Here is a 103,204-nt window from a genome sequence, read left to right as displayed (position 1 = left end):
CGCCGCGGGCTCCTGTGCCGCGGGCTCCTGTGCCGCGGGCTCCTGTGCCGCGGGCTCCTGTGCCGCGGGCTCCTGTGCCGCGGGCTCCTGTGCCGCGGGCTCCTGTGCCGCGTGGCGCTGCGCGGCTGGGCGCCGTGCTGTGGGGACCTGTGCTGCAGGGGCCGGTGCGGCGGCGCTATCGGGGCGGGCCCCTGCGCCACGGGGTCCTGCGCGGCCGGGCACTGTGTCGTGGGGTCCTGTGCCGCGGGGGTTCTGTGCGGCCAGGCGCTGTCGCGCGGGGTGCCGCACCGCGGGGTCCTACGCGACCGGACGCTGTGCCGCGGGGCGCAGCACCGCAGAGTCCTATGAGGCTGGGTCTTCAACGCCACCGCTGGCGCGATGCTCGGCGAGAACTCCTTCGACCTCCTCCCCAAACCTCTGGCGGAGGCGTTCGGCGTACCCCCGCCGATGCTGATCGTCGCCCTAGCGTTCTCACCCATCCCTATCGCCGAACGCTAGATGACCATGCCCGATGCCCACGTCGCCCGCCACCACGTCACCCACCGCGGCGCCCGTCCCCACGCCGATGTCGGCCTCCCCACCGACGCTCCAATCGCCCCCAGCCACCCGGACGGCCCCGCGCCCAGGTGTACACCTCCCCGACGCTGACCGCGGCGACAGGATTAACCGCTCACGACTTCCCGAACGGTCACATTCCTCTACGACACGCCCGCCGCCGCATCCCGACCTTCCTGCTCCTGGACGCGTCGCTCCCCTGACCTCCCTCATCACCATCCCGGACAGCACCCGGAGCGCCTACCCGGGTCTCTTCGCCGGTTTCCTCCCGTATCTGGCCACCTCCGATATCGTCCCAGAGGCCCCCACACCCTGCTCGGCCACTGGTTCGACCCTGACTCCTACCACCTTGGGGGCGCTGTTCATGGTGGGTGTGATCGGCCTGACAGACTGACACGAGGAAAACGTGTGCGTGACATGTCGCCGGATCATGCACAATAAGGCGGGAGCGCCCTTAGCTCAGCTGGATAGAGCACCGGACTTCTAATCCGACGGTCGCAGGTTCGAATCCTGCAGGGCGCGCTTTGATCATGTCCTGACCTGCGGTTTTGCGGGGTCGGATGCGTTCTAGAATTTTCGTCTAGCGGCTGCGTGCTCCGTACGTGCTCGCGCGCACCAACCCCGCACACACCATGATCCATTCACCGTCTCCGGTTGCTGCGGGAAGAGCAGCGGCCCCGCCTCGCCACGAGCAGGCGGCGAATGCGGGGCCGGATGCTTAATCCGACTGTCAACTCCTCAGCGAGATGAGTTTCCCGGGCGTGGCCTGGTCATCCTCGCCGAACAGCAAGGCCGCGGTCTGCTCGGCCGCAGCCGAGGCCACCTGCGGGTAGACAGAAGTGTAGGTGTCGGCGGTGAAGGCGCTGGAGGTGTGGCCCAGCGTTTCCTGTACCACCTTCATCTCCACCCCGGCGGCCAGCATCAGCGAGGCCGCGCCATGGCGCAGGTCGTGCAGTCGGACGGGTGGTAGCCCGGCAAGGTAGGCCAGCCAGAGGAATTGGTCGGAGACGTGCTGGGGATGCAGGCGGCTGCCGTTGGGTTGGGTGAAGACGAACCCGCTGTCGGTCCACGCCTCGCCCATGGCCAGCCGGTCCTGGAGCTGCTGCTGCCGGTGGGCGCGCAGCGCCTGGGCGGTGTCGGTGTCCAGGGCGATGGTCCGCACGGAGGCCTCGGTCTTCGGCGTGCCCTCGTGGACCTGCCAGGCCAGTTGCACGAGTTGCCAGTTCACCGTCAGAGTGCGGCCGTCGAGGTCGACCTCCTTCCAGCGCAGCCCGCACGCCTCGCCCCGGCGTAGCCCGCGCAGAGCGATCAACTGATACAGGGCAAACAGGCGATGCCGTCGTGCCTCTTCGAGGAACAGGCGGGTCTGAGCGGGCGTCCACACCATCACCGACGACGGGCGCGGCACGCTGGTGTAGGCGTCGATCGGATCGACCCGTCTACCGGCGCGGCGCTGCTTCTCCGCCTGACGATAGTCGCGGTAGTCCTGCTGCCAGGCGCGGACCCGGACGTCGGTCCACACCAGCGCTCTGGGCCGGGCCTTGGCCGGCATCTCCAGTACGGCGGCCGGGTTGAAGTCGATCAGCCGATCCTGGCGCATGGCCATGTTCAACGCGTGCCGAAGGGTGGCGCGGATGCTGTGCATGGTGGCGATGCTGATCGGCCGCCGATACTTGACGCTCGCCTGTACCACCGGGTCCGGATCGGTGCGGCGTTCGGTGATGGTGTCGTTGAACTCCTCGATCTGCTCGAACATGAGCGCGATGTCGCTGACCTTGAGCTGATCCAACCGCAACTGTCCCAGATACGGCGTCAGGTAGAGCCGGATATGGCCCTCGTAGGAGCGGCGGGTGGTCTCCTCGATCTTCCGCTTGCGGTTGAGGAACTCCGCCAGCCACTGCTCGACGGTGATCTCCTGGGCCAGATGCTGCCCGGTCTTGATCTTTCGACGGATGGTTTCCGCGTTCGGGAGTGTGTTGGTCTCGGCCAGCGTGCGTTTGATCAGATCGGCGATCTGGGTGCGGGTGGCGGGCTCGCGCGCATCTGCCAGCGTGAGCAGGTCGCGCACGTGGCCGAGTTCGTCCTTGGCCGCCTCCTGGGTGGCAAAGCCGCCGCGGCGCAGTGGCCCGCGCCGCTTGCCGTCGGGGCTGGGCGGGAGTTCGATCTGGTAGTTCCAGATGCCGTGCCGGTAGCTCCATCCGCCGTCGGAGCGGCGCAGCTTGGGGCATTTCTGCCCGAGTTCCTTGCCGTCGCTGTCGCGGCAGGAACAGCGTTTGAACGTGCGTCCCTCGGCCATGGTGTGTCTCGTTCCTCTTCTCTTCGGTGCTGTTGGGTAGGGCTGGTGTGATGGTGAGCAAAGGGGAGCGGGGTGGCGCACGGCACAGGGTTGCTGCGTCCCGTCCTCAAGCGGCTGGTGAAGGAACTGGTCGCCCTGGTCAAAGGGCGCGCCTTTGAAAAATCTGTTCCGAGCACTCATCCCGCGATGTCCCGCTCAGCCACGACCCCGGCAATCGCCGGACACGGGCGCACGGCGATCCAGTTGCCCGTGCCGCCGCCTGTACGGCGTGGAGCGCCGGGGTCGTCGCGTTCCCGGCCGGCGCGACCGATGCGGTGGCGTGATCGGGTGGGCACGCCCGTGGTCGTCACCCGCCGCGTCGATGGCCGTGCCGGACAGGGCGTATCGACGCCCACCTGGATGGGGACGGTCAAGGCCGAATCCGACGGTCAACGCCGGGTCGGGGCACCGGCGGTCTCCACACGGCGCCGCCGCCAGCTCACCGCGCATTGCTTCTCGGAGGCGCCACCGAGTAAGGACGGCACTGGCGTGCAGCTGCGCACAAGCCCGTGCATCCGAGAGGAGACAGCCGTTTCCAGCACGTCGGCCCGGAATGACCGCGCGGTCGCTGCTGATGGGTCTGATCAGTCGGCGGTTGGGCGCTGTCGGTCGTGCTAAACGGTATGGCCCGCGGTCGCGTTGCACGGCGGATGATGTCGTTCGGTGGTGTTGCGTTGTGGTGAAGTGGTGTCATGTTGGTGCGACCCGATCACCTGGGCCACCTGATCCCCGTCACCTTCTTAAATACCTGTGATCGGGCCCGAATTCGGACAGCAGACGAAGCAAAGGTTCGACTATGATCACCGGACAAAGCATGCATTTCTGGTGCACACTCATCGTCCTCGATCGACAGGGGCACCCCCGAAGCGGGGGTAACGGTCATGGTGGCATGCAGGATGCGAGCGACGATGCGCGGGGAGTCGCGCCTGTGGATTAAAATGCAGCGCTCCATCTCGGGCGGTGACGGATAATGTCACGCTCCGGTGGTTATGCAGGTAGATGACCTGCGCATTAGGAGAGAGGCCAGTACTGCTCTCTTGCTAGGAATGACCTGCAAGAACACTCTACTCAGCACTTGCCCCTCACTTGATCATCCCGCGCATGTCCCGTGCTCGCTGGGAGCCTATGCCGTTTAGATACGATCTCTGCTGGTAGTAGTCGCCCGATGATCATGTCGGGTAATGCAGGCGGTTCGGGGCGGTTGACGGATCTGATCGCGGTTGGCGCGCTGACATCGCTCATCCCTCGCGAGGTCCTGGACGCGGCCATCGCCATGCACGGATGCCGGGAGTGCCGCGTCCGCAAGCTCCCCGCGCATGTGGTCGTCTACCTGCTGATCGCGCTGTGCCTCTGTCCAGACGACGACTACGAGGAGCCGAGAAACTGACGGGCATGCTGGCCCTGGTGCCGGAAGCGCGCTGGGGGGCGCCAGCCCGCGGGGCGATCATCCAAGCCCGTCAGCGCCTGGGAACCGAGGCGGTCAAAGAGGTGTTCCAGCAGATCGCCCAGCCCGCGGCAACCGAGTCGACGCCGGGTGCGTGGCTGAACCGCCGGCGAGTGATGGCGATCGACGGGTTCGTCGTGGACCTGCTCGACATCGAGGCCAACATCGCCGAGTTCAGCCGCGACAGCGCGGGCGGGCACGAGACCGCCCTTCCCCAGGCCCGGGTGGTCGCCATCAGCGAGTGCGCCCGCCACGCCATCGTGGCCGCCGACGTGGCGGGCTGCTGGACCGGCGAGCAGACCCTAATTAGCCTTCTCCCTCTATCAGCAGTTGACCGAGGAGATACTCCTCACCGCCGCCCGCGGCTTCTACAGCTTCCCGCCTGGAGCCAGGCCCGTCACAGCGGCGCGCATCTGCTCTGGCGCGTCCAGGCCGGGCTGCGCTCGTATTGGCTGCGTGACCTGGACGACGGATCCTGGCTCGCCGTCATCACCAAACCCACCGGCCTGCGCTGATCGCAGAAGGACCGGCCGTGCGAGGCCGCCCGCCAAGGCCGCGACCTCAACCCCGATCACGCGGTGATCGCCCGGCTGGTCGACTACACGGTGCCCGACCGCAAGGGCGAGCACATCCGACTGATCACCTACATACTCGACCGGGCCGAGGCCACCGCCGAGGACCTGGCCCGCTGCTACCACGACCGCTGGGAAGCCGAACCGGCATCGATCAGCTGAAGACGCACCTGCGCGGGCCAGGCCGCATCCTTCGCTCACGCACTCCCGAGCTGGCTTACCAGGAGATCTGGGCCTATCTGCTGACCCACTGGGCGTTTTGCACCCCTGATCTGCACTGCCGCTACTACGGCCGGGATCGACCTCGACCGGATCAATTTCTGGCACCGTTCGCATCGTGCGCCGCTCAGTCACCGATCGCCCGGTCTTTTCCCCTGAGCCACCCGAGGCCTCCTGGACCCTCCACCAAGTCACGCACCGACAGAACGTCAACCCTCACGCCGCCACCGTTCCTACCCGCGAGCCGTCAAACGCTCACGCAAGAGCAGCCACCGTGAGCGACGCCCCTCCGACAATGGCATCCGATACGCAGGACCTCCGACCATCGCACTCTTGCCCACGCCATCGGTCGCACGAGTGAGATCATGATCGTGTCCTATCTAAACGGCATTGGCTTCCTCGACGCGGGGAGTTGCCGGGTCGACGGCCGTATAGCCGATGCGTTGGACTCTGAATTAAATCGGGAATATCGGTCATTCTTGTCGAAACGCCACATTAGCGGTCTGCTGTAATTCCGACTTTTGGATCGGTTGTAACGATCGTAGTGTCCGCGCGTACATCATTTTGTGAAGGGAACCCGGTTCGGCTCTTCTGTCGCATTAGAAGGTTCGATGAGAGGGGCTACAAGCGAAAAAGATTATGAAAATGACCTTTTGATGCCCGGGCGGGTCGTTCGACTTCGGGAACGCTTGTGGCGGGTCGACTATCGGGACGGGACCGTATTCGGTGCGACCGCGCTCGACGGGAGAGACAACCGGCCCACCCGATTCCACGCCGAACTCGAACACGTCGAGTCCGGAGAGCTGCCCTTCCCAGACCCGAACGCGATCGGCGATGAGCGACAGCAGCGCATTCTGCTCGACGCATACCGTTTCTCCTTACTCCATGGCACCGCCCCAATCCTGGGGCTCCAACGTTCACGGGCCATCCCCACCGACTTCCAGATCGTCCCGCTACTCATGGCGCTCGGGTCGGACCGGGTGCGACTGTTGATCGCGGATGACGTCGGCACGGGCAAGACCGTGGAGGCCGGCTTGATCCTTTCTGAGTTGCTCGCTCGCGGCCGCGCACGACGGGTGCTGATCGTGGTGCCTGCGAACTTGCGTGACCAATGGCGCGACACGTTGGACAGAATGTTCCACATAGACGCCACGATCGTCGCTGGCCACCTGTTGCCCTCGCTGGAGCGGCGTCTGCTGCCAGGCCAGAGCGTGTGGGCCACCCACGATGTGGTCATCGCGAGCATCGACTACCTCAAAACGCGCACCGAAGAAGTCCTGTCCCACGGCTGGGATCTCGTCCTCGTGGACGAGGCGCATCTCGCCGCCCAGCCGCACACCGAACCCGGCCGGGCTACACCCGACATGGAACGGTTCAGCTTCGTACAAGAAGCAGCCGCGCGGAGCAGGCACCTGCTGCTGCTGACCGCCACCCCGCACAACGGGTATACCGACTCGTACGCGTCGCTGTTCCGGATGCTCAATTCGGCTCTGGTCCAGGACGGGGTCCACGGTCCGCGAGTGCAACGTGCTGCCGCTCGCGAACACCATGTGGTTCAGCGTCGTCGTGTCGACATCGAGGAGTGGTATCGCGAGCGCGGTGTCCCCTCTCCGTTCCCAGTTCGCCGTGCCGACGAGCAGATTGTCGATCTTCGGCGTTCTCCTGACATGGTCGCGCTGCTCAATGAGCTCAAGGCGTACGCCGGTGACCTGTACGACGCCGCCACGGGCAGTGTCGACCGCTGGGTCGCAGCGCATCTGCAGAAACGACTACTGTCCAGCCCTGCGGCGCTGCGGTCCAGCATCGATAAGCGACTCTCCGCTCTCACCCGTGGCGCGGCCCTTGATGTTAGAACGACCGCGGAAAAGCTCGCGGAGGAGACGACCAGCGACCTCATCTTCACCGAAGACGATGAAGCCGATGCAGCACACCTGAACGCTTCCGTCGGTCTCCCAGAAGAGATCGAGATAGCAAGGCTGCATGTCATCGCTGACCTCGCAAAGAAGGTTACCCCGGCGAAGGACCCGAAACTGGTTGCGCTCCTGCGGCTTCTTCCAGAGCGCATGGCAGCCCACCCGCGCGCGCAACGCGTGCTCGTGTTCACCAAATACAAGGACACCCTCGACTACCTGGTGACGAACCTGATCCGGGCCGTCGGGAAGGGCAAGAACGGGTTACTAGCAGGGACCCGGGTGTTCGAGATCCACGGCGGACTGAACCTTGCGCAACGCAACGAGGTCTTTGCCGCGTTAGAGCAGGCCGACCGGGCTGTGCTCGTCGCCACGGACTGCATCAGCGAAGGCGTCAACCTGCAACGCGCATGTGCCGAACTCGTCCACTACGAGCTGCCGTGGAACCCCAACAGGCTCGAGCAACGCAACGGCCGCATCGACCGGTTCCAACAGCGCGAACCGTTCGTCGGGATTCGGACTCTCGTCCTCGACGACCCGCTGGACGCGAGCCTGCTGTATCTGATCGTTCGCAAGTCCGAACAGATGCGCGCCGACTACGGGTTCGTTCCCCCGTTCCTGGCGAACACCGACATCCTGCTCCACCTGTCCGCCCCTGACGCCGCATACCGCGGGAGGCTCAGCGCCCGGTCCAGCTCCGAACAGCTCAGCCTCGTGGACTTGTTCACCGACGAAGCGGAAAGCGACCTCAGCGACCTGGACAAGGAGCTCGCCCGCATGGCGGGGACATCCCTGGCAGAGACCGACAAGCTCGATCGGGTGCGGGATGAGTCGTTCTACGGCCAGACCCGGATCTCACTGACTGCTATCGAGGACGCGCTCAACCAGTCCCGAGCGTTGACCGGCACCACCGAGCAGGTGCGCGACTTCACCCTGCGGTGCCTTCGTGACATGCACGCCGACATCACCGAGGAAGGGTCGATGTTCCGGCTCGCCCAACTACCCGCGCCCGTGGCCGATCTCGCTTCGGCGGGGTACCAATTCACGTTCGACCCTTCCATCGGGATCGACCACCCCGAGATCGACGTCGTCGACCTGGCCCACCCGTTGCTACGTCGGCTCATCGACATCACCCTGGATCGAGCACAGCTCCCGGACTGCCATGGCAGAGTCGCGGCCCGAACGACCACAGCACAGGTGGGACACGCCGCTGTCCTGCACGTTCTGTTCCGGTACGTTGCGAAGGCCGAACCGCCTGTGCTGCTCGAAGAGATCGTCCCGATTGGTTACCGCACCAGCGAGAACACCACATTCGACGCTGAGGCCGTGATGGCCGCGCCCGCCGGGTCCGGCACCCGCCACCGTGACGACGTCCTTGATGACGCGACCGACATCCTTCATGCTTCGGACCTTAGGGAGCGGCTCGACCGCGTCGCTGCGCAACGCGCCGACGAACTATCGCGTCGGCACGCCCAACTATCCGCGGCGTGGGCGCATGGCCTGGACCGGGTCGAACCCACCTCGCTGGATCTGGTCGCGGTTACCGTCATCTACCCGGAGGTGACCCGGTGACCGACGTTAGCCTCGTCCACACCAGCGGCGGACTGATTGGCGACGTCATCACCGATAGCCTCCGCCAATCCGACGTCGAGGGGGACGCCAAGTTCCTCGCCGATGTGGCCACGTTCAACGACCGTGCCGGACAGCCGCCGACAAAGGCGCAGTACGCCTCCGATTTAGAGGCGGCGTTCCGGACAGGTGTCGCGATCTGGTCCGCGTACGCCGACGAGCTGCGCGACGGGATGGACGTGTCACGGATCCGTGACCGCCTCGTCCTCAAGCTGCTCGACTTGCTCGATTTCCAACCGGTGTACCAGCGGTCCCGGCTCGTCGCCGGCGGCACTGGTTGGGACATCAGCCATCTCGGGTGGGTGGGAGACGATGCGCCACCAGTCCACACCACTGCCGCCGCTGACCTCGACGCCCGCATTGCGGGCAGGCGCAGTCCCCACGAAGAACTGCAGGGGTATCTGAACGCCGCCTCGGCGCGTTGGGGCATCCTCACCAACGGGCGAATGCTGCGGCTGCTGCGCGACTACCACCACACGCGTAGTCGCGGGTATGTCGAGTTCGACCTTATAGCGATCTTCGAAGCCGCCAGCTATCCAGACTTTCTCGCGCTGTGGCGGCTGTGCCACGCCTCCCGGTTCCAGCGCCTCCAACCAGAAGCCGCAACCACCAATGAGTGTCCGAACAGTGAGGACAGCGACGAGGAGTCCGGTGACACGAGGCCGGTCGCCGACGATACGCCGGACACACTGCTGGAACGGCTCCACGCCAAAGCGCTGTCGGCTGGCGTAGCGGCCGGAAAGCGGGTGCAGCCCCAGGTCCGTGCGGCGATTAGTGTCCTCGCGAACGGGTTCCTTGAAGCCGACCCCGGACTGCGGCACCGGCTGGAAGCCGACCCGGACACCGGCCGCGACCTGTATCGCGAGCTCCTCACGGTGCTGTACCGGGTGCTGTTTCTGCTGTTCGCGGAACAGCGCGGCATGCTGAATAACGCCGACCCACTCTATGACGAGACGTACAGCCTCACCCGGCTGCGTGCGGTCGCCACCGACAGCCACGCTGAACCGCGTCGGATGGACCTGTGGGAAGGGCTGAAGACAACGTTCCGGGCCTTCGGGAACGAGGAAGATGCCGCCAAGCTCGGCGTGTACCCGTACAACGGGTTCCTGTTTGACCAGAGCCAGACACCTCTGACCAGCGACGCCCGACTGCCGAACCTGCACCTCACCCAAGCGATTGAGGCGCTCACCACCGTGCAAACCGGCCGGGTCCGCATGCACGTCGACTACCGCAACCTCGGCGTCGAGGAGCTCGGCGCGGTGTACGAGTCCCTGCTCGACTACACCCTGTCCATCGCATCCACCGCCATCGTGGTCGACGGGCGGACCGTGCGGCGCGGTGAGGCGTACCTGGCGCCGCTGAGCATTGAACGATCCGACCTCGCGTCGTACTACACCCCCACGGATCTGGTCGACCTGCTGCTCTCGCGGTCGCTCGACCCGCTCATCGAGGACACCGTCGCCAAAGCCGGTGACAACCCAAACGACCAGGTACGGGCGCTGCTGGGGCTGCACGTGATCGATCCGGCGTGCGGGTCCGCGGCGATCCTGATCGGTGCGCTGGACCGGATCGCGTATGCCGTCGCCAAGGCGCGCAGCGCCCCTCAGGAGCCGCGTGACACCGACCTAGCCCACGCTCGCCGCGAGGTGCTGCAACGGTGCATCTACGGGGCGGAGAAGGATCCGTTCGCCGCGGAGCTCGCCAAGGTGGCGCTGTGGATCCACTGCGTCGTCCCAGACGAGCCCTTAACGTTCCTCGACCACCACATCGTGTGTGGTGACAGCCTCGTCGGCTGGCCCCTGCTGGGCGTGCCCACCAACATCCCAAACGCCGCGTACGAGGTCCAGAAGGCGAAGGGTCCGGAGCGGGCGACGCTGACGAAGGCGCTGCGCCGCAACGAGCAGTTCATTGCCTCCGGTGCCGACTTGTTCCAGCAGGGCGACATCGCGTTCACCCTGACACTTCCCGACGAACTGCACGCCGACGAGCACACCCCCGCCGACGTACGCCGCAAAGCCGCCGCGTACCGATCATGGCTAGTCAGCGATGAATATGCCCGGTGGAAGAACACCGCGGACCTGTGGACCGCCGCGTTCTTCTGGAACGACACCGACCAGCGGCCACCTACCAGTGTCGAATACTCCGCCGCTCTCGAAGGGAACCCGGACGAGGATTTAGCAAAGGCCGCCGACTATCTTCTCTCTGATATCAACCCACTGCACTGGCCATTGGCGTTCCCGGAGGCATACGCCGCCGGAGGCTTCGACCTCGTCTTGGGCAACCCGCCCTGGGAGCAGTTCAAGGGCGAAGAGCAGCCGTTCTTCAAACAGCACAAGCCTGCGATCGCAGCGATGACAAGCGAGACCCGTAAGATGGCTATCGCCGAACTGGAAAAGTCTGACCCTCCGCTTTTCGCGAGGTGGAAGACATATCAAGCCTTGCAGGGCCGGCTAGCCCACTACGCCAAGACGTGTGGCCGCTATACGCGCACCAACAACGAGGCGAACACATACGTCTTGTTCACCGAGCTCGCCGCCCGGTCCAGCAGCCACGTCGGCCTCATCGTCAAGAGCGGTATCGCGACCGACGCCGCCCAGTCCCCCGTGTGGAAACACTTGCTCGACCAGGGGCGCGTTCGGCAAGTGATCGACATGGTCAACCAGGAACGCAACGGCAAACGCATCTTCCCTGCGGTCGCCGCCGTGGAACGGTTCAGCGTCATCCACTTGGGCCCCGCCTCCACAAACCTGCTCGAAGCTTCGATGCTCAACTTCGGTGTCTCAGAGGCGGCCTCAAAGCCATTATGTTCATGGTCACGTGATGAACTGCGTTCGGTCGCGCCGCGTACGCACACTCTGCTGTCCACCGACAATGCGGCGGAGATCCGGCTTGCGTTGGAGCTGCACGATCGCTTCGGAACCCTAGACTTCGCCGAGACGGACGGAGCCAATCCCTGGGGATTGCGCTACACCACACTGTTCCACTCGTCAGGGGCGAAGGAGAAGGGGCTGCTTCTGCGCGGCCCCGCACTGCAAGCAGACGGGTTCACCTGCGGAAAAGACAAGCGATACCGGCATCCCGACGGACGAGTGGCCGTCCCCGTGTATGAGGGACAGATGGCCAACCGATGGGACCACCGTGCCCGCACTTTCGAAGGGTTTATCGGCAAGGACCGTTACGGTCGCAAGCCCCACATCCCATGGGTGACCGACGCACAGCACGCGGACCCGGACTTTGAGGTTGAACCCCGCTACTGGATGCACGAGAAGGTCGCAGCACAACGACTCGATGAGGTCGTGCCCGTGGACAACGCGATGCTCGCTATGCGCGCAATCGGTGCTGCATCGACCAATAGGCGGGTCCTGCGAGTTGCCTTGATCGAGGCACTGCCCGCAACGCACGGACTACCAATGCTGATCTCACCTGTAGAGCACGTGCTCGAGGCTGCCGGATTACTCAACTCAATGACGCTCGATTTTCTGATGCGCATGCACATGTCGAGCGGGAACATCACTCCATGGGCGTTGTCTCAGTGTGCGGCTCCGTGTCCCGATGAGCTCCCGGCACAGGCATCTCATATTTCTGCAGAACTGAGCCTGACATCGCTGCGTGTCGCGGAAATCGTCGGGGCCGATGTGCATCGGTGGAATAGCGCACGTCGGGAACTTCTTGACGCCACCGCCGACGCTCTTGTGGCTCAGGCGTACTGCCTGAGCACGGCCGACTATGAGACCGTGCTCGACCACTTCGCCCTGTTGGCGAAGATCGAAACCAAACAGTTCGGCGAGTACCGCAGCAAGCGGCTCCGCCTGGAGGCTTTCGAGGAAATCGGAGGAGGGCGCTGATGCACCCGTTGGCGATGCTGGCCGGGCTGCGCGAGGACTACGAGCGGTACGTCGACTCGTTTCAGTTCTACAAGAACCCCGCCATCCGGGACTGGGTGCAGGCCAAACGGCGTGAGGGCCGGCTGCTGTATCGGGAGCCGTTTCTCACATTGGCGAAGCCGTTCGCGGACGGCTGCTCCCTGCAGTCGCTGGTCGATGAGGGCGTCCTGGATCCTGGCGTGCAGACCGTGTTCACCCGTAAACCTGGCGATGTGGCCAGCAGCCCGGTGTCGCCGTTCGTGCACCAGGAGACCGCGATCCGGCAGGTCATGGCCGGGGTCAATACGGCAGTGACCACGGGCACAGGGTCGGGTAAGTCCTTCACGTTCTACATCCCGATCGTCTCGACTGCCCTGATGTTGGCCGCGGGCCGTGATGAGGGGGCGTTCCGGTCCCCGGTCGCGGTGATCATCTACCCGATGAACGCGCTGGCGAACAGTCAGTACGAGGACATCGCGGCGCGGTTGGCCGGGTCGGGGCTGACGGTGTGCAATTACACCGGCACGTTGAAGACCACCCCCGAGGGAGCGATGAAGGACTTCAAACAGCTCACCGGCCGGGACGCGCCCTATGACAGCGAGGTCATCGACCGGGACACCTTGCACGGCGGCGGTTGCGACATCTTGCTGACGAATTTCAAGATGCTTGAGTACGCGCTCGTGCGGCGTGAGGACGCGACCCTGTTCGAAACCCTCAGCCGCGGCGGACGGCTGAGGTTCCTCGTCCTGGATGAGATGCACACCTATTCCGGTCACCAGGGCGCAGACATGGCGCTGTTGGTGCGCCGGTTCAAGGCGCGGACGGGCACAGCGGGATCGCTGCGGTGTATCGGTACGTCAGCTACCGTCGACTCAGGCGACCCGGCGGAAGCCAGCGCGGTCATCGCCGGGTTCGCGGGGAAGCTGTTCGGAGAACCGTTCCTGCCTGAGCACGTCGTGCGGGAGCGCTACGGACAGTACGAGACAGATGACCCTGCGTCTGGCGGGCTCTTCATCGCGGCTTCGCCGATTCCCTCGGAGTTAGTTGCCAAGGCAGCGGCTGCCAGTACCGAGGAGGAGACAACTGGTCTGCTCGGACCGGGCCTGTTGGGTGGCCCGGTGACGGCCGACGCGGTGCGGTCATGTCTGCCGGTTGCATGGCTGGAGCGTGCCCTGTGGGGTGGGGTTCTTTCGGCGAAGATCCTTACGGAGCGGTACGTGGAGCAGGTCCGCCCCGGTGTGTCCCCAGACGTGGCCTGGGCGGAGATCGAGGGGGCCCTGATGCTGGCCTCGGCGGTGAAGACGCCCGGCCCGAAGGGCGACCCGGTGGGCCTGCTCACCCCGAAAGCGCACGCCTTCTTCTCCCAGGGCCTACCGGTCACGCGATGCCTGGTGTCGGAGGACCCGCCGCATCTGTCCGAACAGGGCGAATCGACGTGCGGCGGGTGCGCCGATGATGAGCTCGCTGGGGTGCCGGCGTTCCCAGTCGTGTTCTGTCAGTCCTGCGGCCAGGACTTCTACGTGGCCGAGGACGCCGGACAGCACCTGGTTTCCCGGGATTTCCTCGCCGCGGCGGAGGACGGCGACGCGGTCTATGTGATGACGGACGAGTGGGACCAGGATTCCGCACCGATTGACCCCAAGGACACCTACAAGGACGGGGTGACCCCAAAGAAGGGCCGCGAAGGCGCGGTGCCCCGCCTGTCGCAAGTGTGCGGCAGGTGCGGCGAATGGGACGGAAACTGCGGTCACGCACGGGTCCGGGATGCGGTGACAGTGGCAGCCCCGATGCTGCTGTGCCCCTCTTGTGGTGTCCGGTATGACGCGTCGCACTCGGAGTACAACAAGTTCTTCCAAGTCGGTACGGTCGGTCGAGCCACTGCAACGGACGTGCTTGTCGAGGGCATGCTGAATCGGCAGGACACCGGGCCAGGGCATGCCAAGCCGCAGGTGATGGCGTTCACTGACAATCAGCAGGACTCCTCGTTCCAGGCCGCGCACATGCGGTCGATGTCCCGCCGGTTCCATGTGCGCCGCGCGATCATCTCTGGGCTCGCTGCCAAGGGCGCCCTTACCCGCGAGGCCGCATTGGACACCGGCGAGATGGCGGACGCCGCCTTCGAGCAGATGAAGGCGACCGGCACGGTTCCGAAGTTCTCCCGCAATACCGATGGTGGGGGAGGTTTCGACCCACACGAGGGAGCAGGCAAGTCCAGGGGACGCTACCTGAGGTATCTCAAGACGGGTGTGCTGATGGAAAGTAGCGGTGGACCGCGGAAGACCCAGCCGAACCTGGAGGACACCGGCCTGGTCGTTGTCGACTACGCAGCTTTTACGCCAGGGAAGATCGCCCCCACGGTTGCTGCGGACGAACGGCTAGACCCGTTCCTCCGCGGTTACGCCGACACCCACCCCGACCTAGTGGAGGACCTGCTGCGGGTGATCCTCGACGTGATGCGACGCCAGCGCGCGATCGTGTCAGCGAGTACGGACGGCCCTGCCGCCGCGTTCACCGACCCGGACCGGTTCCGCAGCGACGTCCTCGAACAGCTCAGCGAGGCCGCATTCTTCCATGGCGGGCCAGAGCTGCCGCGCCGCCGCACCCTTTACGACGAGCAGAAGGAGTCCCGAGCGCGGGCGCAGTACCGCCGCATCGCCGGCAAGCAGATGCCCGATGGCAGCGACGCGCCCCAGACTACGGCGCTGACCCGGTGGGTCAAGGTTGAGGCCGGGCTGCCTGTGGACGCGACCGGGAGTGCGGCGGCGAAGCGGCTCATCCGGCAGGCTGCGGAGTGCCTGACTCGGTATGGCTACCTTGTCTCTGACGGTGGCGGGCTGGCCGTCGACGAGGAACGGATCCAATACTGGTTTGCTGAGGAGCCGCAAGGGTTTCGGTGCACCCGCTGCGCTGGCCGGTGGATCCTGTCCCGTGAACGGGCATGCCCCCGTTGTGTGAAGGCTCGCGTCCGACCGGACCGCACCGGTCGAGACGACTTCTTCCGCAGCGCCTACGTCGGCGCACTGGCCGACTCCATCCGAGTCGAGGCGGAGGAACACACCGGCAGCCTCGATGGTGATGCCCGCAAGGTCATTGAGACGCGTTTTCGCGAGCAGACCGACCCGCTGAACGTGCTCGTGTGCACACCCACGATGGAACTCGGTGTCGACATCGGCACTCTGTCCGCGGTGTACATGCGCAATGTCCCTCCGTCTCCAGCGAATTACGCACAACGGCAAGGCCGTGCCGGTCGTGCTGCACAACCCGCCACGGTCGTCACGTTCTGCTCTGCACAGGGCAGGGCTGCATCGCACGACCAGTACTTCTTCAAACGGCCTGAGCAGATCATCGCCGGCAAGATCGCAGCGCCCCGGTTCCTCCTTGATAACGAGGCCCTAATCCGGGCACATATGAACGCGATCATCCTGGGCGCGTGGGCAGGTGAGCACGATGACCTCCCGCGGGAGATAGGCACATGGACGCGCATTGACGAAGGCATTGGCGGGCTGCGGCCGGACATGAGCCACGCACTCGACAGGTTCATCGGGGCCAACAGGGACCCGCTTATCGAGGCAGGGACGGCGGCGTTCGAGGACGTGTTCGACGACGCGACTTCCGTAACCCCTCAACTGGTTGGGAGGGCCGTTGACGGATTCGTGGCTGCGTTGGACGACGCGATGGGATCATTGGTGGATTATGCCGCTGAGCTGAAGGTCGAACTCGACGAGCTCAATGCCCGGGCTGACAAGCAGCCGCTGGACAAGTCGGAGAGACGGCGCCGAGAGGCAGTCGAAGCGATCCGAGGGAAGATCCGCACTGGCGATGGCGACTACCACCCCCTGTCGTGGCTCGCCCAGCGAGGGTTCCTTCCCAGTTACGCGTTCCCGCGCAAGGCGCTCATGCTGAGGTTCAGCGACCGTGAACGCCCACGGGTCAGGTCCAGGTCAATCGCGCTGCGCGAGTTCGCGCCCGGCAACTCCATCTACCACCTGGGCCGCCGCTACCAGGTCACCCGTGCGTCATCCGGCCGGGACGCCGAAGCCATAACCTCGAAGGTGTTCCTGTGCCACTGCGGCTACTACCTCGACCGTGACGCGGTCGACACCACCAGCAAGTGCCCCAACTGCCAGGCGCTCGTCGACCAGCAGCGGATCTACCGCAACGCGATGCCCGTCACCGACCAGTACGCTGTCCAACGCGACAGCGTCGGAGCCGACGCGGAGGAGCGGCTGCGGCAGGGCTACAACGTCATCGCCGCGTACCGGCTGCCCAACACCCGGGTACGGCGAGGCACCATGACAGCCGGAGACGACGTGTCGGCTGAGCTCACCGTGGCCCGTCTCGGGTTCGTACTCCAAACCAACACTGGATTCGTCCGCAGCGGAGAACCCTTCAGCCTGTGCGCGCGTTGCCGGTTGTGGAACCCGGATCCGGCCGAGCACTACAAGACCGGCAGCGATTGCCTGCCCCAAAGCGAGAACCTCATCGAGAACGTCGTGCTGTTCAACGACGACCGGCATGACATGCTGCTGCTGGACGTCGTCGCCCCCGAAGGTACCGATGCGGACACGTATGCGTACAGCCTTATGTACGCCTTGCAGGCGGCGATGGGCACCCAGTTCGGCATCGAGGAGAGCGAGCTCGCAGGACAGGTCTACCCGCAGGCCGGCGCACCGCAGGCACGACGGATCCTGCTGTACGAGGTCGACGAGGGCGGCATCGGGGTCCTCGACCGGATGATCGACCCGGACATGTGGCTCGCCATTGCCGAACGGGCGTTGGACATCTTGCACGTCGACCTGCACTGGCACCCCCAACCCGACGCCTGCCACACGTCGTGCTACGAGTGCCTCCGCAGCTTTTACAATCAGTGGCATCATGACGTATTGGACCGCAACCTAGCAGTCCCATTCTTCCTGTCGATCCTGCAACGGCTCGATCTGACCACTGAGCTGGTCGGAGCCGATTGGTCGGAGGTAGTGACCATGTTTGATTCCAAGACAGAGGAGAAGATGGTCGCGGCGATCAAGGCCGCAGGAGTTCCCGCACCGACTGCCGCACACAAGGCTCTGCCTTCAGAGAACCCCGTCGCGTCCGCTGACCTCTATTACGAAGGGGAAGGTGTGCACCTCGCAGTCTTCCTCGACGGTGGGATCCATGACGCACCCTTGCAATCTCGCCTCGATACCGCCCGGCGCGCCTCGTTGAAGGATGCCGGATATAGCGTATTAGTTATCCGACATAATGATCTATTCGCCGGAATTAACGCCCTGAAATCGCGACTCGATTGCTGATCAATGACCATATGTGCGGGTAGAAGGGGTTGACACATGTGGGCCAGCCGCGTTTGGGTTGGGGCGCAGGCGTGTCGGTGCGCGGGGATGGTGCTTGATGTGAGAGCTGGTCACCTCAACCATGATCATCTGATGGAGACTCCGGCGTAGGAGGGGTCCTCGGCGGCGATCGCGCTAACCCGAACGGCGGGTACCGGAGTGCGCGATCGCCAGGGCCTCGGCAATCTGACGCCCGCCCTTTAGGGGAGCGCTAATTCTTTCGCCCATTTAGATGCTTTGAGCTGGGCAAGCAGCTTATGTGGCGCTTGGGGATTCGGCTTGCCTCGGATGACGTGGTTGCTCTCGCGATCGTGGGTTGGGTATATGAGCAGGATGATCTCGTACGGCGGGGTTAGGGGTGCTGCATATGATTGGGCAGCTCAATGTTGAGTGCTTCTGCCAGCGCCTCCAACTCCGCAAGTGCGCCACGCAGGTCCGCCGACAGGGAGAGGGTGAGTTCCGCGAGCGTCTTGGGCGTCGCTGCATCCTCATCGTCGGGCTCGATCAGACCAATATCAAGGTTGACATCCTTGGTCGCTACGAGCGCGGCTCCATCGAAGACATGGAAATGGCTGGACTCCTTGCGACGGTCCATGGCCTGGTCTGGATCGGGTTCGCCCACCCCAAAAGCGCGCCGCTCAAAGTCTTCCAGGTGTCCAGATAGCAGCGGGTTCTGTTTCAACGTGAAGCGGTTGCCGGTGCGGAGGTCGTACACCCACAGTTGCCGCGTACGTGGTGGCTCATCTTCGCTACGACGAGGCGGCGCGGCGTCGAAGAACAGAACATTGGCCTTAACCCCGCCTGCGTAAAAGATGCCAGTCGGCAGCCGCAGCATGGTGTGGACGTTGTAACGCTTCAGCAGCTCGCGGCGGATGTTTGCGCCCCGGCCGCCTTCGAAAAGGACGTTATCAGGCAGAATCACCGCCGCCCGCCCCGTGTCAGTGAGCAGGTTTGCGATATGCTGGAGAAAGTTGAATTGCTTGTTGGTGGTGGTCTCCCAGAAGTCTCTGCGATGGTAGGAGACGTCCTCACGGCTGACCGAACCGTCTCCATTGGTAATCACGATCGACGACTTCTTGCCGAAGGGCGGATTGGCAAGCACGAGTGAGGCCCGCCGTTCTGGAATCTTGGCGAGAGCATCCTCCACCTCGATGAGAGATTTGCCGTCGGGCAGACCGATGTTGTGGAGTAGCAGGTTCATTGCAGCGAGGCGAGCGGTGGCCGGGACGATCTCGGTACCCCAGATTGCACCTTGGTGGAAGCGGGCTTGATCCTCGGTTCCTAGATCCTCCTTGTACTCGCGCATGATGTAGTCGTGCGCGGCGAGTATGAAGCCGCCAGTGCCGCAGGCCGGATCAGTGATCGTGTCGTCCGGAGTCGGGCGCATGCACCGCACGATGGACTCAATAAGCACACGTGGCGTGAAATATTGCCCCGCTCCTGCCTTGGTGTCCTCAGCGCTGCGGGCTATCAGAGCCTCGTATGCGTCGCCCTTAATGTCCTTACTGGCCCTTAGCCATTTTTCCTTATCGATTAGATCGACGATAAGACGGCGAAGATTGGCCGGATTCTGGATGCGGTTACGGGCGCGTTGGAAGATTAGGCCGAGCATAGTGTGGCCGTCGCTGTTGGACCCCCGGTTGCCGAGGTCGGTTAGCAGGTCGCTGTACGCCTCCTCCAGATCGTCGCCTATGAGGTCGAGCAGTTCGGGCCAGCCGCGACCCTCCCACCCCTCCCCGACAGGTAGCACATGGCGATGCTTCCTCGTGTCAGCGATCTTCTTGTTAGCCTGCTCAATCTCGTCGGCCATCTTAAGGAAGACGAGGAAACTAAGCTGCTCAAGGTACTCCAGGCTGGATACACCGTCGTCGCGCAGGACGTTGCAGTAGCTCCAAAGTCGATCGACGAGACGGCGTGCTTCGAGCTTCACTCGGTGAACTCCAACGGAAGTGCGGTCTGTTCGCCCTCGGGTAGAGGTCCTCTGGAGGAGCGTGCGGGAGGCGGGGAGGGCGAAGCCTTCTTGGATTTGCCGTCCTTGACGGACTTGGCGCTCGTGGCACGGCTGGCGCGCCGTGTTGCCTTCTGCTCCGCCTCGGCGGCTTCCTGCTCCCTGCGAACGCGCTTGAGAAGGTCTTCGGCGGGCTCGTCGTGGGCGTCCTGAGCGACGAGGCGCCCTTCGTAGGCCTCGCTGAGGAGGGCGCGGCGGAGGGCGGTGACATGGGTTTCGGCCTGCTGGAGTTGACGTTCTAGCGCGTCAACTACGGCCAACTGTCGCGTTATCTCAGCAACTATTTGGCGCTGTTCTTCCCACGGGGGTATCGGGAACTCAACGGCCTTGAGCCTCGCAGCACTGAGATGCGCGATGTTGGTCGTAATTCGCACCTCTTGCATGAAACGTCCCGCGTGTAGGTGTCTACGGAAGACAAGCAGCGCCCACCCTGGCAGGACGCCTGCTCCAGCGCGAAATCGCAACAAGCTATTGGTAAATGCGACACCGTCGGGGTTCCCTTTGTACATCGCTGGGCGCCCAACGAGGTGAGGACTCTGTCCCTCGTTAAGCAGTATGTCACCCGGCAGCAGCCGGTATTTGTTAAATCCTTCGGAGAAGTCCATCTCCATGAGACTCGTCGTGACGATCTGGTCCTCGAACACGTTGGCGACGCGTAGATACGGGCGCATCTTCGGACCGGTGTGCCAATCGGGGTGGCGGGCCCGGCCGAGATCGACCGTGCCGGCCTTCCCCGTGGTTGTAGCCTGCCATGTGGAGGGCCATGCTTCCGGCTCTGGGACGACGCCCACGAGTACAGCCTTGCGTAGAGCTTGGACATGTGACCGCGCGGCGTCCAGTCGACGCGATACTGCGGCCAGTCGCACAAGCTGGGAGTCCAGTATATCGGCAATGCGCCGTTGTTCGGCAGCGGGGGGGGAGCGGAATGGGAATGGATCGGATCCCGTTGAGCCCAAGTCGGGCGCGGCCTATACCCTGCAGACTTGCAGCAGCATATCGCTTTGTGGCTGGAGAGATTAGAACCCGGAGCAACCAGTTGACAGCGATCTCTCGATGTGCCCGAAACCGAATGCAGTCTGCTTTGACAATTGCAGGGCCTATTGTGTGCGGAACGACACACGCGCGTGGCAAGTCGTCCCCCAGGGAGGCGATTACTAGATCTCCGGCGATGGCCTCGTGCGCACGGAGCCGCTCGAAGTGCTCTAGCGAGATATACGCTCGCTCATCACGAAACTCGCCGTCCCCGACGTTCTGCAGTCGGAGTACACGCGCTCCGGAGGCTGTGTAATGCCGGGAAGCGAGGTTTGAGCCGAACGGTCCGTCAGTGATAGCGCGCTCCTCAGGAGCGCAGAGATCACCAAGAGTCGTCCATGCCCATCCTGGAGGCAATGGCATCGGAGCCTTCTCAGTCTCGGCCGCATCCTCTGCGCCGTTACCGATCACGAGTCCCTCACGCACCCAGCTCCCTGTCCAGATCCTCAAGCAGCGTGTCCGGGGCCAATGTACTGTCAGCGAACGTCTGTGCGAAACCGGGCCAGCCGCCTGCGTCTCGGCACTCCGCGTCTTGCTCTAGGGAGTCAAGAGACACGGTCGCCGACTTGGCGACGACGTCTGCTACGCGGCGCAGCCATTCTTGCTGCTCATCTGTGAAGGTGACGCCTGCCGACCCCTGGCGTGCGATCCACTCGCGAAAGCGAAGCTCAACGGTTTCTCTGTAGGGCCGGAACTCGCCTCCGTCTATCCCCAGCTCGTACCGAAGGATCGACAGGAACTCTGGCCAGCCTGCTCCTCGGCGCCGCCTGCCGCGTGCAATGCCGAAGTCAACATACGCCTTCCAGATCTGTTCCTTGGTCCACGGGCGCTGTGGGGGCTTGACGAGGCCGAGGACTTCGTCAAGCTTGCTGCGTACTTCGCCTAGTGGTCTGCGCTCTTGGAAGACTATGCGCAGGTCAGCGAATTGATCTCGCTGTTCAGCCATGTACGCACGCCAGTCCCTGATCGTGCGCTCGGCGCGCAATTCGTCTGTCGCGCCTTGAGTAATTACCCCACCGTCCTGGCTCAAGTGATCAATCTTGACCCAGGTTTGCTTGGCAGCTTTGAACAGGGCCTCGCGCAGTGCGGCACGCTCGATGAAGGGACGAACCGCGTCGGCGAGTACAGAATCCGTCGTTGTGCTCGCTCTAACCGAGTCCTCCGGTTCTTCTGCTGCCAGTCGGTCGGGATCTGTGGCTTGTATGAGGTCCGCGACCAGTTCTGTCAGCCTCCGCCCGCCCGCATGCTTCTCAATCTCGGCGAGTTGTTCCACATCAAGCCGGTGACCGAGACGGGTGAGTCGGCCAGCCAGCGTGGCGGCGGCGTCCAAGGTAAGGCGACGGCCTTCCTCACATGCTTTGAGCAGTCGTTCCAAACTAAGCTCGTCGGGTAGACCATCTCGGACGAGAGGTCGCGCGTCGACCATGGGGTGTTTGGTTACTCCCACCGTATCGACGATGACAAAACGGTCCTTACAGACGGCATCCTCGGTCACCTTCCGCAAGTTCTCCTGCGTGATGGATCTCGCGCCGCGTCCCTTCATCTGCTCAAAGTAGGACCAGGTGCGGATGTCTCGCATGAAAACCAGGCATTCAAGCGCTGGAATGTCCGTCCCAGTGGCGATCATGTCGACGGTGACGGCGATTCGAGTCTCGGGAGAGTTGCGAAAGTCTCGGATCGTCTTGTCCGGACGGGAAGCCCTGCTGGTGATCTTCTTGCAGAAATCATCTCCGGCATTCCATACCTGCCGCACTTGCTCGACGATCGCGTCGGCGTGTCGATCGTTGGCGGCGAAGATCAAGGTCTTGGGAACAATGTGACGCTCATGGATGACCTCGGCGGTCTCTGGGCTGCGATGGGGCGGGAAGATCTCCGTAAAGAGTTTGTCCTTGAAGGTCTGTACGACCGTCCGGATCTGGCTTGTGGACTCCACACGTTCGTTGAGTTCGGTGGGCCCGTAAGGATCGTCTTCGTCCTGCTGCTGCCAGTGCTGTTTTCTTGTCATGCGATCGATGTGAGCTAGGACAGTGTTGAGTTGCTCCACGGTGCCGTCAGCGTCGACGGTGGTCGTCGTGGCGGGGATCATGGACCCTTCGCGAGTGATACGGGTCGAAATTTCGTAGACGTCGTAGTCGACGTTGACCTTGTCGGCCACCGCTTCTTCGTACGCGTACTGGCTGACGAGATTGTCGTCGAAGAAGGCAAACGTCGGGCCGATCGGCGTCGCCGTCAGGCCCACGATGCGGGCGTCGAAGTACTCCAATACGGGACGCCAGGTTCCGTAGATTGAGCGGTGGCACTCATCGACCACGATGAAGTCGAAGTAGTCGGGCGGGAGTTCAGGAGAGTAGCGGATCTCCGGAACGGGCGTCGTGAGACCGCCTATGCCGCCTGCCTCGAAGCGCTCGGCCTCGGGATCGTCGTCGGAGTCTGGCAGCGGCTGTCCTGAGAGCTTGCACCACAGCCGCTGAATAGTGCTGATCACGATTTTGTCGGAATCAGCTAGGCCAGCTTGAGATCCCGACAGATGCTTAAGGGGGAAGTCTTGATGTAGCGGGCTGTGAGCTCCTGCCGGGATGAAGCCGTGATACTCGCGAAAAGCTTGAGTTCCTAGGTTGTTGCGATCTACAAGGAACAACACCCGATGGGCGCCCGCATACTTGAGCAGCCGATGGCTTGCCTGCACAACCGTGTAGGTCTTGCCGGCGCCGGTGGCCATCTGGATGAGAGCGCGTTGATCGCCCTGGGCCAGCGATCTCTCCAGGCCCTCGACTGCGCGGCGCTGCGCTTGGCGTAGCTGCCTTTTCGGATCGCTGGGGATCGTGCGTAGCTGTCGAAGCCGAGCTTGCAAAGACGGCGCAGTGGGGCGGCGCAGGGCCTCACGCTTCCAGCGTGCAACGGTGGCTGGCCTGGCGGGAGCGAAAACGATACGGCTTCGCGCTCCACCTACCGGACCATCTGTTGCGGTTGTTCCGTCCAAGTGCTCAGCGTCCAAGACGTTTCTGAAGCGCCATGCGTGACCATTTGTGCCGTAGCGGAAGGGTAAGGGTCGGCCTAGCCAAGCTCGTGAGGATTTGCGATTTGCAAGAGGCGCGGCTAGTTCGTCGGCCTGGGCGAGGAGCATGCTTGGGTCGGAGGACTCCTCTCCCGCTGCGATCAGGCCGACCAGGTCGTGGTCAACGTACAGCAGGTAGACGCGGGATTCGCCCGCAGTAGGGTGTGAGGCGCGGACCGCTACCCCGCCGACCCCTAGATCGAGGTCTTGTAGATCGCACACACGCCAGCCAGCGTCTCGGAGTGCTGCTTCGGTCTTGTCATGCGCCTGTACCTGGCCACCTGCCATGCTCCCCTCCCTGTCCGCGTATCCCTATTACATCAATTTGCGTACGCTAGTACGGCTGATCGAAGAGAAGAAGGGCTTGGATGGCTCAAGTCTGTCCACAGACCGCAGTCACAGCGAGCCGTCGGTGGTGGCTGTCCGTACAGTGGGCGATGAAGGTGGCAGGTGATCAAGCTAGACCGTGGTGGGAGAGATCCTCAAGCGGTACGCGGAAGGGACACTCTGGTGTACGTGAAGAAGCTCAAGGTTGAGGGCGTACGTGGATTCCGCGGTGCCCACGCGTTTGAGCTCGACTTCACGCGCCCGGAGGGTGGCTACGCTGGCTGGACCGTCATCGCAGGGCGCAACGGGTCAGGAAAGACGACTCTGCTGCGCACCATCGCTCTTGCCCTCGCAGGGCCACGGCGTGCCTATCAGTTAGAGGAGAGACTCGACGATCACCTCTCCCATGGCGAGTCCCAGGGTGCTGTCGAAGTCACGCTCATCGCCGATCCAAAAGCCGATCGCGGAGCACCCACCTCATCAAATCCACTCTGGGCTAAGGTCTTGTGGGAGCCAGCCCGAGAATCACTGGGCGAAGGCGATGTACCTCGCCCAGAAGTGCGTTTCCAGGCACCTTCCCAAGTCAATAGCCTGCTGTGGTCATCGTCACCGCCTACTGGATGGTTTCACGTAGGATACGGCCCCTTCCGGCGGCTGGCGGGCACTGGTCTCTATGAGCGCGTGCCGCAGAGCGCCGATCGAGCTGCGGCTCTGCGCACTCTGTTTGAAGAGCAGTCGGCCCTTACAGAGTCGGTTGACTGGCTTATATCTCTGCATTTGCGGCAGCTTGAAGGCGAGGACGCAGCGAATAAGCTGCTCCAATCAGTGCGTGCACTTCTTAATGATGGACTGCTACCTGACGGCTATCAGATCCACACCGTTAACTCGCAGGGCTTGTGGCTTCGACGCGTAGACGACCTTGGTTCAGAAATTGCTCTAAGACGCATGAGCGATGGCCTACGGACAGTCAGCGCGCTGGTGCTTGACATCGTCCGGCATATGCACGCTGCATATGGCACACTTCACCTGCAGCATGACGAGCGCGGCGCGCCGTACCTGCCGCATCCCGGCGTCGCTCTCATCGACGAGGTGGATGTGCATTTGCATGTTTCATGGCAGCAGCGGATTGGAGAATGGTTCAAAAATCACTTTCCCGCCGTGCAGTTTGTCGTTACTACACACAGTCCGTATATCTGCCAGGCAGCTGATCCTGGCGGCCTGATCCTTCTCCCTGGCCCGGATGACCCAGAGCCACCACAAGTAGCCGACGAGAAGTTGTACGGCCGTGTCGTATACGGCACGGGGGACGATGCTGTCCTCTCCGAACTCTTCGGGCTCGACTCCCCCTTCTCCCACAAGGCTGAGGAACTGCGAGAGGAGCTTGCGGACCTGGAGTTCGCTGTGGCGACTGGTCAAGCCGACGAATTTTCCATGCGCCGCTACCGAGAACTGCGCAGACGGCTGGTCACCTCCCAAGCGACACGCGTAGAGGAACTCGGCATACGGGCGGGAAGAGAGGAGGCAAGCGATCCGTGATCAGGATCGTACGACGGCGGCTAACCTCCGAGCTCGAAGCCTCACTCCTGAAACTGACCCAGGAGATTGCGAACACTCCCATCGCCGAACGCATCAAGCACGTGCAGAATATGTGGGATCGGAGAAGTGTACGGCGTGATGTATACAAGCCGGTGTTCGAAGTACTTGAAAGTATGGCACCGGGCTTGGATTGTTGCATGTACTGCGGTGACGATCTAGCCGACACGGTCGATCACTTTGTTCCCAAAGTAAGGTGTCCCATCCGATCCTTCTACTGGCGCAACCTGCTGCTCGCGTGCTCGACCTGCAATAGTCGGTACAAAAAAGAGCGCTACAAAAGCGACGGACTCGTCGGTTCGCTTCTAGTCGATCCAACCTTAGAGGACCCATTCGACCATCTCGACCTGCGCTTGGATAGCGGACTGTACCGTCCGGTGGAGGGTTCCCCTAAAGGGCAATGGACCATTGACGTTTGTGGACTTAATGAGGGCAAGCGTCCGCGGGCCCGCTCCGACGCATGGCTGAGGCTGAACCATGACCTTACCTCGTGGGATAGGGCGCGTAAGGAACAAGACGAGAAACAGAGGCGCTACCTGGAATGGGTCATGCGGGGGCAGCCCTTCGCTGATGTGTACCACGCAGCCTTGCATAAGGCGGTATCCGAACACGCGGAAAGGATCTTCTTTGATGCTTCTCCTGGTGTGCTTGCGCTGCTAAGAGACGAAGATTTGCGCTCGGCGCTTCTTCCTGGTTAAGGACAAGTGAGCCACGCCTCGACCTCGTGGCTGGGTCTGGAAACTACCTGTCGCTCAGGATCGAAGTTAGCGATTCCGCTTGGACCGCAATTTGGTGGAGGAATTGTTCACAGGATCCTGACCGGACGTGCTTTGGTGGTCTAGTCCCAATGCTGCTTATTGACCAGGAGGGTAGCGGCGCTCGTTGCGATGATCTCAGCGTTCACTTCATCCCTTTCTGTTGGTGTACGGAGCTCATTTGATACAGGAGAGCACCGACACTTTGAGGCGGGAGGGCTTCCTATGTGTCTCAGCGGTAAGCAATTTGTATCCCGATGCGTGGACCGGGATCAACTTAGGTTTGCCTTGCTGGGTCTTCGTTGGGGCCACGCATCTCAGTCGCACTGATCCGTGCGCGGAACTGGCTGACGCGGATGGTTGCTCGCCGCCTGCTGTGTGTGGGCGGTGCTGGCCGCGACCGGCCGAAGAGCCGCGCGACCAGCGACCGCCCCGACGCGCGCCGGCTGCCGTAGGCGGACGGCCTTGACGACTGTAGGGAAAGTGCTCACCCGTTCTGCTGTGGACATCGACCGCTTGAACCAGGCCCCGACGGGCATGTCGTCTGGAACCCTGTGCCTGTGCCGGACGGCGAACGTCTCACAGTCCAGGGGAATCCGCGTCCGCGCCAACAAGATCCGAGGGTCCGTACGTAGTTTCCAAGCGCGCATTTCACCTGTTCACACCCCATTGGAACGTACCCATCACTTTCCCCTTTCGCCCCGCCTTTGCCTTACGTGCACGTCATCATCAGGGATCAGAGGATCATCCGGGCTCCGGAGGAGAACGCGTGAAACTGATCCACGCCGCTGACCTTCACATCGACAGCCCACTCCGTGGGCTGTCGGCGTACGAAGGCGCACCGGCCGGCGAACTGCGCACCGCCTCACGGCGGGCGCTGGAGAATCTAGTCCGGCTCGCGATCTTCGAGTCGGTCGATGGTGTCCTCCTCGCCGGGGACGTTTACGACGGTGACTGGCGCGACTTCCAAACGGGGCTGTTCTTCGGCAAACAGATGTCGCTGCTGCGTGCGGAGGGCATCTCTGTCTACCTCGTCTCGGGGAACCATGACGCACAAAACAAGATGACTCGGCGGCTGCCGCTGCCGGACAACGTCCACATGCTTGACGTCGACGAGCCGGAGACCATCCTCGACGAGAGGAGGGGGTTGGCCGTGCATGGGCAGGGTTTCCCCCGATGGAACATCACCGACAATCTCGCGCTTGGTTACCCCCCTCCCCGCCGGGACCTCTTCAACGTCGGCCTGCTGCACACTGCGCTGAACGGCCGTGACGGCCACGACAAATACGCGCCGTGTACGGTGGATCACCTGGTGACGAAGGGGTACGACTACTGGGCGCTCGGCCACGTGCACAATCGCGAGGTCGTCCTGGACGACCCGTGGATCGTCTTCCCAGGGAACATCCAGGGTCGCCATGCCCGGGAGACCGGGCCGAAGGGCTGCACCCTGGTCACGGTCGGTGACGACCTGCGGGTGCGATCCGCTGTGCATCACGACTTGGACGTGGCTCGCTGGGAACATCTCCGCATCGACGTCTCCGGAGCCGACGACCTCGACGTTGTCGCCGATCTGGTACGGGCCCGGCTCAGTGCCTTGCCCGCAGGGAAGCCGCAGGCCGTACGGGTCAGCCTGACTGGCCGCAGCAGCGCTCACCTGCCGCTCTGGAACGGACGGCATCAGTTCGTCAACGAGGTTCGTTCGCTCGCCAACGACCTCGGTGAACTGTGGGTGGAGAAGGTCCGCATCGAGACCCGGCTGCCCGATACGCCCGACGAAGGCACCGTGGGACTGCTCACCGATCTCCGGCGCACGGCCGTGATACTCCGTACGGACGCCGACGCCATGCGCCAGGTGGTCGCCAAGCATCCCTTCTACGCCGAACTACCGGCGGAGGTAAGGGGCCAGGACGGGATCCGCCCCGAGGACCCAGAGTGGCTGCGGCGTCTCGGCGACGAGGCCGTCGATCTGCTGGAATCCATGCTCACGGAGGGATGGAACCGATGAGAGTCGACCGGCTGGACCTGTTCGCGTTCGGTCCTTTCAGTGGGATGACGCTGGACTTGTCGGCGCCCGGGATCCATGTGATCACCGGACCGAACGAGGCGGGCAAGTCGACGGCGCTGCACGCGTTCGACCAGCTCCTTTACGGCATCGACGAGCGATCGCGCTACGACTTCGTCCATGCCAAGGCTGCGTTGCGACTTGGTGCGCTGGTGCGGAGCACGGACGGCAGCACTCTGGAGATCCTCAGGATCAAGGCGCGCAACGCGCCGCTCCGTGGCGCGGATGGAGCGCCGATGGAGCAGGCGGTTCTGAACGCGTTCCTGGGAGGGATCGACAGATCCACCTTCACCTCGGTGTTCGCTCTCACCAGTGCCGAGCTCCGCCAGGGCGGTAGGGCGCTGGCGTGCGGAGGCGGAAACTTCAAGCAGGCACTGGCCGCGACCCGATCGGGGGGCCTCTTGTCCGCGGCGCTGGCCACCATCGACGAGCGTCTGGGCGAGCTATACAAGCGGCGCGGCCAGCTGCCGCGGATCAACGTCCTCCTGGCCGAGCTGAAACAGGCGAAGGAGCGCGTACGTGCGGCGGCTCTGCCCCCGCAGGAGTACCTCGATGGGGAGCAGGAGGTCAAGGACACCGAGGCGACCTTGAACAGGCTCACCGAGGAGCTGGACCAGGCCAGGAGCGAGCGCTCCCGCCTGGAGCGGCTGGTCGGGGCGCTGCCGGCGCTCAGCCGCCGCCGCACTCTGCTGACCGACCTCGAAACGGTGGAGTCCGCGGGGGCCATCGCCCCCGCGGAGGTCGTGGAGCGCCTTCCCCAGGTGCAGCAGGCCCTGCGACTGGCGGAGAACGAGCTGGCCAGGACACGGCGACGCCTCGACGAGATCGTGCGTGAACTGGACAAGCTGACTATCGACGACGATCTGCTATCCGCGGAGGAGGCGATCGACACCCTCTACCAGGAGCGGAAGGCGGCTCTGGAAGCGGCCAAGCAGCTCGCGAGATCCTCCGGTGCCGTCACGGGTCTCCGTGACGAGGCGCTCTCGCTCCTCACCCAGGTCCACGCGGACGCGACGCTCGACGACACCGATCACTACCGAGTCCCCAAGTCGGTGCGGACCCGCGCCCAGGAACTGCACGACCGGCGCACCGCCATCGACGCGGCCCTGGAGCAGGGGCGTAAGGCGCTGGACCTGCGCCGACGCAAACTAGAGGAAGCGGAGAAACGACTCAGCGAGCTGCCTCCGCTCGAAGACACGAAGCCGCTCGACGCCGCCCTCAAAGCCGTCCCCCAGGACCTGCTCACCCGCATGATCGCCGCCGACGAAGAGATCCAGCGAATCGACAACACCATCGAGCGGCTCCTGCTGGAGCTGAGAATCCCGGCGCAGCACGCCGGTTCCATAACCGTGCCCACCAGGGTCCAGATCGAAGAGCACGCGGAAGCCCGCAAGGACCTGAGACGGGACGGACGCGACCTCGCCAAGCAGCGCAAGACGCTGACCGCCACGCTGAAGGGCAAACGCCTCGACCTGACCACCCTGCTAAGCAACGACCCGCCCCCCACCGAAGCGGAACTCGAACAGGCCCGGTCCGTCAGGCAGGAGCTTTGGCGCGCGATCCGCGACGGGCAGCACGACAGAGCCAGGGAGTTCGAGCTGGCCCTCGACCGCGCCGACCAGCTCGCCGACCGGATGAGGCGAGACGCGTCCCGCATCGCCGAACGCTACCGGCTGGAACTCGAAATCAGCCACGACGAGAAGGCACTCGCCGCGCTCGACGAGGAGCAAGCCGCCCTGGACCGCCGGGCCGACCAGTTGGACGCGGAGTGGGACTGCCTGTGGGAAGACTTCCCCGGCCCTATGCCCAAGCCAGGTGCCGCCACGTCCGTTCTGGACGATGTCGAGAAGCTCCGCGAGAGTCTCGGCGAATTCGACCACGTCCGAGCCCGCCTCTCCTCCCTTCGTGAACATGCCGCCTCGCACATCGCGCGGCTCCGCGACGTCCTGCGGTCTCCAGAAGGGGTTCCGTCGCTGGGCGCGGAGAACGCCTTGGCGGAACTTCCCGAACTGCGTGAGACCGCCGAAAGCCGGCTGGCCGTTCAGGACAAACTGACTCGGACGCGAAGTGCGTGCGAAGAGCAGGCCCTCACGGCCCGCGGCGAGCTGACCGACGCCGAAGCAGAAGTCGCCGAGTACGAACGGGACCTGGCGAACTGGGAGACCTCCTGGCACAAGCTGCTCGAACAGGCCAAGCTGCCCATCGACCGGGACACCACCGCCGCACTCGCCGATCTGGAACGGCTCGACCAGGTCGCCGCCCGGGTGACCGAGGCCGCCAAGAACGAGCGTGACTCCGCACAGTCCACCGCCACACTCGACCGGTTCCACTCACTGCTGGCGGCCACCGCCGCCGCCTGCGGTCACGCGATGCCGAGCGACGAGACCGAACGCCACCGGCTCGCAAGCGACCTTTGCAAGCTGGCCAAGGACAGCCGTTCCGCTGCCGACCGGCGCGCCGTGCTCCAAAACGAGCAGGCCAGACTTAGCGCCGAGGCCCGCGACCTCATTCAGACCACCGGAGAGATACAGGCCGAACTCACGGAGCTGTGTGAAAGGTCCGCGGCGGACGGCGTCGACACCCTGAATGAGGCCGTCCGGCGGAGTGAGGCCCACAGGGAACTGAAGGCGACCCTCGCGGAGGTCACCGCGGCGCTTCCGATCGACGCCGAGGCGCTGATGGCAGAGATCCCCGAAACCGACCAGGACCGGCTTCAAGCTCAGCTGCTCGGGCTCACCGACCACGTCACCGATCTCGACACTCAACGGACCCGCCAGTCCGAGCTGTTCGGCGAGAAGAAGACGGAGTTCGCGCGCTTCGACGGGTCTTCCGCGGCCACTCAGGCCGCCTCCCACGTGCAGACCACCGCGGCCGCGCTCTTGGAGGAGAGCGAGGAGTACATACGTCTGCAGTTCGCCCGGCACTTCGTCGTGGCCTGTATGGAGGAGTACCAACAGACACATCAGGACCCGGTACTCACGCGGGCGAGTCTGCTGTTCGAGCAGTTGACGCTCGGTGGCTACGGCGGGCTGGAACTTGACCAGGACGGAGACTCCCCGATCGTGCTGACACGGCGCGGCTCCGATCTGCTGACCGCCGATAAGCTCAGCGAGGGCACCAGTGACCAGCTCTATCTCGCGCTGCGGCTGGCATCCCTGGAACGCTATGCCGAGGAGGACCGTGCACTTCCGTTCATCGTCGACGACATCTTCATGACCTTCGACAACCAGCGCGCTCGTGCCGCGATGGGAGTGCTGAACGAGATGGCTGACCGCTTCCAGACGATCGTCTTCACCCATCACGATCACCTGGCCGAGCTCGCCCAGTCAGAGCTTCCCTCTGACCGCGTGCATGTCCACCGCCTGCCACGATTTGCCCCCGCCATGAAATGACACGCTCCGTCCGTCGCGATGGCGTCGCCTGCAATCGGTCCTTGCCTCGGAGTGGTGGAGAGGCTTGCCCGCCCTAGGCCCGGCCGCCGACAGTGCCCTCGGCCGGAGCCGGGCCGCCCAGGATGAGCGGGCGGGCCTGGGCGAAAGGGCGGGCCGGTCATGACACCGACACGGAGGTCAGAATTTTCCAGAGCCTTCTTTGATGCGCAGGTCGAGAAGGAGCTGGCAGCAACCGGCCGCTGCCCAGTCTCCGGCCATCTTGGCCGCAGGCCAGGGTCTTCCATCGGTGGCCTGGACGGGTGGGTGCCGCTAGTGCCGTCATCGCCGGTCGCCTGCCTCGGCCAGAGCGGTACGAGCCAGCGAGCATTCATTGAGGCGTGGCGACAGGCCCTGGAGTTCGACGATGCGCGGTCCCGCAAGCGGGAGCCGGGTGGCATCTGCCCATTTGTGCGCCATCGGAACGCGCGGCGGGGGTGCGCGTGTACCTGTCGGCCACCATCATCTGCGACGGCCACAACGACCCGACGAGGGGAAGACGGGCTCGTGCACAGTGCCAGCGACGGCTGGTTGCTCGTCGCATTCGAACATCACACGATCGAGAAGAGGACAGCCTCATCGGCGCTGCTGAGGACCGCTGGGGCGTAGGACCATCTCCACACTTCCAGGGGAATTGACAAAGCCCTCCACCGCTGATATGCAAGCGCTGGTCGACGCTGTTCACGTGGGTCATGGCCCACGTCTCTACCAACCACCTTGATTCAACGAACTACCGGTAGTCATCGGGGTCGCCGAATGCCACCCGAATCTTGGCTGCACCGTACTGACCTCGAGGGTTGCAGATTGGGCAGGCGCAGGGCGGCCTTCCATGGGCGTCGGGCATGTAGCGCCAGCCGGTCAGCTGGTTCACTGTGCGGATCCGGTGGATCTCGCCGGCTTTGATGGGCCGCGGGATGAAGAACTCGTACCCGCGTGGGTCCGGCTGGGCAGCGATCAGGGCCGCGGCTTCGGTGCTGCCCAGATGGGTGGGGAAGCGGCTGTAGTGGCCGACCTGCACCGGTTCGTCGTCGGGCACCCTGAAGTACACGGCGACCAACGTTCGCTGGCCGCCTCGCCGCAGCTCGCGGATCCACTGGTGCGTGGTCTGGTAAGAAGGGAGCGCCGGCAGGCAATAGACGCCGACTGCTCCCTCGTGTCCGCCGCTTACCGCGCGGATGCCTCTACGTCGTACTGAGCGGATGTTCTTGGCCGCGGTGATGTGCACCAGCATGGTCATCGCGGGGGCCTTCCGAGGGTTTGGCGGAGATCAGCCAATGTACGGCAGGGCGGTGTCGGCTAGGTAGTGCTTGATGCGCATCCGCATCGAGCGGTCCATCTGCAGTTCGGTGACCTGCTCGCGAGGCACCCAGCGGACCTCGCGAGACTCGTCGCTCGGCGTAGGCTCGCCGCTGATCGGCTGGGCTGTCAGGACGATGGAGAACTCCTGGCGGGCCTCGCCGTTGGAGGTGTAGAGGATCACGTGGCGGGGGTCGCTGTAGGTGCCGACCAGGCCGGTGATCTTGCTAAGCACCCCGGTCTCTTCGAGGGTCTCGCGGATGGCGGCCTGCGGGATGGACTCGCCCAGATCGATGGCTCCGCCAGGGACCGCCCAATTGCCGTTGTCGCTGCGGCGGATCGTCAGGATCTCGTCCGCGGCGTTGGTGACGATGACGTTCACGGACGGGACCCGGCTGTTGGGCGCCGGAGCGTCGGGGTCGTCGTAGTAGTCGATCCGCTTGGCCATGGCTCAGGACCTTACCGAGCGCGCACGATCCTGGGCGGCTTTCCGGCGATAGCTGACCAGCTCACCTTTGCTCTCGATCGAGTTGTTCTGGACTCGTTCTGGCATGGCCAGCGGCAACAATAGAAACATGGAGGATTTATCGACCAGAGCTGTCCTGGGGCGTGCAGCCCTCATCGGGTTGGCGACGGGCATTATCCCCACCACGGCCACCATCTGGGTGGACATGAAGGGGGAAGAGCTTGACGAAACCGTTCTCCCGACGGCCATGTTCCTCCTGGCGATAATCCTGGGCACTGTGGGCGCGCGGCTGGCCGGGCTGCCGCGCTGGGGCATGGTCGGTCTTGTCGGGGGCTGTGCGACCTGGTTGCTCATTGGTGCTCTCGCGGTGCTGGTGCCGGTGCCGGAGTCGGAGCTGCTCGGTCCTCTACCGGTCCTTGTTGCCCCTGTCTACGTGGTCGGTGGTGTGGTCGGTTTCGCCCTGTCGGCGTGGTCGTTCATGTTGCCCCTGCGCTGGTGGGCGGTAGTCCTGGCTGTAGTCGTGCCCTTCGGATTTTGGGGCGCGGCGCAGTACAAGCCGCAGATCCTGGCCTGGTTGGAAGTCCGCAGCTTCGAGAGGTCCGGCGTGCCGCTGATCGCTCCAGCGGTCCAGGGTTACCGGCTGGTCCACGTGGATCTCAATGCCGCCGCGCAGCGGGAGCCGGAACCGTCCACCTGGCTGGAGTATTGGCGAGACGCCACGCCGAATCGGGGGTTCTCCGAGATCCAGGTCACGGTCTGGCCCGCCGCGGCTGGAAACCCGCGGGATTCCTGTCTGGCGGTTACCGAGAACTTTGAAGTTCCGCTGCGATGCAAATCGCTCCCGGGAGACCGATGGGTCCGGACGGGTGCCGGGTCCTCCTGGGTCACTGTCTTCGCCAGGTCGGGCGATGCGCTGGTCATGCTCAACGGTTCGGGTATCGCTGAGGCTGACCTGGTGGCGGCGCTGTCCACTTTTCGTCCCATCTCGGCTTACGAGCTTGCCATGGTCACGTGACCAGCAGGAGTACGGCGGCGCCTGGCCTGGTATTGCGCCTTCACCGCGGCAGCGATGTGCCGGGGCGCGCTAGGCGGAACACGATCAGGCTCATCCTCCCTTGCAGAAGGGTTCGCAGCGGTGCCCATCCGGTCTTACGAGTGGGCACTGTTCTATCTGGAACTTTTAGCCCACATGGAGCGGTTCGGGGCGGTCGGCCGTGGTGGCGATCAAATGGTTGTGGAGGAACGCGCTGATGGCCTCGTACGCGGTCAGTTCGTTGGCGCGGTTGGTGAAGCCGTGTCCTTCGTCGGGGTAGATGTCGTAGCGGACTTCGACGCCGCGTTCGCGCAGCCGGGCGACGATCTGGTCGGATTCGGCTTGGGGGACGCGTGGGTCATGGGCTCCCTGCAGGACGAACAGGGGAGCGTTGATGCCGTCGGCGTGGGTGACGGGACTGCGTGCCAGGAGATGTTCGGCGCGCGTGTCAGGGTCGCCGAGGACTGTGGCGACAAAGGTCTTCCAGGTGGGGGGCGACGCCTTCGCCAAGGTGAGCAGGTTGCTCGGACCGCACATGGAGACGCCCGCGGCCCAGGGGTAGGGGAGACGGGCCAGGCAGGACAGAGCAGCGAAACCACCGTAGGAAGCGCCCATGACGGCGAGGCGGTTCGGGTCGGTCCAGTCGAGGGTGTGGAGGTACTTGACGGCGTGGTCCAGGTCGTCGAGGTCGATGCCGCCCCAGTCGCAGTAGATGAGCTTCTGGTGAGCGGTGCCGTAGCCGGTGGATCCCGCGAAGTTGGGGGCCAGGATGGCGATGCCCTGATGGAGAAGATGCTGGTAGAGACCCGAGCGGGCGTAGAGGGGGCGTTCCTGGGATTCTGGACCGCCGTGGATGGACAGCAGGACTGGGTGAGGGCCGGGGCGGTCCGGCCGGTAGAGCAGAGCGTGGACGTCGCGTCCGTCGCGAGCCGGGTAGGTGATCAGCTCGGGGGCGACGGGGTCGATGACGTGCAGTGCCGGAGGGCGGGTGTCGGTGAGGTAGCGGAACTCGTGGCGGGCCAGGTCCAGGACCGCTATTTCCGCCGGCCTCGCCGCGGAGTTGATCAGGACGACCGCGAAGGAGGCGTCAGGCGCCAGGGACAGCGCGGAGATGACGCCGGGCGGGATGCCGGGCAGCGAGACGGGGTTGCCGTCGCGGTCGGCGTGCAGGCGGGAGCTGCCGCCCTCGTTGACTGACCAGATGCGGACTCCCGCGGCGGCGTCGAGGACCTCGACGTCCCAACTCGGGCGCGCGATCGCCTGCAGGGAGCCGGCTGCGAGGTCGTAGAAGGCGGCGGCGGTGAACTCGCTCCAATGGTCGGTGAGCAGGTGGAAGCCGCTGGAGTTCGCCGCCCAGACTCCGGGCTCGAAGAGACCCTCGCCCAGGGCGGATGTCATGCAGATCGGCGTGGCGTCCGGGTTGCTCAGGTCGGTGAGATAGATGGCTATGTCGGTGTTGGAACGGAACCCGGTTGCCAGCAGCCAGCGGCCGTCGGGGGAGAGGCTGACGGCCTCGAACGCCACCCCTTGCGGGGGCGTGAAGCGGCGGAGCTCGCTGCTCTCTAGATCGTGGACGATGAGGTCCTGAGCGGCGGAGTCGCGGTCATTGGCGGTGTAGGCCAGGAAGCGGCCGGTCGGGTCGAACGGCGACGTGGCCAGGACACGCTGACAGTCCGGACCGGAGCTGATCTCGGTCAGGCCGCTGCCATCCAGAGCGACAAGGTAGATGCGGAACTGCTCGTCCCCGTTCTCGTCGGCGGTGAAGACCAGCCGACCGCCGGAGGGGGTCCAGGCGATCTGGCGGACTGTCCTGTCATCGAAGCCCGCCACGCGGCGCGGCTCGCCACCGGTGACGGGAACGACCCACAGGTCGTAGTGCCCGGAGGCGTGGCTGGAGTAGGCGACCAGTTGGCCGTCCGGGGACAGCGCAAGGGTGGGCTGGAAGCGTTGCTGGGGAACGAAGTCCAGGTATTCGGGCATGTGACAGGGCCTCTCGGGTTCAGTTGATCCAGCCGCGGCGCGCTGCTGCGGCTCCGGCGGCGAAGCGGGTCTCCACGTCCAGCGCATCACGGATGGCGGTCCAGTGTCTGCGCATGGTGTTGACGCTGATGTCCATCCGCCGGGCAATCGCCTCGTCGGATAGTCCTTGATTGAGCAACTGCAGTACCTGCGACTGCGCAGGAGTGAGTGGCCCGACGGCTTCCGTGCTTCCGAACGGGATCGCCTTCTCCCAGAGCAGTTCGAAGTACTCGCGCAGCGCACCGACGATGACGGGCGAGCGTACGAGCAGAGCCCCGCCCATCCCCGTAGGCGTCAACGGAAGGAGCGCGACTGCCTCGTCTGCGAGCTTCATCTTCATCCCGATGCGAGGCAGCAGCCGCGCCTGTTCCCCGGCTTCCACCGCAGCCTCGATCGTCTTCGCACCGATCGGGTGCTCTGCGCAGCGGGTCTCATAGATCGCCCGGCATTGCACCTGGCCCTCGAAGACTGGTAGCGGTACGTACCCGGTGGAGTCCTCGACGGGCGCCTCGAGCACGTAGTTGTCCAACGTGAGCCAGTCGTGCCGCGCGGCGTTGATGAGTGCGTAGGACAGGCGGCTGATCTCGTCCCGATCGGTGACGATCTGCACGAGCCGGTCCATCGCGGAGTTCGAGGACGCCGCGGCCGGCGTCTGGTGGAACTCCCTGAGCCGCTTGTGTCCAGCCAGCAACCGCTCCTGATCGCTGACGAGACGGCGTGAAAGGTCCGTCAAAACGCCCTGCAGTGCGAGTTCCGGGGGAGCGGGCACGAGACGCGGCGGCATCGAGGGGCCGTCCGGCCGGCGATGCGCCATCCCGCGGGCCGTAAGTTCCGCGACCTGCTCACTGCTTCCAAGCAGGGACGCGGCATCGTCCTCAGGGCAGCCGCCCTCCGTGAGCAGCATGGAGTACGACACGAAGATCTCTTCCGGGACGACGCCCTCCAATAGGCGCTGCGCTTTGACCTGATCCTGTCCGTCCACCGTCACCTCCGATCAGAGAGTAGTGGCCCAAACGCGCATTGTGATGGCCCTCCTTGCCGTGTCGGGCGATGAGTGGTTCCGAGCGATGGTGAGTTCTCACCATCGAGCGCTGTGCCGCAGAGGCCCGCTGTCATAGGCGTTCTCGCTGCCCCGGACACCGTCCCCCCGCCAGTAGCTGCCGTGGAGAGTTTCACCACCCCTGTTGCGGTGCCGCGCACGGTCTGATCAGTGCGAAGGCTCAAAAGCGGCAGGGAGGCAGTATGCGGCGGCAACTCGTCGAAGACGTAGCGAGGAAGCTGAGTGCAGCGGTTGCGGCGTCAATTCTGTTTGGCGTCAGTTCGCCAGCCAGCGCGTTGGCTAACGCAGAGCCTTACTGTCCGCAGGTGGGCCGAGCGCCACGTCAGGTGTACGACATCGAGAAGTTCTGTGCGTTGGTGTATGGCGACCTGGTGGAAGGCCGGGCGCTGGATCTCCTGGAGTTGTTGGAACGGTCGCAGCGCAATCCGGTGCATGCCTCGCTCTCTCCAAAGCCGCAGAAGGTGTCGAAGCCGCGCGAGGTGGTTTCTACGGTGAAACAGCATGAAGCTGAGCCAGCTAGATTTCGTAGGAGGGGTGCCGAACCGCGCATGCCGCGTGAAAGCGGCCGGGAAGCTGGCCGGGCTCCGGGTCGAGTTCTGAACCGAGATCGTCAGGCAAGGGCTGACCGTCAGCAGCGCCCACGAAGGAACGGTAGGGGGCCATCGTCCACGATGGTTCTCACATCACCCGCTCCATCGGAAACGCCGTCGGCATCGGCCTCCACGTCTTCCTCTGTGCCTGCGCCGGGCGATGCGGTGAGGTCGAGGCCAGAGTATCTGCCTGAGGCGATGGGTCCGCTGGGCGCTGCGCTGGCGTTCGGGCTCATGCTCATGGTCCTGAGCGCTGCGCTTATCGGTCGTCTACGGTCCTGGCCTGCACAGGCGAGGGCGGGCTCGTCTGCCGTGAGCCTGCCTGGCGGTGCCGCCTGTCCACGCGGTATCGATGGTCGCAACGGTGTGGACGCTGAAGTACCTCCGGCGGTTGTCCTGGCATCCGCTGGGGCGCAGGCGCCTGCGGTCGACTACATGACGACGGAGTCGGTTGCCGTCGTTGAGGGCAGCGAACCTCTGGCGGTGCCTACGTCTCAGCTTGATCAACCCAGCGCCCGCCCGGCGGTTGCAGAGGCGGGTGCGGAGGCGCCCCTCGTGCCAGGCGCTTCAGTCGAGCTGAGGTCGGGATTCGTAGCGGCCGCGGGGAAGGCGAAGGTCGAGGTGCTGGGGGTACCGCGGCTGTCGTATGGCAGGTCGGAGGTCTCCTTCGGCCGTGCCGAGGCGCGGGAGTTGTTCGCGTTGCTTTCGGTGTCGCGGGACGGAGTTTCGGCGGCAGGTATCGCCGAAACACTGTGGCCGGGGGAGGTTGGCGGGCGCCGGTTGGAGTCGGCGGTGCGGGAGATCAACCGGGCGATGCGGCAGGCGACGGGGTGTGCGGCCGGCGTGCGGTTCGTGCTGAAGTCCAGGGAGCGGCGACTGCTGCCCGCGGCAGCGTTCGATGTGGACTTTTGGCGGTTCGAGGACGCGTGCAAGCTGGCCTCGATCGCGGCCGAGGACGCAATGCGGGTCGCAGCGTTGCATGAGGTGCTGGCCTTGTATCGAGGGCCGCTGCTGGCTGGGTGTGATGATCTGTGGGTGCTCCCGTTGCGGCAGGCCGCTCAGCGGCAGGCGGCGGATGCCGCTGAGCGGCTGGCCGAGCTGGTGCGGGCCGAGGATCCAGGCCGGGCGGTGGACGTGCTGCGGTTGGCGGTCGAGCGCATCGATCCATGCAGTGAGACGTTGTGGTGCCTGCTGATGTCGGTTCAAGGCGAACTCGGGCGCCTGCCCGCGGTACGGCGTTCGTTCGAGCTGCTGAGGGAGCGGCTGACGGAGATCGACGCGGTGCCGAGTACGCAGGCGCGGCAGGTATATGAGCGGTTCATTCGTTAACCGGGCCCGTCGAAGAGCGGCGGATAATAGAGACCTGGCGGTGCCCCGGCCGAGGCTCACTCTTCTTCGTGAAGAATGCGCTGGTCGTGTCGTGCGTAGGTCGCCAGCACCTCGGCCGTGAGCAGATGGGCGGGGCGGGTCCCGTAGATGCGGGCCAGCAGGCAGAGCGTGGAGACGGGGGGTCGCCGGTCTGCTTGCGGCCAGTTCTCGTAGTCGTAGAGGCGAGACTCGCGCAGTCCGGCACCGATGGTGCCGGCGAGCTGGTGGAAGACCTCGATCGTCTGCGCCGCGGTGAGTCCGGCGGCATGCCGGTAGAGGCGGAGCGGGGTGGCGGGGTGGTCGAGGCAGAGGATGACGGCGATCTGGTCCACGGTGAAGCCGTGCTGGCGCAGGTATCGGCTGCGGCGGCGGCAGTCGAGAAGCGTCTGGTATCCGGTACCTGACATGCGTTGACCTCCCCTTTCCTGCCCACGCGCGGTGGGCGCGTCGGTGCCCCGCATTCGGGGCTGGGGGACGGTAGGCGGCCTTTGGGGAGGGGCTCCAGTCTCCGCAAGGGGTGATCGCCGGGGTCAGTCTCAGGTGTCGGCGGTAGTGGGAACGGTGTTGCTGCAGGCCGGGGTGGGTGGGCGCGTGGTGGCGGGTTGGGGGTGTGATTCGGGCGGCGAGGTGAGTGATCGTGCAGGCCGCTCCCCGGATGTGCCGGGGGCGTGACCGAAGGGACATCCGCATGGACACACGCACACAGCACGCCAGTTCGGCCGGGCCGAACCCTCTCATCGTTTCGTCGACGTGCCAGCGGCAGTCAGCGGTGGAGGAGTTCCCGGATCTGGCGCCGGGGCTGGTGATGTCGACGCTGCGCGCCTCACAGGTATGGAGCGGGATGGCCTGGCGGCGAGCCTTTCCCGGGCGGGGAGATCAGTCGGCTCCCGCACGCCGCATGGTGGGCCAGCTTCTGGCCGACACCGGCCAGGTGGATGACGCACGGTGGGTGACGGCCGAGCTGGTCAGCAACGCGCTGCGGCACTCGCGTTCGGGCCGGGAGCGTGGGTTCTTTGTGGTCGAGGTGCTACGCGGCATAGACGTGGCCCGGATCGTGGTCTATGACCTGGGCGGCGGCCCATCCCCGGACTTCTCCCGCGCGCCTGGCTCAGTGCCCGAGGCGGCCGAGCACGGGTGGGGCCTGGCCGGGGTGGCTGAGCTGGCGGCCCGGACAGGGATCGCAGGTGATGCGATCACGGGCCACGCGGTCTGGGCTGACCTCGCGCTGGAGCCGGTCCCTGCTGAGCCGAGTGAGCCGGTGAACATCGGCGAGGTCGCCTGCCCCCACCGTGCGTTCGTGGGGCAGCAGGGAGCATCGGGCGATGTACCGGATGGTCGGCTGGGCGCCTTGCGGGATGGCGTGATGATTTCGGCGAGTGGACCGGGGCCGGTCAGCGAGGAAGGAGCTGCTGGCCTGGACCCTTCCGCAGGCTTGTGGGAGGCGAGCTGAGGCCGAACGCGGACCAGGTGTCCGCATTCGGGCAGGAGCAGTGGGCGCGGCAGGCGCTGGCAGGGTTGCGCCGGGATTGGCCCGACTGGGCTTTTCTGGTGGTGCGGTATCGGTGGCTGGCGTTGCGCGGCAAGCAGGCGATGATCAGCGCGACTGGACCGGAGGAGCTGCGTCAGGCCCTGCCGCCGATCCCGCCCAAGCCGGGCCTAATGGAGCCGGCCTCGGCCGGGTCCGGTCCGGTCGAGCATGGCGAGAGGGGGCCCAGCCCGGCTCTACCGGCCTTGGCCGAGTTGCTGGCGACGGAAATGGATGTGAACCAGGCGAGATCGAGAACGTCACCGGCTTCGGCGTTAGCGGCGGGAACTGACGGGGGCACGGGGTCGATGGGCCCGGGACGGGGCTGAGCGGCACTGTTGCGGCTGTTCGGTCAGCGTCTTGGGAACGGTCCGGGACAGGAACGTGGGCGGTTGTCGCCGCTGACCGGGTGCGGGTGGCATGGTGGCCGCACGGGTGGGGATGGTGGCCGTGGCGCAGGCGTCGGTACCGATCGCGGAACAGTTCGCGTGTTGGGAAAGGCGCGCGTCCGTTCGGCCGGGACGGGCCGGTGAGTGGGTCTCGCCATCGACGAGTCCGGTCGAGGTCCACCGTCGTGGCAGCCGCCTGAGTGGTGGAACATCCGGCGCGTGGCGGTCGGGACGCGTGCTTGACACCTGGGGTGCAGGTGGGCGTTGATGCCGCTCCACCCGCCCGGCGCGGAAGGGGCCGGGCGGACGGGCCGGGGTGGGGGCCGCCCATGGAGGGGAGAGGCGAGCCCACCCTTGCCCACGGTTGCGGATCAGGCCTCACATTGGTGTCTGAATGGGGACTGATTTGCGCACTGGAAATAGGGATAGCGTTCGGATTGGCAATTAAGGCCGCTACCCCCATCCGGATTTGTTTTCGCGGGTCTTGCCGGTTCCGGCCGGTGCGTTGGGCGGCCCGACTCGTCTAAAGACGAGTCCCTGAATATGTGCGCGCGTGTGTTGTCATGGTCGGCTGTGCTCTTTGTGTCCCCTCCTTGCTTGCCTTGGGGTCTTGGCCTCCCTCCCCGCTGCTATTTGCCGGCCCTGCGGCCGAGGCCGCAGGGCCGGCCCCTGCGCTGACCTTGGCCCGGATGGCGCTCACGTCTTCGTTCTGAGGGCTGTTTCGGTGTCCGACATGCGTCGGGGCGGTACGGCCGGGGCTGGCGCGGTGTCGGTGCGCGGGGCCGGGAATCGCCTGAAGACTTTACCTTGTAGCGGCGAGAAAAAGTCCCATGGTCTATGTGTGTTGGCGTTGTCGAGATAAAATAAGAATGTCGGCAAGAAAAGCGGAAAGGAAAAGAAGATGGTTTATTCGTCGGGGGACTGGGATGGCGAGTTCATGGCGGTGACGGCTGCGGACGTTCGGCCCACGGATGTGGTGCTGAATCCGGCTCGGTACGTGACGGACACGGCACGCCTACCGGGCGGCATGATCGACATCTTCCGTCCGGCCGACCCGTCACGGGCGTGTGAGGGGTGTGGCGTGGGGCCGGGGGAACCGTGCGAGTCGGACTGTTTGGGATTGGCGGCGTTGGATGACGCGACCGGCTACGGGTTCGCCGACGTCGGCTGATCGGTCGGGGGATGCGTGCGGCCCCGGTACCGCCGTAGGGGCGATGCCGGGGCCGTTCGGTTGTCGGGCAGGGTCAGGTGGTGGCGGGCGCGCTGGTCACGTCAGCCGCGTCTGTGCCGTCCGTGGTGGGGGTGGATGGGTGAATGGCGATGTGGGCGGCGATCAGGGCGGCTACATCGGCGGGCGTGGTGTCGGCGGGGATCTCGGTGGTGGGTGTGGGGGCATCCGGGTCGGCAGGTCTGAGGTAGGACCATGCGATAGTGAGCGGGGTGTTGAGGGCGAGGGGGATCTTCAGCATGACGAGGTGGCCGTCGGGTGAGCGGTAGTGCTGATCAAAGGTGGCGTCGTGGAGGGTGCCCTGGGAGAGCCGGTGGAAGCCGTGTTCGGTGAGGGCACGGGTGTAGGGGATGGTCTCGCACATGTAGTCGGCGATGGCATCCCGGCTGGAGTAGAAGTCGCCAAGGATGCCGGTCATGTCGTCGGCGATGGCGTCGAAGTCGGGATTGTCATCGATGTCGCAGGTAGTGCAATCGTCGCAGTTGTCGTGTTGGCCCCTCAGGTTGAACATGCCTTCGTAGGAGCAGATTTCGAGCAGGGAACCGTCGTCGCCGCGTTCGGTGGGCACGATGACGGGTTGGGCGTGGCGGTCGTTCCACATGATCGACCAGCCGGGGCCGTGGGCGGCTAGGGCGCGGGCGTGCGCCGGTTCGACTTCGAGGTAGTGGGGCTTGTCGGGGAAGCCGGTGTCGTTGGGATGGCGGTAGCCGGTGGCGGTGTGCGGGATGAGTCCGGTGGCGGCGGCGATCAGTGCGGCGACGGCGGCGGGCGGGGTGCGGCGGGGAACAGTCACGATGTACGCGGGGTCTGTGCCAGGGCGGGGGTCGGTGATGGTGATCGTGATGGGTGCGATCGAGTCGGGGAAGTACGGCATGGTGATCGAGGCGGTCGCGCCCATCGGGGTGATCCGGTATGCGGTGGTGATGTAGCCGTCGTGCGTGGCGGGGTGGCTGACCTGGTAGCGGTGGATGCCGTGGGGGCGTAGGGCGGTGGTGTAGGGGGCGGTGACGCGCATCATCTTCTGGGTGTGCCGCCATTGGCTGAGGCGGGTGCGGGCCTGGCCAGTGACGTCGGCGGCGATGGTGGCGGGGTTGGCCGGTTGGCCGCGCCGGGCGGACTGCTCGTGCATGGCGGTGGCGTCCTCGTAGTTGATGATCTCGAGGACGGTCCCGTCGTCGGCTACGTCGGCGGTTGCGGTGAACACGTCGTGTCCATCCCACATCAGTGCCCGCCCGGGGCCGCTGGCGGTCAGGCCGCGTATGTGGGCAGCGTTCACGTTGATGGCGTCGGCGGCGGCGATTGCGGGTGCCATCCGTTTTCCTTTCGTTTCCCTGGCTAGTTATTCGGGTGCGGTTTGTCGGCGGTGTTTTCCGTCTAATTCCATGGACGCTCGATCGCGCATGAATGTCAACCGGGACGCATGTTTATCTGCGAGATTTCGTTAATCGAGAATCGGGCAAAATGGCGTCGTTCGCCGTCGTCTGGTGGAATGCGGGAAGAGCCGGGCCGGCGGCGAATGTCAAGCCGTCGTGGGAGCTTCTCGCGAGATGTTTTCGCAGGTCGCATGTATTGTTAGTTAGGTTAGCCTCTCCAGCCGTTGGGGTGACGAAAAAAGTTTCCGGGTCGGCTTGCTTCCCTGTTGTATGCGAGGGATGGTCGTCGCACAAACAAAACACCGGTCCGGAATCGGGGCCGGTAAATGCGACCGGAAAGGGCGTCACGCAATGGCTATCACCACCCCGGAAAAGACCGCTGACAAAACGATTTCTGCGGCCACCGACGCCGCGCCCCTGATGGCCCCTGACGGCCCCGGAACTGTCCGCCCGGACGCTGACCCCACGGTGGACGTGGACGCGCGGGTGGCGGCGGTGTGGGCGGCGCTGAACGCCCAGCCGGGCGCATCCGCCACGATCATCGGCGCGGCGGCCGATCTGAGCCGGATGGTCGCGGGCAAGATCCTCAACCAGCTCGAAGCCGACGGACAGGCACGCCGTGAGCCGGGCGGGCAGGACGGCCAGACCCGAGGCCGAACCCCTGACCGGTGGTATGCGGTCACCGGCGAAACCCCCGACATCGCCCCGGACGCCGAAGCATCGCTCGCCGACGACGCGGACCTCGCGTCTGCCCCGGACGGAGAAGCGGTCACCGACGCAACGGAGACAGCTGATGCCATCCCGGCAGACGAGGATGAGCCGACCGACGAGGGACCGGCCGAAGAGCCGGATGGTCACCCGGACGAGACGGACGGCGGGACCGCATCAAATGTCCTCGCCGACGCGTCCGAGGACACATTCGAGCCGGTTGCGGTGGAAGATCCGGCGTGGACACAGGCTCGAACCGAACTGATCGAACTGGTCAACCTCCTAGGCCGGGTGGTGACGGAGAAGGACGCCCACGACGACATGGTGGTGGCGTTGGGATGTCTGGAAATGGCGATGGCGAAGGTCGCTTCGGTACACCGCAATGCGCGGGCGGTGCTGACCGGCATCGTCGCCGCCCCGGCCCGCGCCACGTCCGCCCGGCCGAGTGGGGGCGTGGGCGGCGGCGTACGGCCGGGCGCGTTGCGCGACCGGGTACACGCACACCTGATCGAGTTCCCGGGAAAGGATTTCACCCCGTATGAGATCGCGAGGGTGTTGGACGCCTCGTCCGGCGCGGTGGCCAACGCGTTGGACCGGCTCGTCAATCTCGGTCACGCGGTGCTGACCTGTGAGCGGCCCCGCCGGTTCGCCCTCACCCCCACCGCCGAGGCCCCCGCCCCTGCCGAGCCCGGCGACACGGCCACCACGGGCACCGACAGTTACGGCGACTGAGTCCGGGTGTTCGGGCGGGCCACCCCACACCGGCCCGCCCTCCCGGACCCCCAACCCGGTCGAGGTGCCTTACCGACGCCCATAGGCAATCCGACCGCCACGTGCGGCAGCCCCGTCCCCTCGCGCCGAGCGGTAAGCGACCAACCGGCCCGCCGCTTCGCCACATCCGACATCGCGGCTGTTTCGCATGCCCGCAGATCAGAAAGGCACTGTCATGGCTCACGAGATCGAGATCTTCGCCAACGGTTCGGCCGGGTTCGCCGCCGCCGGGAAGCCGGGCTGGCATCGGCTCGGCTACACCGCTCCCGGCCCGATGACCGCCGAGGAACTTCTCACCCGCGCCAACCTCGCCGGATGGAACGTCCGGAAGGTGCCGGTCGGCCAGGTCACCGACCCTGTTACCGGTCAGCCGGTCACCACGGATGAGGACTTCCTCGTGGTGCGCACCAACCCCGTCACCGGTCAGCCCGAACGGCTCGGCCGTGTCGGCAAAGAGTACGAGGTGCTGCAGAACGAAGAGGTCACCGCCTTTCTGCAGACCCTCGTGGATGAATCCGGGGCCGTGTTCGACACGGGCGGGTCTTTGAACAATGGGCGGCGCATCTTCGTCACCATGCGGCTGCCCGAGCCGCTCATGGTCGGCGGGTTCGATCAGCTCGATCTATATCTGGCGGCGTTCTCCCGGCATGACGGGTGGGGGTCGTTCGTCACGGTCGCGACGCCGGTACGGGTGGTGTGTGCCAACACGGAGCGAGCTGCGCTGGCCAACCACGCCTCGAAATTCACGGTCCGTCACACCGGCCGCATGGCCGGGCGCATCGCCGAGGCACGCGATGCGCTGAAGCTGACGTGGCGGCACGGTCAGGCGTTCGCCGCCGAAGCCGAGAAGCTCCTCGCCATGCCGATGGATGTGAAGGAGTTCCGGCAGTTCGCCGCCCGCCTCCACCCCCTGCCCGCCGACTCCAAAGAGCTCGCGAAGCGCAATCACGACCTGACGATGCGGGAGTTGGAGTACCTGTTCACCACTGCGCCCACGCAGGAGCCGATTCGCAACACGCGGTGGGCGGCCTACAACGCGGTGACCGAGCGGCTCGATCACAAGAGCCCGGTGTTCGGCACCCGCGACGTGGCCACCGTGCGCGCTGAGCGGGCCCTGCTCGACGACCACGACAACGCGAAGATCAAGACTCGCGCGTTTCGGCTCCTCGCCACCGGCTGACTACCGAAGAGCGCCCTGTACGGCCCCGGCGCGGGCCGTACAGGACCAACGCCGACCAACCTCGGGCGGTCACACGGGGCCGTCCGCCACACCATCCCCGGGTTGCCCCCGGCGGGCGGTGGATCCGGTCCGAGACGGGCGCTCCGACCGGCTGATTACGCGCCCCACGTACGTCACCAACCGCTACCGAAGGAGATCCTGATGGGACGACTCGAAGACCTGGCCGTCCACTACGCCAACGCCGCCCGCTGGGAACTCAGCGAGGCCCTCAACCGCATCGCCTCCCTCGATGATGAAGGGACGTTGCACGACAAGGACTTGGGCCGCATCGCCTACGCCTACCAACGGATGTCGTGGTGGCAGCAGGTCACCGATCTCACCCACGGCAGCGAAGAGACGGTTGACGGCGGTACCGCGCTGATGACCGTGCGGCAACGGGCACAGGAGTCGCTGATCAACGCCCGCCCGGTGAACAACGGCGGCTTGTTCGCGCAGGCGATGGCCGAGTCCCGGCGGGGCGGCGCGCGTGCCTTCCTGGACGCGACCGAGAAGCTCGCCGAGGCGCTTGCCCTCCCCTCCGATCAGGATGTCCGTTCGGCCGACATCGACATCCCAACGACCGCGACCAGCGAGTCCCGGCCATCCTGACCGCCGCTGACGAGCGCGCTGCATGCGGGGCGGCCAACCGCCTCCCACCGTCCGCCCCACCCGGCCCGTGCCTATTGAGCTCGGGCGGGGTGAACCCCCGAGCCGACCAGACGGGCGGCCCCACGACCCTCACCCTTCACCACCCTGTCACCCGACGAATGGAAGACACATGATGGATGACCTCAGCCAGCCCGGCCCCCTGTCCCCGCCCGGTGAGCCAAGCGGTGCCACCTTCGTCTCGGACGTCATTGCGAACCAGACCGAGAAGGCGGCGTGCTTGTTCGAGCAGCGGACCGACGAAAAGATCAGCGCCGCCCGCCGCGTGTTCTACGCGGCGTCAGCCGAGGCGGTCTTCGCCTTGCAGAACGGGCAGCGACTGTCCGGCGAGCAGTCGTTCGCCGCCGCCCACGCCCAGGCATCACGCGCCTGGTGGGATCTGGTGGACGAGGAGATCGCCGGCAAGAAGCTGGCACCCGATCACGCCGTACGGCGGGTGCGCTCCTGGGCCCGCCACTACCTCACCGGGGAACCACCGGCCGCCCGGCCGGGGACGTTGTTCGATCACGCCCTCGCCCACGCCGCGCGCATAGCCGCCCGAGACTTCCTCAACGACAGCGGCCACCTCCTCACCCAGCACCTCATCGACCAGGCAGGCAACCCGGTCACGGCCGCGCCCGTGGAACACGACCGCCCCCAATTGGCCAGCCCCTGCACGCCCCCCTCGACGGCGGCGGGGCCAGGACCAAGCAGTCGACCCCACTAGCGCATCCCCGAAAGAAAGGAACCCATGTCATGAACAACTCCCAGCAGCATCCCGCCACCGGCGCACCGCCCACAGTGGTTCCGGTTTCACTGGAGGCGGTCATCGACCAGGCCCGAAGCACCCGCCAGCAGCACATCGACGACCTCTTCCGGCGTCTTGGCCGGGGCGAGCGGCTGACCGCCGAGCAGCTCCACAACACCCTGCACGCGCAGACCCTCTCCACGTGGTGGCTGCTGGTGGCCCGGCACATCGAGCACGCCGATGGCGGGGGCTTGCCTCCGGCTCAGGCCATAGCCAGGTTCGTCTCCTGGATCACCCCCTACCTCGAAGACCCCACCTCACCAGACCCCGAGATCGCCGTACAGGCTCTCGGCCTGAGCAGCGAGCACGAACTCGCCCTGGCCCACCTCGACCGCAGCCTGGCACTTATCCGGCAAGGCGCCGCTCGCGCCTTCCTCACACAAGCCGAGATGCTCGTGCCGGCCTGCTCCACAGAGCAGTCTCCGGACGCTTCGACCGGGCAGGAGGCGACAGCATGAGCCACCGCGCCGCTACCGGCGATCACCCTCCCGTCCCGCCGGAGTCTCCACTCGCGAGCAAAACCGCGCAGGGCCGGATGGATAGCTCGCGCGTGGAGTTCTTTCAGATGCTGGCTTGGCGGTGGGACGTTACCGCCGCCAAGAAGCTGACCCAGGGCCGCACGCCGGACGGCCGGATCGAGCCGAACGAATGGGCGGGCATGCTCCGACTGGTCGCCATCAACGCCGAGCACGCGGCTCAGGTGGATCTGTCCGAGCCGCTGATCGTGGCCCCGGTGCCCAACGGCGGCCTGCTGATCATCGACGGCTGGCATCGGCTCCGTAAGGCACTGGACACCGGCGTTCCGGAACTGTTCGCCGTGGTGCTCACTGCTGAGGAGGAACTTACCTGCCGGATGTTCGGTGGGGAGAAAGGAGAGGGCTACATCCGGTAGCGCCTGATCCGGTGGCGTAGGAGGCATGCCCCGGCCAGCACATCCGTATTGTGCTGGCCGGGGCACACCTCCTGCACCACCGGCTCTGTCGGCCTGGGCTCTCCTACCAACCTTCATAGGTGCCGTCATTCAAGCTCTTCAGCTTGGTCTCCAGTTCGGCGAGTATCTGCTCCTTATGTACGTCGGGCCCTTCTGCTGGAGCGGTGCCGATCACTGTGGTGAGGTGCTCCCCAGGCGTGGTGTCGATCATTCTGACCCTTGGCCCACCACCGTCGGGGGCGTCGTCTGGCCTGCGGTCGAGGGTATGGCCGATGAGTCGGAGGACGGCTTCGATGGGCAGGAGATAGTCGATGAGGCTCGTTTGGTCGTCGTCGGAGAGGGTGGGGTCGTGGGGGCGGTTGCGGTTGCGCAGATCGACTTGCCCGGCATTGGCGAGGCGGTCGTAGAGGCGCTCTTCCAGCCATCCAGCCTCACTGCTGTTCAACGTCTCATCGTCGTTGGATTCGTAGCGAATGAGCAGCGCCCGGTACCAGTGGTCGCGGTCTTTGAGCTGCTGCAGGACGCGGTGGCGTAGTCCCGGGGTGGTGGCTTTGCCGACGTAGGCTCCCCAGCGGCCCTCGGCGTTCGGTCGGTCGAGCAGGAGGTATGCGCCGGGGACATTCCAGCCTCGGTCGAGGCGGTTGGCGTAGTCGCGGTCGAGTAGAAGCATGCCGGCGACCTTGTGCTTGGAGCGGATCTTCATCGGGTTGTTGAGGTCATAGGAGAGGCTGACGACCAGCTGTGACGGGGCGAGCCGTATCGCGCACACGCGGCCATCTCCTTCACCTGAGCCGCTGGAGATCTTCCCGGACAGTATCGGCCACCTTCCTCTCCGTGACCACGAGTTTCCGGGAAGAAACCAGCAGCTCACCCACCGGATAGGTGCTGCGAGTGCCACTTCATGGCCGGTCGGGGCTGTACGGCGGCCGGTAGGCCGTTCCATGGGCGTGAGTGGCTGGGGAAGCCGCTACGGTGGTCAGCCGGTGGTGGGGTGAGCGTGGGGCCGGGTGAACCCGATCAGGTCCCCGCGCTGGTAGGTGTCGATTTTGACGACGGTGCGCCGGTTGGGGGCGTGGATCATCCGTCCGTTTCCGATGACAAGGCCGACGTGTCCCGGGCCGTCTGCTTCCATGCGGAAGAAGGCCAGGTCACCGGGCTGTTCCTGACCGCGCGAGATGGGCGGTCCATGCCGCCATTGGTCGGCGGCAACCCTTGGAATCGAGATCCCGGCTGCTTGGTAGGCGCGCATGGTCAGGCCGGAGCAGTCGAAGGCGGCCGGTCCCTCGGCCCCCCAGAGGTACGGTTTGCCGAGTTGGGCGTGGGCGTAGGCGAGGACGGCCATCACGCGCTCGCCGGGGATGACGGTGACGCAGGTTCCGGCGAGGGCGTCGACGGTGTGCTGGGCGAGCGGCTCCCACTGTGCGTAGGAGCTCGGCGAGGCAGAGCGCTGGACGGCTTGGGCTGCTTGGGTGAGTGGCAGCTGTTCCCAGCGGGGCACTTTCACCAGGTGGTCGTAGAAGGTGCCGGTGGCGTAGCGGGGGTCGAGGATCTGCTCGGGTGTTCCCCAGCCTTGCGAGGGACGCTGCTGGAACAGGCCGAGGCTGTCGAGGTGCCCGTGCCGCAGGTTTCGCAGTTTGGATTCCTGGAGGGTGGTGGCGATCGCGATGACGGCCGCTCGCGCGGGCAGACCGCGCTCCATGGCGACTTGGACGATGAGTACGGCGTTTGCCTGCTGCTCGACGTCGAGGTCCTGCATGGGTGCCGTACGAGCAGAGGGTGAGACCGCGACCGGGCCGCCCGTCACGCTGCTTGTCGTGGGTGCGATCGTGCAGGCGATGCCGCCGGGTGTTGGCGAGCTGGTCAGGATGCTGGTGGCAGCTGCGACGAAGGCCAAGACGATGAGCAGCAGGAGCGCGGTGCCGGCCGCGGCAGCCTTCACCTCTTCTCGTCTTCCTTCGGGAACAGGTTGTCGAGGAAGTCGGCGTCGGTGTCGTGGTGGCTGTCGGTGGTGGGCTGGGGTTGGGTGCGGCCGAGGGTGAGGTGGGGCCAGCCGTTGGCGAGATCGGCCAGCCGCATCCTGAGCTGACCCATCTCGGCTGGGGCTGGAAGCCAGATGGGTCCGGCGGGGCCGTCGCCGCAGGTGGTGTGGGTGGCGGTGGCGATCGGGAGGTCACGGTTGTTGAGGAGTTTGCGCAGGTTGGCTTCGCGGGTGGGGTTGGGCAGCCAGAACAGGATGGGAGTGGTGATCTGGGTGGCGTCGGCGAGATCGCGGTAGCTGTGGAGTTTGTCGGCCACGCGCTGGAGGGTTTCGGTTCCGGTGTCGTGTTCGAGGAAGAAGTCAATCTCGTGGCCGTTTTCGCGCCAGTAGCCGTAGGCGTCGGGTCGGGCCAGGTCGCCCCACTGCTTGGCGCACTGCTTCTCCGACCACCACGCTCTCAAGTGGGTTGCCGGGGTGTGGCGGGCGTGATGCTGCAGGCGGGAGAAGAAGTCGTTGACGCCGACTTGGTGAGCCAGACGGGAAGAGACAGCGATGGTGATGTCGGGGTCGTAGCCGAGTTCCTTGAGTGGCATGCCGTGGTGGGCGGCCAGTGCGGCGGCTCCCGCTTTACCGAGGGCCCAGTGGATGGGAGCTGAGCCTGCGCCGTATCCGGCCCAGGGGCGGAAGCGGGTGACGGCGTTGAGGTGGAACAGAGTGGTCATGCGTTTGCGGGTGGCTTGGGGGATGCCGAAGAAGATGCGCTGGAGTTGGTGGGTGGTCAGGACGCGGTGGCGGTGCAGGTAGTCGAGGATCTGGTAATCGCGTTCGGTGAGCCTTGCGGCGAGGGCGGTCAGGGCAGCGCGGTCGAGGCGGGGCTGGGCTGCGGGGATGGGTTGCACGGTCCAGCGAGCCAGCTTGCGAGAGGGCGGGCGGGAGACGGGCTGGTCACTGGACTGGCAGGTGCACGAGCAGGTGCAGGGCGTGTTCGGCATGGTGGTAACTCCGTGAAGTGATGGGGCGTGGGCTGGGTCAGGACCGGTTGGTGGACTGCTGGGCTTGGGAGGCTTCGCTGTCGCGGGGGTCATGGCCGGGTGCGCTATTACCCGCTCGCTGCTTGTGTGAGCGGCTTGCGCGCCCGGTGGTGGCACCGCTGGCGAACCGCTCGCGCGACGCGTGGCGGATGGCTTCTTCCCGGCCTTCGGCTGGGGCAGGGAGGGGGCGGGTGCGCAAGGTGAAGGCGGGTGTCTGCTGGCGGTCGATGATGAGGCGGGCGACGGCTTGGTAGGCGCCGAGGTGGGTGAGATCGTGCGGGCTGATCAGAGGGGCGGTGTGGTGCTTCAACTCGCCTGCGTCTTTAGGCGAGGTGTTGAAGTAGATCTTGTTGCGGGCGTCGGCGGACAGGGCTTCGCGCAGGTCGGCGGGGAGCTGGTCGAGGTGCTGGTGGGCCAGGACAAGGGAGAGACGGTAGCCGCGTGCTTCGGCGAGGACGTCGTTGATGTGGCCCGGCAGGTTGAGGAAGTTGTGGCATTCGTCGATGACGAGCGCGGCGTCGGGCCGGTCTGCTTCGGCGAGGTTGGTGCGGCGGGTGGTGGCTTGCCAGGTGTGGGCGAGCAGGATGGAGCCGAACAGCCGGGCGGCGTCGTCACCGAGGATGCCTTTCGGCAGGCGGGCCAGGATGAGACCGCCCCGGTCAAGGAGTTGGCCGATGGGGACGGTGGTGTCCGGGCTGGCCAGCGCTTGCCGGACGAACGGTCGCAGCAGGACGGCGCGGAGTTTGTTCATCACGGGCCCGATGACGCCTGCTTGGCCGGCCGGGGTAAGGGCTTCGTAGGAGTCCCAGAAGCCGGCCAGTAGCTCATCCTGTAGGCCCAAGGTGATCCGGGTACGGAAGGCGGAGTCGGTGAGCAGCCGTGGAACGTCGGCCAGGGTGGCTTTGCGGCCTAGGACGCTGGTCAGGGTGAGACAGGTGGAGCGCAGCAGGTCATCCACGCGTGGTCCCCAGGCTGTGGAGAAGCAGCGGTGGAAGATGGTGACGACGGAGTCGACGGCGAAGGTGGGGTCGCCTCCGGCGAGGATGTTGATCGAGGGCGGTGGCGCCGGGTCTTGCGGGTCGAACACCACGGTCTTACCGATCGCTCGTTCAGGCAGCCGGTTGAGGATGTCGGTGACCAGGTCCCCCTTCGGATCTATGACGAGGGCACCTCTCCCGGCATGAACGTCGGCCAGGACCATGTTGGCCAACAGGGTGGATTTCCCGACGCCGGTCCCGCCCAGGACGTGAGTGTGATGGCGGCCGTCGGCCACGGGCAACGCCACGGGACGCTGCGGTCCGCTGTCGGCGTCGCCCAGGATGCGGGCCGTACCGCCCGCCGTATGTCGGGGTACGGCCGGGGACGGCGCGACAGGACGAGCCCCGGCACGGGTGATGCCGGGGGCGTCGATGTCCCACGGCAGGTGGGCAAGCGCGGCCAGCTCAGCGACGGACAGCAGGTGGCCACCGTCGAGGCGGCGCGAGCCGATCATCCGGTCAGCGCGCCAGAGACGGGCTCGGCGCAGGTACTGGTGGCCACCGGTGAAGAGGGCGAAGACGGCGGCCAGAGTGTGGGCCTGGCCTCGCAGCCACCCACGAACCAGGTCACGCGAATCCGTATCGCCTGTCGGCGCGTTGGCGAAGGCGGGTTCGCGGTTGGTGGCGACGGCGTAGCGGATGGCGACCGTGTAGCGCGGCTGGCCAGCCTTGGCCAGGATCGCGCGGACCTGCTCGGCGCGTTCGGGGAACTCGCGAGCCAGCTCGCCGCTGTGGTGGCGGTTGCGGCTGGCATCGGGCAGGGGAAGCAGTTCGTCGAAGACGCGGCCGAGGCTGTGACGGCTGCCTCCTCCGCGCAGGTTGGCGGCTGCCCGGTACGCGTGGCGCAGGCGCCTGCCGGTGGTTGGGCGGGCCAGGATTTGGACGACCGCGTGCTCGCCTTCACGTAGCCCGCTCATGGCTTCCAGAAGGGAGCGGACGGGGTCGTGGTCGTGGTCGGTCTTGAGCGGGAAGTGCTCCGGCGCGGCCGGTATGAGCCGTCCACCGGTAACCTCGGCCGCTGCAGGGAGGGGCGAGGTGGCCGGGCTCGTGGTGGTGACGGCGCCCGGCCATGCAGCTTGGATCGCTTTCTCCACGATGCCGGGCGGGATGGCGCCAGGCACCCACACGCGGATGCTGATTCCGGCGTCGCTGCCGTGGTACTCCCACACCAGGTGCGGTTGTCCGCTGAAGGCGCGCTTCCACGCGGGCCGGAGCTGCCCGACGAGCTGCCGCCACAGCACCACGGCGCCTTCGGGGTCGCTGCGCGGCGGGCTGGAGATCTCGATCAAGCGGGCTTCGAATGTCATATCGGCGTGATGTAGCCAGCCGAGCAGGTAGCGCACTGCAGCGGCTACGGCCCACACCACTCCCACGGCCAGAGCGAGACGAGAGCCGTAGGTGACGGCGAGTTCGGGCAGGCGGGCGGGTAGCTCGGCCAGGAAGTCGAGGGCGGTCTGGACGTCATGCTCGTCAATGCCGCACAGCAGGCACGGCCCATCTGGGCCCGGTGACGCGTTGCTGGTCATAGCGGGTCGCCTTCCTCGTCCTGGTGGCCGGTGCTGATCTTGAAGAGGCCGGGCGGGTCGGCCGGTTGCGCAGTTCGCGCCTGGAGCGGGTCGAGTTGGGCGAGGTGGGCAGGGTCGGTGGTGATCAGCTCGACCTCGCGGGGTGAGGCGATGACGTGGAAAGCGGCTCGGCTGGCGGGGCCGGCGACCAGGAGCGCCTCGCCGCGCTCGGCGGTGAGCAGGAACTGGCGTTCGCCGTCGGTCAGGTCGAAGGCATCTCCGATTGCGCCGATGGCTTGTGGTGCTTGCCGGAGGAGAATCTGGTTGGCTGCGTTGGCGACGATCGCCTGCCCCAGTTCGGTGCCGAGCAGGTCGGCGGCGTCCTGGGTGACGACAGCGAGTCCGGCCCAGTGTTTGCGCGCGGCCTTGGCCATCCGGAAGAGGAAGCGGGCGCCTTCCGGTTCCTTCATGAGCAGCCAGGCTTCGTCCACGACGACGAGGCGCTTCTTGCGGTCGCGGGGGTTGGCCACTTTCCGCCAGATCGCATCGAGAGCCAGCAGGGTGCCGACGGCTTTCATCTCTTCGGGCAGATCCCGTAGGGAGAAGACCGTCAGGTGTCCGGCTGGGTGGGTGGTGGTCGGGCCGTCGAACAGCTCGCGGTAAGAGCCGGAGACAAAGGGAGCGAGCTGTGCGGCCAGTTCCGCCTCAGCCTGACCGCCTACCTCTTTGGTAAGCGTGGTTACCAGATCGGCAAGCAGCGGTGCGGGTCGGGTCCAGGTGTCGGGGTCGCGGGTGATTCCTGCGGCCTGGTAGGTCGCGATGATCGCCGAGTCGAGCGCGGCGCGCATCTGCGGCGTGAGCTGCGTGCCGCCGAGCATGGTGGCGATGAGAGTCTGCAGGAACATGGCCCGCCGGGACAGCACGTCATCGCGCGGGCCGTGGCTGGCGGGCAGGTCGAAGGGGTTCCACCGAACTTCGGCCGCGCCGAGGTGCAGGCAGGTGCCGCCAACTGCTTGAGCGAGGCGTGCGTACTCATCTTCAGGGTCGACGACAGCGACCTCCACGCCTTGGTAGAGGAGGCGGAGGGTTTCGAGTTTGGTGAAGAAGCTCTTGCCAGCGCCGGAGCGCGCGAGCACGACGGAGTTGTGGTTGTCCTGGGCGTAGCGGTCCCACAAGACGACGCCAGAACTGGTGGCGCTCAGCCCATACAAGACCCCGGTCTCGCCGATGGCGGTGGTCAGGTCCGGCGAGGTGAACGGGAAGGCCGCCGCCAGAGCGGTGGTGTCGAACGTTCGTGTTGCCTGGATGGAGTCGACGCCCAGGGGCAGCGTCGTGGTCCAGCCTTGCAGGGCGCGGAAGGTGGCGGGTTGTGCGTCGAGCAAGAGGGAGGCGGCGAGGGTCCGGACGCGCTCCACTTCGGTGGCGAGGGCGGGTTCTGTGGGAGCGTGGATGGTGAGGTAGAGGCCGACTTTGAACAGACGGCCGTGGCCACGGGCGAGGCTGTCGGCCAGGTCGGTGGCGTCATCGGCGGCTGCCTCGGCGGCGAAATCCTGGAGCCTGCCGTGTTGTGCGTCGGAGCGGCTGGCCGATTCCAGGCGGGCGAGCTGCCGGCGCAACCGCATAGCGGCCACCTGCTGTGGGATCGGCTCGACATGTAGGGACACGTCGAGGCGGCCAGGGTAGGTGAGCAGGGGTTCGAGCCACCCGGCGCCGACGTCGCGGGGGTAACCAATGACGGCGAACGACGCGGTGACAGCGCTGGGCAGGGTCACGTTCCTGACGCCAATGTGGGCCGATCCCGGGTGGGCGAGGGTGCTGGCCTCGTCGCGGTTGCGTCGGCGTAGCTTCACGGAGTGCTCCTGGTCGAGGTGATCAGTTCGTCGGGGAGGGCCGGGCCGAGCGGGTGCCGGCCGCCGGGGTCGAGGCACTCGGTCAGCGCCTGGTTGGCTGCCTCGGCGTCGAGGATGCGGGTGGTGACGCCGAGCGCTGCGAGGTTGCGTTCTGCTTCGGCGGCCCGCCGTAGGACTACGGCTGCGGCGGTGTCTCGCCGTACCGAGCCGCGGCTCCGACGGGCGGTGGGGTGGTCGCGGAGCACGATGAGAACCTGCCGGGTCAGTAGTTCGCGGGAGGCGTTGAGCTCGGCCAGGTAGTCGGCGTGCTCGCGGGCGGCTGCGGCGAGTGCGGCGTGGGGCAGGCTCGCTGCCTGTTGCTCAACGGTCTCGGCCAGGTCAGTGAGGTCGGCGGGGCGGGCGCGGGCGAGGATCTGCACGGGTGCTTCAAGCGAGTTCAGCCACCGCCCGAACGCCCCGACGAGTGCGGCCTGCTCGCTCGTGGTGCGCAAGTGGAAAGACAGGGTGCTGGTCTCCACCAGCGCCGCGACCCCTCCGTCCGCGAGCTCAAGTGCGCCGTCGGTACGGATTGCCCGGACGGGTAGCTGGAGTGGGGCGGGTAGCTTGCCGCGCAGGCGGCACCACCTCGGCGGTCCGGCGATCTCCTCCGGTGCGGCGACCAGTCTTTTGTTCGTACGACTGTGGAACAGGGCAGCAAGGGCGAAACGGTCCAGGCTCAACCCATCTCGTCGGCCTAGCGCGACCGTGAGACCAAGTGCGAGGAGCGGGAGGAGGATGGCGGCGAGGATGATGACGGGCATGTGCCGGTGGAACAGGTAGAAGATGACAGCGGCGATGCCGCCGGTCAGGATCACGATGAGGATCTGCCGGAAGGTGAGCCCGTAGGCGATCTTGTCGGGCTGGTTGACATCGGCGGGAATGCGGGCCATCAGTGGCGGCGGCTCTGGGCTGTGGTTCACCGGCCCTCATTTCTGGGTTGGCGCTGGGTGAGTGGGATGCGGCGGGGCGGCGGGTCGAGGCGGAGGCGGAGCTGGACAGGGCGCGGCGTGCGAGTGGGCATTCCGGGCAGCCGGTCCTGAACCCAGGGCGGACGCGGCCGGATCCACGGCCCCGCCGAGGTGGAGGGCGTTGCCGTTGACGCGGTGCGGGCTGGGCGTGGAACGCGGGTGACCGGGAACGGCAGCGCGAGCTGGGTGCCCTGCCGGGCACGTTTGGCCGCAGCAGCTGCAGCTTTGGGTGTCGGTGCGCTCGTTGAGCGGGATGGCAGGTTGAGGGGGAGTGGGAGCTGCTGCCAGGCGGGCGTGTGGTTGGGCATTGCGGCTCCCGGTGTTGGGCTGGGCGGAGTGTGAGGGCCAGGGCGATGCGGTCGTGGGCCCCTCGGGCCTTGCGGTCGGGTGGGGCGGCCTTGGGGCGGTGGCCCGCTGTGCCGACGTCTGGCCTGTGCGGTTCCGCGCTTGGCTGTATGTCCGGCTTTACCGAGGGCGCGGGCTGCGCCGAGGGTCTTGTAGACGACCACGGCTTTGAGTAGCCGTTTGAGCATGTGGGGTTGGCCCTGCTGCCAGATGGTGCGGGCGACCCACCCCGGGATCTTGATCAAGACGAAGAGGATGCCGATCACGATGAGCGCGTCCAAGACACGGTTGACCGTGGGCCGCAACGTCGCCTCGGCCGCATCCCCAAGACTGGGGCCGGCTGGCTGGAGCGGATAGGTGCCGGGTGAATCGGTCAGGAACAACTTGAACGCCAGGATCAAGCCGAGGGCTTGCAAGACCTGGATGGCGAGCAGCCCGAAGAAGCACCGCCACCACAGCCGGGCGACGCCTTCGGTTTGCGGGAGGGCGTGAAACAGCAGGGCGAGCGGTGCGGCGACGATGAGGAACAGCAGCAGGGTGACGCGGATGAGGCCGATGAAGGCAAGCAGGAGCCCCATCAGCACCGCCGCGCCGATCAGCAGCACGAGGAACAGTGCGGTGCCCTTCGGGTCCTTGATCAGGGTGTCGACCTTGGCGGCGATGAGGTTCCCGGCCCGATGCCCGTCGACTCCGTCGCCGAGTAGCGCGGCAACCAGAGCGTTGGCCAGCTCGATGGCGTACTGGCAGATGGTGAGCGAGGCGTTCAATGCCACCACCGCGACGACGAGGCGTGGGATGACCTCGGCCGGGGTGGTGGAGCTTTGCGCGCTGCCGTACGCCATCACGATGACGCCCCCGGCGAGCACCATCAGAATGAGCAGCGCGTTGGCGACCAGTCGCACGTGGTCGGACAGCTCCCGGACCCGCTCCAGCATCGTCGGCGGTGGCGCGGAGAGCAGAACGCTGCCGACCAGGACGAACGCCGGATTGATGGCATCGACCACCAGGTGGGTGAACCAGCCGTTCATCGCCTGGTTGATCTTGCAACCGATATCCATCCATCCGCACTCCTGCATGCCTGCAGACGGTGAGGAGGGTGACGGGATAGGTGGAATCCAGGTCACCTGCGGTGACGGGGCAGGGCTGGAAGCGGATGAAGGCGAAGGTGTGGGCGTCGGCTCGGCCTGGGCGGGTGCTGTCTTGGCGAGCCCGGCGAAAAGAATGAGGATGGCGATGATGGTGGCCAGCCGAGGCAGGCCCGGTGGCCGTCTGCGCCGTTGTGACGGATGGGGCATGGTCAGGCTCCGACGATGCCCTTGAGGATGGTGACGAGGAGAGGGGCGAGGACGGCGATGCCATAGCCGAGGGCGGCGTAGCGCAGTGTCTTCTTGGCTGCTTCGACTTCCCCTGGGTCGCCTCCGGCCAGGATGTAGCGGACTCCTCCGACAGTGAGGAAGAGCGTGGCCAGGGCCACCAGTAGGCCGACGATGACGTTGCGAAGGTTGTCGATCACCGCGTTCAGTGATGCCGGCGCAGCTAGAAACCGGCCGGAGGCCAGGACGGCACTGGAAGAGCCGGTTGCTGTGGCGGCGTGGGCGATGGCGTACTCGAGCAGGGTGCCCAGGACGATGCCGCCGAGGATCGTCAAGGCGACGAGCAGGACTTTGAGGCTGAGGGTCTGGGACGAGGAGGTGGTTCGGCGTGGGCGGGACGTCATGTGTTGCCTCCCTGGAGCGGTTAGGTGTCCGTGTGGCCTGGGGCGCTGGATGGTCGCGGCCTGGTTCTCGTCGGGTGAAGGCGGCGCGGAGGCGCTGGGCACGGCGCGGGGCCGGGTGGGCGTCCTCCTTCGAGCGGCGGAAGAGATGGGCTGGGCCGGGTGACAGGGACCGGTGACCAGGTACAGGTCCCGCTGCCGGGCTCGGCGCCCTCCGCGCTGCCTTCTCATCTGGTAAAAGACCTGGGTGAAGAGCCGAGTTAAGGCATCGGGGCCAGCGAATTTTGTGCAGTCTTTGCTGGGTGCTCGCCGCTGGCGCCCGACGTGATCGCTACAGGTCGCGGGATAGTTCGCCGCGCTGGAGTGCCTGGTAGAGGGCGTTTTCGGCGCGCTGGCGTCGCCTGAGCGCAGTGCAGTAGAGCAGGCCGCGGCGACGGCAGTAGGAGCTGAGCGGGATGCCCTCCAGCCGGGTGAAGGCGATGAGCTCAGCCTCCTCATTGGTGAGAATCTGTTGGGCGACGGCCCTGTTGAGGAGCAGGTCAGGGTGGCCGGCAGGGTAGGCGAGCGTCTGCTGACCGCTCTCGGCCCGGTCGGTGAGATCAGGGTCGGCCAGCAGAGTGGGCTGGTCGGTGGCGTGGGCGCGGATGACGGCGATGTGGGTCAGCCGCGACAGTCGCAGCACCGGATGCGACCAGGCCAGGTTCACCCGGCAGATGGCTTCCATGTAGGCCGTCAGGACCTCGGCCTCCAGGTCCTCGCGATCGACCCGTTCGGCCGGGATCTTGCTGGCGAGGGTGCTGATGAGGCGGCGCAGCATCGGGATCGCCAGGGCGACAGCGGCGACCATCCACGCCCCGCGATGGGTGCGGGCCTGGTCGATGAGGTGTCGCCACACATGGTCGCGGGTGGTGCGTGAACAGGACGGATGCAGCAGCATCTCCCGCAGCTCGTTCAGCGGGATCGGCCGGGCCGAAAGCCCGTGCCCGAGCTGCGCGCCGTCGACCGACAGCGGGGCAGGGCCGCGCATGAGGAGGGTGAAGGCGTGTTCGGCCACGTCCAGCGGCAGGGAGCCGTCCTTACGACATGAGCTGCCGCCGAGGCGGTTGGGCGCCTGGCTGGGTTGGGCGTTGTCTGCTTCGAGGGCGACGGTGGACAACGGTTCGGCCGGGTTGGTGATGGTCGTGCTCGTGACGGCCGCATCGGCGGTGTCGGCGGAGAGGCGGATCGAAGGGTGGGACATAGCGACGCTCCCGATAAGGCGTGTTCGTTTCGGACGTCGCTAGGTCGCCATAGCCCCCGAGCAGGAACCGGGCAGGAAATGATCAGACATCGGACACGGCAAAGATCACACCATGCTTAGATCATGCGTCGGAACCGATGATGACCTGCGGAAACGCTGGCCTGCTGGACCAATGTCCGTCGGATGGCAGGGAGACGAGATCCATGACGCTGCGCACGGAAAGCTGCCGTGAGCTGCGGTAACGGGATGAAGCTGAAAATCCCAGGTCAAGCTTCTGTCAACACGGTGGACGAGGCCTGGACCGTTGGATCGCCCGCCGCCGAGATGGGCCTGCGGCGGGTCACTCAGAGGTCCACGCCGGGGCCGGGCGGACGGGTAGGGAGGGGGATGGGAGCGCTGGTGCGGAGCATGCGGGCCTCGGCTTGCGCTCGGGCAAGGACGGCCGAGACAGCATCGGCTGAACGGCGAGCCGCCAGCTCTCGGACCTCTTGGGGCGGGTCGCGGTCATCGATGACGATGACTGTCCCGTCGTCGGCGACATGGGTCCGAACCCGCCAGCCGAACTGACGTGCCGCTGTCCTCGCGGCCCGTCGGACCTCGGCCACATCACCCAACTCGGCCATTACGTCGCGGGCGAAAATGAGCTGACCGTAGAAGCCGCGATACTCCGGCTTGAGGCAGGCAGCCATCATCGCCTTGACCTAGTCGACGAGCTTGGCAAAGCGGCGTTCGGCCAGTTCGTCCTTCCGGTTCGGCATGCAGATCGCCTCCCGGCTGACGCGTCGCGGTGTGCTGTCTTCTCAGGGTAGGTCGCACCGGGCAACGATGCTTGGTGACCGCTCCCAGCGAAGGTTGAGCGTTGTCAGCGAAGTTTGAGTGAGGGGAACACCGTAGGTGAGAGGGCTGCGCAGCGCCTTCGAGACGTGGCGGCACGGCCGCGCATGTGCCTGGGGCCGCAGCGGTTCCCTCGTCCCGACGTTCGACACAGCGCTCTGACCTGCGCGCTTAACCATCGGTGAGAAACCTGGCAGTCATCAGCCTTCGGTGATAATGCTCAAACTTCGCTGCAAAAGATCACTTGGTCACCGTGATGAGCCCGGTGACGGAGGTTGCTCGGAACGTGCACGAAAAGGCTGTGACCTGCGAAAACAAGCTTCGTTGGCGAAGTGTAGGAGGAAGGAGGTGGGGGAGTGTGATCTGGCGAGCGCCTGCCCGGCACGGTCGCCGACAGCCTGCGGACCATCCGCGAGGAGCGCCGGGGGACGGGCCCTGGAGTGGAGCCGACCTTGCCGAACCTTTACATGATGGGTTGTCTCAACTCGGGTCTTGCGGCAGGTATTTGGATCAGTGACAGGGACCGGTGGCCCGGTATTCGGGCCACACCCACATGACCGAACCCACCACATCTTCGACTGCTCCTGCATCTGCCAGTTCCTGCGTCTCTACCAGGTCTGCTACGGCTGACGCCTCGTTCATCGCATCCGGACCGGACGCTCGGCTCCATGGCTCTGGCTTTCGGCTGGTTCGGGGGCATCTGCCGCTGTCGGTGTGGTCTGCGGCAGCCGACACCGAATCGGTAGCGACCTGTCCGGCGGGTTGCTGTCACCCAGTTAGCGGTCCACTGGCCCGTCACCTCGTCGCGGCGTGCACCCGGCTCGGCGAGACGGTGATCCACCTCGGCGCGACGGATCATCAGCTGGTCTCGGCCGCGCTGACGGCGGGTTGCCTGCCGGTGGCCGTCTTCGCCGACGTGGCTCGCGCGGGTGTGACCTGGACCTGCCTCGCGCGTGCACACCCTGACTACGACCTGGAAGTCGCTGAACTGCGTGTCACCGACTCTGGCGATGAATACTCGGTCCTGGCGGATCTCTCGGGCGGTGCGGGGTTGGTCGTGGCCGAGCAGACCTGCCGACGGCCCCTGGGCCGGTTGACCGGGCGGACGGGCTCGGAGTTTGAAGCCGAGGTCTTCGACGTCGTCCGTGCTGCGGGACTGGTGAAACCGGGCGGGCATCTGGTCGTGGTGACCAGTCTGCAGGGCGAAGGCGCGGTAGTAGATCCAGTGCCAGAGATCATCGCACTCGCCCACGACGCAGGGCTGGTGTATCTGCAGCATGTTATTGCTCTGCGACATCCCGTCTGCGGTGAGCGCATCGACCCGCACCTCTCCCGCCGTTCCCTGGCCGGGCTACGAGACCTGCCTGCGTGCTCCGGGTTGCCGGCGAGCGCGCGGGTGCACTCGGACGTGCTGCTGTTCACCAAACTGCGGAGGCCCTCGGGCCCAGAGACATCGAGGCTTCCAGACGCGGAGGGCACCGAGGCTTCGGCTCGGACCGGAGGTGAGCGTTGATGGTTGAGGTGACGACGTCGGTGTGGGCGACCGGGCAACGGCCCTCGCGGGTGCAGCGGCGGGGCCGGTACGTGCCGGAGTCGATGCAGCATCCCGGCAAGATGCTGCCCTCGATCGCCGCCCGGGTGATCGAGACTTATACCGGTCCAGGGGAGCTGGTGGTCGATCCGATGTGCGGGATCGGCACCACCCTCGTCGAAGCTGCCCATCTCGGCAGGCACGCCGCAGGCGTGGAGTACGAGGAGCGGTGGGCGCGGCTGGCGGTCGCCAACCTTGGCCACGCTCGCAAGCAGGGCGCGTCCGGCTTCGGGCGGGTGATGGCCGGGGATTCCCGGCACATCGCCCGGCTGCTCCCCGACCTGGTAGGGAAGGCGGCGCTGGTGCTCACCTCGCCCCCGTACGGAGCGGCCACGCACGGGCACATCCGCTCCACCCGCGATACCGGTGAGCCGGGCGTGCGTAAATGGAACCAGCGCTACTCCCACGACCGCGCCAACCTCGCCCACCAGCAGCTCCCGCAACTCCTCGACGGGTTCGGCCGCATCCTGGCCGGATGCGTGACACTGCTGCGGCCGGGCGGCGTGGTGGCAATCACGGTGCGGCCATACCGGATACGCGGCGAACTGGTCGACCTACCCGGCCACGTACAGTCGCTTGCTCGTGAGAACGGGCTGGCGTTCGTGGATCGGATCGCCTGCCTGCTGTGCGGGCTCGGCGACGGCCAGCTCCTCAACCGGGCGTCATTCTTCCAGCTCCACGAGGCGCGCAAGGGATGGGCGCGCGGCCTGCCGATCCACGCAGTCGCGCATGAGGACCTGCTCGTGTTTCGCAGGTCTCAGATGCCGGCCCAGCTCGATCCTGGCTCTGCACTGGCAACCGTCCACGAGCTGGAGTAGCCCTGGTCCCCGGCCTGGCTTCGGGCCGGGCGCTGGGGCGCGGGCGCAGACCTGCGGATTTCGCTTGACGCGGGCCATGGAGGTGGCGTCGATACCGCCTGCCGCCCACCTATCCGCCCCGGTACCGGACCCCGAACCGGGGCTGTGGCCGCCCGTCGATTAACGGCGGTCACACCCCCGCGCCCTTGGGGGCCCGGGCCGGGTTGGGGGCGTAGCGCCCACCACAGCCCGCCAGGAACGCGCGGTCCACGCGACCCGCATGTCCTGTTCATCAACGCTCATGGAGGTGATGCATGACCAGCACAACCCCAACCGGCCACCCAGCACAGCAGGAGCCGGAGGTGATCAGCCTGCTCACGGCCGGGCGGCTGCTCGGCATGGGCCGCACCAAGGCATACCGCCTCGCGAAGGCAGGTGAGTTTCCGTGCCGGGTGCTGCGTATCGGTGGCCGGTACGCGGTGCCGGTGCGCGGGCTGCGGGCGCTACTCGACTACACGAACGAGGCCAGCAGCGAGAGCTGCCCTGCACGCGAGGATGGATAACCACGATGGCGAAAGACCCCGATAAGGCGGCGAGCAAGGAGCTCAAAGTCGCCAAGGGCAGATTCCCCGTAGCACGACCGCAGTTATGGCCAAGCGCCTGTCCGGAGGTGTGAGAGGAGGGTGAGGTGATCTCGCCCTCCTCCTCGATTGGGCTAGAAGTCGAATTCGCCAGCCTTGGCGCCGGCCACGAAGGCGCGCAAGACACTCCCGCGCACGATCCACGGCTGCACGTCGTCGGGTTGTTCGGTGTCTCGGATGCCGAAGTGGTCGCCGCTCAGCTGGGCCACCTCGATGCAATCGCCACCATTGGCGCCGCTGAAGGAGGACTTACGCCACTGTGCTGTCTCCAGTTCGGCAGCCAACTCGTCAGTCACGTTCATACATCACCATCTTCTCGCGTATCGCGTCTGCGGTCTCATTGACCGGTCGGGCATATGACCGGATGGCGTCGAATCTGACACTAACGGTGCGCACGCGGTCCACGCGATCTGTTACCTCGCCGTCCGCGGCCGAGTCCAAGTACACGGCGTCTGGTCCCTGGAGGAGTTGGGCGATGACGAATCCGCCCAACAGGCCGATCGTGGGTACGGCGGCCATCGGAACAATCTGCAGGGTGATGCAGGGGTGAGCCAGCAGTTTGAGGAGGTGGTCGAGCTGTTGTCGCATCACCTCGGCTCCTCCGATGGGGCGCAGGAGGACTCCTTCGTCGATGACCGCCGCGTACATGGGTGGCTCGGGACGGTCGAACACCACCTGCCTGGCGAGGCGTGCGTCAGCTTCTTCGTCGATGCGTTCGTTGCTGATGCCCGGCTGCCCGCTCAGGATCGCGCGAGCGTAGTTGCGCGTCTGAAGCAGTCCGGGAACCACGAGGGGTTGCCACGTCCGCAGGGTATGAGCATTGGCCTCGATCTTTGGCCACTGGCGGAACCAGGTCGGTCCTGTCTTGATGACGAGGGGCAAGAGGCGGAGTAGGTCTCCCTTGAGGCCGAGAAGCCTCTCTACCTGCTCGGTGAAGTCTCGCTGTGGTGTGCGCTTGGCGTTCTCGATCTGGCTGACCAGGCTCTTGCTGACGTGGGTGTAGTCCGCGATCTCTTCTTGGGTTACGCCTCTTTCGTCCCGCAGCCTCCTCAGTTCGGCCCCGAAGAGAGCGAGAGGACTGGCTCCTGGGTCGAGTTCGCTTGCGGCCATGGACGCATCACCCTCATGTTCACAAGTACACACACATCCGTGAACCCGATGTGTGTAGCAACTGTGTCGCCTGTTGACTACTCAAAGTAACTGGCGGGGGTCAGTCTGGGGAGTGTCTTCAACGAACCAGGCGAACTCGGGTTCACAAGAGGAGTCGATCTTGTGGACCTTGAGGCCAAGCCCTCTAGATGGTCGGTGATATCCATGCCAACGGAAACCGCACCCGTGCCGGTGCAGGAATCTCGCCCGCCGACAGCGATGACCCTGATTTCGCATATCAGCCTGCCTCGTAACGCGAGGGCACCTCGCCAGGGGCGACATGTCCTCACCCAGTGGATTGGCAAGGACGATCTGTTGCTCCCTTCGCTCCTCCAGGTGGCCAGCGAGCTGCTCACCAACGCCGTCATCCACCCGGCACACGGCCTGGGGCGTGAGTCGGTGGTGCTACGCGTAAGCCGCGGCCGCCGCTTGCTCCTGCTGGAGGTCATCGATCCCGGCACCCTGGACATGTCCCCCTTGCCGCAGCCGCATTCGCCTGCCTTCACCTCGGAGACAGGTCGCGGCCTGGGCATCGTGGCGGAGTACGCCACTGCCTGGGGCACCTACACCTGCGATGCCGGACGCCGCAATGTGTGGGCTGTACTGGGGGAAGGTGCGCCTGCGACAGGCGACGCGAGAGTCGACGGTCCCGTTGAGCCTTCCCAGCTCCCAACGGCGGGTATCGCCGTCGGCGGGTGGGGGACTGCAGGTTGCCAGGCCCTTCACGGTCTGGCAGACCAGCCTCACAGGCGTGTCGGCAGGGACATCACTCATGGTCAATGACCACGGCAAGGGGATCAACGGTCCGCACACCTACGGGCTCGGAGGGGCCCCCGTAAGTCGACGGCACCGTCCTGGCGTACGCATCGATCAGCGATGTGGGGGACGCGGCTGCGGTGCGGGACATGAGCAACCTCAACGCGGGCACGCCACCCGTGCCGTGCAATGCGCCGCGCAAGCTGGGCATGGCGATCTAGGGCAGAGCGAACCCTCGGACCGGAGATGTGCCTCCTTCGGCCCCGGACCCGTGGCCGGCGCGGCAGTGATATGGCCCACACGCCCCCAAGTGCCGCCGCCGCACCCCTCCATGATGCGGTCGGATTTTCACCTGTTGGGAGCGCACCCCGCGCACGCTGGTAACGCGACATGAGCGCCCGACGGGCGTGCTGCCGCGAGTGCGGCAGGGACGTGATCAAGGTGTACCTGTTCGATCGCGGTGGTCTCCGCATCGATCTCGATCCCGAGGCGGTCGTTGGCGGCGACTACACGTACTGGAACCCCACCTATGAGCGTGACCCGCAGACCTGGCGTGCCACCTACCGGCCGATCAAAGTGGCGGCCCCTCTCAATATCTCAAATCAGGACCTCAAGGAGTGGGATGGCCGGAAAGCCGCAAACAGCCGCCGGTGGTATGTAGAACACGTGTGCGGGCTGACGGCCGCGCAGGTCGTAGCAGGACGACGCCGAAGAAGGAGCGCATAGACTGCCCGGCCGCTTGCGCAAGATTGCAGGCTGGCCCGGCTTACCCAAGGCCGGATCGTGAGATCCAGGTGGAGGGTCGGCAGGAGCCGTACTTACGACCTTCACAGAGCTTGAAGGCGGTGATGCGGCTGAAGAAGGTGGAGTCGGTTTTGCACCCCCAGCGGGCGCCGTTGGAGTCGACGATGGTCCATGTCTGCAGGTAGGAGGTGACGTATTCGACCCGGACGGCCCGGCCGTCGTCACTTAGGTCGCAGACGGTGATGCGGTGGCGGTCGGCCGAGACGCTGACCGACCCCCAGCCGGCGTCATCATGCCAGCCGTCCGAGGTCTGGGCCTTGGCCGGCGAGGGAGCCAGCAGGAGGGCGAGAGCGGCGGCTGACAGGGCGATGCGACGGATCATGGGCTATCCGTTCCGGGTGAGGAGATCAGAACGGAGCCACTGTGAACCTCCTGCGTGTTTGGGCCCCGCAGCCCAGCATCCCTGGCGACATGGCTTGATCAACATTTGGGCGGTGCTTCACAAGGCCATCGATCCAGCGTCATCGTGAGCCGCTCCGGGCTGGGGAGAGTTGCCGTTGCTAGGGTCAACCGATCCTGGTGGTGGCGTCCATTCACGTTGAGGCGGCGCTCTGCGCATGTGCGCCTGCCGCTTGACGCCGAAGGCGCCCGCGTGGTCGACGACGAACTGGAAGCGCTGACCAGTTGGTCTCGCCGGCGAAATATTTGGCAGCCCGGCGCAGGATGTCGCGTCTCAGTTCCAGTTCCCGGGTCCGGGCTTTGAGCTGTGCAAGGCGTCCACACCTCGAGGCGAGGGCTCATCTGCGCGACCGCACCTACCTAGCTCACCAATGCTGGATGGGTTCGCCCAGATCCGACTGGCTGCACCCAGCTATTGCGGCCGAGTGGCGTGGTCGCGGTGACGGTTCGTCCGTACCGGCACCGGGGAGAGTTAGTTGAGCTGCCCAGCCACGTACAGAAGGTGGCCCAGCGCACCGTGCTGGTGCTCACCGACCGGATCGTGTGCCCGCCGTGCGGGCCGGGCCGCGGCAAGCTGCGGAACCGCGCGTCGTTCTTCCAACTGGTCGAAGCATGTAAGGGCTGGGCGGGTGGACTGCCGGTCCACGCCATCGCGTACGAAGATCTGCTCGTCTTCCGCAAGCCACCGAGAACCGCTCCCTGGCCCGCTTCATCCGCCCGGCGGTTCGGGCCCACGCTGAGCTGCCGCGATACGTGAGCGCGCCAAGCCGCTGGACTTGACGACGCGGCCAGAGGTGAGCGTCCATAGCCCGTGCCTCAGCCGGGCCGGCAATCACCCACCATGCGGTGATCGCCGGACCGTACGTCCGCCAGGACACCTGTCGAGCCGCGGGCAGATCAGATCACCGGAGAGGAAAGACGTACATTTTGGACAACCTTGCTCATTCCCGCACCACCACTGGGACGACCGACTGGCTGAATGCCGAAACTGACGACTGCGGGGCCAGTCAGATCTGCAGAACCGGCGAGCCCCGTCGACGCCTTCACCTGCATGGCAGTGTGAACCACCCAAACCGCACCCCGGGCGGGCTCCTGTGCCACGACAACACCACCGATGAGCCGGACAGTGTCCGCCACGTCCACCGCAAGGTGCGACGTGCCGTGGTTCACCCGGCCCCGCAGAGAGCGGTCACGTCAGTACCGGTGCTCCAAACGCGGGTGTTGGTCGATGACCAGGCATGACGAGCTGCTGACCGTTCCTCAGGTCCTCAAAGAGCTGGGCGGCGTGTCCCGCCGCACCTTCTACCGCTGGCGTCAGCTTGGCCGCGCACCAGTCTGCGTCCAACTGCCCAACCTCGAACTCCGCGTCTGGCGGAGCGATCTTATGGCCTGGCTCGACTCACGGCGGGAGTCGAGGTGAGCACCACGTATGACGTGAAACTGGGATATGTCCAGCAGCGCTCCAATAGAAGTGCACCCACCTACATCGCTCGCTGGCGAGTGGCCGGCAAGGAGAGGTCGAAAAGCTTCCGGACCAAGGGCCTGGCCAAGGCCTTCATGTCCGACTTGCGGCAGGCGACCAAGGTGGGGGAGGAGTTCGACCTCGCCACAGGTCTCCCGGTGTCGAAGCGCGCACGGCAATCCTCCGGGCCATCCCTCCTGCAGTTCGCTCAGGAGTACCTCCTTCGGCGCTGGAACTCGACAGCGCCTCGAACCCGCGAGACAGACGCGTACGCACTGCTGTCTCTCGTCCCTGCGCTGGTCACAGACGCACCGCACCGTCCCACCGTTGGGGAACTCAGGGAGGTTCTCCGGATCCATGCGCTGCTCCCGGAGAAGCGGCGGGCCGACCTGACAACGGCACAAGCCGTGGCTATGAACTGGTTGGAAAGGACCTCTCTACCGCTGACGGCCTTGCAAGAGGCACAGGTCCTTCGCAAGGCCCTCGACGCCATCTCGATCACCTTCTCCGGCACACCGGCGGCAGCCAACACGGTACGACGCAAGCGCGCCATTCTGCATCACCTGCTGGAGCATGCAGTTGAGGAGCAACTGTTCCACAGCAACCCGCTGGACAAGATCAAAAGGAGAGTACCCAAGCTGGTGACACTTGTTGATCCTCGCACGGTGGTCAACCCCACCCAAGCGCGGCAACTTCTTGACGCAGTGCCCAAAGTAGGTCGCAAGCGCGGTCGTCGGCTCAAGACCCTGTTCGCATGCGTCTACTACGCCGCGCTTCGGCCGGAGGAAGCGGCGGACCTGCGGCTGACCAACTGCACCTTGCCGGACGCAGGCTGGGGCCTGATCGTCCTGGAAAAGGCGCGGCCCCAGGGAACGAAGCGCTGGACCAACTCCGGCGAGACCCACGAGTCGCGCAACCTGAAGCACCGCGCGGACAAGGAAACACGAGAGATCCCCATCCCGCCCGTCCTGGTCGCCATGCTTCGTGAGCACATCGCCGAGTACGGCACCACCGCGGACGGCAGAGTCTTCCACACGGGCACCGGTGGCACCTACTCCAGTTCGGCGCATTCCTACGTCTGGCAGGAAGCTCGCAAACTCGCACTCACCCCGGCGCAGTTCGCCTCGTCTTTGGCTGCTCGACCGTACGACCTGCGGCACGCGGCAGTTTCGCTTTGGTTGAACGCGGGCGTCCCGGCCGTCGAAGTCGCCAAGCGCGCCGGCCATAGCGTGGATGTCCTGCTGCGGGTTTACGCGAAATGCGTGGACGGCCAGCAAGAGCACATTAATGGCAAGATCAACGAGGCTCTGAACGAATAACCTGCATGTATCTGCTTTCGGCCCCGGCCCGACCCGGGGCCGCTTCACTCCCTGCCGCGCGTCATGTCGCAGCGTTCCCACCACGGGACGCCACGCTCGGTCTGCCTGAGAGATTCCACCTGTCGGCTCCTCGCTCAGCCACCACAAGCAGCGGGTGAATGCATACGTAACCCCGGCATGGAACGGGCGGCACTGCGCCTGCTGAGTGTGACCCCCCGCCACCGACACCTGAGCGAGGAGAACGCCGAACTGGACGCCCAGCTCGCCCCGGCTGGTGGCCGCCGTTGCCCCCAAACTTACCGCCCAGCGCGGCACCGGTACTGAGACCGCTCTCCAGATGCTCATCACCGTCGGCGATAACCCCGAGCGAGTCGATGATCGGCTACTCAGGCGAGAAGTGTCGGTCTGAGTTGCCGCATGAATTCGACGACGTCGGCTCGGTGATCTCGGCCGGGTGCGCCGCGCACGATCTGGATGACGAGCATCTTGCGGCCGTCCGGTGTCCAGCTCAGCGCCTTGGCTCCGATGGTGTTCCCGCCCGTGTCCTTGATGAGGGCGCTATAGCCGGGTTTGACGCCGTCAGGCAGATCGGAGCCGTTGTCCTTGGTTTTCGCGTATTCCAGGTTGTCCACGGGGGTATCGAGCGGATCGTGGAGCTCGACGGACATCACCGCTTCGCTTCCGGCTTCGGATGATTTCGTGATGACACAATGTGAGAAGTCAGCCGCCGACGTGGAGCCGCTTGCGCGGAAATTGCTCAGCCCTACGGCGAGAGCGATGGAATCGGTGGAAATGACTCCGCACTCATCGGGTGGCGCCGTTACGTTGCCCAGTGGGCGCCGGTCCATAGGTTGAGGAGGTGGCGGGGCGGGCGAGCATGCGCCTCCGGCTGCGAGGATGATCGTCAGCAGAGCTGCTGGAAGCCGAACTCTCATTCCTTCTTCTCCGGGTATGGCGGCACAGGTAGCAGGAAACCGTCGCGAACAGAATCTGCGGTGGCCTTGAAGATCCCTGAGGCTGGTGATTTCGTCAACCAATCCTCGTAAGCAAGCGCTTCTGCCGAGTCCATCTGGCTACGCGGTTTGATCCGGCCGTCTACCATGAAATCGGAATCTGATCCTTTGGGGGAGTTGATGAAGGCATGCGGATGAGCGCTGTCCGGAGCTGCCGCGTCACCGAATAGCCCGTGCCGCATCATCACATTGGCCGTCATGTCCTTGAAGAGTTCCTGACTCTGGACGAGCTTGTCTTCCGCTTTGCCGCGCGCAGCCTCACCCTCAGTGAACTCGATGTTGTCGCTGGCGTAGCTTTCCGCGAACTCGTAGATGGCTGAGGCTCCGTCCCCGGCGGCGGTGATGATCAGCTTGCCGGTCCTCGTGATGCCATCGGTGAACGCCTGATTGATCTGATCTTTTCGGTCCGCTTCCTTGATGCTCGCAAGGTTTCCGGCGTCGACTGCGAAGAAGAGCGATTTGCTGAGGGCATACACCTGCGAGTTGAATGTTCCCGAGCTGGTCGCCATCTTCTCTTTCAGCAACTCCTGTCGATATTCGCTCTGTTCCGCTTCCGTTGCGTCAGGGTGGCGACGCTGCCAGACGGTGAAGGCAGAATCGATTGAGTCAGCGACCTTGGCCGCCCGGACGTCCAGTACGGCCAGGCTGTACTCTCCGTGCGCTTCGATGAAGGTCTTGTATGCCTGAGGGTCTGCTGCCGCCCACGTCATTGCGCTCTTGAGCTCGTCACGGTCGAACATGGCTCCATACGGCTGGTTGCCAGGAAGGTTCGAGTCGCTGTCCGGCAGAGGGTTGACACCTGGCCGCTCTGGAATGCTGCCGTTGGCGACGCGATGCACATCACTCATGTAGGCGGAGAAGATGCGGGTGGCGCTGCCTCGAGCGTCGGGGAGGGCTTCCTGGGCTTTGGGGTCTGCCCAGAAGTGGACGGCCCAGGACGCGATGAGAGCCGACTTGTACCCCCGTGACGTCTCTGGAGACTGGCCGTGGTCACGGAACGTTCTGGTCGCGGCCTCGATCGCCCGGCCGAGTTCCTTGCCGCCGTCGCTCCAGGTGTTCTCTCGCATCAGGAAACTCAAGGGCCTGCGTGCGGGGTCGGTGAAGAAGTCCTGCGTGACCCTAGGATTGTTGGCCAGGGCCGCGGCCAACCCCGGACCGAACCTGACGATCTCCTGTCGCTCGGTGGCTGGCTTCTGCTCATTGTCGAAGACCTTGTTGGCGACCTCGCGTAGGAAGGCGTCGTCGAACTTTCCGTACCGCAGGAGCTCATCGACGATCTCTCCGTTGGCCGGCGTGGCATCGCTTGCGATGAGCTCGTCCACGTAGCCCTTGGGCAGCTTCGAATCGCCGGCGCCTCGCGACGCCGTTCCCAAGGTCACGCTCAAGACCCGCAACAGCCGGTCCACCTCTGGGGACGGTACTGATCCGGATGTACCGGGCCCGTAGGGGTTCCTCCCGTAGAGATCGCGCAAGAGCGCCTTGAGTTCCTTGGGTGGCATCTCCTTGGCGAAGGCGACGGCGAAATAGGGGTCGTGCTGGTATTTCTCCAGCAGTTCCAGGACCTCGTGGCCGAGTGCCTCCTTGCTGCTTGCAGAAACGTCCTTGCCCGCCTGGCGTAGTCGATCGGCGACGGACTTGGCCGCTGCCGCCCCACTCGCCGGCGAGCTGGACACCCACAACGTCTCGTCAGCCCAGACCACTCCCTTGTCGAGCCCGATCTTTTGGGTGGAGATGATGAGGTCTAGGCGCCGCTGCAAGCTGGGCACGTGCTGTGCGGCCTGAAAGCCTATGTCCTTCAGCAGTCCTGGCCCGGACACGGTGGTGCCGATGGAGCTCAGCGCACCTTGAATCTGGGCGTCCGCCTCGGAGAACGACTGCTGTAAGCGCTTGATCTCAGCTATCAGCTGCGTCATGAGTAGGGGGTCAATGCCGATCCGATTAGGAGCAGGGCTCATCGGCGGACCCAATCAGGAGGCGGCAGGTATGGCGGACCCGGCCACTCGAACGGCTCGGTCTGTACGGGCGTGGCTTCGATCGCCGCGAGTGCTCGGCGAAAGACGCCCTTGTAGGCCGCTTCCCAGTCTTGGCAATCCTGGATGAGCCTGTCGGCGGCCTTGCCCTTCATCGCGCCGCTCTCGAGCAGGTTGATGAGCTTGCGCACGTCGTTGGCGTGCTGGTCACGCACTCGCTCGATCGTGCGCCGGGCGGCATTGATCTGTTCCTGCGTTGCCATCAACCCGAGGATCCTTCGGAACCGTTGAGGCTACTGTTTCTGGCTCATGTGACGATATGAGGCAAATGAGGCTCCGTCGAGGGAGCTTGCTGAACTGGCATGGGCGCCCGGAGAGCGGTCCGAGGGGTAGCTTGCCCAAGAATTGCTACCTCGACGTCGCGGAGGACTCTGAAGCCTCCTCTCGCCCCTTCCGCGGCATACAGATCACCTCAGCTGCTCTCACCTCAGCTAGGTAGCACCGCGGTGGCCTCCACGGAACAGGATGGAGTTGCTCCGGTTCAGTAGACGCATCAGAGCTTTCGACTACGCGGCAGCATAGTCGAGGTTTTGGGCGTTTTTGTGCGCCAGGCGGCCACACCAAGGCCTTCACGAAGTCGGAGTAGTTTTGGCGCTCAGGTCACGGTCTTGCCCAGCAGCGTTCCTGAGGGCCTCCATCCCCGTAGGTGATTACGCAGCAGATGTCTCGGTTTTCTGGCAGTGGTGTGACGGCGGTGACAAGTTGGAGCGTGCTGTGAGACGGCACGCGCGGCGAGCCTGTAGGCGGCTTCGGCGCTGATGCAGATGACAGTGTCCCTCCCCGCGCCATGGGTTCAGCTCGTCAGAATCGGCCTAGACGTGCGCGGACTCCCTTGCCAGGGTCTCATTGTGCGGTCTTTGCATCGAATCGACGTGAGAAACGTGATGTCCTGTAGGAAAGTCGATCGAGCGTAGTTTGGCTCACGGCGCAGAAAGAGATCAGCATGTCGATCTGCATTCGATTCGATGGCAGCGGTTCCGAGCAGGAGCTGCGCTCCCTCCGCGGGTGGTTGATGGACGACCCTGAGGTACGCAGGCATACGAAGATTCGACTGGGGGGTGCTCCCGTCGAAGACGGGGAGATGGGTTCGGCGCTGGAAGTGATCGAACTCATCACGAACAGTGGCTTCCAGGTGCTCACCTTCGCGCTCGCCTATGTTTCCTGGCGCTCCACCCGCCCGGCCAAGCCATCCATCACGATTGAGTACAACGGCGCGAAGATCGTTCTAGAAGAAGGCGATCCTGAGACGGTCGAGAAAATCGTCCGTATGCTCGAACCAGACCAATCATGAGCAGGGTTCCAGATCCCCTCCTATCTCGGGCCGTGCTGATCGGGACGGCGCGCTACGATTCCCTTCCCGCTCTGGCCTCGGTCGAGGACAACCTGTTGTCCCTCGCGGAGGTGCTGACCGCGAGTGAGGTCTGGGGCCTTCCCGGCGAGCATGTAGCGATCGTGCCGGATCCGGTGACGAGTGCAGACATGCTGGATCCGGTCGTGCGTGCTGCGGATGAGGCCACCGACACCTTGGTCCTCTACTACGCCGGTCACGGCCTGATCGATCACGTGCGTGGGGACCTGCACCTGGCCTTGATGGGGTCCGATTCTCAGCGCATGTACACCGCGGTGCCCTATGGCCACATTCGAGACGCGCTGCTGGGTAGTCGCGCGGCCCGCCGCATCGTCATCCTGGATTGCTGTTACAGCGGGCGGGCCTTGGGAACGATGGCTGATCCCATCACCGCCGCCGTCGACGAGGCCAGCACCGAGGGCACCTACGTCCTGGCCGCAACGGCAGAGAATCAGAAGGCGCTGGCGCCCGCGGGTGAGCCACACACGGCTTTCACCGCCGAACTACTACGAATCTGCCAGGACGGGCTTGACGGGCGAGGCCCGCTGCTGGACCTGGATACCATCTACAACCACGTCCGCGCCGTCATGCGCGGCAAGGGGCGCCCGTTACCGCAAAAACGCGATCGCAATACCGCAGGGCAACTGACTCTGATCCGGAACAGGGCTTACCAGCCGCTCAGCAGGCCTGCTCCTTCGCAGCCGCCACCTCCGGCCACCTCGGCGCAGCACAGGGCGGGTTCATCGAGCCTGCCTTCGGTGAGGCCGAAGGCAGGACCGAGCGTATCTCCGGCCGCGAACGCCGTGGCTCTGGAGCGCGAATTTCATGTCGCCATGGTGGACCTCTACAAGAGAGCCAAAAAGGAGGCAGGATATTCTGCAACCTACTTCCTCAAAATGGTCTCTGAGCGTGGCGGGCTCGCCAGCGCACGACAATTGTTGAGCGCGACCAGCGTTTCCGATGGATTCACCGCGCTATGGGAGCGCAACCGTCTTGACCTCAGTGTCGAAGCCGTCGTCCTGCACAGCAGGTTCGCATCACTGTTCACCGACGACGAGCGAGAACAGGCCCGGTTGCGTCTCAAAGAATACGGCTACGTGCCCCCTGATCCGCCGGCGAGCGAAGCCGCCATGAAATCCCAGATGGTACAGGAGCGCGACTTTGATGCCAGCCATCATCGGGGAGGCTCGCGGGCCGGCCAGGCGAAGTGTTCCTGGCACGGAAAGACATGCGACGAGGATGTCGTCGCCAGCGTCCTGGTGCGTGATCAGGGCGGAGAAGTCTGGCACGCTGTATGCCAGCGCGCTCTCGACGCGCTCCGCGCCGGCCGGCCTGGCGAGGCTACTGTCCAACCGGACGAACTCTGAAGGGCGTCAAACTGAGCTTCCAGGCCCTGGCATGCCTCATGCTTGCGCCCTGTTGATGATCTGGCCTGCTGATACTCGAGAGTCAGCCCGCCGAGAACGTGACGACGCTCGATCCGGTCCATCGGCAGTGGATCCATGTCGAAGTCGTCGTCGGTGGGAACTCGGAGATCGAGTGAGCGGTGCGGGCGGTGCTAATTGTGATGGTCGGCCTACTCGTCCAGCACGGTATAGAGATGCTGGCCGCCGAAGACGAGTAGTCGGCCGGTGCACTCCGTGGGGCCGTGCGGTGTTTACCCATCGCTCGGCGAACGCGTCTGCCCAAGGCGCCGAGGCGGGATATGCAGAACGTGAATGACGTCGCCTGCGATGACCTCATCAAGATGTCGGTGAATTTGTGTCCTGATCCTGAATCAGAAAACGGAACGCACCGGCCCGATTCTTCAGATGGGTGAGCATGTCACCGGGCTTGTTTCAATATTCACCTTTCATCCGGGACAAGCGAGCTTTCTTCTGCCAGAGCTTTCAAGGATTCGGTTACGATGCCTCGAATTCGCATCCGAATTTGATGCTCGTCAAGAGCCAGGAAAGAAGTGAACGGGATGAGGCGGCAAACCCGCTTAGTCACATCGCGGACGATGATGCGGCGCGTAAGATCTGATACGGTGATTCGGGAGTCAGCGAGCTCTGCGACGAGAGCACGAGCCAGCGGCGGGGTACCACCGATGCTGCGGCGTTCGAAAACCTGATTGAGATCGGCTTCGGACAGCATGTCAAGCAGCGTATAGTCACGCCCGTCACCAGCTGGAACACCAAGGGCGTACGCTTGCCACCACAACCGACCAAGCGTATGCCGGACCAGGCCGCGGCCGATCCAACGCTGTTCGTTGTACTTAGGTTGCCAGCGCCACATGACAACGTCGGGCACCAGACGGATCGCCATGTAAGTCCACACCTCGGGTGCGGCGGCCTCGGCGGGAGCCATGTCGGTGTCCTCGAACACGACGGTGGCTAAGGCGCGATCGAAGGCTCCGAGTGTGAACTTGTCGACGTGATCGGGGTAGCCGTGAACCTTGGCGCATTGGCGAATCGCACGAGCGACCGCCTCGAGGTGTTCTCGGCGAGCGGGGATGCCACCGGTCGGCGCATAAATGAGCGGGTGGTCGAGCCGCGTATCATGGGCAAGCGTGCCTACATTCTGGAGCTGGATCCGGTTGAGTAGAATCCGGCCCTCGGCATCAGACAGTCGGGGGTACAGCGTCGTCATCGTGATGTGCTCGCATCCGTCTTAGTGCGCCCTGTAGCTGAGAGTGAAATCGCCCAGGGTCGTTGTCGCGCATCGCAGCCAAGGCTGCCGGGGAATCATGCGGGAACAACATCGACAGCAGCGCAGCAAGGCTTGCACCAATACTGTCAACATCGTTGACATAGTCATACAAGGTCTCACGCCACTCTGGTTTTAGCGCTACTTCGACTAGCCGGCTGGTCAGGTCCGCTTCCAGCCAGGCAAGGAGTCGCCGCTGTACCGGTGTCGGTGCAGCTGCCTTCTTCGCAGCGTTGATGATTTCCGTGTCCGCGCTGTTGAGGTAGAGCTGTACTGCGGCCATCGCCGGTTCGGACAGATTCGTGGGCAACTCGACGTGCCAGCGCGCATCAGGATGGAAGCCGGCCTCTGCAAAGTCCACCACGTATGTGGGCAGTCGGCCTGCAGTGCCCTGCAACTCGACGTGGACGATGTCTTCGTACAGGACGTCACCAGCGTGTTGCGCGAGGAAGGGCTCTGCAGCAGGGGTGTCCTCGCCGAGGACCAGGCGGGTGGTGAGAATTAGCGCGCCGCCGAGCAACGCTCCGGGGATGTCTGCAGTCACAGCGACCTTGGTGCTGTCAGGCACTGGGATGCGGCAGGCGCGGTCGGATATCTGTGCAGCGGCCGCGGTCCATTCCACGACGAGCAGCAGCGGAGTGGTGCCAGGTAGCGTCGCTTCCTGTAGGGCTCGTATCGTGTCGACCTGGATCTCGCGGGTTAAGTGAAGGTCGGTGTTGTAGTCCCAGTCGGGCAGGAATGTCGGCAGCGGGATGTTGCCGGTGTCCTGGTGCAGCTGCCAGGGACGGGCGTTGACGACGTCTGCATGGGGCAACAGGAACGGGGGGACGCCGCGGTTCATACACCATCGACCTCGGCGGAAAGGAGCCGCACCTTCGCTGCGGCGCCGCTCGCCGGGCGAATGACCGCAGTCCAGTCTCGTTGGTCGGCCGGGCTCACGGTGACAGTATCACCGGGAACGATCCGACCTGTCCCGTCGCGTAGTTCCAAGACGGCTGGAACGTCCGCGCCAGCCGGCGGTTCGTTCTCGCTGCCGACATCCAGGGCAACGGCTGTCACGACCTGGACGGTGATGGAGCGCGAGGCGGGATATACCTGGAACCTGGTGACGATACGTGAGGTGCCGTCCATGCGTACCATCCGGGGTGCCTCGGTGATTCGCGCCGCCGCGGGAGCTCCGCCAGGGCCGGGCTGGAACGTGCCCCCACCGCCGTCGGCCCCTGGGCCGCTCGCCGTGGGAATCAGTCCGGCCAGACGATTGGATAGGGCACCAAGCGGTGGCTGAACACCGCCGCTTAGCGACGTGCCATTCTGCTGTTCGGCGTATGCCGCAAGCTCTGCGCGCAGTTCCACCTCAGCCCGGCGGACGATGCTGGCAGCATCTCCAGTTAGTTTTTCTGGCACCCAGGCATCGTGAGTCGGTGGTTCGGCTTCGGCGAAAGCTTGATCGTGTTCGGGATTAGCGAGGAACACAGCGCCGTAGTGCACCATGTCGTCCGTCAGACGGGGCCCTTCCAGGTAGTCAACGATCAGTCGTGGTGCACGCATTCGCGCGCAGTGGTGGGCCGAGCCAGTGAAGGGGGCGGCCAGTGAGGTAGCGGTTGCATGGATCGGTGCAATACCAGTGCGGGCGGCAAAGCGGCCAAGCACAGTGGCGGGGCGTTTCCGGCGGATGATCGTCGGGGCGTCGTCCAAGGCTCGGTAGGCGTCGACGAATGGTCTGATGTACGGCTCCGCTTCCGGGCGCGGTATAGGAATGTTCACATCATCGGCGGTGACCTTGCACTGCAGGGGTGTGGCTCCGGCGTCTGTGCGCAGCATGAGCGGCCACAGGTTCCACATCATCGCTGACGCGAGGTATTCGGCGGCCTGACGAACAGTGCGAGGACGTTCGTCATCGTCGTCTCCGCCCATGCTGACCGTTCCTAGGAGTGCGCCCACGATTGCGATGTCGGTGCCCGTTTCATCTGGGTGCATCGGCGGCAGATTGAGGCTGGTGGCAATATTCTCCGCTTCGATGTCCAGTATTGGGTCGGGGACTTCCTCGGTGATGGAGCCCCACCAATGCCGGCCTGTGTAGATGCGACCGTTGCGTTGGAATCCGGGTCCAAGCGCGGCGGCGATCAGCCGGGTCTGCAAGCGGCCCTGCCAACGGCAGCGGGTGCGGATCAAGATGGTGCCGATGCTACTGGCGTTAAACAGGGCCCCCTTGCCGAAACCATAGGTGCCTCCCCCGAACCGTCGGTCGCGGGGTTCACCGATGTTGCGTAGGAGCTTGACGAAGTCGGCCCCGGGCCCGAGTGCTACGTCAGCACGCAGTGGACCGCCCAACCCTTGAGTGCCGCGGTCACTGATCACTGCTATTACTGGGTCGCCCGCATCGAAGAGTTCTTCAACACCGACGCCAGCGTGTTCTGGCCCAGGGCATAGTAGAGAGCACCAATTCAGTAGGCGCTCAGGCTGCGGCTGAGACAGACTGATGCTGTAACGGACGCCGCCAAGGGCAGGATCAGTTGCGTCCAAGCTGTTCTGGGCGCTCTCACGAACCAGGACGGTCAGCGGGTCCATCCGAGGGGTGCCCAACTGCTTGCGAACGCCTTCGGCTTTGGCTGAGCCGGTGGCGGCTACTGGCTCAGACCACCAGCATGGTTCAGGGCTCAGAATGGAGTTCCTTTCGCAAACAGCGGGGCGAGTGAAGCGGAGTCGAGCGCGGTGGGGAGTAGAAAAGATAGGTCCAGAGTGTAGGATAGGGCGCCGATCTCGTCGGGCAGAGTATCGGCTAGGGACGAAGGCGAGATACGTGGGAATCCATCGCCGACGGCTAGCGCGGCGATTTGCGTGACGGCGAACCGGCGATCGCGGTAGTGCTCGCCATCAGCCTCGCCATAGCCAGCCCGTGCCAGGGCGAGGGAGAACGCTCGGTGATCACCCACCTTCGGCCGAATCCGCTCGACGAGATCGGGTAGGGCGATCCCGTCAAGGTCGGCGACCAGTCGGACTACGACTAAGTGCAGGTCGCCGCCTTCAGGCGGCTCGAGCTGCTCGATGCCGTGGATGCGGACCGTTGATCCGGTCGCGCCGAGGGTTTTGACTTCCAAGTCACCTTCGGCGAGACGGAAGTCGTGAGGTTCGCGGTCGGGGCCGCGCCACACCGACAGGTCATGCGCGCCAGCTGCCGCCAGAATCTGTTCAAGGATGATGAGTTCTCCGAATAGGCCGCGCAGCGCGTCCTCACCGAGCAGGCCTCCGCGGCGTCGCAATAGTTCACGCCACTCGTCCAGCACCTGTTTGCACACGACATCGGGCCGTTCTCCGGTGCCGGAGGCGAGTTGAGCGAGCATGGCGGCGAGGATGTCGTCGAACAGCTCGGACAGATCGGCTCGGTGACAGACGACATCGGCATAGATCCGGTTGTATCCCTCGACGACCAATTCGGATCGTTGGATCCTGACGTAGGCGGCCTGAGAATCCTCGGCAACGGGCGCATCAATGTGAGTGGGGACGAGCAAATGGTGGTCCCCACGTGCGTCGAGGCCTACCAGTACTTCCGCACCGACGCCAACCATGACGCCCATGCCGCTGGTCACCACGCCCGTTGGGGTGCGGCGTGCACGCAACAGAGTCCAACGTCTCCGCAGCTGCTCTTGCCAGGCCCGGTCATCAGCCGTCATGCCGTCTCCGGATCTTGAGTGTCTTCGAGCGCGTCGTTGACCTCGTCATATTCGGAGCTATCGACGCCGCTGGTGTCAACCTGCACGTATTTGTTGCGCACCTTGTCCTCGGCGTTACCCGGGAAGACCAACGCCATGCCGATCACGTGATCGGCGGCGTTGAACGGCACGCGTGTATCGACGTTGGTCGGATCGGGCTGGGAGTCACGGGCGATGGGGTACAGCAGGAGCAGTCCGGTCGTTGCATGCTCGATGCTGGCGTTACGTAGATCGACCAGTGCGCCTTCCGACTTCCCGCGTGCCTCCGGTGCGCTGATGTCCATGTCGATGACCCGGTGCTCCTTGGACATCAGCGTCTTGATGTCAGCCTTGTCTCCACCTGTGTTCTTGATCAATGATCGGTTGATCGTGCCGAGCCGTATCCCGCCGCCGAAGTCGACGACGTGATCTTCATCGATGACTGGAGCACCCATCAGTGCCACGTTCCAGGTCAGCAGGGAGGGGTCGGCGCGTCGGCTCTCCTTGCCGATGTATGCGGTCACCAGGCGCGGATCAAGATCGGGGGAGTCCTCATGAACGCGATAGGTCTGGAGGAAGGTGAGCACATGTGAGACGTCGACGTCCCAGAGGATCACGGTGCCGTCCCTGCGGTCGTCGGCGTTGACTCCGTCGGTGATAGCGGCAGTCACTAGCGTGGTCGCCGCCATACGGTTTGCGTCGAGCCAGGCGGCGTCCTTCTCGCGGAAATACCGCGTCTGCACCCGCCGGCCTCCGTAGGAGGCGTATGCGATGCGGGAGGCCCCCATCTTGGCGGTGACATTGAGGACAGGATGAGTCCTGATCCGTATCCCGACCTCGCGCGGAGACATGTTCTGCTCTTCATAGCGGGCGATGTCCAAGCGTATTTCGGCCTCGACGGTCGCCAGGTGCCGGAAGTCCGCTTCCAGTCCTTTAGTCATCCAGATGCGTGGCAAGTCCTCGTAGCCGCGCCGGTAGCCGAACCAACGGCCCATCTGCAGCAGGGTGTCGTAGGTGTTGGCCGAGCGGACGAAGAAACTGACGACCAGTCCTTCCAAAGTCAGACCTCGCGAAAGCGTGTTGCCGCCGACTGCGACGGCGACCACCGGGCGTGTACCTGAGTAGTCGAGTCTGTCGCGGCTACGGAAGTTGTCCACGATCACCTTCACGTCATCGAGGACTTCGGGTAGGTGGCTTGCCAACTCATCGAAGGACACCGGGGTCAGACCGTCGAACAGCGACGCCGGCACCCGCTTGGTCTCCTTTTCCCACAAGGCCTTCAGCTCAGCCAGCGTGTCGGGGTCCTGACGATCGACTGCACCGGAAAGATCCCCCAGGAAACCACGTAGAGGCTTGCGGTAAGCGTCGTGGATGACAGTCTTCATGCCGGTGTGCACGAGCATTGTGGAATGACTGTCGTCTCCGCGGTGCCGTCGAGCTGCGGTGGCGAGAATAAAATAGCGCAGGGAATCCGCGAGCTCGTCGGTGATAGTCGGGACGAACCCGTTCTCTGATCCCCTTCCCACCGGACGGATCTTCGCGACGGTGCTGTCGGGAACGACGCGCACCATGTCATAGCCGTCGAGCTGTGGGCCTGCGTATTCGCCTTCGATCGCGTCCCGTCCGAATATCCTCTCGGCGCCGAAATAACCGTCGGGTTCGGGCAGATTGAGGATGAACGTCTCAGGATACAGCTCGTCGGGGACGGATGGATCGATGAGGACATTGGCGAACGGGGTGGCGGTGTAGCCGATGTAGGCGCGACGCGAAAACAGTCTGAGTAGCGATCGTATCTGAGGGTTGATCTTTGCGGTCGCGACGCTCGCCTGATCTGCCTCATCATCAATGATCAGTGCTGGGACATTGGCGAGCGCTCCGTCATTCGCCGCTCTGGTAAGCCAACTTAAGAGTCTGGCGAGGACGTCCTTTTGCTTCTTTGCGACAATCAGAATAGTGCGATCACCCCCCTGATGAGCGGCAAATGTTGCCGAGGGCCGGTAGAAGTCCTTGGTCGCATCCGTCAATGGGAACCAAGCTCCGTCGCCGGCGGTGTCGATGAGCTGCGCCTGTAGTCGCTCCTGAGTCTGCCGGCGCAAACCGTTGTGAATGCCGGACAGTACGATGACTAACTTGTATCCGATATCGGCGGCCTTGGCTGCGACTCCGGTAAAGCTGGTAGTTTTGCCCGACTGTACATATCCGACTACGAGGCCTTTTGTCAGATATTCTGAGGTGTCCGGGCTGTGAGTATTGGCGATGATCTTCGATGTCGACTGGTCCAGTTTTTCCAGCGCTTCGCCTGACAGCTTTGTCAATGACCTGCGGAAAGCGGGCCATCGCTTGTGATGGGGAAGCGGTCCAGGATACCAAGGCTTCAGGCCGGGAGCGGAGAGTATCTTGGGCGGATAGCCGATCTTCACACCCTCGACAAGCCGCTGATATTCCGCGACCCACTCGTCAATTTGTTCCGGGAAATTTCTTTGAAACCTTTCCCGGGCGCGGTCGAGTCCGTAGCGCTCGGCCCAGTCGATGAAGACCGCCGCAAAGTCATCCATGTGTGGATGCTAGCAGTATTTACTGATAATCAGGAAGCCGTCGCGCCGTCTCAAGTGGCTTGCCGGGAGGCCGAGGAGAGGCATTGATGGCTGGTGATATCCCCGGCCCGGCCGCTTTAGGTGAGCGGTCGGACTAATGGTTGCATGCATCCCAAAGCATTATAAAGGTGACGTAAAGGGCGAACGATTAGAGCAACGGGCCCACGCGTTGGTACAGGCCAATAGGAACGGCATCCACGCCCGCACCCGCATGTCGTCGCGCTGCGGATCGATGGCCTACAGGATGCGGGTGCCAGGCCCGCCAGTTGCGTCGACAGCCGGTACTACATCCGTAGATCTTGATTCATTTGGCCCCGCTGCGGGACGTAGTTGGTCCATCGTCAGTGGGTGACGTGTGCTCTGACCTACGATCGTGTCGTGTCCTGGGATACGGAGTGACCGCGCTGACCACGCACATCGCCGGCCCCCTGTTCACCCGGCCCGAACCGCGCGAGGCCTTCGCCGACCTGGAGCGCGCCCTGCTGGCCGACGTGCCGCGCAAGAATTCTTGGAAGCTGGCCGACCGCATGCAAGAACTTTTATACGGGCCGGATTCAGGTACTTCGGCACGCTGGCTGTTGGTGAGGTTCACCCTTGGTGAGCCAGAGGTCATGTCGACGGTCGCCATGGGCAGCTCACCACCAGGTTCGGCGTTTACGTCGATGACATCGAAGCGAAGAATGAACTGAAGTATTCGGCGCCTGGTCAAGAACTGCTGTTAGGGTTAATTCCGCCATAACTGCGAGCGGAGAATGACTATTCGGCTGTTAGATGCGAGGTGAACGTGGATTGTCTATTCTACGCGAGGGGTGCTGGCTTGCCAATTGTGTGTTTGCTGGGTGGCATCAGTGGCGCGGGCCGAAGAGGGTTCGCCTTGTAAAGGCTACAGTAAGGAAATCCGTGGCAGATATCTGTTCACCACGAATTGCCTCCACGCCCTGCATTTGGCCAGCATCGAGCCTTGGTTCGGTGGCGATCGATGTTCTCGAAGTAGCTCAGAAGTGTGCGGCTGGTCTGCCTGACGCGCGACTGCGGGGAGCGTCGAGCATCACGAACGTACTTCGTAGACGGTTGTGGTCAGTCCTCCCGGCTATGTGATTGTTGGGACAGAATGGGAGTATTTTTCGTATTTGCCAGCACCGAGGTAGCTGGGGCATCATGGCGCCGGTGATGTCAGTGACGCCCCCCACGCGGTTACGGGTCTGTTCTCTGCTGCTGTAGGCACGATGTTGCGGCAATATGACGGTGGAACGAACCGAGAGGGTTTTGTGACGCCGAGGGCGGCGGCAGCCTTTGACGCGAGAGGTATGCGATCGTAATGGCGAAGTGGCAGGACTGGGCGCCGGATGTCGGGCTAATGCAAGAAGTCGAAGAACAGTTCGATCGAGCGATCGCGTCCTACCAGGCAAATCCGAACCTTATCACCGAGCATGCGAACCACGAAGAGTCGATTCGGGTAGGCGGGTACGCCAACCGGACGCTCCTTGAGCTGGTACAGAATGCGGCGGATGCGATGTCCGGTGGGCACTCGGACCATATCGGAGCAGGGCGGGTGGAGATCGTCCTCGACATGCGCTCCGCGACGCTGTACTGCGCAAATGCCGGACGTCCGTTCTCGAAGACCGGCTTGACGTCGATCGCACATGCCCACCTCAGTGGCAAGCGCGGTGACGAGATCGGACGCTTCGGCCTGGGCTTTAAGTCCGTCCTGGCGGTGACTGATACCCCTCAGGTGTACAGCCGATCGGTGTCCTTCGAGTTCAACTCGGACCAGGCAAAGGCGGCGATCAAAGCTGTCCGAGCGCCTGTGACCAGGCTTCCTGTGCTGCGAACCGCCACTCTGATTGACGCTGAGGTGGCGTTCGAGGAAGACCGCGTGCTCGCCGAGCTGGCCGAGTGGGCGACCACGGTTATCAAACTGCCACGAGCTTCAAACTTGGAACGTTTAAATCAGGAGATCCGCAAGTTCCGGTCGGAGTTCCTTCTGTTCGTCACCGAGGTGCGCGAGATACGGCTTCGTGTCATCGGATCCGCGGAGGAGACCTACAGCACGAGCCACATATCCCGAGACCTCGGCGACGGCAGCTTCAGGGTTGAGCGCCCGGATGGGTCCGGCGACGAGTGGGTCGTGGAGCATCGGATGCATTCCCCGTCCTATGAGGCTCGGGCAGAGGTCGGAGAGGCGGTTTCGCGGGATCAGGTCAAGGTCACGGTTGCGATGCCGTCTCGCCAGGCGCGGCTCAAGACCGGCGAATTCTGGTCATACTTCCCCTTGCAGGACGAGACCACTGCCTCGGCGCTGTTCAATGCCCCCTGGAGCGTCAATGACGACCGGACGATGCTGCTCAAGAACACCTACAACCTGGAAATCCTGAAAACTCTCTCCGAGATGTTCGTAGGGATGCTTCCCAAGGTCGCATCGAGTGACGATCCTGCCGCCCACCTTGAGTACATGCCTGCGCGTGGTCGTGAGGCGCTCTCGTTCGGTGACGACATTCTCTCCACACATGTGCCGAGGATCGCGGCACAGCGTGAGCTCGTTCCGGACGCGGCAGGCAGGCTGAGGATCGCTGGAGAGCTTCGCCCCCTCGACTTCACGGTCAGCGGTGTCTCGGAGCAGGACCACAGGCATTGGATCAATTCCCCGAACACGGGTGACGATGTTCCGCATTGGCGCTGCTACGCCATCCAGCAGAGAATCGCTCGTGTGCGGCAGCTCTGTATTATCAGCGTCGCCGAGAAGTTGGAAATCAACGCCCGGGACGAGAAGCGAGCTCTTGAAGCAATGCCGAAACGCGGCATCCTCACATGGCTGCGCGAGTGGGCCGAGGGTACGGATCCCGGTTCGGCAGCGAGAGCCTTCGCCTTTGTCGTCAATCATCCCGTCATCGAGGGCGTACAGACTGCTCGGGTGATCCCGACCACGGATGGGATGTGCGCTCTGAATGACCGGAGCAACGTCTTCCTGAGGCGGGTCGACGACGTCGACATCGAGGGCGCACGGTTCGTTGCCGAAGATTTTCTCGCAATCCCGAAGATCGACGAGAGCCTACGTCGTCAGGGGTTCCGCGACCTGGATCCCCTCGCCATCCTGCGGGCACGTCTCAACAAGCTCTCTGCCGACTCCGATGACGAGGCACTGACCAGGTTCTGGGACGCGGTTCTCAACGTTTCGCCGTCAGAAGCCGTGAGGATGCTGTCGAAGGACACTTCAGGACACATCAAGGTACCGACCTGTGACGGGAAGTGGTCATGGCCCAGCCAGGTCATGGACATAGACGGACTTGGGGAAGAGTTCGGCGGACGCCTGCTGCACCGATCCCGATGCGTCCCGCAGGTGGCTCACGCAGTCGGCGTCGTCCACGGTCCTGTGAAGGAGTACCCCAGCGAGGACGAGGTTTTCTTCGAGGAGTACTGCCGGTGGGTGAGGGACTTCCTCAACACCCGGCGAGGGCCGGGCGAACGGGAGATGGAGCGCATCGAGTTCGTCGAGAACACGGGCCCTGGTCCGTTTTCGGTCCTCATCATGCTGCGGGACGCAGCCGCGTCCGATCAGTTGCGAGAGACATGGACGACGCAGCTACTGGGGTTCGAGGATGAACCCTGGACCGTTGAGGACCTCGATTCTCGTCAGACCTACCGGGTGACCTCACCGCTTCGATGGGCGGTCGACCGAGCAGGAGTGCTTCCCTCGACCAGGGGACGCAGATCTCCGCAGAAGATCGTGTCGGCAACCATGGTCGAGTACGAGGACATGCTTCCGCTATACCGAGGGCCCCGAAACGTCGAGCACAAGCTAAACCTGCCCCGTGAGCTGGCTCAGGTGCCGTCGGACGTGCTACGGGAAGCTCTCGAGGCGGAGATCTTTCCACCACGCGTCAAGGACCACACCTTGACGAAGTTCATCATTGCCGCGAGCAGACTCGCGTTCTCACAAGGACATCCGTCACGGATCCCTGCCCGAATCGGGCAGGGGGTCGAATCACGGCGGCCGGACACGATCTACATCGCGATCAGCGACGAGGAGCAGCGCTTCCTGGCTTCTCGGCAGAAGCCCTATCTCAGGGCGAACAGTGACGAGGTCGCCGCTCTGGTCGAGGTCGTGGGATGCCGTAGGTTCGAGGACAGCTTCTCCTTCTCCATGCTGATCGAAGGGCAGCAGGACGGCGAACGCATCATCGACCTGTACCCCGGACTTCGCTCGACCTACACGGCGGACAAGGTCATGAACGCCACGGTGGCAAGGGCTGTGCACATAGCCAAGCGCGTGACCACCGAGGACGGTGTGGAGGACCAGTCGCTCGACAGGTACCTCGACGGACATGCGTTGATCGTGCGGGCAGAACTCGGCGAGCGAGAAGTCCTGGAGGTCATCAACCAGGCATTCGGCCTGGGGCTGGACAACGCCCAGCTGAGCGAAGTGCTCAAGGCAGGGCTGGACCAGCGTCTCGAGGACCAGCGCCAAGCCGCCAAGGCGGCCCTCACCGACGAGGAGCGTCTGGAGGTGTTCTTCGGGGACGACACCCTCCGGGAGGCGTTGCCCAAGGGCCTCTGGTCGGCACTTGAGAGACAAGGCCTGGTGAACAACGCGACCTCTGTCGCGGAACTCTTTCTCACTGTCTACAGAAGCGATTCGATCCGATTGCTCGCCGACCAGTTCCGCGGCGAGGGATATACGGACGTCCCCACGACGTGGGCCGGCGCAGCGCCGACCATCACGTGGCTTCGGAAGATGGGGTTCGGTGCCGAGTACGCCGGTCAACGGAACGAGCGTCAGGACGACGAGTTCGTCATTCCTGGAGCCGTCAAGCTGAACCCCCTGCACGATTTCCAGCAAGACCTCAGTACCCGCCTGAGGGACGTCCTGATCCTCAAGGAGCCGAACGGCAACTCGCTCAAGGCCATGGTCGAGCTCCCTACCGGTGCAGGGAAGACTCGCGTGGCGACAGAGACGGTGCTGCGGCTGTTCATCGACGGTGCCCTGAGCGGACCCGTGCTCTGGATCGCGCAGTCCGCCGAGCTCTGCGAACAGGCAGTGCAGACGTTCAGCATGGTGTGGCGCGGCCTGGCTGACGAACGACCACTGACGATCGGCAGGCTTTGGGAGAGCAATTCCGTGCATGAGCCTGACACGCAGTTCGGTGTCGTCGTCGCCACGGATGCGAAGCTGGTCAAGGTCATCGATCGCCCGGAATATGCGTGGTTGAGCAACGCGTCCGCGGTGATCGTCGACGAGGCTCATCGCGCGGGGAGCTCTACCAGATACACGAAAATCCTCAGATGGCTGGGTGTGGACGGGCGCAGTTGGGAGCGGCCTCTCGTCGGCCTCTCCGCGACGCCGTTCAAGGGTTCCATGGGAAACGACACTCAGACAAAGGAGTTGGTAGCGCGCTTCGGACGCCGCATGATCAAGGCCTTTGAAGGGGGCGAGGCCTACCGGAAACTGTCCCGGATGGGTGTGCTTGCTCGTGTCCGGCATGAGGTGCTTCCAGGGGTCGACGTCGTTCTGAACCCCGGAGAGGAGGCCAACGTCCGGAGTCAGCGCAAGCTCGAACCACAGGTTCTCGATCGCATCGGTCGAGACCAAGCACGTATGGCGGTCCTCGTGGACCACATCATGCAGCAGGATCCGGAATGGCCGATCCTCGTATTCACCCCGAACGTGCTGTCAGCACAGGTGCTCGCGGCGACCCTGCGTTACCGCAAGGTCGAGGCCGCCGCGGTGAGCGGCCAGACCGGTCGACAGGAGCGTCGGGATGTCATCGAGCAGTTCAAGTCGGGAGAGATCCGTGTGCTCGCGAACTGCGACCTGTTGATCCAGGGATTCGACGCTCCTGGTGTCCGTGCTCTTTACATCGCGCGCCCGACGTTCAGCCCGAGCGCCTATATCCAGATGGCCGGTCGTGGTCTTCGCGGTCCGGAGAACGGCGGCAAGGAGGAGTGCCTGATCGTGGACATCGCCGACAACTTCGGTGCGGTCAACGACTTCCTCGGCTATCGGGAGTACGAACAGCTCTGGCGGGAGCACCGCGCATGATTCTTGTTCCGGACCTTGCGGACATCGAGGCGACAGCGACGAGCGGTGCCGAGCGCCGGGTCGCACGTGTGCTGAGTGCGATCGAGGGACCAGAAGGAGCTGTTGCGTTTCACTCGGTGTCGCTCCGTACCCACGGGACCAAGCAACAGGCGGAGGCGGACTTCGTCGTCCTGTGGGAGAACGTCGTCATCCTGGTCGAGGTCAAGGGCGGAGGTGTGAGCAAGCACGACGGCCTCTGGTACACCGTCGACCGGCGTGGCGACTGGAAGAGGCTTCGTGAATCCCCGATGCGGCAGGCCCAGTCGGCCATGCACGCGCTACGAGCGATCTTCAACGAAGAAGGTGTCGGTTGGTATGCAAGCGAGGCAGTCGTCATCACACCTGACATAGACGCCCCTCCTCCGACCGTCGAGTGGAAAGGCAGCCACTGGTGGGCCAAGGAGGAGATGAGCGTCGCTGCCATGACCACAGCCTTCAAGACCGTCATCAACGGAACGAGGACGGTACCGCATGGAGTGAAGATCGCGCGTACCGACCTCTTGCGGGCACGTCTTTTCGGCGAGTTCACCCGGATGCCGGTCGTCGATGCTCAGCGCGGGGCCGTGATCGAGGAGCAGAACCGTGCGACGGACGACCAGGCGCGTGTGCTGTCCGCGCTCTCACGCAACCAGCGCATGATGGTGATCGGAGGCGCCGGTACCGGGAAGTCCCTCGTGCTGGCCGAGGCCGCGAAACAAGAGGCCGGCGAGGGCAGATCCGTTCTGATCACCTTCCACTCGCCGGCGTTGGTCGACTTCTTCTCGCCGCGGATCACAGGCCGTGCGATCGACCTACGTCCCTTCTCCGAACTCGACGGAGAGAAGAAGTACGACGTCGTCCTCGTCGACGAGGCGCAGGACCTCATGAACGCCGACGGGATGGACGCGCTGGACGCCGTCATCAAAGGAGGACGGGCGAAAGGTCGTTGGCGGATGTTCCTCGACCCCAACAACCAGGCACACGTGGACGGCTCCTTCGACCAGGACGTCTACGAACTCGTGTCCGACGAGGCGTTGCTCCTCGACCTCAACCGCAATGTCCGCAACACCAGGGCGATCGTCCACGTCGTCCAGGAGTACCTGGGGGCCGACATCGGAGACCCTGGAATCGTCAATGGTGAGCGAGTGCAGTGGAAATGGGCCGATGCGAAGGCCGACGTAGCGGCCGCGGAGAGCGTTGCACGTCAACTCGTCGACGACGGTGTCCGTCGGGAAAGCATCTGGATCATCAGAGCCACGTCCGACGCCGCTCCTGTTCGGAGCGCCGCAGGGTTCACCGTGACCAGCCCGCGCTTTGCGAAGGGGCTGGAGGCGGAGCACGTGATCGTCTGCGACCTGCCCGAGGCTTATGACGAGCACGGGCTCGCTGGGTTCTACGTCGCCGTCACCAGACCACGGGTCACGCTCCATGTCGTCGCGTCCAAGAACGACAAGCAGCGGCTCCAGGAACTCGTCCGGAAGCAGGTCGGGAAGTGAACCTCACCGAGGCACAGCGTGCCGCACTGCAGCACCTCCGGGACACCTACGTCGGGCCGGACGCGGGACCGGAAGAAGTGACGCGTAACCTCCCGCATCGGCAGTACGCCGTCGGGATGCTGTTCCCTGCCGCTCCGGAGGCCGACGGCCAGGCTCAGACCGAACCCCAGGACGAGATTTCGGCGGATGTACCCGAGGGAGATCTCGAGGAGGACGGGGCGGCTGTTCCGCTGGCCGAGGACTGGCGCCCCTCGTCCGTCGCGATCTCCTTCGTCACCGACGGTGCTTCCGTGGAAGCAAGTCTCTCGTGCGGTACGTACTCACAGGAGACGGTCGAAGGGCCGCCCAAGTGGCGTCGTAGGCCTTTCGCCTCGGGCACGATCTCGCTGGCCAAGGGGCGGCGCCCGGAACTTCTCACAGTGGGCGACGTGCCTGTGGAGATCGGGTCGCGCTGGCGCGACTTCAGAGGCGACTTCCTGGTCACGGTGCACGTCAGGGTGATGTCCGAGTCCACCGGAGACGAGCGTCTCGACATCCCTCAGATGCTCTTTCAGGTAGGGCTGTCCGTCAGTCCGGCCGCGGGCGCGCAGTTCATGGAGTACGACACCACCCGGCTGTCAGGCGGTGATCAGGAGACCGCCGAGCTTCGGCTCAGGTATCGCAACCGCAAGGTCTATGCCGTCGGTCACGGGATGGCCGCAGACTGGGACGTCACGGACGGTCGCTGTACTGCAGTGGTCCTCGAGCCAGTGCCGGCCTTCGTCGTGCCCGCCGTCGAGACCACGGGCTTCCCGGAGAACACCCCCGAAGCGCAGTCCTTGGAACTCGCACATCTCATGAGGATGGATTCGGACCCGGAGCCGGTGCTGCAGTCTCTGGATGCGTTCGCCGATGCGTTCGCCGAGTGGGTGGACGAACAGACGTGGCGGGCCGAAGGATTCGGTGACGAGGCGGAGGTCGCTCGACGAATTGCCGGCCGCTCCCAGGATGCGGTCGAACGGATGCGGGCCGGCGTGGCGCTGCTTCGTGATCCGGCTCAGGGACGTCTTCGGACGGCATTCGCTCTGGGCATGGCGGCGATGCGTCTGCAGATGCGTCAGTCCTCGATCAACCGGGGTGGCCCTGGGGCCGGTTCGAAGGAACCAAGTTGGAGGCCTTTCCAGCTCGGATTCCTGCTCGTCTCGCTCGCCTCCACAGTCGACGAGAAGCATGGCGAGCGTGACCTCGTCGATCTCATCTGGTTCCCGACCGGCGGTGGCAAGACCGAGGCTTACCTGGGCCTTGCAGCGATCGAAATCTTCCATCGGCGACTGGTTCACGGCATGGAGGGTGGTGGCACCGCGGTGATCACCAGGTACACACTTCGGCTCCTCACCTCCCAACAGTTCCAGCGGGCAGCAGCGCTCGTCTGTGCCATGGAGCTGCTCCGTGGCACAGATTCTCGGGTGAAGGGTATGACGCCCTTCACGATCGGCCTGTGGGTGGGGAACGAGGTCACTCCCGGGACCCGCTCGGAGGCGAAAGCAGCGCTGGACCGGCTGCTGAAGGCGGCACGACCCGAAGAGGCCAACCAGTTCCAGGTGGAGAGCTGCCCCTGGTGCCTGGCACCGATGGTGCCCAAGATCAAGAGCACGCAACCGAAGGACTACGGCATGCGTCTGCTCGGCAAGGACGTCGTGCTCCACTGCGTTGACACATCGTGTCGATTCAGCGACGAACTGCCGCTCGCCGTCGTCGACGAGGTCCTGTACGACGATCCGCCCACGATTCTCCTGGCGACCGTTGACAAATTCGCCCGTCTCCAGTTCAAGCCCGCGGCGGGAAGGCTGCTGGGTCTCGGAACCACGTTCAAGCAGCCCTCCATGGTCATCCAGGACGAGCTCCATCTTCTGTCCGGGCCGCTGGGCACCACCGTCGCGGTGTTCGACGCCGTGATCCAGCTCCTGCTGAGCCGGATGGGTACGAGTCCTAAGATCGTTGCCTCCACCGCGACCATCCGCGCTTCGGACGAACAGGTGCAGGGGCTGTACGGGCGCAAGGTCGTGCTCTACCCGCCGTCCGGGCTCGACGACGACCAGACTTTTTTCTCTCGACCTGTCAAGAACGGCGAAGGGCGGCTCTACATCGGGCTCATGCCTCAGTCGGTGTCCCAGCCCTCGGCTGTCATCTCCGCGGTCACCCCGCTCATCGAGATACCCGAGGTCCTCTCCGCCGGTGGCAGAACCGTCGTACCCAAAGACGCCTACTGGACGCTAGTCATGTACCACAACTCGCTCCGGGAACTCGGACGTACCGGAACGCTCGTCGTTGACGACGTACGGGCCCGACTCGAGCCCCGCGCGGAACGTCTGGGCCTGCCCTCGCGAACGGTCAGGGCGGAGCGTGTGCTGGAGCTGACCAGCCGAAGGGGAGCGGAGCAACTCCCGAGCGACCTTCGAGCGCTTCGGGTCCGTGTGGACGAGTCCCCGGATGCAATCGACGTCGTCCTGTCGTCGAACATGCTTTCCGTCGGCATCGACATCCCCAGGCTTGCCCTGATGCTCATGGTCGGGCAGCCGAAGACGACCGCGGAGTACATTCAGGCGACGAGCCGTGTCGGACGTGGCGACACCAACGGCATCGTGGTGACGCTCTTCAGGTCGAGTCGTGCGCGGGACCGGTCGCACTTCGAGACCTTCCGTGCATACCACGAGGCGCTCTACCGCAGCGTCGAACCGACGAGCGTGACTCCCTGGTCGTTGGCATCGCGGGAGCGCTCGCTGGCCGGGGCGCTCGTGGCGCTGGTGCGACAGTCGTTCGTCCCGCTGGCCGACAATGACACAGCAGGACGGTTCGACCTCGATGACATGGCACTCAGTGATGCTGTGTCGAATCTTGTCGACCGCTTCCTCGGATATGTGACTCGGGCCGACGATATCGAGGCGGAGGAGACGCGCCAGGCGATCTGGAGCCTTCTACGCGACTGGGACCGTCGAGCGAGTGCGGCCCGCGAAGCGGACGAGACGCTGGGGTACGAGCGGTCAGCCAAGATCGAAAAAGCGCTGGTGAAGAGGTTCGGACAGCCCGGGGAAGGGTGGCTCGTCGGCGACTCGATGAGGTCGGTCGAACCGAACGTGGCTGTGAACGTCCAGGAACCTCAGGAGGAGGTGCACCGTGGAGAAGATCAAGCATGACCTGCGGTTGTCGGAGACGATCATGCCCTTCGGCGTCGGAGCGATCGTCGACATCCGAGGCGAGTCACTGATCGCGGCGGACACCTCGTGGTGGGACAAGAAGTACGCCCATGAGATCAGCTGTGAGCGACTCCTCGCCAGGCTCGGTGCGGGTGTCCTCAGGCAGCCGCCGACTCATGCCGGCCATGCGGGGAAGGACACACCGGCACTGCTCTACTGGCGCTTTCCCGCCTGGCGGTTCTGCGAGAGGTGCTCAAAGCTTTCCAAGCTGACAGGGAAGAAAAAAGGTAAGTGGAGCAACACCTGTGAGTGCGGAGGGTTCCTCGTCCCGATGCGCTACATCGCGATCTGCGAACAAGGCAGTCACGCCCAAGACGTCCCGTGGTTCAAGTGGGCGCACAGGGGCCACGGGGCGAGCCTCGACGAAGCTGTTCGCTTCTGCAAGGCCTACAAGGAGCTCCGGTTCGAGAGGCAGTCCGGTCAGGGCGAGGGTCTGGCCTCCCTCCGGGTCAAGTGCTACGGATGCGGGCACAGCCGGTCTCTGGCGGAGCTCGTGACGAAGGACGCCCTGCACCGCGACGGCCTCCATTGCGTCGGCCGGCAGCCGTGGGAGCCGGAAAGCTCCGTGAAGAAGCCGTGCAACCACCGTCTTGTCGCGGTTCAGCGGGGGGCGACAGGGAACTACATCGCCGATCGGATCTCCGCGCTCGACATCCCTGAGGAACGTCCTCCATCAGCGGAGGTCGCCGACAAGATCCGTGGTCATATGTTCTTCGGGAAGCTCGTGGCGGACAACGGCGGACCTCAGACGGAGGTGATTGCGGGATGGATAGCCGGCGAGCTGGGCGTGTCTCAAGAGACCGTGCTCGAGGTCGCGGCAGGAGACGAGGCCTCGGCTGACGACGTACTTCTCGACCTCAAGGACGGGGAGTGGGCCGCTTTCTTGAAGAAGCTCGAGGGTGGACGAGACCGTACCGGTGGAGACTTCGTCGTCGACGGATGGAGCCGGGCCACGACCTCGGGACCGGAGAGTCTCGTCAGCCGGATCGCTGGCGTCGGACAGGTGCACCGGGTACGCGAGGTGACTGCCTTGCGGGGCTTCAGGCGCCACAGCGCGGAGGCCGATCTGATCACTGCTGATCTCGGACCGAAAGGGTTCCCCACCTATCCGGCGATGGAAATGTTCGGCGAGGGAATCTTCCTGAGGTTCGACGAGGACAAACTCTCACAATGGGAGGCGCAGCCGGGCGTCCAGGCGCGGGCCGGCATCCTCCTGAAGCGCCGCGCGGGCACGCCATGGGCGGACCGGCTCGACGTTCCGGAGCCACGCTACATCGCTCTGCACACGTTGTCGCACCTGCTCATCCGCAGGCTGGCGTTCGCCAGCGGATACGCATCAGCGTCGCTGCGGGAACGGATCTATGCGAACTCCGACCGGAAGGACAAGACTGCCGGGATTCTGATCTACACCGCGGCAGGGGATGCTCAGGGCACCCTTGGAGGACTAGCTCGGCTGGGACATCCTGGGAAGCTGATCCCGCTGCTCGTCTCAGCGCTCGACGACGCGGATGTCTGCTCGAACGACCCGGTGTGCATCGAAAGAGACAGGCAAGGTTCGTCCCAACTTAATCTGTCTGCATGCCATGGTTGCTCGCTTGTGAGCGAGACCTCGTGCGAGACCGGCAACAGGCTGCTCGACCGCCAGCTGGTGCTCGGAGGAGGAAACGTCGTCGGGTTTTGGGACGGGGTTCTGGCAGAAGTGCGCCAGACAACCGGTACAGGATGAGAAGCTCCGGCCCCTCACCCATGAACCGTAGCCTCGTCACCGCCAGGCGGTCGGCGGGGGAGCAGAGCCCCATGTGGCAGTCCATGACTGTTCCCGATTAGGGGACGGGGCGGAGCAGTTGAAGTGCCTGGCCTGACCTGCGCAAACGCTTCATGCCACGGTCTCCAACAGACGCAGCGCGGTGCACCTGGAGAGTTTGCGCTGTCGTCAAATGCTAGTGATGTGCTGTCCGGAACCAGCGACGAGCATAGACTGCCTCACGGAGGAGGGCCCGCTCTGATGGGACTACTGACTACGACGCCTGCCGTTAGCCGGCGCATGAGTCGTCAGCGCAGTCGGAACACGCAGGTTGAAGTCTTGCTTCGCAAGGAGCTCCATCGCGCTGGCCTCCGCTTCCGCGTACATCGGCGGCCCGTACCCGGTCTACGCCGTGAGGCGGATGTCGTATTCGGCCCCGCCCGTGTGGCCGTCTTCGTCGATGGGTGTTACTGGCATGGCTGCCCTGAGCATGCGACATGGTCCAAAACGAATGCCGACTTCTGGCGCCAAAAGATCAACCGCAACCGGGAACGTGACCGGGACACCGACCAAAAGCTGATCGATGTTGGCTGGTTGCCCATCCGTGTCTGGGAACACGAGGATCCCGAGGAGGCGGCCAAGAGCATCGTCGTAGTTGTGCGGGAGCGACGGCATCAGTCCGGAGTGTAGCCTTCTCGTAGACCACCGCATGCGAGCCCGTCGCCACTGCTCCAGGAGGGGCGGCCGGGCCACCATCGATCCCACCGTATCCCGCAAGGATAATTACTTGCTGGATCCATACGTCTACGTTGTGCATTGAAGAGTCGGGCACCGGACCGCAAATCGCCCACTGTAGCATTGCGTGGTCGCTTCGCAGCTAAGATCAGCCTATGCACAACACCGGAACCACTGATCCCATCACAGTCGTCGATCTCTTCGCTGGCTGCGGCGGCTTTACGCAGGGGTTCCACGAGTTCCGTCCCCAGGGGGCGGAGAGTCTCGGTCCGGTATTCCGCAGCATCACGGCGGTGGAGCACAACCCCGCTGCAGCCGCCACGTACGCTGCCAACTTCGGCAGCCTCCGCGCCGATCGGGTGGGGCCCGACACGAGGATCCACGTCGGTGACATCGAGAAGTGGGAACCTACCGAAGAGGACCTCCATGCAGACGTGATCATCGGAGGCCCTCCGTGTCAAGGCTTTTCGGCTTTGAATCGGAAGAAGTTCGGGCTGGAACGCAATAGGCTATGGGAGGAATTCGTTCGTATAGTGGCGAGAATCCGGCCGAGAATCTTTGTCATCGAGAATGTCGACCGATTTTTGAAGTCGGATGAATTTCAAGACCTTCTCAAGGTCATCCAGCCGGGAGGGCTGCTGGAGTGTTACCATTTGGTGGCCCCTCCGGGAGTGGACCCGAATGGCTCGCCGCACGAGTGGGCCGACCGATTCCTGCTGAACTCTGCGGACTATGGTGCTGTTCAAGCGCGGCGACGGGCAGTGGTGATCGGCGTGCGCAAGGATGTCTGCGAGGTCGAGGATTTTCGATATCCGACCGCATCGCATGTCCCACCCCCGAAGATGAAAGGAAAAAAGGGCCAGCCCTCCGACCAGCAGCATTTGTTCGACTCCTCGCGACAGGCCGACTACTGGTTGCCCGTTGACAGTGTATTCGCCGAATCGGCGGCCATGAAGGTCCGTGGGACCGAACTTCCCTCACGTCGCGTACGGTTCTCGGAAGCTGACGACTACCTACCAGGTGTTTTCACCACGCGAGAGCTGCACATCGGTCGAAATCCTCAGCCTCTCTCTCGGGCTCGTTATCGTGCGATCCCTCCCGAAGGTAACAGGAACGATCTCTATGGTAAGTGGTACACGCTCGACGAGCGCGGCAGAATTCGAATCTTTGGCGAGCCCAATCCTGAAGGTGTAAGTACTCATGTGGAGTACCTGTCGACAGAGAGCTGGGATAATCACAGGACCGGTACTGGCGATGTCATGGGGCGGCTTCGCCTGGGTGAGCCTTCGGTCACCATCAGGACAGAATTCTTCAAGCCGGAAAAGGGAAGATATCTTCATCCGACCAAGCATCGGCCAATAACGCACTACGAAGCTGCTCGTATACAGGGTTTTCCGGTCGAATTCAGATGGTGCGGGTCAAAGGTTGAGGTCGCAAAGCAGATCGGAAATGCTGTCCCCATCCCGCTTGGTCGGGCCATTGCCGGAGCCATCTACGCCCTCTTGCGGCGTTGATTCCATCACGCCCATGCATTCCGCTATGCGCCACCTGGGACCAGAGGGGGTTGTTGGATCGTCGATGGAGGCGACCAACTCGCATGAACGGCAGCGGTCCGCGTGGTGGCACACGGGCGTGGTGAGCGAAGCCGGCCCGGTCGTTGAGACTACTTGCATGTACTCGACCCGCGGAGGCCTGGTCTCTGACTAGGATGCTGTCGGAAGCGGCGAGACCGCGGCGCGGTCGTTGCCGGTGTAGTGATGGGCCGCCGCTCCCTCAGACGGGCTGCAGGTGCGCTTTCCGTGGACCTGGATTAGCCCTTCAAGCGGGTGGGGTCGGCAGGTCAGTGAGCAGCTCGTCGTCCTCGGCCGTAGTCAGGGACGGTGCTCCCAGTGTTGTCTGCGGTTCGAGTTGGCTCCTGGTGTTCGACGTAGGGCTCTTGGACGAGGTACTGAGCGTCGGGGACACGGCCGAAGACGGAGACGTCGAGACCTGGGGCTGGCATTGCACAGCCGGTCTGCGACCGTTCTGTTTACCAGCCAGCACGTGACAAAATCCTCCAGGACCGATCGAAGGTGGCGTTCGTCGTAGATCAGCATCCGGTCGGTGCATTCGGCCCGGACGGTGCGCACCCAGCGCTCGGCGTAACAGTTGGCTCGGGGCGTCCGCGGCGGCGTCTTCATCACCGTGACACCCTCGCTGGCGAAGACCTCATCAAAGGCGGCGGTGAACTTGGCGTCCCGATCACGGATGAGGAACCGAAACGAGCCAGCCCTCCACCCGAGGTTCACGAGCAGGTTGCGGGCCTGCTGAGCCGTCCACGCGCCGGTGGGATTGGCGGTCACGCCCAGGACGTGCACTCGCCGCGTCGCCACCTCCATCACGAACAACACGTACAGGCGTCTCAAGGAAATCGTGTCAACGTTGAAGAAGTCGCAGGCAAGCAGCCCTTTCGCTTGCAGGCGTAGAAACGTCCGCCAGGAGGTGTCGAGGCTTCGGGGAGCGGGACCGTGTCGGCGTGAACGCAGGATCCGTCGCACGGTCGCTGCACTGACCTGCAAGCCGAGCCGAACCAGTTCACCGTGTACCCGCCGATACCCCCCACCTCGGGTTGTCCCGTACCAGGCGGAGGACCAGATCCCGGATTTCCTTGCTCGTTTCGGGACGACCAGGGCGGTGGGGATAGGTCCACGAGCGTTTGATCAAACGGCGACGCCATGCCAACAAGGTGCCCGGGGTGACCAGCCGATGCTTCCGCAGCAGCGCAGGTAGGAAGCGTGCCAAGGCCGCCGGGAGTGCCCGATCGGCCCAGTCCGGCTTCGGGCGGGCGAGTTGACGCTTCAAGACGGCCACCTCATCACGGAGCACCATGATCTCGACGTCCTTGGACGCCTGACCACGTCCCAACAACACCAGCCAGCCGAACACCCGGACCATGATCAGATACAGCAGACGAACCGACCCGAGCCGCGATCTTGCCCATACCGCTACTGAAGGTCAAAACCGCAGATCAAGCACCTGCGATGGGTTATGAACCGGTACAGGTGAGCGGCACGATTCGGAACGAGTCGTCGATCCTGGGTGTCTCAAATAGTGCAGAGACCGCTTCGTGCCGTGGAGACCCACCAGCTGACGTGGGCCGCTTCACTCAAGGTCCTGCCACCTCCATGAGGCGGCGGGGTCTCCTCCCGGTTCGCGTCCGAACATGAACACCTTCTCCTGGTTACCGTGAAGGGTGTGCCGGAAGTGCCCTGCGGCGCAGAGCCGGTCGACCAGGATGGCCACCAGCCTAGTTTCTTTGAGCTCGCGAAGGGCTCTCAACAGCCGGGCCGCGGCATCCGGGGCGTCGACAGCGGCCTGTTTCGCGGCACGCTCCGCCACGGTATGCAGATGCCCGCGGGCGCCGAGACGATGCAATTCGATCATCATGCGGAGTGCGGTCTCCGGGTCGTCGACGGCGGCCTCGATGTCTTCGATCTCCTCCAGGCTCTGCAGCAGTTCGGCTCCGCTGTTGGAAGAGACGAACGTGGTGGGTGCGGCAGGAGCGCGGAGCAGCGGTGTCGCCGCGACGTGCGGCCCGTCCAGGGGCGCGGCGACGCGGGCCGCCAATCGGGTAGCCTGCTCGTGTGCCCCCATGTTCTGCAGTTTCTTCAAAAGCCTGGACACGGCGCTCATCGTGTCCAGACACGTTTGTCCCGCTGGGTCGCGGGCCAGCAGCACCCTGATCGGTTCATCTGCTCCGAGCTCGAGGAGGCTCTCCAGCAGGTTTGTCACGGCCTCCGGGTCGTGGATGTGGCTTTTCTGCGGCGGCGCGGCCGGCCAGCATGATGGCGTGCTCGTGGGCGCCCATGCGGCGCAGCTGTACCACAAGCCTGGCCGCGGCGGACGGATCGTGCACGGCGATGCTGCTGGAGGCACAGGCCGCCAGCGTGCGGGCGTGCTCGTGCTCGCCGATCCCGACCAGTGTGCTCGGCAGCTCGGCCACGGCGCCGGGGTCATCGAGACAGGCCTGTGCTGCCAGGTCGCGGGCCAGCAGTATCTTGATCTGTTCGTCCGCCCCGAAGTCGTACAGCATGCTCAGCAGCTCGGCTACACGCCCAGCCTGGTCCAGGGGGACGTCGGCGGCGGCGCGGGCAGCCAGCACAGCGGTATGCCGATCGATCGGCCCGAGGTCTCGCGGGAGGGCCAGCAGGTCGGTGTGCTCGTCGAACTCCAGGTTCCGCAGTGCGTACAGCAGATCCTCCACGGCGCGCGGGTCGTCAAGGGCCGCGCGTGCGGCGGGGTCGCGCCTGAGCAGCGCGGCGAGCTGCACCTCCGCGCCAGCCTCGCGCAGCCCTGTCAGCAGGACGGCCACGCGGGAGGGCTCATCCAGCGGTACCTGCGCGACGGCCCGGCTGGCCAGCACCGCCAACGGCGCATCAGCCTCAAGGTTGCGAAGGCCTCGCAACAAGTCGGCCACGGCGCGCTCCTCATCGAGCGGAGAGTCCGCCGCGGCCCGGTCGGCCAGCGCCGTGAAGTGTTGCTCGGCCCCCACCTCCTGCAGGGTTTCCAGCAAGCCCGCCGTCGCGTACAGGTGATCGAGGGCGACTCCCGCTACGGCGCGGCCCGCCAGCCTGGTGACCTGATCGCGCGCCCCGACCGCGTGCAGCATAATCAGCAGGCTGGTGACGGGGGCGGCGTAGTCCAGGGTGGCCTGTCCGGCAGGGTCGCGCGCCAGCAGCGTGGCGATCGCCCCCCACGCTCCTGCCATCCGCAGGCTCTCCAGCAGATCGCTGACGGCATCGGGGTCGTCGAGGGTCGCATAGGTGGCTGCCCAGTCGGCGGCCTGCAGACCGGTGTCGGGCAGGGTGTCTATGTGCTGGACGAGGTCGGCGGCGGCGCGGGCGTCGCCGTGCTGGGTGGCGTTCTTCCACAGCTGGGCCGCATGACGATACAGGCCGCGAGCCTGCGCCGCACGGCCGAGAGAGGCGAGATCGCCAGGAAGGGCATGCCGGGCGGCTACGGACCACAGGTCTTCGGGCGGCCACCGGTCGGCGCGTTGGCGGCTGCCGTCCTGCTCGAGGTAGTCGAACAGCCGATACAGCGATCCACTGGGCGTCCCGGCAGGTGGGACGACTGCGTCACGATCGTTCCGGTCAGATCGGCCGGCGCGGTGATGCCGGGGTCGGGCCGGCAGGGGGGCGAGGATGCCGGAGATCCCTCTGCAGGGCCGGGTCAGGTAGTCGACGGCCTCGCTCTGCCAGCGCGTGCCGTGCAGCTGCTCCCAGGCGCTCTCGGACAGATAGCCCGGAGCCGCCTCGGTCAGAAACTCTCGTGGCAGGCCCGGCCCGCAGCCGAGCCGGCGGGCGTCGATCGCGGCAGCGATCATTGCCGCGGCGGCAGGTGGCGCATTGCGGTAGCGGCTCATCAAGACGGGCACCCCGGCCAGGTATTGCGTGATGTGGCCAGCGCGGGCGTATCTAGCCGCCTCGGCAAGGCGAGGATCATGGCTCGCCTGGCCGATGAGCACATCGCGATCGGCGTCGGTGAACGCGGTGGGGACCGGGATGTCTCTTCCGATGAGAAGCTGCCGGGCAT

Annotated in this window: 70 protein-coding genes and 1 tRNA gene (1 of these 71 running past the window's edge); 38 read left to right on the top strand and 33 right to left on the bottom strand. The window is 64.9% G+C overall.

The features are described 5' to 3' along the window. The first annotated feature begins 1,003 nt into the window (after positions 1–1,003). Positions 1,004–1,077, top strand: a tRNA-Arg gene (locus tag ACIHFD_RS05040). Between the two features lie 208 nt (positions 1,078–1,285). Here the strand turns inward: ACIHFD_RS05040 and xerC are convergent. Continuing rightward, positions 1,286–2,851 (bottom strand): tyrosine recombinase XerC, encoded by a 1,566-nt coding sequence (gene xerC, locus ACIHFD_RS05035; protein ID WP_397365677.1) that lies wholly within the window; start codon positions 2,849–2,851, stop codon positions 1,286–1,288. Between the two features lie 1,240 nt (positions 2,852–4,091). Here xerC and ACIHFD_RS05030 point away from each other — a divergent pair. From ACIHFD_RS05030 to ACIHFD_RS05005, 6 genes are all read left to right on the top strand, one after another. Further along, entirely contained in the window at positions 4,092–4,277 is a 186-nt protein-coding gene (locus ACIHFD_RS05030) for a transposase domain-containing protein (RefSeq protein WP_397365676.1), read from the top strand. A gap of 5 nt (positions 4,278–4,282) precedes the next feature. Further along, a complete protein-coding gene (locus ACIHFD_RS05025; RefSeq protein ID WP_397365675.1) occupies positions 4,283–4,849 on the top strand; it encodes a transposase domain-containing protein in 567 nt (188 codons plus the stop codon). Positions 4,850–4,912: 63 nt separating this feature from the next. Next, positions 4,913–5,068 (top strand): hypothetical protein, encoded by a 156-nt coding sequence (locus ACIHFD_RS05020; RefSeq protein ID WP_397365674.1) that lies wholly within the window; start codon positions 4,913–4,915, stop codon positions 5,066–5,068. A gap of 746 nt (positions 5,069–5,814) precedes the next feature. Continuing rightward, positions 5,815–8,607, top strand: coding sequence for a helicase-related protein (locus ACIHFD_RS05015; RefSeq protein WP_397365673.1), 2,793 nt, complete (start codon positions 5,815–5,817; stop codon positions 8,605–8,607). Next, positions 8,604–12,509 (top strand): Eco57I restriction-modification methylase domain-containing protein, encoded by a 3,906-nt coding sequence (locus ACIHFD_RS05010; protein ID WP_397365672.1) that lies wholly within the window; start codon positions 8,604–8,606, stop codon positions 12,507–12,509. The genes ACIHFD_RS05015 and ACIHFD_RS05010 overlap by 4 nt, the downstream gene beginning before the upstream one ends. Then, positions 12,509–17,818 (top strand): DEAD/DEAH box helicase, encoded by a 5,310-nt coding sequence (locus ACIHFD_RS05005; protein ID WP_397365671.1) that lies wholly within the window; start codon positions 12,509–12,511, stop codon positions 17,816–17,818. Before ACIHFD_RS05010 ends, ACIHFD_RS05005 begins: the two co-directional genes overlap by 1 nt. A gap of 391 nt (positions 17,819–18,209) precedes the next feature. Here ACIHFD_RS05005 and ACIHFD_RS05000 read toward each other — a convergent pair whose 3' ends face one another. The 3 genes from ACIHFD_RS05000 to ACIHFD_RS04990 all read right to left on the bottom strand — a co-directional run bounded on the left by ACIHFD_RS05000 (position 18,210) and on the right by ACIHFD_RS04990 (position 24,240). Beyond that, entirely contained in the window at positions 18,210–19,787 is a 1,578-nt protein-coding gene (locus ACIHFD_RS05000) for an N-6 DNA methylase (RefSeq protein ID WP_397365670.1), read from the bottom strand. Beyond that, complete coding sequence (locus ACIHFD_RS04995) at positions 19,784–20,656, bottom strand: restriction endonuclease subunit S (protein ID WP_397365669.1); 873 nt, start codon at positions 20,654–20,656, stop codon at positions 19,784–19,786. The genes ACIHFD_RS05000 and ACIHFD_RS04995 overlap by 4 nt, the downstream gene beginning before the upstream one ends. Before the next feature lie 659 nt (positions 20,657–21,315). Continuing rightward, positions 21,316–24,240 carry a DEAD/DEAH box helicase family protein gene (locus ACIHFD_RS04990; RefSeq protein ID WP_397365668.1) on the bottom strand — a complete coding sequence of 975 codons (2,925 nt, stop codon included), beginning with the start codon at positions 24,238–24,240 and terminating at the stop codon, positions 21,316–21,318. 228 nt (positions 24,241–24,468) lie between these two features. Between ACIHFD_RS04990 and ACIHFD_RS04985 the strand changes: the two genes are divergently transcribed. From ACIHFD_RS04985 to ACIHFD_RS04970, 4 genes are all read left to right on the top strand, one after another. Then, entirely contained in the window at positions 24,469–25,815 is a 1,347-nt protein-coding gene (locus ACIHFD_RS04985; RefSeq protein ID WP_397365667.1) for an AAA family ATPase, read from the top strand. Then, the gene (locus ACIHFD_RS04980; RefSeq protein ID WP_397365666.1) at positions 25,812–26,570 is read left to right on the top strand and encodes an HNH endonuclease; all 759 of its coding nucleotides are present in this window, start codon (positions 25,812–25,814) and stop codon (positions 26,568–26,570) included. The genes ACIHFD_RS04985 and ACIHFD_RS04980 overlap by 4 nt, the downstream gene beginning before the upstream one ends. Positions 26,571–27,396: 826 nt before the next feature. After that, the gene (locus tag ACIHFD_RS04975; RefSeq protein ID WP_397365665.1) at positions 27,397–28,632 is read left to right on the top strand and encodes an exonuclease SbcCD subunit D; all 1,236 of its coding nucleotides are present in this window, start codon (positions 27,397–27,399) and stop codon (positions 28,630–28,632) included. Further along, on the top strand, positions 28,629–32,081 hold the full coding sequence (locus ACIHFD_RS04970; protein ID WP_397365664.1) for an AAA family ATPase: 3,453 nt from the start codon (positions 28,629–28,631) through the stop codon (positions 32,079–32,081). Before ACIHFD_RS04975 ends, ACIHFD_RS04970 begins: the two co-directional genes overlap by 4 nt. Positions 32,082–32,847: 766 nt before the next feature. On the opposite strand, the gene ACIHFD_RS04965 is transcribed toward ACIHFD_RS04970, so the two are convergent. Next, entirely contained in the window at positions 32,848–33,354 is a 507-nt protein-coding gene (locus ACIHFD_RS04965) for a hypothetical protein (protein WP_397365663.1), read from the bottom strand. A 30-nt stretch (positions 33,355–33,384) separates the two neighbouring features. Further along, a complete protein-coding gene (locus tag ACIHFD_RS04960; RefSeq protein WP_397365662.1) occupies positions 33,385–33,861 on the bottom strand; it encodes an NUDIX hydrolase in 477 nt (158 codons plus the stop codon). Between the two features lie 67 nt (positions 33,862–33,928). On the opposite strand from ACIHFD_RS04960, the gene ACIHFD_RS04955 reads away from it, so the two are divergent. After that, positions 33,929–34,894: a hypothetical protein gene (locus ACIHFD_RS04955; protein ID WP_397365661.1), complete on the top strand. Its 966-nt coding sequence runs from the start codon at positions 33,929–33,931 to the stop codon at positions 34,892–34,894. A 165-nt stretch (positions 34,895–35,059) separates the two neighbouring features. On the opposite strand, the gene ACIHFD_RS04950 is transcribed toward ACIHFD_RS04955, so the two are convergent. Together ACIHFD_RS04950 and ACIHFD_RS04945 are read right to left on the bottom strand one after the other, a co-directional pair. Then, positions 35,060–36,892, bottom strand: coding sequence for a S9 family peptidase (locus ACIHFD_RS04950; protein ID WP_397365660.1), 1,833 nt, complete (start codon positions 36,890–36,892; stop codon positions 35,060–35,062). A 19-nt stretch (positions 36,893–36,911) separates the two neighbouring features. After that, the gene (locus ACIHFD_RS04945) at positions 36,912–37,919 is read right to left on the bottom strand and encodes a LuxR C-terminal-related transcriptional regulator (RefSeq protein ID WP_397365659.1); all 1,008 of its coding nucleotides are present in this window, start codon (positions 37,917–37,919) and stop codon (positions 36,912–36,914) included. A 1,454-nt stretch (positions 37,920–39,373) separates the two neighbouring features. Here ACIHFD_RS04945 and ACIHFD_RS04940 point away from each other — a divergent pair. Further along, positions 39,374–39,910, top strand: a complete 537-nt coding sequence (locus ACIHFD_RS04940) for a BTAD domain-containing putative transcriptional regulator (protein WP_397365658.1) — start codon at positions 39,374–39,376, stop codon at positions 39,908–39,910. 56 nt (positions 39,911–39,966) lie between these two features. Here the strand turns inward: ACIHFD_RS04940 and ACIHFD_RS04935 are convergent, their stop codons facing one another. Beyond that, on the bottom strand, positions 39,967–40,356 hold the full coding sequence (locus tag ACIHFD_RS04935) for a helix-turn-helix domain-containing protein (protein ID WP_397365657.1): 390 nt from the start codon (positions 40,354–40,356) through the stop codon (positions 39,967–39,969). A gap of 281 nt (positions 40,357–40,637) precedes the next feature. Between ACIHFD_RS04935 and ACIHFD_RS04930 the strand changes: the two genes are divergently transcribed. Together ACIHFD_RS04930 and ACIHFD_RS04925 are read left to right on the top strand one after the other, a co-directional pair. Beyond that, the gene (locus ACIHFD_RS04930) at positions 40,638–41,399 is read left to right on the top strand and encodes an ATP-binding protein (protein WP_397365656.1); all 762 of its coding nucleotides are present in this window, start codon (positions 40,638–40,640) and stop codon (positions 41,397–41,399) included. A gap of 1,365 nt (positions 41,400–42,764) precedes the next feature. Further along, positions 42,765–43,034, top strand: coding sequence for a hypothetical protein (locus ACIHFD_RS04925; RefSeq protein ID WP_397365655.1), 270 nt, complete (start codon positions 42,765–42,767; stop codon positions 43,032–43,034). A 73-nt stretch (positions 43,035–43,107) separates the two neighbouring features. Here the strand turns inward: ACIHFD_RS04925 and ACIHFD_RS04920 are convergent, their stop codons facing one another. After that, positions 43,108–44,403, bottom strand: a complete 1,296-nt coding sequence (locus ACIHFD_RS04920) for a hypothetical protein (protein ID WP_397365654.1) — start codon at positions 44,401–44,403, stop codon at positions 43,108–43,110. Between the two features lie 412 nt (positions 44,404–44,815). Here ACIHFD_RS04920 and ACIHFD_RS04915 point away from each other — a divergent pair, with 412 nt between their 5' ends. The 6 genes from ACIHFD_RS04915 to ACIHFD_RS04890 all read left to right on the top strand — a co-directional run bounded on the left by ACIHFD_RS04915 (position 44,816) and on the right by ACIHFD_RS04890 (position 49,507). Beyond that, positions 44,816–45,904: a hypothetical protein gene (locus ACIHFD_RS04915; protein ID WP_397365653.1), complete on the top strand. Its 1,089-nt coding sequence runs from the start codon at positions 44,816–44,818 to the stop codon at positions 45,902–45,904. Between the two features lie 187 nt (positions 45,905–46,091). After that, the gene (locus tag ACIHFD_RS04910; RefSeq protein ID WP_397365652.1) at positions 46,092–47,123 is read left to right on the top strand and encodes a DUF932 domain-containing protein; all 1,032 of its coding nucleotides are present in this window, start codon (positions 46,092–46,094) and stop codon (positions 47,121–47,123) included. A gap of 201 nt (positions 47,124–47,324) precedes the next feature. Next, positions 47,325–47,771: a hypothetical protein gene (locus ACIHFD_RS04905; protein WP_397365651.1), complete on the top strand. Its 447-nt coding sequence runs from the start codon at positions 47,325–47,327 to the stop codon at positions 47,769–47,771. A 169-nt stretch (positions 47,772–47,940) separates the two neighbouring features. After that, complete coding sequence (locus ACIHFD_RS04900) at positions 47,941–48,534, top strand: hypothetical protein (protein WP_397365650.1); 594 nt, start codon at positions 47,941–47,943, stop codon at positions 48,532–48,534. A gap of 29 nt (positions 48,535–48,563) precedes the next feature. Next, positions 48,564–49,073 (top strand): hypothetical protein, encoded by a 510-nt coding sequence (locus tag ACIHFD_RS04895; RefSeq protein ID WP_397365649.1) that lies wholly within the window; start codon positions 48,564–48,566, stop codon positions 49,071–49,073. Next, a complete protein-coding gene (locus ACIHFD_RS04890; RefSeq protein WP_397365648.1) occupies positions 49,070–49,507 on the top strand; it encodes a hypothetical protein in 438 nt (145 codons plus the stop codon). The genes ACIHFD_RS04895 and ACIHFD_RS04890 overlap by 4 nt, the downstream gene beginning before the upstream one ends. A gap of 103 nt (positions 49,508–49,610) precedes the next feature. Here the strand turns inward: ACIHFD_RS04890 and ACIHFD_RS04885 are convergent, their stop codons facing one another. The 9 genes from ACIHFD_RS04885 to ACIHFD_RS04845 all read right to left on the bottom strand — a co-directional run bounded on the left by ACIHFD_RS04885 (position 49,611) and on the right by ACIHFD_RS04845 (position 61,253). Next, positions 49,611–50,315 (bottom strand): hypothetical protein, encoded by a 705-nt coding sequence (locus ACIHFD_RS04885; RefSeq protein WP_397365647.1) that lies wholly within the window; start codon positions 50,313–50,315, stop codon positions 49,611–49,613. A 207-nt stretch (positions 50,316–50,522) separates the two neighbouring features. After that, positions 50,523–51,485, bottom strand: coding sequence for a C40 family peptidase (locus ACIHFD_RS04880; RefSeq protein WP_397365646.1), 963 nt, complete (start codon positions 51,483–51,485; stop codon positions 50,523–50,525). Beyond that, a complete protein-coding gene (locus ACIHFD_RS04875; protein ID WP_397365645.1) occupies positions 51,482–52,516 on the bottom strand; it encodes a replication-relaxation family protein in 1,035 nt (344 codons plus the stop codon). The genes ACIHFD_RS04880 and ACIHFD_RS04875 overlap by 4 nt, the downstream gene beginning before the upstream one ends. A 37-nt stretch (positions 52,517–52,553) precedes the next feature. Further along, entirely contained in the window at positions 52,554–55,118 is a 2,565-nt protein-coding gene (locus ACIHFD_RS04870) for a type IV secretory system conjugative DNA transfer family protein (protein WP_397365644.1), read from the bottom strand. Then, positions 55,115–56,947 (bottom strand): VirB4 family type IV secretion system protein, encoded by a 1,833-nt coding sequence (locus ACIHFD_RS04865; protein WP_397365643.1) that lies wholly within the window; start codon positions 56,945–56,947, stop codon positions 55,115–55,117. Before ACIHFD_RS04865 ends, ACIHFD_RS04870 begins: the two co-directional genes overlap by 4 nt. Then, the gene (locus ACIHFD_RS04860; RefSeq protein ID WP_397365642.1) at positions 56,944–57,906 is read right to left on the bottom strand and encodes a PrgI family protein; all 963 of its coding nucleotides are present in this window, start codon (positions 57,904–57,906) and stop codon (positions 56,944–56,946) included. Before ACIHFD_RS04860 ends, ACIHFD_RS04865 begins: the two co-directional genes overlap by 4 nt. Next, positions 57,903–59,357, bottom strand: a complete 1,455-nt coding sequence (locus ACIHFD_RS04855; RefSeq protein WP_397365641.1) for a hypothetical protein — start codon at positions 59,355–59,357, stop codon at positions 57,903–57,905. Before ACIHFD_RS04855 ends, ACIHFD_RS04860 begins: the two co-directional genes overlap by 4 nt. 239 nt (positions 59,358–59,596) lie before the next feature. Next, positions 59,597–59,947 (bottom strand): pilin, encoded by a 351-nt coding sequence (locus ACIHFD_RS04850; protein WP_397365640.1) that lies wholly within the window; start codon positions 59,945–59,947, stop codon positions 59,597–59,599. A 397-nt stretch (positions 59,948–60,344) separates the two neighbouring features. Beyond that, complete coding sequence (locus tag ACIHFD_RS04845; RefSeq protein WP_397365639.1) at positions 60,345–61,253, bottom strand: hypothetical protein; 909 nt, start codon at positions 61,251–61,253, stop codon at positions 60,345–60,347. Between the two features lie 1,666 nt (positions 61,254–62,919). Between ACIHFD_RS04845 and ACIHFD_RS04840 the strand changes: the two genes are divergently transcribed. The 3 genes from ACIHFD_RS04840 (at position 62,920) to ACIHFD_RS04830 (ending at position 65,038) form a co-directional block, all read left to right on the top strand. Beyond that, positions 62,920–63,600, top strand: a complete 681-nt coding sequence (locus ACIHFD_RS04840; protein WP_397365638.1) for a hypothetical protein — start codon at positions 62,920–62,922, stop codon at positions 63,598–63,600. Continuing rightward, positions 63,600–64,496 carry a TRM11 family SAM-dependent methyltransferase gene (locus tag ACIHFD_RS04835; protein WP_397365637.1) on the top strand — a complete coding sequence of 299 codons (897 nt, stop codon included), beginning with the start codon at positions 63,600–63,602 and terminating at the stop codon, positions 64,494–64,496. Before ACIHFD_RS04840 ends, ACIHFD_RS04835 begins: the two co-directional genes overlap by 1 nt. Positions 64,497–64,789: 293 nt before the next feature. Then, positions 64,790–65,038: a helix-turn-helix transcriptional regulator gene (locus ACIHFD_RS04830; RefSeq protein WP_397365636.1), complete on the top strand. Its 249-nt coding sequence runs from the start codon at positions 64,790–64,792 to the stop codon at positions 65,036–65,038. 152 nt (positions 65,039–65,190) lie between these two features. Here the strand turns inward: ACIHFD_RS04830 and ACIHFD_RS04825 are convergent, their stop codons facing one another. Both ACIHFD_RS04825 and ACIHFD_RS04820 read right to left on the bottom strand, forming a co-directional pair. Then, positions 65,191–65,418 carry a DUF397 domain-containing protein gene (locus ACIHFD_RS04825; protein WP_355199345.1) on the bottom strand — a complete coding sequence of 76 codons (228 nt, stop codon included), beginning with the start codon at positions 65,416–65,418 and terminating at the stop codon, positions 65,191–65,193. Further along, on the bottom strand, positions 65,405–66,226 hold the full coding sequence (locus ACIHFD_RS04820) for a helix-turn-helix transcriptional regulator (RefSeq protein ID WP_397365635.1): 822 nt from the start codon (positions 66,224–66,226) through the stop codon (positions 65,405–65,407). The genes ACIHFD_RS04825 and ACIHFD_RS04820 overlap by 14 nt, the downstream gene beginning before the upstream one ends. A gap of 162 nt (positions 66,227–66,388) precedes the next feature. Here ACIHFD_RS04820 and ACIHFD_RS04815 point away from each other — a divergent pair, with 162 nt between their 5' ends. Beyond that, entirely contained in the window at positions 66,389–67,048 is a 660-nt protein-coding gene (locus ACIHFD_RS04815; RefSeq protein ID WP_397365634.1) for an ATP-binding protein, read from the top strand. Positions 67,049–67,453: 405 nt separating this feature from the next. Further along, on the top strand, positions 67,454–67,747 hold the full coding sequence (locus tag ACIHFD_RS04810) for a hypothetical protein (RefSeq protein WP_397365633.1): 294 nt from the start codon (positions 67,454–67,456) through the stop codon (positions 67,745–67,747). 40 nt (positions 67,748–67,787) lie between these two features. On the opposite strand, the gene ACIHFD_RS04805 is transcribed toward ACIHFD_RS04810, so the two are convergent. Continuing rightward, entirely contained in the window at positions 67,788–68,147 is a 360-nt protein-coding gene (locus ACIHFD_RS04805) for a hypothetical protein (RefSeq protein ID WP_397365632.1), read from the bottom strand. Positions 68,148–68,663: 516 nt separating this feature from the next. On the opposite strand from ACIHFD_RS04805, the gene ACIHFD_RS04800 reads away from it, so the two are divergent. From ACIHFD_RS04800 to ACIHFD_RS04790, 3 genes are all read left to right on the top strand, one after another. Next, entirely contained in the window at positions 68,664–68,981 is a 318-nt protein-coding gene (locus tag ACIHFD_RS04800; RefSeq protein ID WP_397365631.1) for a hypothetical protein, read from the top strand. Positions 68,982–69,452: 471 nt separating this feature from the next. Next, the gene (locus ACIHFD_RS04795; protein WP_329591107.1) at positions 69,453–69,644 is read left to right on the top strand and encodes a helix-turn-helix domain-containing protein; all 192 of its coding nucleotides are present in this window, start codon (positions 69,453–69,455) and stop codon (positions 69,642–69,644) included. After that, positions 69,641–71,005 (top strand): tyrosine-type recombinase/integrase, encoded by a 1,365-nt coding sequence (locus ACIHFD_RS04790; RefSeq protein ID WP_397365630.1) that lies wholly within the window; start codon positions 69,641–69,643, stop codon positions 71,003–71,005. Before ACIHFD_RS04795 ends, ACIHFD_RS04790 begins: the two co-directional genes overlap by 4 nt. A 386-nt stretch (positions 71,006–71,391) precedes the next feature. Here the strand turns inward: ACIHFD_RS04790 and ACIHFD_RS04785 are convergent, their stop codons facing one another. From ACIHFD_RS04785 to ACIHFD_RS04775, 3 genes are all read right to left on the bottom strand, one after another. Then, positions 71,392–71,853, bottom strand: a complete 462-nt coding sequence (locus tag ACIHFD_RS04785; RefSeq protein ID WP_397365629.1) for a hypothetical protein — start codon at positions 71,851–71,853, stop codon at positions 71,392–71,394. A gap of 83 nt (positions 71,854–71,936) precedes the next feature. After that, positions 71,937–73,931, bottom strand: coding sequence for a hypothetical protein (locus ACIHFD_RS04780; RefSeq protein ID WP_397365628.1), 1,995 nt, complete (start codon positions 73,929–73,931; stop codon positions 71,937–71,939). Positions 73,932–73,969: 38 nt separating this feature from the next. Further along, positions 73,970–74,251 (bottom strand): hypothetical protein, encoded by a 282-nt coding sequence (locus tag ACIHFD_RS04775; RefSeq protein ID WP_397365627.1) that lies wholly within the window; start codon positions 74,249–74,251, stop codon positions 73,970–73,972. A 740-nt stretch (positions 74,252–74,991) separates the two neighbouring features. Here ACIHFD_RS04775 and ACIHFD_RS04770 point away from each other — a divergent pair. Further along, positions 74,992–75,339: a hypothetical protein gene (locus ACIHFD_RS04770; RefSeq protein WP_397365626.1), complete on the top strand. Its 348-nt coding sequence runs from the start codon at positions 74,992–74,994 to the stop codon at positions 75,337–75,339. A gap of 32 nt (positions 75,340–75,371) precedes the next feature. After that, a complete protein-coding gene (locus tag ACIHFD_RS04765) occupies positions 75,372–76,763 on the top strand; it encodes a caspase domain-containing protein (RefSeq protein WP_397365625.1) in 1,392 nt (463 codons plus the stop codon). Between the two features lie 478 nt (positions 76,764–77,241). Here the strand turns inward: ACIHFD_RS04765 and ACIHFD_RS04760 are convergent, their stop codons facing one another. The 5 genes from ACIHFD_RS04760 to ACIHFD_RS04740 form a co-directional block, all read right to left on the bottom strand. After that, a complete protein-coding gene (locus tag ACIHFD_RS04760; protein WP_397365624.1) occupies positions 77,242–78,027 on the bottom strand; it encodes a DUF6339 family protein in 786 nt (261 codons plus the stop codon). Next, positions 77,999–78,925 carry a hypothetical protein gene (locus tag ACIHFD_RS04755; protein WP_397365623.1) on the bottom strand — a complete coding sequence of 309 codons (927 nt, stop codon included), beginning with the start codon at positions 78,923–78,925 and terminating at the stop codon, positions 77,999–78,001. Before ACIHFD_RS04755 ends, ACIHFD_RS04760 begins: the two co-directional genes overlap by 29 nt. Beyond that, positions 78,922–80,256 (bottom strand): hypothetical protein, encoded by a 1,335-nt coding sequence (locus ACIHFD_RS04750; RefSeq protein ID WP_397365622.1) that lies wholly within the window; start codon positions 80,254–80,256, stop codon positions 78,922–78,924. Before ACIHFD_RS04750 ends, ACIHFD_RS04755 begins: the two co-directional genes overlap by 4 nt. Positions 80,257–80,741: 485 nt before the next feature. Next, positions 80,742–81,755 carry a PD-(D/E)XK motif protein gene (locus ACIHFD_RS04745; protein ID WP_397365621.1) on the bottom strand — a complete coding sequence of 338 codons (1,014 nt, stop codon included), beginning with the start codon at positions 81,753–81,755 and terminating at the stop codon, positions 80,742–80,744. Continuing rightward, complete coding sequence (locus tag ACIHFD_RS04740; protein WP_397365620.1) at positions 81,752–84,328, bottom strand: Z1 domain-containing protein; 2,577 nt, start codon at positions 84,326–84,328, stop codon at positions 81,752–81,754. The genes ACIHFD_RS04745 and ACIHFD_RS04740 overlap by 4 nt, the downstream gene beginning before the upstream one ends. A gap of 434 nt (positions 84,329–84,762) precedes the next feature. Here ACIHFD_RS04740 and ACIHFD_RS04735 point away from each other — a divergent pair, with 434 nt between their 5' ends. From ACIHFD_RS04735 to ACIHFD_RS04705, 7 genes are all read left to right on the top strand, one after another. Then, positions 84,763–85,056, top strand: a complete 294-nt coding sequence (locus tag ACIHFD_RS04735) for a hypothetical protein (RefSeq protein ID WP_397365619.1) — start codon at positions 84,763–84,765, stop codon at positions 85,054–85,056. A gap of 629 nt (positions 85,057–85,685) precedes the next feature. Beyond that, positions 85,686–90,404, top strand: coding sequence for a sacsin N-terminal ATP-binding-like domain-containing protein (locus tag ACIHFD_RS04730; protein WP_397365618.1), 4,719 nt, complete (start codon positions 85,686–85,688; stop codon positions 90,402–90,404). Further along, a complete protein-coding gene (locus ACIHFD_RS04725) occupies positions 90,401–91,918 on the top strand; it encodes an NERD domain-containing protein (protein ID WP_397365617.1) in 1,518 nt (505 codons plus the stop codon). Before ACIHFD_RS04730 ends, ACIHFD_RS04725 begins: the two co-directional genes overlap by 4 nt. Next, positions 91,915–95,091 (top strand): helicase-related protein, encoded by a 3,177-nt coding sequence (locus tag ACIHFD_RS04720; protein WP_397365616.1) that lies wholly within the window; start codon positions 91,915–91,917, stop codon positions 95,089–95,091. Before ACIHFD_RS04725 ends, ACIHFD_RS04720 begins: the two co-directional genes overlap by 4 nt. After that, positions 95,072–96,877, top strand: a complete 1,806-nt coding sequence (drmB, locus tag ACIHFD_RS04715; RefSeq protein ID WP_397365615.1) for a DrmB family protein — start codon at positions 95,072–95,074, stop codon at positions 96,875–96,877. Before ACIHFD_RS04720 ends, drmB begins: the two co-directional genes overlap by 20 nt. A 279-nt stretch (positions 96,878–97,156) precedes the next feature. Next, positions 97,157–97,585 (top strand): very short patch repair endonuclease, encoded by a 429-nt coding sequence (locus ACIHFD_RS04710; RefSeq protein ID WP_397365614.1) that lies wholly within the window; start codon positions 97,157–97,159, stop codon positions 97,583–97,585. Positions 97,586–97,785: 200 nt separating this feature from the next. Beyond that, entirely contained in the window at positions 97,786–99,144 is a 1,359-nt protein-coding gene (locus tag ACIHFD_RS04705; protein WP_397365613.1) for a DNA cytosine methyltransferase, read from the top strand. A 1,060-nt stretch (positions 99,145–100,204) separates the two neighbouring features. Here ACIHFD_RS04705 and ACIHFD_RS04700 read toward each other — a convergent pair. From ACIHFD_RS04700 to ACIHFD_RS04690, 3 genes are all read right to left on the bottom strand, one after another. Continuing rightward, a complete protein-coding gene (locus ACIHFD_RS04700; RefSeq protein WP_397365612.1) occupies positions 100,205–100,555 on the bottom strand; it encodes a hypothetical protein in 351 nt (116 codons plus the stop codon). Between the two features lie 216 nt (positions 100,556–100,771). Further along, on the bottom strand, positions 100,772–101,401 hold the full coding sequence (locus ACIHFD_RS04695; RefSeq protein WP_397365611.1) for a hypothetical protein: 630 nt from the start codon (positions 101,399–101,401) through the stop codon (positions 100,772–100,774). After that, on the bottom strand, positions 101,358–103,204 hold the 3' portion of the coding sequence (locus ACIHFD_RS04690) for a hypothetical protein (RefSeq protein WP_397365610.1). It continues 856 nt past the right edge of the window; the window shows 1,847 of its 2,703 coding nt (coding positions 857–2,703); the start codon falls outside the window, past its right edge — the gene reads right to left on this strand; it ends in the stop codon at positions 101,358–101,360. The genes ACIHFD_RS04695 and ACIHFD_RS04690 overlap by 44 nt, the downstream gene beginning before the upstream one ends.

The organism is Nonomuraea sp. NPDC051941 (genome assembly GCF_044593615.1).
This window is presented reverse-complemented; position numbering and strand designations above follow the sequence as displayed.

Excerpts from the sequence above, each read along its gene's own strand:
- xerC (WP_397365677.1), bottom strand. The coding sequence starts at position 2,851 with ATGGCCGAGGGACGCACGTTCAAACGCTGTTCCTGCCGCGACAGCGAC.
- ACIHFD_RS05025 (WP_397365675.1), top strand. The coding sequence starts at position 4,283 with ATGCTGGCCCTGGTGCCGGAAGCGCGCTGGGGGGCGCCAGCCCGCGGG.
- ACIHFD_RS05005 (WP_397365671.1), top strand. The coding sequence starts at position 12,509 with ATGCACCCGTTGGCGATGCTGGCCGGGCTGCGCGAGGACTACGAGCGG.
- ACIHFD_RS04990 (WP_397365668.1), bottom strand. The coding sequence starts at position 24,240 with ATGGCAGGTGGCCAGGTACAGGCGCATGACAAGACCGAAGCAGCACTC.
- ACIHFD_RS04970 (WP_397365664.1), top strand. The coding sequence starts at position 28,629 with ATGAGAGTCGACCGGCTGGACCTGTTCGCGTTCGGTCCTTTCAGTGGG.
- ACIHFD_RS04965 (WP_397365663.1), bottom strand. The coding sequence starts at position 33,354 with ATGACCATGCTGGTGCACATCACCGCGGCCAAGAACATCCGCTCAGTA.
- ACIHFD_RS04960 (WP_397365662.1), bottom strand. The coding sequence starts at position 33,861 with ATGGCCAAGCGGATCGACTACTACGACGACCCCGACGCTCCGGCGCCC.
- ACIHFD_RS04950 (WP_397365660.1), bottom strand. The coding sequence starts at position 36,892 with ATGCCCGAATACCTGGACTTCGTTCCCCAGCAACGCTTCCAGCCCACC.
- ACIHFD_RS04935 (WP_397365657.1), bottom strand. The coding sequence starts at position 40,356 with ATGTCAGGTACCGGATACCAGACGCTTCTCGACTGCCGCCGCCGCAGC.
- ACIHFD_RS04930 (WP_397365656.1), top strand. The coding sequence starts at position 40,638 with ATGGACACACGCACACAGCACGCCAGTTCGGCCGGGCCGAACCCTCTC.
- ACIHFD_RS04925 (WP_397365655.1), top strand. The coding sequence starts at position 42,765 with ATGGTTTATTCGTCGGGGGACTGGGATGGCGAGTTCATGGCGGTGACG.
- ACIHFD_RS04920 (WP_397365654.1), bottom strand. The coding sequence starts at position 44,403 with ATGGCACCCGCAATCGCCGCCGCCGACGCCATCAACGTGAACGCTGCC.
- ACIHFD_RS04915 (WP_397365653.1), top strand. The coding sequence starts at position 44,816 with ATGGCTATCACCACCCCGGAAAAGACCGCTGACAAAACGATTTCTGCG.
- ACIHFD_RS04910 (WP_397365652.1), top strand. The coding sequence starts at position 46,092 with ATGCCCGCAGATCAGAAAGGCACTGTCATGGCTCACGAGATCGAGATC.
- ACIHFD_RS04905 (WP_397365651.1), top strand. The coding sequence starts at position 47,325 with ATGGGACGACTCGAAGACCTGGCCGTCCACTACGCCAACGCCGCCCGC.
- ACIHFD_RS04900 (WP_397365650.1), top strand. The coding sequence starts at position 47,941 with ATGATGGATGACCTCAGCCAGCCCGGCCCCCTGTCCCCGCCCGGTGAG.
- ACIHFD_RS04895 (WP_397365649.1), top strand. The coding sequence starts at position 48,564 with ATGAACAACTCCCAGCAGCATCCCGCCACCGGCGCACCGCCCACAGTG.
- ACIHFD_RS04890 (WP_397365648.1), top strand. The coding sequence starts at position 49,070 with ATGAGCCACCGCGCCGCTACCGGCGATCACCCTCCCGTCCCGCCGGAG.
- ACIHFD_RS04875 (WP_397365645.1), bottom strand. The coding sequence starts at position 52,516 with ATGCCGAACACGCCCTGCACCTGCTCGTGCACCTGCCAGTCCAGTGAC.
- ACIHFD_RS04870 (WP_397365644.1), bottom strand. The coding sequence starts at position 55,118 with ATGACCAGCAACGCGTCACCGGGCCCAGATGGGCCGTGCCTGCTGTGC.
- ACIHFD_RS04855 (WP_397365641.1), bottom strand. The coding sequence starts at position 59,357 with ATGGATATCGGTTGCAAGATCAACCAGGCGATGAACGGCTGGTTCACC.
- ACIHFD_RS04845 (WP_397365639.1), bottom strand. The coding sequence starts at position 61,253 with ATGTCCCACCCTTCGATCCGCCTCTCCGCCGACACCGCCGATGCGGCC.
- ACIHFD_RS04835 (WP_397365637.1), top strand. The coding sequence starts at position 63,600 with ATGGTTGAGGTGACGACGTCGGTGTGGGCGACCGGGCAACGGCCCTCG.
- ACIHFD_RS04830 (WP_397365636.1), top strand. The coding sequence starts at position 64,790 with ATGACCAGCACAACCCCAACCGGCCACCCAGCACAGCAGGAGCCGGAG.
- ACIHFD_RS04825 (WP_355199345.1), bottom strand. The coding sequence starts at position 65,418 with ATGAACGTGACTGACGAGTTGGCTGCCGAACTGGAGACAGCACAGTGG.
- ACIHFD_RS04820 (WP_397365635.1), bottom strand. The coding sequence starts at position 66,226 with ATGGCCGCAAGCGAACTCGACCCAGGAGCCAGTCCTCTCGCTCTCTTC.
- ACIHFD_RS04805 (WP_397365632.1), bottom strand. The coding sequence starts at position 68,147 with ATGATCCGTCGCATCGCCCTGTCAGCCGCCGCTCTCGCCCTCCTGCTG.
- ACIHFD_RS04795 (WP_329591107.1), top strand. The coding sequence starts at position 69,453 with ATGACCAGGCATGACGAGCTGCTGACCGTTCCTCAGGTCCTCAAAGAG.
- ACIHFD_RS04785 (WP_397365629.1), bottom strand. The coding sequence starts at position 71,853 with ATGGACCGGCGCCCACTGGGCAACGTAACGGCGCCACCCGATGAGTGC.
- ACIHFD_RS04780 (WP_397365628.1), bottom strand. The coding sequence starts at position 73,931 with ATGACGCAGCTGATAGCTGAGATCAAGCGCTTACAGCAGTCGTTCTCC.
- ACIHFD_RS04775 (WP_397365627.1), bottom strand. The coding sequence starts at position 74,251 with ATGGCAACGCAGGAACAGATCAATGCCGCCCGGCGCACGATCGAGCGA.
- ACIHFD_RS04770 (WP_397365626.1), top strand. The coding sequence starts at position 74,992 with ATGTCGATCTGCATTCGATTCGATGGCAGCGGTTCCGAGCAGGAGCTG.
- ACIHFD_RS04760 (WP_397365624.1), bottom strand. The coding sequence starts at position 78,027 with ATGACGACGCTGTACCCCCGACTGTCTGATGCCGAGGGCCGGATTCTA.
- ACIHFD_RS04755 (WP_397365623.1), bottom strand. The coding sequence starts at position 78,925 with ATGAACCGCGGCGTCCCCCCGTTCCTGTTGCCCCATGCAGACGTCGTC.
- ACIHFD_RS04745 (WP_397365621.1), bottom strand. The coding sequence starts at position 81,755 with ATGACGGCTGATGACCGGGCCTGGCAAGAGCAGCTGCGGAGACGTTGG.
- ACIHFD_RS04740 (WP_397365620.1), bottom strand. The coding sequence starts at position 84,328 with ATGGATGACTTTGCGGCGGTCTTCATCGACTGGGCCGAGCGCTACGGA.
- ACIHFD_RS04730 (WP_397365618.1), top strand. The coding sequence starts at position 85,686 with ATGGCGAAGTGGCAGGACTGGGCGCCGGATGTCGGGCTAATGCAAGAA.
- ACIHFD_RS04725 (WP_397365617.1), top strand. The coding sequence starts at position 90,401 with ATGATTCTTGTTCCGGACCTTGCGGACATCGAGGCGACAGCGACGAGC.
- ACIHFD_RS04710 (WP_397365614.1), top strand. The coding sequence starts at position 97,157 with ATGGGACTACTGACTACGACGCCTGCCGTTAGCCGGCGCATGAGTCGT.
- ACIHFD_RS04705 (WP_397365613.1), top strand. The coding sequence starts at position 97,786 with ATGCACAACACCGGAACCACTGATCCCATCACAGTCGTCGATCTCTTC.